The 115343-nt window shown below is 72.3% G+C and carries 102 protein-coding genes and 1 pseudogene (2 of these 103 cut by a window edge); 46 read left to right on the top strand and 57 right to left on the bottom strand.

The window, feature by feature from the left end:
- From FKD65_RS31365 to FKD65_RS31355, 3 genes are all read right to left on the bottom strand, one after another.
- Window positions 1–36, bottom strand: partial view of a CBS domain-containing protein gene (locus FKD65_RS31365; protein WP_141581606.1) — the 5' end (the start) only. The gene continues 384 nt to the left of window position 1, outside the view; only the first 36 of its 420 coding nucleotides appear in the window; it begins with the start codon at window positions 34–36; the stop codon falls past the left edge of the window.
- Window positions 37–108: 72 nt separating this feature from the next.
- Window positions 109–1161, bottom strand: a complete 1053-nt coding sequence (locus FKD65_RS31360) for an LCP family protein (RefSeq protein ID WP_141581604.1) — start codon at window positions 1159–1161, stop codon at window positions 109–111.
- Window positions 1158–1739 (bottom strand): RNA polymerase sigma factor, encoded by a 582-nt coding sequence (locus tag FKD65_RS31355; protein WP_141581602.1) that lies wholly within the window; start codon window positions 1737–1739, stop codon window positions 1158–1160. Before FKD65_RS31355 ends, FKD65_RS31360 begins: the two co-directional genes overlap by 4 nt.
- A gap of 272 nt (window positions 1740–2011) precedes the next feature.
- On the opposite strand from FKD65_RS31355, the gene FKD65_RS45835 reads away from it, so the two are divergent.
- A complete protein-coding gene (locus tag FKD65_RS45835) occupies window positions 2012–4924 on the top strand; it encodes a hypothetical protein (RefSeq protein WP_240809686.1) in 2913 nt (970 codons plus the stop codon).
- Window positions 4925–4935: 11 nt separating this feature from the next.
- Here FKD65_RS45835 and FKD65_RS31345 read toward each other — a convergent pair whose 3' ends face one another.
- The 6 genes from FKD65_RS31345 to FKD65_RS31320 form a co-directional block, all read right to left on the bottom strand.
- Window positions 4936–6378: an aspartate aminotransferase family protein gene (locus tag FKD65_RS31345; protein WP_141581600.1), complete on the bottom strand. Its 1443-nt coding sequence runs from the start codon at window positions 6376–6378 to the stop codon at window positions 4936–4938.
- Entirely contained in the window at window positions 6368–7750 is a 1383-nt protein-coding gene (locus FKD65_RS31340) for an MFS transporter (RefSeq protein WP_141581598.1), read from the bottom strand. The genes FKD65_RS31345 and FKD65_RS31340 overlap by 11 nt, the downstream gene beginning before the upstream one ends.
- The gene (locus FKD65_RS31335; RefSeq protein WP_141581596.1) at window positions 7747–8355 is read right to left on the bottom strand and encodes a TetR/AcrR family transcriptional regulator; all 609 of its coding nucleotides are present in this window, start codon (window positions 8353–8355) and stop codon (window positions 7747–7749) included. The genes FKD65_RS31340 and FKD65_RS31335 overlap by 4 nt, the downstream gene beginning before the upstream one ends.
- Before the next feature lie 33 nt (window positions 8356–8388).
- Window positions 8389–9609 (bottom strand): CdaR family transcriptional regulator, encoded by a 1221-nt coding sequence (locus FKD65_RS31330; protein ID WP_205718301.1) that lies wholly within the window; start codon window positions 9607–9609, stop codon window positions 8389–8391.
- Between the two features lie 157 nt (window positions 9610–9766).
- A complete protein-coding gene (locus FKD65_RS31325) occupies window positions 9767–10396 on the bottom strand; it encodes a LysE family translocator (RefSeq protein WP_141581594.1) in 630 nt (209 codons plus the stop codon).
- Between the two features lie 94 nt (window positions 10397–10490).
- Window positions 10491–11102: a TetR/AcrR family transcriptional regulator gene (locus FKD65_RS31320; RefSeq protein WP_141581592.1), complete on the bottom strand. Its 612-nt coding sequence runs from the start codon at window positions 11100–11102 to the stop codon at window positions 10491–10493.
- Window positions 11103–11295: 193 nt separating this feature from the next.
- Between FKD65_RS31320 and FKD65_RS31315 the strand changes: the two genes are divergently transcribed.
- Window positions 11296–12459 carry a cytochrome P450 gene (locus FKD65_RS31315; RefSeq protein ID WP_141581590.1) on the top strand — a complete coding sequence of 388 codons (1164 nt, stop codon included), beginning with the start codon at window positions 11296–11298 and terminating at the stop codon, window positions 12457–12459.
- A 25-nt stretch (window positions 12460–12484) separates the two neighbouring features.
- Here FKD65_RS31315 and FKD65_RS31310 read toward each other — a convergent pair whose 3' ends face one another.
- Genes FKD65_RS31310 through FKD65_RS31300 form a run of 3 tightly spaced genes read right to left on the bottom strand, consistent with a single transcriptional unit; the run spans window position 12485 to window position 13710 of the window.
- Entirely contained in the window at window positions 12485–12706 is a 222-nt protein-coding gene (locus FKD65_RS31310) for a DUF397 domain-containing protein (protein WP_141587192.1), read from the bottom strand.
- A 39-nt stretch (window positions 12707–12745) separates the two neighbouring features.
- Entirely contained in the window at window positions 12746–12931 is a 186-nt protein-coding gene (locus FKD65_RS31305) for a DUF397 domain-containing protein (protein WP_141581588.1), read from the bottom strand.
- Window positions 12922–13710 (bottom strand): helix-turn-helix transcriptional regulator, encoded by a 789-nt coding sequence (locus FKD65_RS31300; protein ID WP_168221252.1) that lies wholly within the window; start codon window positions 13708–13710, stop codon window positions 12922–12924. The genes FKD65_RS31305 and FKD65_RS31300 overlap by 10 nt, the downstream gene beginning before the upstream one ends.
- Before the next feature lie 209 nt (window positions 13711–13919).
- Here FKD65_RS31300 and FKD65_RS31295 point away from each other — a divergent pair, with 209 nt between their 5' ends.
- Together FKD65_RS31295 and FKD65_RS31290 are read left to right on the top strand one after the other, a co-directional pair.
- Window positions 13920–14318, top strand: a complete 399-nt coding sequence (locus FKD65_RS31295) for an ATP-binding protein (RefSeq protein ID WP_141581584.1) — start codon at window positions 13920–13922, stop codon at window positions 14316–14318.
- Window positions 14297–14671, top strand: a complete 375-nt coding sequence (locus FKD65_RS31290; protein ID WP_141581581.1) for a hypothetical protein — start codon at window positions 14297–14299, stop codon at window positions 14669–14671. The genes FKD65_RS31295 and FKD65_RS31290 overlap by 22 nt, the downstream gene beginning before the upstream one ends.
- 76 nt (window positions 14672–14747) lie before the next feature.
- On the opposite strand, the gene FKD65_RS31285 is transcribed toward FKD65_RS31290, so the two are convergent.
- On the bottom strand, window positions 14748–15095 hold the full coding sequence (locus FKD65_RS31285; protein WP_141581579.1) for a cytoplasmic protein: 348 nt from the start codon (window positions 15093–15095) through the stop codon (window positions 14748–14750).
- A gap of 22 nt (window positions 15096–15117) precedes the next feature.
- Between FKD65_RS31285 and FKD65_RS31280 the strand changes: the two genes are divergently transcribed.
- Window positions 15118–15747, top strand: coding sequence for a TetR/AcrR family transcriptional regulator (locus tag FKD65_RS31280; protein WP_141581577.1), 630 nt, complete (start codon window positions 15118–15120; stop codon window positions 15745–15747).
- 12 nt (window positions 15748–15759) lie between these two features.
- On the opposite strand, the gene FKD65_RS31275 is transcribed toward FKD65_RS31280, so the two are convergent.
- Both FKD65_RS31275 and FKD65_RS31270 read right to left on the bottom strand, forming a co-directional pair.
- The gene (locus tag FKD65_RS31275; protein WP_141581574.1) at window positions 15760–16545 is read right to left on the bottom strand and encodes an SDR family NAD(P)-dependent oxidoreductase; all 786 of its coding nucleotides are present in this window, start codon (window positions 16543–16545) and stop codon (window positions 15760–15762) included.
- 10 nt (window positions 16546–16555) lie between these two features.
- On the bottom strand, window positions 16556–17599 hold the full coding sequence (locus FKD65_RS31270) for a PfkB family carbohydrate kinase (RefSeq protein WP_168221251.1): 1044 nt from the start codon (window positions 17597–17599) through the stop codon (window positions 16556–16558).
- Between the two features lie 71 nt (window positions 17600–17670).
- Here FKD65_RS31270 and FKD65_RS31265 point away from each other — a divergent pair, with 71 nt between their 5' ends.
- Together FKD65_RS31265 and FKD65_RS31260 are read left to right on the top strand one after the other, a co-directional pair.
- A complete protein-coding gene (locus FKD65_RS31265) occupies window positions 17671–19008 on the top strand; it encodes an amidohydrolase family protein (protein WP_168221250.1) in 1338 nt (445 codons plus the stop codon).
- Window positions 19009–19108: 100 nt separating this feature from the next.
- Complete coding sequence (locus FKD65_RS31260; protein WP_141581567.1) at window positions 19109–20173, top strand: aromatic ring-hydroxylating dioxygenase subunit alpha; 1065 nt, start codon at window positions 19109–19111, stop codon at window positions 20171–20173.
- A 37-nt stretch (window positions 20174–20210) separates the two neighbouring features.
- On the opposite strand, the gene FKD65_RS31255 is transcribed toward FKD65_RS31260, so the two are convergent.
- Window positions 20211–20738, bottom strand: a complete 528-nt coding sequence (locus tag FKD65_RS31255; RefSeq protein ID WP_205718300.1) for a MarR family winged helix-turn-helix transcriptional regulator — start codon at window positions 20736–20738, stop codon at window positions 20211–20213.
- A 90-nt stretch (window positions 20739–20828) separates the two neighbouring features.
- On the opposite strand from FKD65_RS31255, the gene FKD65_RS31250 reads away from it, so the two are divergent.
- The 8 genes from FKD65_RS31250 to FKD65_RS31215 all read left to right on the top strand — a co-directional run bounded on the left by FKD65_RS31250 (window position 20829) and on the right by FKD65_RS31215 (window position 28011).
- Complete coding sequence (locus FKD65_RS31250) at window positions 20829–21824, top strand: nucleoside hydrolase (protein ID WP_141581565.1); 996 nt, start codon at window positions 20829–20831, stop codon at window positions 21822–21824.
- Window positions 21825–21961: 137 nt separating this feature from the next.
- Window positions 21962–23008 carry a PDR/VanB family oxidoreductase gene (locus tag FKD65_RS31245; protein ID WP_205718299.1) on the top strand — a complete coding sequence of 349 codons (1047 nt, stop codon included), beginning with the start codon at window positions 21962–21964 and terminating at the stop codon, window positions 23006–23008.
- A gap of 65 nt (window positions 23009–23073) precedes the next feature.
- Window positions 23074–23976 (top strand): factor-independent urate hydroxylase, encoded by a 903-nt coding sequence (gene pucL, locus FKD65_RS31240; RefSeq protein WP_141581563.1) that lies wholly within the window; start codon window positions 23074–23076, stop codon window positions 23974–23976.
- Window positions 23976–24422 (top strand): 2-oxo-4-hydroxy-4-carboxy-5-ureidoimidazoline decarboxylase, encoded by a 447-nt coding sequence (locus FKD65_RS31235; RefSeq protein WP_141581560.1) that lies wholly within the window; start codon window positions 23976–23978, stop codon window positions 24420–24422. Before pucL ends, FKD65_RS31235 begins: the two co-directional genes overlap by 1 nt.
- Window positions 24419–24730 carry a hydroxyisourate hydrolase gene (gene uraH, locus FKD65_RS31230; protein ID WP_141581558.1) on the top strand — a complete coding sequence of 104 codons (312 nt, stop codon included), beginning with the start codon at window positions 24419–24421 and terminating at the stop codon, window positions 24728–24730. Before FKD65_RS31235 ends, uraH begins: the two co-directional genes overlap by 4 nt.
- Window positions 24720–26057, top strand: a complete 1338-nt coding sequence (gene allB / locus FKD65_RS31225) for an allantoinase AllB (protein ID WP_141581556.1) — start codon at window positions 24720–24722, stop codon at window positions 26055–26057. The genes uraH and allB overlap by 11 nt, the downstream gene beginning before the upstream one ends.
- Window positions 26054–26881 (top strand): bifunctional allantoicase/(S)-ureidoglycine aminohydrolase, encoded by an 828-nt coding sequence (locus FKD65_RS31220; protein ID WP_141581554.1) that lies wholly within the window; start codon window positions 26054–26056, stop codon window positions 26879–26881. Before allB ends, FKD65_RS31220 begins: the two co-directional genes overlap by 4 nt.
- Entirely contained in the window at window positions 26878–28011 is a 1134-nt protein-coding gene (locus FKD65_RS31215) for an acyl-CoA thioesterase/bile acid-CoA:amino acid N-acyltransferase family protein (RefSeq protein ID WP_141581552.1), read from the top strand. Before FKD65_RS31220 ends, FKD65_RS31215 begins: the two co-directional genes overlap by 4 nt.
- 33 nt (window positions 28012–28044) lie before the next feature.
- Here FKD65_RS31215 and FKD65_RS31210 read toward each other — a convergent pair whose 3' ends face one another.
- The 11 genes from FKD65_RS31210 to galE all read right to left on the bottom strand — a co-directional run bounded on the left by FKD65_RS31210 (window position 28045) and on the right by galE (window position 38477).
- A complete protein-coding gene (locus FKD65_RS31210) occupies window positions 28045–29031 on the bottom strand; it encodes an aldo/keto reductase (protein WP_141581549.1) in 987 nt (328 codons plus the stop codon).
- Between the two features lie 63 nt (window positions 29032–29094).
- A complete protein-coding gene (locus tag FKD65_RS31205) occupies window positions 29095–29922 on the bottom strand; it encodes an ABC transporter permease (RefSeq protein ID WP_205718298.1) in 828 nt (275 codons plus the stop codon).
- Window positions 29919–30662 (bottom strand): ABC transporter ATP-binding protein, encoded by a 744-nt coding sequence (locus FKD65_RS31200; protein WP_168221249.1) that lies wholly within the window; start codon window positions 30660–30662, stop codon window positions 29919–29921. The genes FKD65_RS31205 and FKD65_RS31200 overlap by 4 nt, the downstream gene beginning before the upstream one ends.
- Before the next feature lie 26 nt (window positions 30663–30688).
- Window positions 30689–31867, bottom strand: coding sequence for a hypothetical protein (locus FKD65_RS31195; RefSeq protein ID WP_141581545.1), 1179 nt, complete (start codon window positions 31865–31867; stop codon window positions 30689–30691).
- Between the two features lie 196 nt (window positions 31868–32063).
- A complete protein-coding gene (locus FKD65_RS31190; RefSeq protein ID WP_205718297.1) occupies window positions 32064–32615 on the bottom strand; it encodes a MarR family winged helix-turn-helix transcriptional regulator in 552 nt (183 codons plus the stop codon).
- Between the two features lie 25 nt (window positions 32616–32640).
- Window positions 32641–33627, bottom strand: coding sequence for an isopenicillin N synthase family oxygenase (locus tag FKD65_RS31185; RefSeq protein ID WP_141581540.1), 987 nt, complete (start codon window positions 33625–33627; stop codon window positions 32641–32643).
- Window positions 33628–33777: 150 nt separating this feature from the next.
- Entirely contained in the window at window positions 33778–34758 is a 981-nt protein-coding gene (locus FKD65_RS31180) for a DUF1152 domain-containing protein (RefSeq protein WP_168221248.1), read from the bottom strand.
- A gap of 218 nt (window positions 34759–34976) precedes the next feature.
- Window positions 34977–36098, bottom strand: a complete 1122-nt coding sequence (locus tag FKD65_RS31175; protein WP_141581536.1) for a CU044_5270 family protein — start codon at window positions 36096–36098, stop codon at window positions 34977–34979.
- Window positions 36095–36643: an RNA polymerase sigma factor gene (locus tag FKD65_RS31170; RefSeq protein ID WP_141581534.1), complete on the bottom strand. Its 549-nt coding sequence runs from the start codon at window positions 36641–36643 to the stop codon at window positions 36095–36097. The genes FKD65_RS31175 and FKD65_RS31170 overlap by 4 nt, the downstream gene beginning before the upstream one ends.
- A 223-nt stretch (window positions 36644–36866) precedes the next feature.
- The gene (locus tag FKD65_RS31165) at window positions 36867–37238 is read right to left on the bottom strand and encodes a hypothetical protein (protein ID WP_141581532.1); all 372 of its coding nucleotides are present in this window, start codon (window positions 37236–37238) and stop codon (window positions 36867–36869) included.
- A 234-nt stretch (window positions 37239–37472) separates the two neighbouring features.
- Window positions 37473–38477 (bottom strand): UDP-glucose 4-epimerase GalE, encoded by a 1005-nt coding sequence (gene galE, locus FKD65_RS31160; protein WP_141581530.1) that lies wholly within the window; start codon window positions 38475–38477, stop codon window positions 37473–37475.
- 269 nt (window positions 38478–38746) lie between these two features.
- Here galE and FKD65_RS31155 point away from each other — a divergent pair, with 269 nt between their 5' ends.
- The 7 genes from FKD65_RS31155 (at window position 38747) to FKD65_RS31125 (ending at window position 47900) form a co-directional block, all read left to right on the top strand.
- Window positions 38747–39400, top strand: coding sequence for a response regulator transcription factor (locus tag FKD65_RS31155; protein ID WP_168221247.1), 654 nt, complete (start codon window positions 38747–38749; stop codon window positions 39398–39400).
- Window positions 39401–39509: 109 nt separating this feature from the next.
- A complete protein-coding gene (locus FKD65_RS31150) occupies window positions 39510–40916 on the top strand; it encodes a hypothetical protein (RefSeq protein ID WP_141581526.1) in 1407 nt (468 codons plus the stop codon).
- 4 nt (window positions 40917–40920) lie between these two features.
- Window positions 40921–42066 carry a DegT/DnrJ/EryC1/StrS aminotransferase family protein gene (locus FKD65_RS31145; protein ID WP_141581523.1) on the top strand — a complete coding sequence of 382 codons (1146 nt, stop codon included), beginning with the start codon at window positions 40921–40923 and terminating at the stop codon, window positions 42064–42066.
- Window positions 42063–43283 (top strand): glycosyltransferase, encoded by a 1221-nt coding sequence (locus tag FKD65_RS31140; protein ID WP_168221246.1) that lies wholly within the window; start codon window positions 42063–42065, stop codon window positions 43281–43283. Before FKD65_RS31145 ends, FKD65_RS31140 begins: the two co-directional genes overlap by 4 nt.
- Complete coding sequence (locus FKD65_RS31135; RefSeq protein WP_168221245.1) at window positions 43280–46141, top strand: O-antigen ligase family protein; 2862 nt, start codon at window positions 43280–43282, stop codon at window positions 46139–46141. Before FKD65_RS31140 ends, FKD65_RS31135 begins: the two co-directional genes overlap by 4 nt.
- Window positions 46142–46143: 2 nt before the next feature.
- The gene (locus FKD65_RS31130; protein WP_141581516.1) at window positions 46144–46953 is read left to right on the top strand and encodes a sugar transferase; all 810 of its coding nucleotides are present in this window, start codon (window positions 46144–46146) and stop codon (window positions 46951–46953) included.
- A 26-nt stretch (window positions 46954–46979) separates the two neighbouring features.
- Window positions 46980–47900 carry a hypothetical protein gene (locus FKD65_RS31125; RefSeq protein ID WP_141581514.1) on the top strand — a complete coding sequence of 307 codons (921 nt, stop codon included), beginning with the start codon at window positions 46980–46982 and terminating at the stop codon, window positions 47898–47900.
- Window positions 47901–48284: 384 nt separating this feature from the next.
- Here the strand turns inward: FKD65_RS31125 and FKD65_RS31120 are convergent, their stop codons facing one another.
- The gene (locus FKD65_RS31120; RefSeq protein ID WP_240809685.1) at window positions 48285–49430 is read right to left on the bottom strand and encodes a Rieske 2Fe-2S domain-containing protein; all 1146 of its coding nucleotides are present in this window, start codon (window positions 49428–49430) and stop codon (window positions 48285–48287) included.
- 676 nt (window positions 49431–50106) lie between these two features.
- Here FKD65_RS31120 and FKD65_RS31115 point away from each other — a divergent pair.
- The 8 genes from FKD65_RS31115 to FKD65_RS31080 all read left to right on the top strand — a co-directional run bounded on the left by FKD65_RS31115 (window position 50107) and on the right by FKD65_RS31080 (window position 57721).
- Window positions 50107–50985, top strand: coding sequence for a sensor histidine kinase KdpD (locus tag FKD65_RS31115; RefSeq protein ID WP_141581512.1), 879 nt, complete (start codon window positions 50107–50109; stop codon window positions 50983–50985).
- Entirely contained in the window at window positions 50982–51629 is a 648-nt protein-coding gene (locus tag FKD65_RS31110) for a response regulator (protein WP_141581509.1), read from the top strand. The genes FKD65_RS31115 and FKD65_RS31110 overlap by 4 nt, the downstream gene beginning before the upstream one ends.
- 102 nt (window positions 51630–51731) lie before the next feature.
- Window positions 51732–52712, top strand: coding sequence for a cytochrome P450 (locus tag FKD65_RS31105; RefSeq protein WP_141581507.1), 981 nt, complete (start codon window positions 51732–51734; stop codon window positions 52710–52712).
- Between the two features lie 31 nt (window positions 52713–52743).
- Window positions 52744–53877 carry an esterase family protein gene (locus FKD65_RS31100; protein ID WP_141581505.1) on the top strand — a complete coding sequence of 378 codons (1134 nt, stop codon included), beginning with the start codon at window positions 52744–52746 and terminating at the stop codon, window positions 53875–53877.
- 20 nt (window positions 53878–53897) lie between these two features.
- Window positions 53898–55007: an esterase family protein gene (locus tag FKD65_RS31095; protein ID WP_141581503.1), complete on the top strand. Its 1110-nt coding sequence runs from the start codon at window positions 53898–53900 to the stop codon at window positions 55005–55007.
- A 58-nt stretch (window positions 55008–55065) separates the two neighbouring features.
- Window positions 55066–56364: a sensor histidine kinase gene (locus tag FKD65_RS31090; protein WP_141581501.1), complete on the top strand. Its 1299-nt coding sequence runs from the start codon at window positions 55066–55068 to the stop codon at window positions 56362–56364.
- Window positions 56361–57026: a response regulator transcription factor gene (locus tag FKD65_RS31085; protein ID WP_141581499.1), complete on the top strand. Its 666-nt coding sequence runs from the start codon at window positions 56361–56363 to the stop codon at window positions 57024–57026. The genes FKD65_RS31090 and FKD65_RS31085 overlap by 4 nt, the downstream gene beginning before the upstream one ends.
- Before the next feature lie 89 nt (window positions 57027–57115).
- Window positions 57116–57721, top strand: coding sequence for a two-component system response regulator (locus FKD65_RS31080; RefSeq protein WP_141581497.1), 606 nt, complete (start codon window positions 57116–57118; stop codon window positions 57719–57721).
- Between the two features lie 21 nt (window positions 57722–57742).
- Here the strand turns inward: FKD65_RS31080 and FKD65_RS31075 are convergent, their stop codons facing one another.
- The 3 genes from FKD65_RS31075 to FKD65_RS45825 are packed head-to-tail and all read right to left on the bottom strand — an operon-like array spanning window position 57743 to window position 62809.
- Window positions 57743–59173, bottom strand: a complete 1431-nt coding sequence (locus FKD65_RS31075) for a serine/threonine-protein kinase (RefSeq protein ID WP_141581495.1) — start codon at window positions 59171–59173, stop codon at window positions 57743–57745.
- Window positions 59174–59195: 22 nt separating this feature from the next.
- Complete coding sequence (locus FKD65_RS45830; protein WP_141581493.1) at window positions 59196–60932, bottom strand: serine/threonine-protein kinase; 1737 nt, start codon at window positions 60930–60932, stop codon at window positions 59196–59198.
- Window positions 60932–62809 (bottom strand): serine/threonine protein kinase, encoded by a 1878-nt coding sequence (locus FKD65_RS45825; RefSeq protein ID WP_240809684.1) that lies wholly within the window; start codon window positions 62807–62809, stop codon window positions 60932–60934. The genes FKD65_RS45830 and FKD65_RS45825 overlap by 1 nt, the downstream gene beginning before the upstream one ends.
- 158 nt (window positions 62810–62967) lie before the next feature.
- On the opposite strand from FKD65_RS45825, the gene lysX reads away from it, so the two are divergent.
- Window positions 62968–66267, top strand: coding sequence for a bifunctional lysylphosphatidylglycerol synthetase/lysine--tRNA ligase LysX (gene lysX / locus FKD65_RS31060; RefSeq protein WP_205718295.1), 3300 nt, complete (start codon window positions 62968–62970; stop codon window positions 66265–66267).
- On the opposite strand, the gene FKD65_RS31055 is transcribed toward lysX, so the two are convergent.
- The gene (locus tag FKD65_RS31055) at window positions 66264–66749 is read right to left on the bottom strand and encodes a hypothetical protein (RefSeq protein WP_141581491.1); all 486 of its coding nucleotides are present in this window, start codon (window positions 66747–66749) and stop codon (window positions 66264–66266) included. The two genes, lysX and FKD65_RS31055, sit on opposite strands and share 4 nt — an antisense overlap.
- A gap of 175 nt (window positions 66750–66924) precedes the next feature.
- Between FKD65_RS31055 and FKD65_RS31050 the strand changes: the two genes are divergently transcribed.
- The gene (locus tag FKD65_RS31050; protein ID WP_141581489.1) at window positions 66925–68433 is read left to right on the top strand and encodes an alpha/beta hydrolase; all 1509 of its coding nucleotides are present in this window, start codon (window positions 66925–66927) and stop codon (window positions 68431–68433) included.
- A 12-nt stretch (window positions 68434–68445) separates the two neighbouring features.
- On the opposite strand, the gene FKD65_RS31045 is transcribed toward FKD65_RS31050, so the two are convergent.
- Together FKD65_RS31045 and FKD65_RS31040 are read right to left on the bottom strand one after the other, a co-directional pair.
- Entirely contained in the window at window positions 68446–69543 is a 1098-nt protein-coding gene (locus FKD65_RS31045) for a winged helix DNA-binding domain-containing protein (RefSeq protein WP_141581486.1), read from the bottom strand.
- 40 nt (window positions 69544–69583) lie between these two features.
- Window positions 69584–70252, bottom strand: coding sequence for a hypothetical protein (locus FKD65_RS31040; RefSeq protein WP_141581484.1), 669 nt, complete (start codon window positions 70250–70252; stop codon window positions 69584–69586).
- A gap of 37 nt (window positions 70253–70289) precedes the next feature.
- Here FKD65_RS31040 and FKD65_RS31035 point away from each other — a divergent pair, with 37 nt between their 5' ends.
- The gene (locus tag FKD65_RS31035) at window positions 70290–70790 is read left to right on the top strand and encodes a CGNR zinc finger domain-containing protein (protein WP_205718294.1); all 501 of its coding nucleotides are present in this window, start codon (window positions 70290–70292) and stop codon (window positions 70788–70790) included.
- A gap of 3 nt (window positions 70791–70793) precedes the next feature.
- On the opposite strand, the gene FKD65_RS31030 is transcribed toward FKD65_RS31035, so the two are convergent.
- From FKD65_RS31030 to FKD65_RS31010, 5 genes are all read right to left on the bottom strand, one after another.
- Window positions 70794–75371, bottom strand: a complete 4578-nt coding sequence (locus FKD65_RS31030) for a hypothetical protein (RefSeq protein WP_141581479.1) — start codon at window positions 75369–75371, stop codon at window positions 70794–70796.
- Window positions 75372–75459: 88 nt separating this feature from the next.
- Window positions 75460–75663: a PspC domain-containing protein gene (locus tag FKD65_RS31025; protein WP_141581477.1), complete on the bottom strand. Its 204-nt coding sequence runs from the start codon at window positions 75661–75663 to the stop codon at window positions 75460–75462.
- A 210-nt stretch (window positions 75664–75873) separates the two neighbouring features.
- Window positions 75874–77454, bottom strand: a complete 1581-nt coding sequence (locus FKD65_RS31020) for an IS1182 family transposase (RefSeq protein ID WP_141579963.1) — start codon at window positions 77452–77454, stop codon at window positions 75874–75876.
- 71 nt (window positions 77455–77525) lie between these two features.
- Entirely contained in the window at window positions 77526–78305 is a 780-nt protein-coding gene (locus FKD65_RS31015; RefSeq protein WP_240809683.1) for an HAD family hydrolase, read from the bottom strand.
- Window positions 78302–78952 (bottom strand): MBL fold metallo-hydrolase, encoded by a 651-nt coding sequence (locus FKD65_RS31010; protein ID WP_141581475.1) that lies wholly within the window; start codon window positions 78950–78952, stop codon window positions 78302–78304. The genes FKD65_RS31015 and FKD65_RS31010 overlap by 4 nt, the downstream gene beginning before the upstream one ends.
- 209 nt (window positions 78953–79161) lie before the next feature.
- On the opposite strand from FKD65_RS31010, the gene FKD65_RS31005 reads away from it, so the two are divergent.
- From FKD65_RS31005 to FKD65_RS30995, 3 genes are read left to right on the top strand one after another with little or no spacing between them, the layout of a single operon-like run.
- Entirely contained in the window at window positions 79162–80226 is a 1065-nt protein-coding gene (locus tag FKD65_RS31005) for a phosphotransferase family protein (RefSeq protein WP_141581473.1), read from the top strand.
- Window positions 80223–81323, top strand: coding sequence for a hypothetical protein (locus FKD65_RS31000; protein ID WP_141581471.1), 1101 nt, complete (start codon window positions 80223–80225; stop codon window positions 81321–81323). Before FKD65_RS31005 ends, FKD65_RS31000 begins: the two co-directional genes overlap by 4 nt.
- A 51-nt stretch (window positions 81324–81374) precedes the next feature.
- Entirely contained in the window at window positions 81375–81722 is a 348-nt protein-coding gene (locus FKD65_RS30995; RefSeq protein WP_141581469.1) for a hypothetical protein, read from the top strand.
- 109 nt (window positions 81723–81831) lie between these two features.
- Here the strand turns inward: FKD65_RS30995 and FKD65_RS30990 are convergent, their stop codons facing one another.
- From FKD65_RS30990 to FKD65_RS30980, 3 genes are all read right to left on the bottom strand, one after another.
- Window positions 81832–82131, bottom strand: coding sequence for a Fe-S cluster assembly protein HesB (locus tag FKD65_RS30990; RefSeq protein ID WP_138641067.1), 300 nt, complete (start codon window positions 82129–82131; stop codon window positions 81832–81834).
- 95 nt (window positions 82132–82226) lie between these two features.
- Window positions 82227–83186 carry an LLM class F420-dependent oxidoreductase gene (locus FKD65_RS30985; protein WP_141581467.1) on the bottom strand — a complete coding sequence of 320 codons (960 nt, stop codon included), beginning with the start codon at window positions 83184–83186 and terminating at the stop codon, window positions 82227–82229.
- Between the two features lie 19 nt (window positions 83187–83205).
- The gene (locus FKD65_RS30980; RefSeq protein ID WP_141581465.1) at window positions 83206–83973 is read right to left on the bottom strand and encodes an SDR family oxidoreductase; all 768 of its coding nucleotides are present in this window, start codon (window positions 83971–83973) and stop codon (window positions 83206–83208) included.
- Between the two features lie 292 nt (window positions 83974–84265).
- On the opposite strand from FKD65_RS30980, the gene FKD65_RS30975 reads away from it, so the two are divergent.
- On the top strand, window positions 84266–84715 hold the full coding sequence (locus tag FKD65_RS30975; RefSeq protein ID WP_205718293.1) for a Zn-ribbon domain-containing OB-fold protein: 450 nt from the start codon (window positions 84266–84268) through the stop codon (window positions 84713–84715).
- Window positions 84712–85902, top strand: coding sequence for a lipid-transfer protein (locus tag FKD65_RS30970; protein ID WP_141581463.1), 1191 nt, complete (start codon window positions 84712–84714; stop codon window positions 85900–85902). The genes FKD65_RS30975 and FKD65_RS30970 overlap by 4 nt, the downstream gene beginning before the upstream one ends.
- Before the next feature lie 10 nt (window positions 85903–85912).
- Here the strand turns inward: FKD65_RS30970 and FKD65_RS30965 are convergent, their stop codons facing one another.
- On the bottom strand, window positions 85913–87517 hold the full coding sequence (locus FKD65_RS30965; protein WP_141581461.1) for a serine/threonine-protein kinase: 1605 nt from the start codon (window positions 87515–87517) through the stop codon (window positions 85913–85915).
- Between the two features lie 207 nt (window positions 87518–87724).
- A complete protein-coding gene (locus FKD65_RS30960; RefSeq protein WP_141581459.1) occupies window positions 87725–88099 on the bottom strand; it encodes a hypothetical protein in 375 nt (124 codons plus the stop codon).
- Between the two features lie 375 nt (window positions 88100–88474).
- Here FKD65_RS30960 and FKD65_RS30955 point away from each other — a divergent pair, with 375 nt between their 5' ends.
- The 4 genes from FKD65_RS30955 (at window position 88475) to FKD65_RS30940 (ending at window position 93506) form a co-directional block, all read left to right on the top strand.
- Entirely contained in the window at window positions 88475–89095 is a 621-nt protein-coding gene (locus FKD65_RS30955; protein WP_240809682.1) for an ATP-binding cassette domain-containing protein, read from the top strand.
- Window positions 89096–89318: 223 nt separating this feature from the next.
- Window positions 89319–91454 (top strand): YhgE/Pip domain-containing protein, encoded by a 2136-nt coding sequence (locus FKD65_RS30950; protein WP_141581457.1) that lies wholly within the window; start codon window positions 89319–89321, stop codon window positions 91452–91454.
- Window positions 91455–91469: 15 nt separating this feature from the next.
- Entirely contained in the window at window positions 91470–92045 is a 576-nt protein-coding gene (locus tag FKD65_RS30945; protein WP_141581455.1) for a TetR/AcrR family transcriptional regulator, read from the top strand.
- 240 nt (window positions 92046–92285) lie between these two features.
- Window positions 92286–93506 carry an IS110 family transposase gene (locus tag FKD65_RS30940; protein WP_141581453.1) on the top strand — a complete coding sequence of 407 codons (1221 nt, stop codon included), beginning with the start codon at window positions 92286–92288 and terminating at the stop codon, window positions 93504–93506.
- Window positions 93507–93533: 27 nt separating this feature from the next.
- On the opposite strand, the gene FKD65_RS30935 is transcribed toward FKD65_RS30940, so the two are convergent.
- Together FKD65_RS30935 and FKD65_RS30930 are read right to left on the bottom strand one after the other, a co-directional pair.
- The gene (locus tag FKD65_RS30935; protein ID WP_141581450.1) at window positions 93534–94259 is read right to left on the bottom strand and encodes an SDR family oxidoreductase; all 726 of its coding nucleotides are present in this window, start codon (window positions 94257–94259) and stop codon (window positions 93534–93536) included.
- Window positions 94260–94521: 262 nt separating this feature from the next.
- Window positions 94522–95052, bottom strand: a complete 531-nt coding sequence (locus FKD65_RS30930; RefSeq protein ID WP_141581446.1) for a pyridoxamine 5'-phosphate oxidase family protein — start codon at window positions 95050–95052, stop codon at window positions 94522–94524.
- 240 nt (window positions 95053–95292) lie between these two features.
- On the opposite strand from FKD65_RS30930, the gene FKD65_RS30925 reads away from it, so the two are divergent.
- A complete protein-coding gene (locus tag FKD65_RS30925) occupies window positions 95293–96738 on the top strand; it encodes a PHB depolymerase family esterase (RefSeq protein ID WP_141581442.1) in 1446 nt (481 codons plus the stop codon).
- Between the two features lie 71 nt (window positions 96739–96809).
- On the opposite strand, the gene FKD65_RS30920 is transcribed toward FKD65_RS30925, so the two are convergent.
- The 7 genes from FKD65_RS30920 to FKD65_RS30890 form a co-directional block, all read right to left on the bottom strand.
- A complete protein-coding gene (locus FKD65_RS30920) occupies window positions 96810–97532 on the bottom strand; it encodes a hypothetical protein (RefSeq protein WP_141581438.1) in 723 nt (240 codons plus the stop codon).
- Between the two features lie 160 nt (window positions 97533–97692).
- Window positions 97693–98163 (bottom strand): MarR family winged helix-turn-helix transcriptional regulator, encoded by a 471-nt coding sequence (locus FKD65_RS30915; RefSeq protein WP_141581434.1) that lies wholly within the window; start codon window positions 98161–98163, stop codon window positions 97693–97695.
- A gap of 246 nt (window positions 98164–98409) precedes the next feature.
- Window positions 98410–99978 (bottom strand): acyl-CoA synthetase, encoded by a 1569-nt coding sequence (locus FKD65_RS30910; protein ID WP_141581432.1) that lies wholly within the window; start codon window positions 99976–99978, stop codon window positions 98410–98412.
- An 18-nt stretch (window positions 99979–99996) separates the two neighbouring features.
- A complete protein-coding gene (locus tag FKD65_RS30905) occupies window positions 99997–101154 on the bottom strand; it encodes a thiolase domain-containing protein (RefSeq protein WP_141581430.1) in 1158 nt (385 codons plus the stop codon).
- Complete coding sequence (locus FKD65_RS30900; protein WP_141581428.1) at window positions 101147–102187, bottom strand: thiolase domain-containing protein; 1041 nt, start codon at window positions 102185–102187, stop codon at window positions 101147–101149. The genes FKD65_RS30905 and FKD65_RS30900 overlap by 8 nt, the downstream gene beginning before the upstream one ends.
- Window positions 102187–103155 (bottom strand): Zn-ribbon domain-containing OB-fold protein, encoded by a 969-nt coding sequence (locus tag FKD65_RS30895; RefSeq protein WP_240809681.1) that lies wholly within the window; start codon window positions 103153–103155, stop codon window positions 102187–102189. The genes FKD65_RS30900 and FKD65_RS30895 overlap by 1 nt, the downstream gene beginning before the upstream one ends.
- Window positions 103145–104704: an acyl-CoA synthetase gene (locus FKD65_RS30890; RefSeq protein WP_141581426.1), complete on the bottom strand. Its 1560-nt coding sequence runs from the start codon at window positions 104702–104704 to the stop codon at window positions 103145–103147. The genes FKD65_RS30895 and FKD65_RS30890 overlap by 11 nt, the downstream gene beginning before the upstream one ends.
- A 283-nt stretch (window positions 104705–104987) precedes the next feature.
- On the opposite strand from FKD65_RS30890, the gene FKD65_RS30885 reads away from it, so the two are divergent.
- Window positions 104988–105800 carry a crotonase/enoyl-CoA hydratase family protein gene (locus FKD65_RS30885; RefSeq protein ID WP_205718292.1) on the top strand — a complete coding sequence of 271 codons (813 nt, stop codon included), beginning with the start codon at window positions 104988–104990 and terminating at the stop codon, window positions 105798–105800.
- A 144-nt stretch (window positions 105801–105944) separates the two neighbouring features.
- Window positions 105945–106346 carry a hypothetical protein gene (locus tag FKD65_RS30880; protein ID WP_141581424.1) on the top strand — a complete coding sequence of 134 codons (402 nt, stop codon included), beginning with the start codon at window positions 105945–105947 and terminating at the stop codon, window positions 106344–106346.
- A gap of 94 nt (window positions 106347–106440) precedes the next feature.
- Here the strand turns inward: FKD65_RS30880 and FKD65_RS30875 are convergent, their stop codons facing one another.
- Both FKD65_RS30875 and FKD65_RS30870 read right to left on the bottom strand, forming a co-directional pair.
- On the bottom strand, window positions 106441–107550 hold the full coding sequence (locus FKD65_RS30875; RefSeq protein WP_141581422.1) for a nitronate monooxygenase family protein: 1110 nt from the start codon (window positions 107548–107550) through the stop codon (window positions 106441–106443).
- Window positions 107551–108138: 588 nt separating this feature from the next.
- Entirely contained in the window at window positions 108139–109281 is a 1143-nt protein-coding gene (locus FKD65_RS30870; RefSeq protein ID WP_141581419.1) for a DUF3068 domain-containing protein, read from the bottom strand.
- A gap of 352 nt (window positions 109282–109633) precedes the next feature.
- Here FKD65_RS30870 and FKD65_RS45820 point away from each other — a divergent pair, with 352 nt between their 5' ends.
- Window positions 109634–110893, top strand: coding sequence for an acyltransferase (locus FKD65_RS45820; protein ID WP_240810380.1), 1260 nt, complete (start codon window positions 109634–109636; stop codon window positions 110891–110893).
- Window positions 110894–113021: 2128 nt separating this feature from the next.
- On the opposite strand, the pseudogene FKD65_RS45815 reads toward FKD65_RS45820, so the two are convergent.
- Window positions 113022–115145: pseudogene (locus FKD65_RS45815) on the bottom strand (alpha-(1->3)-arabinofuranosyltransferase family protein); the annotation flags it as partial.
- Window positions 115146–115181: 36 nt separating this feature from the next.
- Window positions 115182–115343 carry the 3' end of a glycosyltransferase family 4 protein gene (locus FKD65_RS30855; protein WP_141581411.1) on the bottom strand. 1023 nt of this gene lie beyond the right edge of the window, so only the last 162 of its 1185 coding nucleotides appear in the window; its start codon lies beyond the right edge, outside the window — the gene reads right to left on this strand; its stop codon occupies window positions 115182–115184.

Below are 115343 nucleotides of genomic sequence, written 5' to 3'. Positions count from 1 at the left end.
CGAGCCGGTCATGATGTCGCGGACTTTCGTGGCCATCGCTCACACACTCCTTGCTCGTGGGTCGTAGCCGGGATCGATGCGGCCCCTACCCGGCAGACGTGGCCTCACTCATCGCGTCCGGAACGGGGCGAGCACCCGCCGCGCCTCCGGGACGGCCACCACGAGCCGGTTCGGGTCGGAAGGCGCGGGACGGACCGGGATCGTGCGCAGGTCGACCCCGTCGCTCTCGTCGAACCCGCGTGCGAGGGTCCGCAGCGCCCCTGCGTCCAGCTTCGGATCGCTGCCGACCGAACGGGCGGCGACGGCGAGGAAGCGCGCGAACCGCACCGGGTCCCGCGACATCATCTCCCTGGCCCGCCGCGCCATCGAGGCGAGGAACTGCTGCTGGCGTGTGACGCGGTGCAGATCGGAACCGCTCCCGAGGCCGTGCCGCATCCGGACGTAGGCCAGCGCCTGCGTGCCCCCCACCCAGTGCCTGCCCCGGGTCAGCTTCAGCCCGGACCTCTGGTCGTCGACCGACGCCGGCAGCGTGATCTCGACCCCGCCGAGCGCGTCCACCATCCCCTTGAATCCCCTGAAGTCGATGGTCACGGTCTGGTCGATCCGGACGGCGGTCAGCGACTCCACCGTCTTCCGCGCGCAGGCCGCGCCGCCAAGGGTGAACGCCGTGTTGATCGTCCCCCCTTGCGCGAGGGTCCGGCCGCACGCGAGGCGCTCCACGGGGACGTCCCGTGGGATGCTCACCACCTGCGACTTCTTCCGGTCCGCGGGGATGTGCACGAGCATGATGGTGTCCGAGCGCGGCGGGCCGCCGTAGCCCGCGTCCAGCCCGAGGACGAGCACGTTCAGGGTCCCGGGCGCCGCGGGCGCGGTCGACTTCGTTGCGGCGGGTCTCGCGTCGCGCCCGTGCAGCACCTCGGCCGGGACGAGGATCGCGGCCGCCGTCACCGCCGCGACCAGGCCGAACAGCGTCCACCGCACAGCGCCCGTCCGCCGCGCCATGCCGGTCCAAGGCGTGAGGCCGGTCCACCACGTCATGCCGCGGCGCCTGCGGCGGTCTCCGTCCAGCAGCCGGTTCCGCTGCCGGGCGAGGGACGGCGGGGGCTCGTGCTCCAGGTCGCGGCCGAGGTCGCGGAGCAGTTCCAGGTCGTCCACGGTCACGCCTCCTCGCGCGTCGGGTCGGTGTCGCCGAGCGCCGCGCGGACCTTGCGCCGCGCCCGGTTGAGGCGGGAGCGGACCGTGCCGACCGGGATGCCGAGCGCCCGCGCCGCCTCCTCGTAGGACAGGTCGCCCCAGGCCACCAGCAGCAGGACGTCCAGATCGCGGCGTGCGAGGCCGGACAGCGCCGCCGCCAGCGCGGGACGCGTCGCCGACGCGGTCACCCCCGCGGCCACGCGGTCGTCGGGCCCCTCCACCGGGCCGTCCACCGGACTCCGCCGCAGTGCCCGGTAGCGGGCGGCCTCCGCCCGGTGGTGCCGCGCGACCAGCTTGGTCGCGATGCCGAACAGCCACGGCCGCGCGTCCCGCTGCTCCAGGTCGTAGCGGTGCCGCTTGCTGAACGCGACCAGGAAGGTCTCCCCGACGACGTCCTCAGCGGACTCGGGGCCGAGCCTGCGGGAGACGTACCGGTAGATCATCGCCGAGTAGCGGTCGAACAGCGCGGCGAACGCCTCGGGATCGGCGAGCGAACTCTCGATGAGAGCGGCGTCGCACTCCCGAGCCGTCGGGGGAACGGTCATCGCGACCACCATGGCATGCGCACCGGGCCTTCCCGTGCGGGGACGTTGTCAGCGGTGTATCTCCGCAACCCGCCCCACGGGTTCACGCCGGGGGGCCGGACCACGATTGGAACGGGGTCACGATCGGGCCGGTTCGCGACTGGTCCGGGACACGGCGCCGTTGATACGGAATCCGGCGAACCTTCCCGATAAAATGCGCATCCTCATATGCACGGGGTTGTCGCCAGGACCGCTCCGCCGCCTGTCGGGGTACGAGCAGAGGGGGTCTGCACGTGGGCGACGACGCCGAACTGGGCGAGGAATCGGCGCGCAACAGAACGGCCGAGTTCCGCGTGCCGGCGAAGGTCGACCTGACCCGTCCGGACATCGCCGTCCGCCGTCCCGCCAAGCCGCAGGACGAGCCCGGCGACGAGGCCGCCGACGCGTCCGAGGAGGAGGCGTCCGGCGACGAGGCGGGCAGCGAGTCCGGTGACGAGGCCGGCGGCGATCCGGGTGAGAAGCCCTCGGGCCCCACCTGGTACGTCCAGTTCACGCCTCCCTCCGAGGACGAGGAGCCCGAACGGGACGAACCGTCCCCCGCCGCGCCTCCGCCCCCGGAGACCAAGCCCTGGCGTGCCACGTCCTCTTCCGCGCAGGATGAGGAGCCGTCCCAGGAGGAGGACGCCGCCGCCTCTCCTCAGGATGAGGCCCCCGCTGAAGAGCCCCCGGCCGAAGAGCCCCCAGGCGACGACGCGACCCAGGCCACCGCGCCCCAGCCGATCCGGCCGCCCGACACCACCCAGGCGAAACCGCAGGAGCGCCCCGGCGAATCCCGCGCGACGCGCGACCTCCGGGCGCCCCGGCACGGCGCGCCCCCGGCCCCCGGCGCCCCCACGGAGCCCGGCGCCCCCGCCGAGTCCGGGGCGCGCCGGGAGTCCGGCGCACAACACACCCCCGGCGCGCCTCCGCAGCCCGGCGAAGCCCCGCCCTCGGCCGCAACCCCCCGAACCAGCGGCCGTCACGCGGCACGTCCAGCGACCGAGCGCCCCCAGGCCGCGCCTTCCGCACAATCGCAACCGCAGGGACGTCCTGGCGACGTCGACGACTCACGCGGGACCGCAGCACCGCCGACCCCCACGCGACACACCGCACCTCCCGACACGCAACGCCCCCAAGGCCAGGCTTCCGCGCGGCCGCAACCGCAGCAACGTCCCGGCGATGGCCGTGAAGCACGCGGTGACCGGGCACGCCACGCGCAGCCCGAGACCGAACACCCCCAGCCGGCGCCCGCGACGCAGCAGGAAACACCCCGCGACGTCCGCGAGGCGCGAGAGAACCCGGCGCCGCCGAGGCTGACGTGGCAGGCGGCACCCCCCAGCACCGAACGCCCCCAGGGTGCGGCCTCCGCGCCGCCGCAACCGCAGGAACACCCCGGCGACGTCCGCGAAACACGCGGCCGGGGGCGACAGGCGCCGCCCGACGCCGGACGCTCCCAGAGCGCGCCCGCGGGCCCGCAGGAAGCATCCGCCGACGTTCGCGAAGAGCACGGTAGCGCGGCGCCATCCATCCGGTCGCGGCACGCGGCACCCCCCGGCACCGAGCGTCGCCAGGGCCCGGCCCCCCGCACCGGCCCTGCTCCGCGGCGGCCGCAGGAACGTCCCGGCGACGGCCGCGATGTGCGCGGCAACCGGGCGCTGCCCGCTCCGCAACGGCATTCCGCGCCGCCCGAGGCCGAAAGCCCCCACGGCGCGGCAGCACCGGCGCCCCCGCAGGACGCACCCGGCGACGTCCGTGGCAGCGCCCCCTCCTCGGCCGGGCCCACGCGGGTCGAGCGATTGCCGGACCTGTCGCAGGGCGGGCCCTGGGAGGCCTCACTCCCGGCTCCGGCGGCGCGGACGTCCGGGCAGTGGAGCGTGCCTTGGGACGGGACGGCCGCCCCGCCGGGCCAGCCGGGCCCGCCGCTGCCTGCGCCCGGCCCGCCGCTGCCTGCGCCCGCGCCCGCCACGGCCGAGAAGCGCAAGGGCAAGCGGCGCTGGCTCGTCGTCGTCGCGGCCATGCTGGTCCTCGTGGCCGGGGTCGTGGGCGGGCAGTTGCTGCGGCCGCCGCCCGAGCCGACGGTGCGGCTGGCCATCGCTTCGAACCACACCTTCCCCGGACAGGCGCCGACGCTGCCCTGGCCCGCGGCGGGCCAGGCGGTGCTCTACGTGGACGGGCTCGGCACGATGGGCTCGTCGGGCGGAGCGGTGCCGACGCCCACGGCGAGCGTCGCCAAGGTGATGACGGCCTACGTGTACCTGCGGGAACATCCGCTGGAATCCGGTCGGCCCGGGCCGGTGCTGACGGTGTCGCCGCAGGCGGCGGCGCTGATCCCGGCGCGCAAGAGGCGCGGCGAATCGCTGCTCGGCGTCACGGCGAACCAGCGGCTGACGCAGCGCAAGGCCCTGGAGGCCCTGCTCATCATCTCGGCGAACGACGTGGCGCACGAGCTGGCTCGCTGGGACTCCGGCGGCGACCAGCCGTTCGTGGCGAAGATGAACGACGCGGCGAGAACACTGGGCATGACCGGCACCCGCTACACCGACCCGAGCGGCTACGACTCCGGCACCGTCAGCACCGCCGCCGACCAGGTGAAGCTGCTGCGGGCGGCGATGAAGATCCCGGCGTTCACCGAGATCGTGAACAACCGGATGTACGTGCCGGACGGCGGCGGCTCGCCCCGGCAGGGCGGCAACTTCATCCTCGGGCGCAACGGCGTGGTCGGCGGCAAGACCGGATACACCGACGCGGCGGGCGGGAACTTCGTGTTCGCCGCGCACCGCAACGTCGGCGGCACGCAGACCCTGATCGTCGGCGCTGTGATGGGCCAGCGCTCCCCCAGCGCCGCGGACGCCGTCAACGCGGCGGAGGGCATCCTCGTCGCGGCCGAGCAGGCGCTGGTGACGGCGCCGCTGGCACGCGCCGGGGACACGGTCGCCTGGCTCGACGACGGGCTCGGCGGCCGGAAGGCGCTGACCGCCACGTCCCAGGTGAGCGTCGTCGGCTGGCCCGGCCTGACCGTGCCGGTCGGGTTCGACGGCGACCCGCCCGCCGAGCCCGAGCGCGGCACGAAGGCCGGTGTGGTGGAGGCGGGCGCCGCCCGGGTGCCGGTGAAGGTCGGCACGGGACGGGCCCCGTCCGTCATCAAGCGCCTGACCCGCCTCAGCTAGCCGTTTCGGGCTCAGGCGTAGAGGGCTGAGAGGAAGCGGATCAGCAGGGCCTCGCGGGTGGCGGGCGGCAGGGCGTCCAGGATGGCGTTGACCATGGCCATCTCCGGTTCCGCGCCCCCGGCGAGGTCGACGCCGACCGACGCGAGCAGCCCGGCGAACCCGGCGTCGTCGAGGCTGTCGAGATCCAGGCCGGCGAGCGCGTCCACCAGCTCGGACGGGACGTCCGGCGGCCCGGCGGCGCGGGCGGCCTTCACCGCGTCGGCCAGAGCGGCGAGGAGCGCGTCGACGTCGCTGACGCCGGTCAGCGTGAAGTGCAGGTTCGGCGGGATGCCCTGGTAGGACAGCTGCGGCTGGAAGAACCAGCCGCGGGCGCGGGCCTCGTCGGCGACGACGAACACGTCCAGCGCCGGGTCGGACGAGGCGACCGCGACGAGCGGGGCGGCGGGCTCGCCGAGCACCCGCAGGCCCGGGATCCCGGCGACGCCCGCGGCCAGCCGCTCGGCCGCCCCCATCGCGGACTCGGCCAGCTCCCGGTAGCCCCGCGCGCCGACCGCCATGAGCGTCGCCCACGCCGCGCCCAGCGGGCCGGCGCTCTTGCTGCTCTGCACGCCCGCGTTGATGACGGTGTAGCCGGGCCATTCCGCGGACGCGAAGTAGGCGTGCCGGCGGAGCGACTCGTCCGCGAACAGCACGACCGACGCACCCTTGGGCGAATAGCCGTACTTGTGGAGGTCGCAGGAGAGGGACGTCACGCCCGGCACGGACAGGTCGAACGGCGGGACGTCGCGCCCGGCGTCGCGCAGCCAGGGCAGCACCCAGCCGCCGACGCAGGCGTCCACATGGCACGGCACCCCGGCGGAGGCGGCAAGGGCGGCGATCTCCGGGACCGGGTCCATGACGCCCTGCGGGTAGGACGGCGCGGAGGCGACCATCAGCACCGTCCGAGGCGTCAGCGCGGCGGCGGTCGCGGCAGGATCGGCGCGGAACGCGTCGTCCACGGGAACGTGCACGACCTCCAGGCCGAGGTAGTGCGCGGCCTTGTGGAACGCGGGGTGCGCCGTCGTCGGCAGCACGATCTGGGGCCTGCCCTCCACCGGCCGGGCGTCCCGTGCCGCCTTCACCGCCAGCATGATCGACTCGGTCCCGCCGCTGGTGAAGATGCCGGACCCGCCCCCGAGCTTGCCGGCGACGGCCCCGACGATCCGGCGTTCGAGCGCGACGATGCTGGGGAACGCGGTCGGATCCAGGCAGTTGACCTCCAGCATCTCCTGGTAGGCGGTGGCGGCGAGGTCGTGCACCGCCTCACGCCCGGTGTCGTAGACGTAGGCGGTGACCTGGCCGCCGCGCACGGGCAGGTCGGCGTCCCGCAGCCCGGCGAGCTCGGCGAGCAGTTCGGCGGCTGGACGGCCGGTCTCGGGAAGGCGCCCGGATTCGGGGAGGCGGTCAGACGGCATGTTCCGGTGTTTCCTCAACAGGACGGTGGACGGCGGCCCGCCGGCTGTACGCCAGCAGGAGGGGGACGCTGAGCAGCAGCAGCACGGCCGGGACGAGCGTGAACCCGGCGGTCAGCCCGTCGAGCGCCGAGTCCGGCTGGACGACGGGGGTGTCCAGGTCGGAGGACCTGAACGACGAGGCGGCCAGGATCAGCGCGAAGACGCCGGGTCCGAGGGCGAGCGCGCCCGTCTCCGCCGCCGTCCACAGCCCGGTGAAGGCGCCGGACTGCGCGTGCCCCGTCCGCCCGGCGTCGGCGTGGACGGTCTCGGGCATCAGCGACAGCGGCAGCAGCTGGACGGCGGCGTAGCAGACGCCGACCACCGCGCTGAGGGCGAGGACCCCGGCGGTGGAGGTGATCAGCGGGTAGGCCGCCGCCGCGGCCGCGGCGAACACCACCAGCGCCGCCGCGTAGCAGCCGACCTCCCCGTACCTGCGCGCCAGCCACCGCCACAGCGGGACCGCGAACGCGCTCGGCGCCACCATGCAGACGAACATCGCCGAGGTGAGCCCGTAGTCGTCCAGCCGGTACGTCGCGACGTAGGGCGCGCCCGCCAGCATGATCGCGACGGCGAGGGTGTTCCCGACGTGCGCGCCCATCAGCAGGAAGAACGGCCGGTTGCCGCGGGCGGTGCGCAGCGCGGCGAACAGCCCGAGCGGGTGCGGCCCCGGGCGGGAGGGGATCCAGCGGGTGGCCAGCGTGCTGGCCACCATCGCCGCGCCCATGATGAGCCCGATCACGGCCCCCATCAGGGCGTATCCGGCGCGCCCGCCGCCGGCGGAGTCGGTCAGGACGGGCGCGAGCCCGCCCGCGACCAGGATGCCGACCGTCAGGCAGACGACCCGCCACGCCATCGCGCGGCCGCGCTCGGACGGATCGCCCGAGATCTCGGCGGGCAGCGCCACGTACGGCACCTGGAAACACGCGAACGCGCTGGCGGCCAGCAGGAACACGATCCCGGCCCAGCCGGCGGCGAACCCCGGGGAGTCGACCGGGACGGCGAACATCGCGGCGAACAGCAGCGGCAGCGTCAGCGCGCCCAGCAGCAGCAGGCGGGTGCGGCGCCCGGTCCGGACGGCCTCGCGGTCGCTGGCGGCGCCGACGACCGGGTTGAGCAGCACGTCCCACGCCTTGGGGATGACGAGGACGGCCCCGGCGATCGCGGCCGTCACGCCGAGGACGTCGGTGAGGTAGTACAGGAGCAGCAGCCCGGGGACCGAGGAGAAGACGCCCGTACCGACCGAGCCGACGCCGTAGCCGAGGAGCCGCCGCCGGGGCAGGGCGTGCTTCGCCGGGGTCAGGGCGGGGGTCCCCGGAGGCACCGCGGCGGTCATCCGGTGACGTCGGCGCGCATCCGGACCGCCGCGGCGATCGTCCGGCGCATGTGGGCGCGGAACCGGGCCACCGCCTGCGGATCGTCCAGTTTCCGGCGTTTCCCATCCTGGTCGAGGATGCCGCCGGCGCCGAAGCCGTGCGTGCACCACACGACCGTCCACACGAGGTAGTCGAGGTCGGCCTCGTCGCCCACGATGTCGCGGACGGCCTCGCTCGCCAGATCCATCATCGGCCGCACGTACTCGTCGTCCAGATGCGCGACGTCGGCGGCGTCTGCCAGCCACCGGTGCATCCACAGTGCGGGAATCTCGGGCCGCTCCACACAGAGCATGACGTACCGGTCGACGACCTCGAGGAGGCCCTCCTCGTCCGGGGTCATCTCGGCTATCGCCTGTTCCAGCACCTGCCGCTCGGCGTGGTGGGCACGTTCCATGACGACGAGGTACAGGTCGCGCTTGCCGCCGACGTGGTAGGCCACGGTGGCGACGTTGAGCCCGGCCGCCTCGGCGATCATGCGGGTCGACGTCCCGTCGTAGCCCAGGGCCGCGAACAGCCGGGTCGCGGCCTCGATGATCCGCTCTCGCCCGTTTTCGCTGCTGCTCATAAGGACCACGCTAGGTGCTCGAACCGCGCTCGGTCAATCGATTGATTGAGCCTCCGGGGGCGCGGTGAGCCAGACGGTCAGCACCATCTCCAGCTCCAGCCGCAGGCTCGGCTCGTACAGCCGCTCCCCGAACAGCTCCTCCAACTGGTGCAGCCGGTACCGGACGGTTTGTGGGTGAACGTGCAGGCGGCTCGCCACTTCGGTCGCGTTGAACCCGTTCTGCACGCAGGCGAGGAGCGTCTGCATGAGCCGCTCGCGGTGCCTGGGCCGGACGTTCTTCAACGGCGCGAGCCGCAGCTCGGCGACCGCGCGCACCAGCTCCTCGTCCTTGAAGACGACGAGCGCCGGCATGTGCTCGGCACAGCGGATCAGCCGGTCGGACGGCAGGATTCCGCGGCGTGCGAGCGGCAGCGCCTCCCGGGCCCAGCGCAGGGACCTGGCCGCGTCCTCGGTGCGGACCGTGGGGCCGAGCGCGGCGACCCAGTCGCGCAGCGCCGACTCCAGCATCCGGCCGCGTCCCGGGCCCTCCGGGTCGGGGACGAGCAGGCAGGGCTCGCGGCGGTTGACGTCGGCGAGCACCTCGGGCGGCAGGGACGGCGGCGAGAAGGGCCGCCGCCTCCGCTCGTACAGGACGACGGCGGCGACCGTGCGCGGGACGCGCCACTGGGCGAGGCGGGCCAGGTCCGCGACGGCCTGCGGGGCGGCGGGGGGCTCGGCGAGCAGCAGGTCGAGCAGCCGGCGGCGGCGGTGCTCCAGCTCGCCCGCCTCCTGTTCGCGGGCCTTGGTGTAGCCCTCGGTGGCGGCGCGGGCGATCTCGTCCAGGAACTGGAAGATCGCCTCGGCGATGCCCGCGAGGACGCCCCGTGAGATGTTGTAGCGCTCCGACTCCGCGGCGAACCGGCGCCAGGCGACCCGGGCGCCGAGCCGCATCGAGGTCTGCAGGACGTCCAGGCTGCGGCCCTCGCGCGCCTCCGCCCAGCCGATCTCCCGGTAGACGGCGGCGACCGGCTCCCAGGAGCTGCCCGGGTCCATGATGAGGTCGACGAACTGGCGCAGCGCCCCCTCGACGGCGAGCCGGACGAGCCGCGCGTACTCCTCGTCCTGCGGCCGGGAGTACTCGGGGATCCCGGCGAGGATCTCCTCGATCATCTCCTCGGCGAGGGCGTCCAGGTGAGGCCGGAACATGGTGGACAGCTCGCGCGGGATGCCGGCCAAAGGCTTCAGCGGCGAGCGCTCTCCCAGGGTCGTGGTCACCGTTTCGCACCTCCCGCACGGAAGCTACAGACGACCGCCCGGACGGGCTGCAAGACCCGTTACGCATTGCGCTGCGTCACTTATAAGTCAACTGACAAACCCGTCACGCCACGCGGGGACGCCGAGCGGAACGTACGTCCCGCACGGCGACCGGACTTCACGCGCGGCGGGGGCCGGGGGCGGCGAACACGGCCGCGGCGCCGAGGGCGAGGTAGATCAGCCCGGTCGCGTACCGCTGCCGCCGCCGGAACCCGGGGCGGGCCCGCAGCCACGCACCGATCGACCCGGCGGCGACCGCGTACACGATGTCGACGGTCAGCCCGATCAGCGCGGTCGCGGCCCCCATCACCGCGATCTGGAGCGGCACCGCACCCGCGTCCTGGTCGACGAACTGGGGCAGGAACGCGAGGAAGAACAGCACGACCTTCGGGTTGAGGACGTTGACGAGCACGCCGTCCAGGTAGACGCGGTGAAGCGGCCGCGGTTCGAGGTCGAGGTCGTCGGCGTGGTGGCGGTTGCGCAGCGTTCTGTACGCGAGGTAGATGAGGTACGCGGCGCCCGCGTAGCGCAGGAACCCGAACGCGGTCGCGGACGCGGCGACGATCGCGGACAACCCGGCCGCGGCCGCGCCGATGTGGACGAGCGTGCCGGTCTCGACCCCGAGCGCGGACGCGATCCCGGCGCGACGGCCCTCACCGACGCTGCGCGTGGTGATGTAGAGGTGGTTCGGGCCCGGGATGGCGACGAGCGTCAGGGCGGCCAGCAGGAACAGCAGCGGGTTCGTCATGGGAGCACGCTAGGACCGGAATGGTCCGTCCTCCAGATCCAATGCCTGCCCGGCAACATGGACCAAAGCGGGCCTGCCGGGGAGGTTGGCCGGATCAGGTCGGGGTGGGGGCGGCGAAGGCACCGGCCAGCACCAGGCGGCCGGCGGTGCGGACCATCGCGGCGACCTCCTCGGCCGGCTGGCGCAGCGAGGCCAGGCTGATCAGCGCGGAGAGCAGGATGTGGCCGAGGACGATCTCGACGTCGTCCCGCTCGGGCACCGGGTCGCCGATCGCCGTCGAGAGCCGGTCGCGCAGGAACAGGAACAGCACGGTGCGGGCGTCGTCCACGCTGGAGTCGTCCGAGGTCACGGCCTGGATGATCGCCGAGGTCAGGGTCGGCTCCGCCGCCGCGACGTACACGATGCGCTCCAGCAGCGCGGTGAGCCGCTCCTGCGGGGTGTCGCCCACCGCGAGCGCGTCGATGTCGTCGGTGACGCGGTGCGCCCACGTCGCCGCCACCTCCGTGAGCAGGTGGTCCTTGGTGGCGAAGTACCGGTAGACGGTCGCGCGGGCGACGCCGGCGCGGTCGGCCACGTCGTGCATGGTGACGGCCGGGTAGCCGCCTTCCAGCGCGAGTTCGCGGGCGGAGTCGATCAGCCGCTCGCGCCGCGCCTGCTGATCCTTGCTCAGCGTCCGCGTGACGGTGAACCGCGCATCGCCGCTCAATTCGCCCTGCCTTTCCGCATGGCCCGCCTCGCCGTGACCGTCCCCCATTCTTCCGTACATCGGCCGCGAACGCGGCATCTAGGACGTAGGCCTCCCAACCGGCGCCTCCTCGTCCACGATAGACCTACCGCTTGCTTGGGTGAGACGCTAGTCTCACCTTAAGTCTCCCCCTCCCGCCCCGAGGAGCGAGCCCGTGGACATCGACCTGCTCGACGGCGAGATGTACGCCACCGACCCCTGGTCCGTCTACGCGAGACTGCGCGCGGAGGCCCCCGTCTACCACGACGAGGGGAACGGCCTCTGGGGCGTCTCGCGCCACGCCGACGTGTTCGCGATCGAGCGGAACCCCAAGATGTGGACCAACTCGGGCGGCTACCGCCCGCAGCTGCCGGCCGACCCGTCGATGATCGGGCAGGACGACCCCGAGCACGCGCACCGCCGCCGCATGGTCTACCAGCGATTCACCCCGCGCGGCGTCTCCCGCTACGCCGAGCGCATCCGCGCGACCGCCGTCGACTGCATCACCACGGCCCTGGAGGCGGGCACCGTGGACGCCGTCCCGACCCTGGCGGCTCCCCTGCCGGCCCGCGTGATCGGCTGGCTGCTCGGCTTCCCCGAGGACATGTGGCCGCGCCTGGTCCACTGGTCGGCGACGGCCGTGTACGCGGGCGGCGGCCTCCGCTACGTCACCGACGACGCGACGATCGCCGCCGGGGAGTACGCCGTCGCGGTACTGGACATGGCCAAGGACCGCCGCACCTGCCCGACCGACGACCTGCTGTCCGTCTGGTCGAACGCGGGCCCGGACCAGCCCGCCTACGACGACGAGCACCTCGCCCACGAGGCCCTGCTCCTGCTGGTCGGCGGCGCCGAGACGACCCGGACCGTCATCGCCACCGCCCTGGACGCCCTCATCCGCAACCCCGCGGAGTGGCGGAAGCTGCGCGACGACCCGTCCCTCATCCCGGACGCCGTCGAGGAGTTCGTCCGCTGGACGACCCCGATCCTCAACATGTGCCGGGTCGCCGCCACCGACGCCGAGATCGCCGGCGTCACGATCCCGGCGGGCGGCCAGGTCGTGCTGATGTACGGCTCCGCCAACCGCGACGAAACGGTCTTCGAGTCCCCGGACGTCTTCGATGTGACCCGCCGCCCAGGCGACCACATAGCCTTCGGCCTGGGCCCCCACTTCTGCCTGGGCGCGTCTCTCGCCCGCCTGGAACTCCAGATCTTCTTCGAGGAGTTCACAGCCCGCGTGGACACCGCAGAATGGGCCGACGACGAGGGCCCCCGATTCCTCCGCAACGCCTTCGTAAGAGGCGTAACAGAGTTCCCCATAACCCTGACCCCCCGCTAACCCACCCGCGAAGGGGACGAGAGGCTCACAGCGACCCGTTCGGCCACGCTCGATCCAGCGCGCCCAGGTTTATGAGGGCGCTGACGAAGTGCCGAAAAGCGCCGTGGCTGATGATGATCCTGGGGCCATCGGGGTCCTTGCTGTCACGGAACGCCACCACCTGTGAAATCCCCGCGATCTCGACACAGTTGTCACCCTCGGCCGTGCTCCGTGAAGCCCTGCGCCACGCCGCCTCATGCAAGATCATATTTTCCACGAGCTTGTCCTCACGAGCGACAAATGGAGCCTACAGGTTCTTAAGGCTCTCTATGAGATGTTGAAATTCGCTTCGACCGACGCGGACTTCGAGACCCTCCGGGTCCTTGCTGTCGCGGACGGCGACGACCTTGGAAATCAGTGCGACTTCGATACAGGCGTCGCCCTGTTCGCTGCTGCGAGAAGACTTGCGCCACTTCACTTCTGTTACGTCCATCGTTCTTCTATCGCCTTTCTGATGAGAGATCGCGTGTCTCTCACGTTCAACGCCTCCGACTGAAGGATCACGAAGGTCTCATTCGCCGTTGCGATCTCATCTGGGTCGGTGGTCGTCTCACCTCCCCACGCCTTGATCCCATACGCCACCTGCTTGTGATCAGGGCGCGTTGCAATATGAAACGACCCCCAGACGTTCCTAATGTACCGAATGGGAGCGATCTGCAACTGAACCGCCCCGCCCATGGACAACTCACAGAGATATTCCAACTGCTCCTTCATGACGCCCGGCCCTCCAACCTCGCGATAGAGGACCGTCTCGTCCACAATGACGGAGATGATCGGAGGCGGGTTCCTGTGCAGAATCTCCTGCCGTCGCATCCGATTCTTAATTGCGTCCTCATCCCGCAAGAGGACGCGAGCATAGGCCTCCTTCTGCAAAAGGCCGGGGACCAGCCGCTCCTCGTAAGCGCGGACCATGATCGCAGACTGCTCGGCCTTGGGATAGCTGGCGAAGTGCTGGGGGTACTTGTCGGACTTGATCGATTCTAGTAGTTCATCCCAGGCTTCGACGAGGGTCGTGCCGGACTTGAGTGCACGGTCGAGCCGGAGCGCCATATCCCGGCGGCAGCGCGTCCGCCCGGACTCGATCTGTGTGATGTAACTGCGTGTCACGTTCACCAGGTCGGCAAGCCGCTGCTGATTGAGGTCAGCGGCCCTGCGGAGGCGCCTGACCTCCGCGCCGAAACTCAGGAACTCGGGCTTGATCCTGTTCTGCATCGGTACGGAACCTCTCATTGAGGGGGTTACTGATGCGGTAGTTACTGTGAGTGTTCTGGCATTGCTTTGCAGGTACCCGGAAATCGTAGACCGCCCTGTGACTTCATGGTGCTCGTTCGACCACACAGGGTGATAGCTACGGATTCTTTCGTTTTGGCGATTTGGCCCCGTTTGAGATCACCCTCTATCCAAGCTGGAGGGATTCGCCGATGCCAGCGATCATCCTCACGCCCGAGGCCCCGCCGCTCGTCCTGGAACCGTCCGACGAGGCTCCCGCGAAAGCGCGCCGCTACCTCATCGACCGGTTCCGCGAGCTCGGGCACGCCGACGACTTCGTTGGGCGACTTGTGGTTACCGAGTTGGTTACCAACGCCTACAAGCACGTCGGGGTCGGGCACATCGTCGTGCGGATCTTCCCTGACATGCGCGAGCCGCTCACCGTCATCGAGGTGTGGGACGAGAGCAGTGCCCTTCCCGTCGTCCAGGGCGAGTCCGACGACGCCGAGGGCGGGCGCGGTCTGCTGCTGATCGAGCAGCTCGTCCACGACTGGGGTGTCCGGCCGCTCAACGAGGAAGGAAAGATCACATGGGCCCGCTGCGCCCGCTGATCGTCCAGGCGGGAGGGCGCCTGCTGTGGCGGACCCGATCCGGGCGCGCGACGGCGATCCGGCATCTGGAGCTGCTCGCCGCCGCGATCGAGGCCAGGGGCTACCGCTGTGTCAGGCACTACCAGGCCGACGACTTCCCCACCTGGAGGCCGCTGCTGTGGATCCTCGCGTTCAGCCCGGACGACCACGTCCGCCTGACGGTGAGCGCCCGTGCCACACCCGGCAGGACCTGGGCCTACTACGAGGCGGGACGCGGCAGGCGCGGCTACCTCTCCCCTTGCGACGACACGGACCGCGCCGCCGACCATGTGGACAGGCTCCTCAAGCACCGCATGTTCCCGTCCACCTGGTAACCCCTCGCCTCCCGCTAACCGAGCGGCTCGGCGCGGCGGCGGCCTTCAGGTTCGACCAGATGGGGGTGAGCGGTGGTCAGGAGGCGGATGGACCCAGCGCGGCATCCTGGCGCGGGGTTCCGGGGCGGGGTTCCTTGAGTTCGATGAACACGGAATGGGTGGCGGTTTCGCCGACGTTGCGGCCCTGGTGCTCCTGCGCGTCCAGCCAGCGGACCTGACCCGCCTCCAGGTCCACCTGGGCCTCGCGGCCTCCGGCGGAGATCACCCGCTGGAACGAGGACAGGGTCACCATGACGCTGTCCGGATGCGAGTGCAGGTGCGTCGCGTCACCCGGCACGTCCCGGTACTCCAGCACCCGCACCCGCTCGTTCTCCCACAAGACCCGGTACAGCTGCGGGTCGGTGACCACAGGGTCCTCGTTCATGGGACTACAGTACCATGACGGGATGGCAGTACCATATGAGGCGACCGGGCGCGTACGGCAGAAGCAGCGCACCCGCAATGCCCTCGTCGAGGCCGCCCGGTCACTGCTGGAGAGCGGAGACACCCCGACCGTGGAACAGGCGGCCGACGCCTCCGGCATCTCGCGGACCACGGCCTACCGCTACTTCCCGAACCAGAGGCACCTGATCCTGGCCGCGATACCGACCATCGACCGGCCCAGCCTGCTCGAACAGGACGCCCCCGACGACGTCCACGCCCGCCTCGACCTGGTCATCACCGAGCAGACGGAGATCCTGCGCGAATGGGAGCCGCAACTGCGGGCCGCACTGCGGGTCTCGCTGGACCAGGCACCGCAGACCCCGGACGACGACCGTCCGGCGCTACGGCAGGGCAGGGCCATCGCGTGGATCGAAGACGCCCTGGCGCCGCTGGCCGAGACGCATCCGGACATCGACCGCAGACGACTCGCCGTCGCCATTCGCGCCGGCTGCGGTATCGAGGCCTGGGTCTGGATGGTCGACATCGCCGCCCTGCCACGCTCGGAGGCCGCGACCCTCATGCACGAGTCCGCCCAAGCACTACTGACCGCGGCTCTGGCACGAGACAACGAATCTTTCCGGCCACACCCCTGAGCGGGTGGAGCGTCACTGCTCGGCGGAGGGAGGCGGCAGGAGCCTGCCGGACATGCCGCCGCTCACCTGGATCACCTCACCCGTGACGTAGCCAGAGGCGTCATCGGACAGCAGCCATGCCACCACCGACGCGACATCGCCCGCCGACGCGGCCCGGCCCAGCGGCACCGTCGCCAGCGCTCGCTTCAGACGTTGTTCGGCCGCGGCTTCGGCCTGGGCCGAGGGAGGGATCCACGTGGGGGAAACCGCGTTCACCCTTCCGCGTGGAGCGGAGGCGACGATTTCGCGCGCCAAGGTCTGGACGAGGCCGTACGTCACAGCGGATTTGGCGGCGGCGTAGTCGGCAAATCCGTCCTCACCGAAACGGGCGGCCGCCGACCCGACGAAGACGAGCGAGCCGTGACCGACCTCGTGCACGTGTTTCAGGTAGGCGCGGGAAGTGAGGAAAGCGGTGGTCAGGTTCTGGTCCAGGGTCCTGCGCCACCGCTCAAGCGTCATGTCGCGCGTCGGCACGGGCGGCCCCGGCCATCCCCCGGCGTTGGCGACGACACCCGCGAGAGGCCCCGCGCGCTCGACCGCGCGCTCGATCAGCGCGTCGACCTCGGACTCCTCAAGCAGATTCGCCCGAAGGGGGATCCCTCCCGTGTCGTCGGCCAGACCGTGGGCGGCGGTGGCCCCGCTCCGGTAGTGAATGATCGGCACGGCGCCTTCGGCCGCCAGCCTCCGCACGATCGCGGAGCCCAGCAGGCCCGATCCGCCGGTGACCAGGACCGCCTTGCCGCCGAGTCCGAGACGCACGCGTTGCCCCTCAGACCTCGACCGCGGTCCCCGTCACAACGCCCAAGGGCGTCGCGTCCACCGCGCGTGCGACCGCGGCGGCGTCAGGAAAGCTCGGCATCGTCCCGGCGCCCCGTACGGCGCACGCCGCGGAAGTGACCGCCCACCGCAACGCGTCCGGCAATGATCGCCCGGCGGCCAGCGCCGCCGTCAGGGCCCCGACGAAGCAATCGCCGGCGCCCGTCGTGTCGACGATGTCTGGGACCGGAGCGACCCGCTGCACCACGACGCCGGGCCGGAGCCGGTCAGCACGGACAGCGCCGTCGCCGCCCAGCGTCACGATGGTCGTAACGTCCCAGCCATCGGCCAGTCGGCGACAGGCCGCCGCCGCATCGCCACCAAGATCAAAAGCCGCGGGCGGCAGTTCCGTCCCCGTCGCGGCGGCCAGCTCGGCGGCCTCACCCGCGTTCACGACGAGGACGTCCACGTCGCGCAGGACGTCGGCCGACACGGGCACGGCCGGCGCCAGGTTCACCACGATCGTCGCGGGCGCCGGCAACTCCGGACTGACGCGGCGAACGGTTTCGACGACCCTCTCCAGGACGGCACCACCCAGTTCACCCTGCGCGACCACCGTGACCGATTCGGCGTCCTGACGATTCGGGCTACCGGTCGGGACCGCCGAGCGGAGCCTGGTCTCCAGGCCGTCGAGCAGCCGCTCCAGGTCGAGCGCCGCGTTCGCGCCCGAGGCGACGACGATCTGGTTCTCCCCCGAGTCGGAGACCGCGACGAAGGCCGAGCCGGTCGCGGCACCGGAGACCCGCTGCACGCCGGAGACATCGACACCGAACTCCCCCAGGGCGAGCCGCGGGTCCGGTCCGGTGTCCTGGCCGACGGCCCCGAGAAGGAGCACGCCGGCACCGAGGCGCGCCGCGGCGACCGCCTGGTTCGCGCCCTTGCCGCCGAGGCCGGTGTAGGTGTCCGCCGCCAGCACTGTCTGGCCCGGGCCCGGGAGCGACGGCACCCGGAAGAAGACGTCCTGGTTGATCGATCCGACGACGATGACCGTGCCCACGGGGGCCTCCAGGGGGTAGACCGAGATAGTACGTACCTTTATTATGCATACCGTAACGATTGGGGTGGGCCGTGGGCAGGACTGTCATTCGCAACGGGACCGTGGTCACGAACGGGCTCGCGGGCACGCTCCGAGCCGACGTCGCCATCGAGGGGCGCCACATCGCCGAGATCGGCACCGTGGCCTCGCGAGGAGGCGACGCCGAGGTGGACGCGACGGGCTGCTGGGTCACCCCCGGCCTCGTCCAGACCCACGTCCACCTGTGTCAGACGTTGTTCCGCGGCCTGGCCGAGGATCTCGACGTCATGGCGTGGCTCGACCAATGGATCTGGCCGCTTGAGCGACTCCACACGGCGGAGACCACCGCGGCGTCCGCGCGATGGGGCGTCGCCCAGCTGCTCCTGTCGGGCACCACCACCGTCAACACGATGGAAACGGCGTCGCACACCGACGCCGCGTTCGAGGCCGCAGCCGACCTGGGGGCCCGCGCGTTCATCGGCAAGGCGCTGATGGATCGCCGGGAACCCGGGACCGCTCTGTGGGGCGAGGAGACCGCGGCCGCCTGGCGCGACCTTGAGGGCCTGGTCGCGAAATGGCACGGTGCGGCGGACGGCAGGCTCCACGCAACGGTCGCACCTCGCGCTCCCTCCGCCGCCACACGCGAACTATGGAGCCGGGCACTCGACCTCTCCCGCCGGCTGGACCTCGTCGTCCACACCCATGTCAACGAGAACCAGGGCCAGGCGCGTCGCGTCGCCGACGCCAACGCCGCGCGAGACGTCCACTACCTGCACGACCTCGGCGCCCTGGGTCCGAGGTCGGTGCTCGCACACTGCGTGTGGCTGTCCAGGGCGGAGCGCGAGCTGATGGCCTCCACCGGCGCGAGTGCGGCGCACTGCCCTTCGGCGAATCTCAAGCTCGGTTCCGGGATCGCGCCGGTTCCCGAGATGCTCCAAGAGGGCGTCAACGTGTCGATCGGCACTGACGGGGCCGCCTGCAACAACAGCCTGGACGGGTTCGAAGAGCTCCGGATGGCGGCGCTCGTGCACCGCCCACGCCGCGGGGCCGGCGTGATCTCCGCTGCCCGGGCCCTCCAGATGGGCACGGCAGGCGGCGCCCGGGCCCTCGGCCTGCGCGATCAGGTCGGCACGCTGGCCGCCGGCCGGCTCGCCGACGTGGTCGTCGCCGCCACCCCGGAGTCCGCCGATCCCGCCGACCCCGCGGAGTTCGCGCGAGCGGCCGTCCATCTCGTCTTCGGCGGCTCCGACCGCCGAGTGGACTCGGTGCTCGTCGACGGCCGGCTCGTCGTCAGCCGCGGCGAGCTGGTCCACGGTTCCAGAAGCCGGATCCAGGCCGAGGCTCTCGCCGCACGGGCGCAGTTGCTCAAGGCCCACGGAGCAGCGGCATGACCACCGATGTCCGGAGAAGGAAATCGGCATCGTCCGCGAAACCTCGCAAACAGGCGCCGCCCCAGCGCGCCTTTCACCCCCACTTCGAAAGGAAACGACAATGCTCGTCAGTCAGGTCCCGGCATTCACCGAATACTGGTATCCCGTCGCCTACGCGCAGGAGATCTCCGATGTGCCCCGGCGCGCTCGCGTCCTCGGCGAGGACTATGTCCTTTGGCGCGGCAGAGACGACGTCATCGGCGCGGCCGTGGACGAGTGCCCCCACCGCGGATCCCGGCTCAGCCAGGGCTGGGTCGAGGACGGCGCGCTCGTCTGCGGGTACCACGGCTGGGCGTTCGGCACCTCGGGGGCGTGTGAGCGGATCCCGCAGAACGACCCCGAGCAACCGATCCCCCCGCGGGCCCGCGCCCTGTCCGCCCTCGTCGAGGAGAAGTACGGCCTGATCTGGCTCTGCCCCGGAATGCCCCGCGCCGGGATCCCGGTGCTGGAGGAGGCCCTCGACCCCGAGTTCACGCTGATCCACGAACTGATGGAGGTCTGGAAGGCGTCCGCCCCGCGCGTGATCGACAACGCGCTCGACGTGTCCCACCTGGCCTGGACGCACCGCAACACGATCGGATCGTCGGCCAATCCCCGGATGAACAACATGCAGGTCGAGCGCGACGGCGACAAGCTGCGCTCGCGGGTCTCCTATATCTCGCGGCTCACGCCCGAGCAGCGGCGCAACACGGGCCTGACCGGCGACTTCACGACCCGGACGACCAACTCGCAGCTCGTGCAGCCATTCGTCTTCAAGGACGTCATGGAGTACGAGAACGGCCTCCGGCACGTCCTGTTCAAGACGGCCACGCCGGTCGACGACGAGCACACCCTCTTCTGCCAGTTCATCGCCCGCAACGACGACCCGGACGAGGGGAGGAGGCAGGAGATCATCGCCCTCGACCGGCGCATCCAGAGCGAGGACAAGGAGCTGCTGGAGCAGATCCGGCCCGAGTTCCCGCTGGAGATCAAGACCGAGATGCACACGCGGACCGACCGGATGACGGTGGAGTACCGGCGCATCCTGGCCGGGCTCGCCCAGGAGAGCACCCTGGTCCCGCCCGACCGGACCTGGTCGCGGCCGTTCGTGGAGGCGGCCCGCGCCTCGGTCCAGCGGCAGGGCTGAGCCGCGCACGGCCGAGACCGGCGCCGGCGGCAGGGTGCTACTCCACCTCGTCGCCCGTCAGGTCCCGGCCGGCCAGCGCTCGGATCGCGTCCAGAAAGCCCTCCCTGGCCATGGCGTCGGCGAAGAACTCCTCGGCGAGCTTGTCGAGGATCACGACACTTCGCCGGGCCAGGTCCTCCCCGCTCTCCGTCACCCGGACCCTGACGGCCCTTGCGTCGCGAACGTCCCGATCGCGGCTGATATGGCCGTCGCGTTCGAGGACCTTGAGGACCTGGGACGTCATGACCGGCTCCAGGCCCGCATGGGCGGCGATCGCCCGCTGGTTGGGCGCGTCGCCTTCGCGGCCCAGCCACCACGCACTGCTCAGCACGAGGAACTGCACGTGCGTCAACGACATACCGGCCAGGGCGGCGGCCACCTGACGCTGCCAGCGCAACGCCGCGTGCCTCAGCAGAAAGCCCGGAGTGGTGCCGGCCGAGTGCTGGCGGAGCGCTTCTTCGACCTGATCCATCGGAAGCGCCTCAAGAGCTGCGATCTCGTGTTGCATCCGCTCGCTCAGCGCCACGGCAAAGCCTTTCCGACAAGGACGAGAAACGCGGACCCATAATCCGCGGACCGGACCCCGATCCGGCATGAACAGTGAATGAGAACCTCCGTGAGACTGATTGTAGACAGCGACGGTGGCATCGACGACGCCACCGCCCTCTGGTGGTTGTGCCGCAACCCGGACGTCGACCTGGTCGCCGTCACCGCCGTCGGCGGAAGCGTGCCGGTCGCTCAGGCCGCCATCAACCTGCGGTTCATCCTCGAGGCCGCCGGCGCCGCACACGTCCCCGTGTACCCGGGACTCGACCAGACCGCCCCCGCGCCGCCGACACGGCGGCCGGTGATGATCCACGGTCACGACGGGCTCGCGGATCTCGAACGGACGCCACCGGTCCACGCACCGGAGGCCGGAAAGTCGGCCCTCGACGCGTTCGCCGAACTGTGCGAGGCGGGTACGTCGGTGCTCGCCCTCGGCCCGATGACCAACCTCGCCGCCGGTATCACCAGCGGCGCACTCCGCGCCGGGGGCGCGTCCCTCACCTTCATGGGCGGCAGTGCGCGCGCGGGCGGCAACGCGCGGCCGACCGCGGAGGCGAACATCGCGCACGATCCGTACGCGGCCGACGTCGTACTCCGCGCACCCTGGGGGACCCCGCCCCGCATGGTGGGACTGGACGTGACGCACCGGGCCACGCTGACCGGGCGCGAGTTCGACGACCTCGCCGGGAGCCGGACACCCGCGGCGAAGTTCCTGGCCGGCCGCCTGGCGTACTACGGCCGTCACGCCGGCATGCTCTGCGTTCCGGGCGAGACTCCCTGCCACGACCTCTTCGCGGCCATGGTCTGCGCGGACCCCACGTTCGTCGACGCCGAGATCCTCGACGTCCAGGTCGACACGGGCGGAGGCGCCGCCTGGGGGACGACGGTCGCCGACCTGCGGCCTCTCGCCCGGCGCGCGCACGGAGCGGCGCCGGCCGGGGACGGCAACGCCGCCGGCGAGGGGGCGGCCGTCCAGGTCGGGCTCGACGCGGACGTCGACCGGTTCCGCGCGGCGTTCCGATCGTTCGTCACCTCCCCATTGCCAAATAGTAAAGGTACGAACTAATATCGAGCGACAGCCCCGTGCGCAGCCGGAGGGCGGCAGAGGACTCTTTCGCGGTCCCGATCGGTCGCCGTGCGCCGACCCGGGTCACCACGAACCAGCGGGCGCCAGGCGGGAAGGGGCTCGAGGAGTTGTGTCCCGTGCAGGCCGACCAGATCAGCGCGACCAGAAGTGCCACCTCAGGAGCAACGGAGGCCCCGGACCCGGAGATCACGGGATCAGGCCCCGACCCGGCCGCCGTCCATGACGTCGTCGTCGCAGAGCGGACCGAGCTCGCCGAAGACGTCATGGGAGTGACGCTGCTCCGCGCGGACGGCGGGCGGCTCCCCCGGTGGAGCGCCGGATCGCACATCGATCTGATCTTCCCGACCCGGACACTCGGTACGGTCACCCGGCAGTACTCCCTCTGCGGCGCCCCCTCCGACGACCGGGAATGGCAGGTGGCCGTACTCGGCGACCTCCACGGTCGCGGAGGGTCGCGCCATCTGTACGAGCATCTCGAGGTCGGCGCCGTCCTCCAGGCTCGTGGACCGCGCAACAACTTCCCGTTCGCCGTGGCCGGGGACTACCTGTTCATCGCCGGTGGCATCGGCATCACACCGATCAGGCCGATGGTCGCCGCGGCCGCCGCGGCCGGCGCGCGGTGGCGGCTCCACTACGCGGGACGCAAGCGGTCTCGGATGGCGTTCCTCGCCGACCTCGCGGCCGCCCACCCCGGCAACGTGCATGTCACCGCCGAGGACGAGCACGGATTCCCCGACCTGCGGTCCATCCTCCGCGCGGCGACGCCGAACACCGCCGTCTACAGTTGCGGCCCCGCGCCGATGCTCGACGCCGTCGTCTCCACGTGCCGGGAGCTCGGCCTCCCCACGCCGCACCTGGAGCGCTTCACCGCGGTCCAGCCGGCCCCTGGCACGTTCCAGGACGGGCCGGTGGAAGTCGAGTTCCGCCAGATGGGCGTGACCCGGACCGTATCGGAGAACGAGTCGATCCTGGACGTCGCCGAGGAGCTCGGATCCCCGATCTTCGGTTCGTGCCGGGAGGGGATCTGCGGCACCTGCGAGACCCGGGTTCTCGAGGGCGTGCCGGAGCACCGCGATTCGCTCCTGAGCGACGAGCGGCGTGCGGACCACATGTTGATCTGCGTTTCGCGGGCCGCGTCCCCGCGTCTGGTGCTCGACGCCTGAGTCCGGCCGGCGGGCCCGGACCGCCCTCGACGGCACGGCGCCCACGTCCATTGATAGGAGAAAGCATGTCCACTGTGCTGGGAATGAACCAGTACGGCAAGGCGGAGACGCGCGTCGTCCGCATCTGCCGCGATACCCCGGTGCACGAGATCCGCGATCTCAATGTGTCGACCACATTGCGCGGCGACTTCGACCGGGCTCACACCATCGGCGACCAGTCGATGGTCCTGCCGACCGACAGCCAGAAGAACACGGCGTTCGCCTACGCCAAGACGCACGGCACGGACTCGATCGAGGACTACGCGATCGCCCTCGGCAGGCGTCTCCTCGACGCGGCGCCGGCGGCGCGCCAGGTGCGGGTCCGCGTTCAGGAGTACGCCTGGGACCGCATCGGTCACCACTCGTTCGTGCGCCGCGGTGGCGGCATTCGCACCTGCGTGGTCACGGTCACGCGGAGCGGCTCCGGGGACGAGTGGGACACCCGGGTGCTGAGCGGGGTCGAGGACCTGGTCGTCCTCAACTCGACAGGCTCGGAGTTCAAGGGCTTCCTCAAAGAGGAGTACACCACGCTCCCCGAAGCCGACGACCGGATCCTCGCCACCTCGCTCGTGGCCAAATGGCGGCACACCGGCACCGACGCGGACTGGAACGGCTCGTACGCAGCAGCTCTCAATACCCTCCTGGAGACATTCGCAGGCACCTATTCGCGGGCGTTGCAGGAGACCTTGTACATGATGGGCGCCGCGCTCCTCGAATCGCAGGACGCCCTGGCGGAGGTCCGCTTCTCCGCACCGAACAAGCATCATTTCCTTGTCGACTTCTCTGACTTCCGGGTGGACGGACTCACCAATGACGGCGAGGTCTTCGTCGCCGCGGACCGGCCCTACGGACTCATCGAGGCCCAGGTCGTCCGCGATGACGCGCCCGCCGCCGGGGACGCCTGGCTCGCCGAACCCGGGTTCTGCTGATGGAGGTCACCCGGGAACTGCTGCTCAGCTGCCTCGCGGTCCCCCGCTGGGCGGACGAGGTACTCGCCGGGCATCCGTACGCGGACGTCGCCGGCGCACTGGCCGCCGCGGCCGCGGCGTCGTGTGACCTCACCGATGAGGAACTGGTCCAGGCTCTCTCCGGTCATCCGCGGATCGGCGAGCGCGGCGGCGCATGGTCACGGGTCGAGCAGTCCGGCATCGATCTGAGGGCCGACGGCACCGCCGCGAGGCTGGCGTTCGGCAACGCGACCTACGAGGAGCGCTTCAACCGGATGTTCATCGTCAGGGCCGTCGGCCGGGACGCGGAGGAGATCCTCTCCGAACTCCAGAGACGGCTCCGCAACGACGACGCCACCGAGCGGGCGGAGACGGTCGAGAGCCTCCGGCAGATCGCGCTCCTCCGGCTGGAGGCGGCGCTTTCATGAGCGGGCTGTCGACCCACGTCCTGGACACGGCCGCCGGCCGGCCGGCGGCCGGGGTCCGCGTCACGCTGGAGACCCGCGACGGACGGTACATCGCCGAAGGCGTCACCGACTCCCACGGGCGCGTCGCCGCTTTCGGCACCGGCTCGCCGGCCCGCGGCGACTACGTCCTGCGCTTCGACACCGGAGCCTACGTCGACGGCTTCTACCCCGAGGTGATCGTCGTCTTCACCGTCACCGCCGCGGGCGAGCACCACCACGTTCCGCTGCTGCTCAGCCCCTACGGATACGCGACCTACCGTGGCAGCTGAACTCGACCTCGTGATCCGCGGGCGGCGCGTGATCGTCGACGGCACGCAGCGGCCGGTCTCGGTCGGCGTGGCCGGCGGGACGATCGCGGCCCTGACCCGGTACGACGAGCCGCCGGCGGCCGCGCGCACGGTGGAGCTGGCCGAGGACGAGGTGCTGCTACCAGGCCTGGTCGACACGCACGTTCACATCAACGAGCCAGGTCACACGGAGTGGGAGGGTTTCGCCAGCGCTACGCGCGCGGCGGCGGCGGGCGGCGTCACCACGGTCCTCGACATGCCCCTGAACTCGGTGCCGCCGACGACGACGGTCGAGAACCTGCGCCTGAAGCGGGAGGCCGCGGCAGGTCAGGTGCATGTCGACGTCGGCTTCTGGGGCGGCGCGGTGCCGGGCAATCTCTCCGATCTCGCCCCCCTGCACGCCGCGGGCGTCTTCGGATTCAAGTGCTTCCTGGTCGACTCCGGCATGGCGGAGTTCGGCCATCTCGACCCGGGGCCGTTCGCCCGTGCGATGGACGAGTGCGCCCGCACCGGCGCGTTGATGATCGTTCACGCTGAGGACGGCGGCCTTCTGGACGAGTCGGCCCTCGCAGGCAGGAGCTATGCCGGCTTCCTGGCCTCGCGACCACGGGCGGCCGAACTCGCGGCGATCAAGCTCGTCATCCGGCTGGCGGCGGCCACCGGCGGCCGCGCGCACATCGTGCATCTGAGCGCGGCCGACGCGGTCCCCGTGATCCGCGACGCCCGCCGCCGCGGGGTGGACCTGACGGTCGAGACCTGCCCGCACTACCTCACGTTCGCGGCGGCGGACGTCCCCGACGGCGCGACGGAGTTCAAGTGCTGCCCGCCCATCCGCGAGGCGGAGAACCGGGAGGCACTCTGGCGGGCCGTCGCCGACGGGACCGTCGATTTCATCGTCTCCGACCACTCGCCCTGCACGCCGGAGCTCAAGCTGCGCGGCGGCGGCGACTTCGGGACGGCCTGGGGCGGCATCGCATCCGTCCAGCTGGGGCTGCCGGCGGTGTGGACCGGCGCCCGCGCTCGCGGCCACGCCCTGACCGACGTGGTCCGCTGGACGGCGAGCGCGCCGGCCCGCCGCGCGGGTCTGCCCAGAAAAGGCCGGATCATCGTGGGCGGCGACGCTGACCTGGTGCGTTTCGCGCCTGACGAGGAGTTCCGTGTGGACGTGTCGCGTCTTCACCACCGCCACCCGGTGTCGGCGTACTCGGGCAGCCGGCTGACCGGCGTCGTCCGCGAGACCTGGCTGCGCGGGATCACCGTCGACGACGGCCTGCCCCCGAGCGGGCGGCTGCTGAGGAGAGAGCGATGACGAACTACCACGTTCCTGCGGGCGGGCTGCCGCCCCAGGGCTCGCTGACGACGGACCGGGCCCGGTTCACCGAGGCGTACGCGGTGATCCCGGCACGGACACAGAGCGACATCACCGCCTCCTACCTCCCCGGATGGCAGCGGACGAGACTCTGGGTCCTCGCCCGTCCGCTCACGGGATTCGCCGAGACGTTCAGCCAGTTCATCGTCGAGGTGTCCCCCGGGGGCGGCTCCGAGAACCCGGAGGCCGACGCCCGGGCGGAGGCCGTCCTGTTCGTCGTCAGCGGCGCTCCGACCCTGGCGGTCGGGGACGCGACGCACCGGTTGACCGCGGGCTCCTACGCCTACCTTCCGCCGGGAGCCCGCTGGACGCTTCACAACGCGAGTCCGGAGACCGCCTCGTTCCACTGGATCCGCAAGACCTACCAGCACTCGGCCGGACTCGACGTCCCGGAGGCGTTCGTCACCCGGGAGCAGGACGTCACGCCGACCGACATGCCCGGTACGGGCGGCACCTGGTCGACCACCCGCTTCGTCGACATCGCCGATCTGCGGCACGACATGCACGTCAACATCGTGAACTTCGAACCGGGAGGATCGATCCCGTTCCCGGAGACCCACGTCATGGAACACGGCCTCTACGTCCTCGAAGGGAAGGCGGTATATCTCCTCAACACCGACTGGGTCGAGGTCGAGGCGGGCGATTTCATGTGGCTGCGGGCGTTCTGTCCGCAGGCCTGCTACGCGGGCGGTCCCGGACGGTTCCGTTACCTCCTGTACAAGGACGTGAACCGGCAGGTTCCACTGTCCGGCGCGCTTCGATGACCGCGGGACCGGCGCGCATCGACGCGGTCCGCGGCCTCACGTTCCGGGGGCTGTCGCCCTCCCGGGCCACCACGGTCTCTGTCACGACGACGCGCGGAGCCGACACCTGGGTCTCGCTAGGGACGTTCACCGCCGATCAGAACGGAGTGGTTGACACCGGCCAGATGCCGTCAATCGCGGGCACGTACGTCGGCCGCTCGGCAATGGGTCTCTTTTGGTCGCAGCGATGCACCAACGGTGCGGCGGTCCCGTCGACCGCCGGCGAACCGGTGGCCTCGACGGTGCACGTCCGCCAGCACGGGGAGATCGTCGAAGTCACCGCGGTCCGAAGGGTCGCCCACGGTCCCGACGTCGAACGGCGTCCGGCCGCGAAGGGCCTGGTCGGGACCGTCTACCTGCCGGTCCGCCCGAGGCGGATCCCGGTCCTCGTCCTCGGCGGATCCGAGGGCGGCCAGAACGATCTGGCCGCGGCGCTGATGGCCGCCCACGGTCACCCGAGCATGGCGCTCACCTACTTCGGGACCGCGTCCCTGCGCGATCGGATCGAGGAGGTGCCTCTGGACTACCTGGCCGCCGCCGCGGAGGACCTGGCCGGGACCGGGCCGTTCGCGGTCTACGGCGTCTCCAAGGGCGGGGAGCTGGCGCTCGTGCTCGGCGCGACCCATCCCGCCGTGGCCGGAGTGGCCGTGATGGTCCCGAGCCTCCCCGGCGTTTCGGCGCTGCACTCCGATCTCCAGCCCTGGTCGGGACGCGGGGCTCCGAGGGGCATGCCCATGGGGCATGTCGAGCCGCCGCGCCCCGGAGAACTGTTCGCGCCGGGCACCGCGTTCCGGACCGCCCGCGATCGAGGGCCGCGGATCACGGGCCCGACCCTCCTGGTGACGGCCGGCCACGACACCGTCCTCCCGCCGCTGCGGCTGGAGGACCCGGCCGGCAAGCTGCTGGAAAGGGTCCACATCGAGGGGGCCGGGCATCTCATCCAGCCTCCATTTCTGCCCACCACCGCCACGGTCGCGCCGTACGGTGACGGCTGGCTGCTCCTGGGCGGCAATCCGGCAAGGAATGCCGTGGCGAACAGGATCGCCTGGACGAGGACACTCCGGTTCCTGCGCCTTCTCGACTGCCAGTGAGCGATCGGCGCCCCGGGCGGAGCGCCCGGGGCGCTACTCGGACAGGCGCCAACCACTCCAGATGTCGATGTCGCCATCGGTGGCGTACCGGTCGATCTCGGCGAGTTCCTCGCTTGTGAATTCCGCCGCGTCGAGGCAGCGCAGGCTGTCGTCGAGTTGGTCCACGCTGCTGGCGCCCACCACCACCGATGTCATCCGCGGGTCCCTCAACGCCCAGGAGAGCGCCATTTGCGCGAGCGTCTGGTCCCGTTGGGCGGCGAGCTTGTTCAGGGCCCCGACCCGCTCCCGGTTGGCGGGCGTCAGGTAGCGGTCCGGATTCAGCGGACCGGGGCGGGCGGCGCGCGATCCCGCCGGCACCCCGTCCAGGTACCGGTCGGTGAGAAGGCCTTGCGCGAGCGGCGAGAAGCCGATGCAACCCGCACCGGCGCCTGCGAGCACGTCGAGCAGGCCATCCTCGATCCAGCGGTTGAGCATCGAGTAGGACGCCTGGTGCACGAGCAGCGGGATCGGGAGCGCCTCCACCGCCCGGGACGTTCTTTCGGCCGAATAGGAGGACACTCCGGCGTAAAGGGCCTTGCCTTGCTGGACGGCGGTCTCCAGTGCGCCCATCGTCTCTTCGATGGGCGTGGAGGGGTCGGTGCGATGCGAATAGAAGATGTCGACGTAGTCGAGTCCCAGCCGCCGCAGGCTGGCATCCAGACTCGCCAGCATGTGCTTACGGCTGCCGCCCGTCCCGTAGTGACCGGGCCACATCTCGTAGCCGGCCTTGGTGGCGACGACGATCTCGTCCCGCCTTCCGGAGAGGTCGGTTCGCAGGATCCGTCCGAACAGCTCCTCCGCCGCCCCGGGCGGAGGGCCGTAGTTGTCGGCCAGGTCGAAGTGCGTCATGCCGTTGTCGAACGCGTGCCGGACGAGTGCGCGCTGCGTTTCCTCCTGCCCGGTCCGGCCGAAGTTCTGCCACAACCCCAAGGACAGGACAGGAAGGTCGAGGCCGCTTCGGCCGCACCGGCGGTATTCCATGAGACTCCTCAATCTCTGGCCCGACCGTCCTTCGGCCGGGGTCGAAAGCGCTACGAGTTCCGTTCAGACCCGGCTTCGGTCGAACCGTTTGCCGACGATGAACGAAAGGCCGCTGAACAACCAGAAGGCCGCGATACCGAGCAGCGCGCTCAAGATGATCGACGCGTAGAGCAGCTCGGACTGGAGCCGAGCGATGTAGAGCGACATCAGGATGCCGATGCCGGTCGTGCCCTGCCGGAAGAAGAAGTCGCCGACGATCGCGCCGATGACCGAGAGCCCGGCCGAGATGCGGAAACCGGCGAAGATCGCCGTCAGCGCGAACGGGAAGTCGAGCCTCCACAGCCTCCTCCACCGCCCGACCCGCTGGAGCGCGAAGAGTTCGCGCAGCGCCGGATCGACCGACTTCAGGCCGAACAGGGAGTTCGCGATGATCGGGAAGAGCGAGATCATCGTGCACACCACGACCCGGCTGAAGAACCCGAATCCGAACCAGAAGCCGAACAGCGGCACCAGGGCCAGGATCGGGATCGTCTGCAGCGTCACGGCATACGGGTACAACGAGCGTTCGGCCCAGACGGCCTGGCTCATCGCGATCGCGACCGCGAGTCCGATGATGATCGCGGCGGCCAGGCCGACCACCGCGACCCGGGTCGTCACCAGCAGGCCGTCGAGCAGCACCCGCAGGTTCTCGCCGGAGAGGAAGCCCACCGAGATCACGCGATGCGGCGGCGGCACCAGGAAGCGGCGTTCGGGCGCCAGCAACTTGTACGACATCAAGTACCAGAGCCCGACGAAGGCCGCGAGGACGAGCGTCGGTGGCACCACCATCGCGAGAAGACGGGCGGGGCGCCGGCTCGGCAGCGCCCTGGCCTGGGTCGCGGTCAGGCTCACGGGTTCCCCCCTCGAAGCAGGTCGGACACCTGGCTGACGAGCTTGGTGAAGAGCGCGTCGAACCTCAGGTCGAGCGGCCGGGGGAACGGCAGCGGCACCTCGACCTCCCCGAGGATCGTCCCCGGCCGACCCGACATCACCACGACGCGGGTCGACAGGAAGACGGCCTCGAAGATGTTGTGCGTGACGAACATGCCGGTGAACGGCTTGTTCGCGAAAACGCTGGTCACCTCGGTGTTGAGCCGCTCGCGGGTGAGTTCGTCCAGCGCTCCGAACGGCTCGTCGAACAGGAAGATCTCCGGATCGAGCGTCAGCGAACGAGCGATGGAGACCCGCATCTTCATGCCGCCGGACAGCTGCTTGGGCAGATGGCGCTGGAATCCGCCGAGGCCGACCAGCTCGATGGCCTCCTCGCGGCGTTCGATCCGATCCTGCTTGGGCACGCCCTGGAGCTCCATCAGCAGCTCGACGTTCTTGGCCACGTTGCGCCAGTGCAGCAGGGTGGCCTCCTGGAACACGAAACCGATGACGCCGTCGCCGACCCTCGCCGTCCCCGTCGTGGGGGCGTCGAGGCCGGCGGCGATCCGCAGCAGCGTGCTCTTTCCGCACCCCGAGGGGCCGACGATGCTGATGAACTCGCCCGAGTTCACCGTCAGGTCCACGTCTCGCAGCGCCTGCGTGCCGTTGTCGAAGACCTTCCCGAGACCCGAGAAGTCGATGGATCCTCGGTCGTCAGGCATGTTGCTCCTCTCGATCGCCCCCGACATCAGCCGATGCTGATCGACGGATCGATGAACTGCTTGGTGACGATGTCCTCGGCCTTCAGCCCGGGCTTGGTCTCCTTCTTGGCCGCGGCGAAGATCGGCACATCGATGTCGATGAGTTTCTGGACGCGCGGCATGTCGAACGAGCCGACGGTGCCGTCCGGGGCGTTCGCGAGCATCCCGATGCTCTTGGACTGCTTGCTGCCGAACTCGATCAGCCCCTCGCTCTGCGGCGCGCCGATGTTGTACACGCCGAGATCGAGGATGAGCTCGTTCGCCTTCGCCGAGTCGCGGTGGTAGGCGACGGCCGCGCGCTGGATCACGGGAACGAGCTTCTTCAGGCAGCCGGCCTTGGCGGTGACGTCCGCGGCGCGGACGGACACCTGGTCCGGGTAGATCTTGTAGCCGATGTCGTTCACGAGCTGGTACTTGATCGGCTTCTTGAACTGCGGCACGTCGTGCTCGTACAGGTACGGGTCCTGGGTGGCGTAGCCCTGCTGGGCGTACTCGCCGCCGCTGGCCACGAACGTCGACGGGCTGCCGTCGAAGCCGCCGTCGACCTGGCTCTTCTTGAGGACGCCGCTGCCGGTCAGGTACGACATGTAGGTCGTGCCCTCGAAGTACAGCACCTTCGAGTCGGTCTTGCCGACGTCCGCGATCGTCTGCCAGTCCGGGTGCTTGCCCGGATCCCAGAAGACCATCAGGGGGCTGAGCTGGTCCGGCGCCGCAACGCCGACCGTCGGCTGGTTCTTGGAGTTCTCGATGGCCTCGTCCGTGTTGATGCCACCGATCAGGATGTCCTTGTCCAGGTACATCTGCGCCGACACGCTGGAGAACCCGATGGCCGGCCCTCCGGCACGGACCTCCAGGTCGATGCCGGTGTCGACGTCGCCGTCGACCAGCGAGCCGGTGACCCGCTTCTTGCGGGCGTCGATCTTGGTGTCGGCGGCGAGCATCTGGTAGATCGGGCCATGCTCGGCCTGCGGGACCCAACCGGTCTGCCAGACGACGGTCGACGGACAGACGTCCGCCAGGTTCGAAGCGGAACCGGGCGCGGCGGTCGTCGCGGCGCCGGTCGTACCGGAATCCTTCGAGTCGCCGGAGCCGCATGCGGTCGTGGTCGCGGCTACCAACGCGATGAGGGTGCCGGCGAGAAGCCGAGCACGGTGTCGGTACTTCATCAGTAACTCCTTGGTGGAACCCAAGTGGCCTGCCGTGACCGATACCATAGTTTGCGCGCAATCCATATGGAAGATGTTTGCGCGCAATATTTATGCGAGTTCCGCTCACTTTCCCGGGCACGCAATACGCGACGGCCGGACACCGCCCTTGTGGAGCGGTCTCCGGCCGTCGCGCAGAGTGGATCGAGCGGGTCGTTCAGTCGTGCGATCTGCTCCCGAGTTCGTCCCGGTCCGCGATCTTGCGAAGGAGCTTGATGAGCCGTGGACGATCTCCGGCCACCTCGAAGAACGACCGGTCGGCCCGGTCGAGGGCCACCACCGCCTCCTCGGCCAGGTCCCGGCCCTGGTCGGTCACGTGCAGCAGCGAGGCGCGCGCGTCCGCCGGGTCCTGACTGCGCACGATCCAGCGCTTGCCCACAAGGGCGTTCGTGACCTGCGAGGTCATCGCCGGGTCGAGGCCTCCGTGTTCGGCGACGTCGCGCTGCCGCGGCGGATGCCCGTCGCGGCCCAGCCACCAGACCGTCGTCAGCACGACGAACTGGACGTGGGTCAGGCCGAGCGGCGCCAGCACCTCCGCCATCGTGCGCTGCCACCGCAGATTCGCGTGCCAGAGCAGGAAGCCCGCGCTCTCGCCGGCGGAGTGCTGCTCGATCAACTCCTGCGGCACCTTGCGCTGGGCCCGAGGCGGGGAGGTCTTCTTGTCGAACCTTGCCGCATCGCTCTTGGCCGTACTTCGACTCTCAGGCACCATGGAATGCTACCCGCCGACCTTTCTATGCCGTGGCGTACATGCGAGACACCTTACTGAGCAAGTGATTCCCCGAGGTGACCGGCGCGTACTTCGGCGACTCCCCCGGTCCGAGGCAAGTCGGGATGCACTCGATGAGAGCGTCGTAGTTCGGCTGGTGAAAATAGGGAATGCTGAAACGCTCGGTCGGCTCGCCCGTGCGCGGTGGATTGACGACCCTGTGCACCGTGCTCCGCCAACGATCATTCGTCCAGCGCGCCATGAGGTCACCGAGGTTGACGAGGAACGCCCCCTCGACGACGGGGACGTCGGTCCACGAGCCGTCGAGCTCCATCACCTGAAGCCCGCCGGCAGCACTGTCCTGGTAGAGCAGGGTGAGGCTGCCCCAGTCGGTGTGCTCTCCTTTCCTCACCTGGCCGGGCACCGGCGCCGCGAACTGCTTGGGGTAGTAGTTCGCGGTCAAGCTTCCGATCTCCTGGTCGATGAATTTCTCGAACCATGTCTCCGGCAGGTCGAGCGCGATCGCGAACAGCCGCATGATGCGGTCGCTGAGCTGTGACATCTCCGCGCAGTACGCAAGCCACGTCTCCCGGATCCATTCCTGGTCAGATGCGAACGCCGGCCAGTGGTTGGGCCGCATCAGGTCGGGATGCGGAACCTCGGCGTAGTCGCGTTCGGCTGCGACGGCCATGCTGAACACCTCGCACAGGTCCGGCGGCGCGGTGGCCTCCGCCCTGACCAGGCGGGAGTCCTCGTCGCTGGCCTTCGCGACGGCACCGCTCCTGCTGAACCCGCGGCCGAAGGGGTCCGCCGGATCGACGACGAGAGCGTCCTTGACCGGCTCCGGAAGTGCGAACAGCGCCTTCGTCGCCTCGTACATGCGCTCGATCAGAGCGGGGCCCACGCCGTGACCCGTGATGGCGAAGAAGCCGTCGCGCACACAGGCGTCGGCCACGCGCGAGGCCACTTGCCCACTGCTGCCTTCGCTGAGATCGATCAGGGGAACACCCATGCCCGTTTCCGTCCTTTCTCACGCTGAGGTGCACTGGTCGGGGCCGGCGTGAAGGGCCGCGGCTCGCCGGCCGGCATTCGGTGCGGCCGCGCGCCACCGCGCGCGGCTCCTTACCGCCGAACCGTCCAAGCGCCGCTGGACGCCCTGCCGCTACCGGGCGTAGTCGATGAAGCGGAGCAGGCCCGTCTCCGGGATTCGGCCCAGCGACCGGTACACGTCCTCGGCATTCGCGAGGGACGTCGTCGAGATCAGTTCCGCGGCGTGCTTCGCGACGAGCTCGGTCACCAGCACCGGGTCGAAGACCCAGATCGGCACGGCTGACGGCCCGATCCGTGCGACCTCACCGAACGGGTTGCTCTTGAACACCCTCTCCAGGCCGAACTCGCCCAGCCCGGCCTTGATCACCAGGCTCCCGATCGGGTCGTGCGCCTGGGCGTGCAGGTCGCGGACCTTCTCCAGGGCGGGGTAGCTCGCGCCGATGACGCCGCGGAAGGATCCTCCGCGGATCGCCGTACCGAGGTTCCCGTCGAGCTCCTCGAGTTCCATCTCGGCGTCAAGGCCGTATCCGGCGAGCGCGAAGTAGGTCACGATGTCCTGCTGGAGCAGGCCCGAGAGCGTGAGGTGGTCGGCGAGCGAGGTCTGGGTCGGGCGGATCTCGTCGCCTGTCGACAGGGTGTCGGAGCCGACGTCGACGCTCACGAGCAGGTCGGCGCCATAGTGCTCGATGACGGCCTTCAGTCCCGCGCCGACGCCCTGGCCGCCGCCGCGCAGAGAGATGATGAACGCCTCGCCCCCGAAGTTGCGGGCGGCGGTCGCCTCGTGCGGCGCCCGGCCCTCGATCGAGGCGTCCTCACCGACGATGACCGCGTAGTCGTTGAGCGGCTTGGCGCCCGCCAGGTCGGTCGGCTCGTAGAAGTCCGGACCGAGGACGCTCTTCAGCCCGACGCGCTCCTCGCCCGGCGGAAGCCACCACTGGCACGCGACGCCGCCGAGGACGACGCGCTCCACGCCCATGCGGGTGAGCCAGTCGCCCACCAGGCTCGCGACGAGGCAGTCGCTGCCCCCGCCGTGCCCCATGACGATGGCGGTCCTCGCCTGCCGAGCCGCTTCTTCGATAGTGCTGGTCGTCACACCCATAGGAGCCTGTCGCCCTTCCCTCAAATAGATTGCACGCAAACTATCATTGGTTTTCTCCCTTGTCGATGGGTATCGCGGAACGGTGGCCGACAGCTTCACCGAGGACGAGTTCGCCGAGGGCTCAGGTCGCGCCTCGTAGGCACGGCCTGGCCTGAGCTGCGAAGCCCTCAGCCCGGGACCGCTTCGAGCGGTCCCGGGCTGCGTCAGCGGGTTCAGGGGCGGTCGCTGAGGCGGTTCACCCAGCCCATCGTCTGGTAGGTCATGACCAGGGAGGGGGACTTGCGGTCGCCCGAGTCCTGTTCGAGGAGCCGGCCGGTCTTCGGATCGATGATCAGGCGGATCTCCGCCTCGCCCTTCTGGGCGATGACCGCGCCCTTGCGGCCGAGGCGGTCGGTGCCCGTCCCGAGGTAGGTGATTCCGGGCTGCTTGGCGAGCAGCCGGAAGAGCGCGCTCTTCGTGGCGGGCGTGATCGGGCCCGCCAGCAGGTCCTGGGCCGTGCCGAAGACGTACTGGGCGAAATCTCCCGACATCGGCACACCGTCATGCTCGACCGACACCTGGTTCTCGTCCTTGTACCACCCTCGCAAGGCCTTCTCCAGGGCCTTGGGGTCGGACGGCAGCGTGGTCAGTGCGGAGACCGTCATGTTCTGCTGGGGCTTGGTGAGCTTGATGTCCGAGAAGTCGTAGTCATTGACGTGCCGCTTGGCCGACCACGACTCCAGTTCCGGCGAGCCCAGCGCCTTCCACCTGGCCTCCTCGGCCGCGTTCGGGAAGGTGATCTTCCGGTCGATGCCGGTGATCGTGCGGTCGCGGCGATCCCGGCCGCTCCACGTCTCCTGCGTCGTGCTCACGTAGGCGGTCACCGGCGGAGACTTGCTCACCCGCTTCTTCGCCCCACCCTCACCGCGGGGAGACCGGTTCTTGAGGGGACCGGCGAGGCGGGTCTCGCGTTCCCGGGTGTACCAGTAGGCCCCGGTCGTCAAAGGGGCCTTGGCCGCGCCCTCGGCACTGGCCAGCAGGACCGTACGCGCGTCCAACTGCTGCGATGCGGCCGGCGCGGGCGTCCGGGTGCCGCCGGAGTCGTCGGTGGCGACGATGACGCCGGCCGCCGCGGCGGCGACCGCACCCGCCGCCAGTCCCGCGATCAGGACCCGCGGCATACGGCGCCGGACGGTGCCGGGCATGGTCTCCTCGGACGTGGCGGCGAGGGCGCGGGCGATGTCCTGCTCGCGGCGGCGTGCGTAGGACTCGGCGGGGAGGTCGTCGAGGGCCGTGGGCCTCAGCGCTCGGAGGGTGCTGTCGGGGTTGCGGTTCATGTCTTCTCCGAAGTTCATCGGGTCACCCGCACGGCGTTGCCGGTGACGGAAGGACGGTCACGCTGCGCGGGGGCGTTGTCGAGGGCCTTCACAAGCCGCCGGCGGGCCCGGTGCAGGCGGACCTGGAACGTCGCCGTCGAGCAGCCGACGACCTTGGCGGCCTCGCGCGGCGTCAGGCCGTGCCAGGTGACGAGGGTGAGCACCTCGAGGTCCTTCTCGGACATCACGGCCAGGGCGGCGACGGCGCTGTCGCGCTCGACGACGTGCTCGGCCACGTCCCACGCGACGAGGTCCGCGTCGCCGGTCATGGCGGCGACCCGGTCGGCGAGCGCGTGGCGCCGGTAGCCGCCTGCCCGCTGCTTGTGCAGCAGGTTTCGGGCCACGCCCAGCAGCCACGGAAGCTCGGGCTCGCTCATGTCGGCCAGGCGCCGCCAGGCGATGAGGAACGTCTCGCTGGCGACGTCCTCGGCCGTATGCGGCTCGGTCCGGGTCAGCGCGTACGCCAGCACACGCCGGTAGTTCTCGTCGTAGAGATCGACGAAGCGTTTTCGGGGATCGTCCATCCGCCCCTGCCTTCGATGAGTGGGTGACTGACCTTCACCCAGTACTCCCGGCGGGGCGGCCCCTCTTACACACCGATCTTCACAGCGGACGAAGCGGATCCGGCAACCGATGGCTCACGGCTACAAAAATGGACGCTTGGGCACGATGACGGCGCCGAAGTCCGGACCCTGCGCCCATCGAGCCGCACTTCCGATGCCCCTGACGTCCCGCTGCGCAGACGTCTCAGCGGTTCTTTCGGACGCGGCGTTCCTCTTCCACGGCGTCGAAGAACCAGTCGGGGAGTTCTCCTTCGGCCCGCAGGAGTCTCCGCTCGTCCGGGCTCAGCCGTTCGGAAACGACATCGACCGGAATGGCGAACTGCTTGAGCCGTCCACCGGACGCCTCCTGGCCGATCTCCCGGGCATAGCCGGTGGGACCGCCGGGAACGTGCTTGTGCCTCGGCCCCATGGGGACCGCCGCGCCAAGGATCCTCAGTGGCACCGCCCACCACGGGTTCGCCCGGCGGCGCAGTTCAGGGACCGCGGCCTCCCACGCCAGCCGGGAATCCTGCACCGGCCTGTTCGGCACCCAGTTCTTGGCACGTGCGACACCCACGGACACCCGCCTTCCTGATCCGGGCGATCACATTAACGCCGCAAGCGCGCTCCGCACTGCGTCAACCGTCACAAAGCGGTATCCATTTGCCTCAGCCAGACGGAAAGGACGAGACAGGGTAAGCCGGAAACGGAATTGGCAAGGGGCGGCGATCCGCCATGGCCATGCCACTGAAAGCGGAGTCGTCCGGTCACCCCTGAGCGGAAGGTGGGGTGACCGGACGGGTCGGGGGGGTCAGGCCACGTCCAGGCCTCGGCGGCGGTCGGCCCATTGGAGGGAGTGGCGGATGGCGTCCTCGACGGTGTACTCGGGCTTCCAGGCGAGCAGTTCCCAGGCCTTGGCCGGGACGACGTAGGCGCCGACGACGTCGCCGGGGCGGGCGGGGGCGTCCTCGGCCCGGAAGGAGTCGCCGACGACCTCGCGGAAGGCGGCGACGAGTTCGCGGACGGTGGTGCCGTCGCCGGTTCCGAGGTTGATCACTTCGTAGCGGGGGTGGTCGCCGACCGGCGGGATGATGGAGTCGAAGCGGGCGGCGGCCGCGTGGAAGGCGCGGGCGATGTCCCAGACGTGGATGTAGTCGCGGATCGCGGTGCCGTCGCGGGTCTCCCAGTCCACCCCCGTGATCTTGAAGGGGACGCCGAGCGAGTAGCACTCGATCATCTTGCCGAGGGCGTGGGTCGGCTTGCTGTTCTGCAGCCCGGTGCGGAGCCTCGGGTCGGCGCCGATCGGGTTGAGGTAGCGAAGCGAGATCACGCGCAGCCCGTACGCCTTGCAGAAGTCCTGGAGGAGCAGCTCCGCCATCATCTTCGAGCGGGTGTAGGGGTTCTGCGGTTCCAGCTCGGACGTCTCGGTGACCGAAAGGTCGGCCGCCGGGCGGTACATCCCCGCGGTGGACGCGAAGATCATCCGATCGCAGCCGTTGCGGACGAGGTGGCCGGCGAGATCGAGGGTCTTCGACAGGTTGACCCGGTAGTAGCGCAGCGGGTCCGCCATCGAGTCGGGCACCACGATCAGCGCGGCGCAGTGCACGGTCAGGGCGATGTCGGGATGGTCGCGGAAGATCTCGTCGACCAGGTCCCCGTCCCCGATGTCGCCCTGGTAGAAGACCTTTCCGGCGGTGAACTCCTGCCGTCCGGTGATGAGGCTGTCGAGCACCACGGGGGTGACCCCGCGTTCGGCGAAGGCGGAGGCGATCGTGCTGCCGATGAAGCCGGCTCCCCCTGTGATCAGCACTTTCATGTGGCATCCCTGCAGGCCAGTGCGTCCCCTTGAGTTTCAAGCCACAACGATCGGCAGCCGGCCGCCGATGGTCAATGTCTCGCGGTCGCGGTGACCGGCTCCGGACGCGCGTGAACCGGGCGGGCCCGGCCGCCGTCCGCGCACGAGTCCTCCCCCGGCCCCGGCGCCCCCGCCGGGGTCACCGAGCGTGCACGCGCCAATCGGACGGCCGAAACGAAGTACAGCGTTTGCAGGATCCGCCGCGCCCGCGCAGCGGTCATGGTCGGTACATGGAACCGATCCGCGTCCTCATCGTGGACGATCACGCGCTCTTCGCCGAGGCCCTCGCGGCTCGCCTCGGGTGCGAGCCCGATCTGGTGATCCTGCCGATCGCCGCCGACGTGCGGCGCGCCCTGGCGCTGACCGCCGCCGAGCGCCCGCGGGTGATCGTCCTCGACATGACGCTGGACACCGAGAGCGGCCTCGATGTCCTGGACCGGGTCCGCAAGCGGTACCCCGACGTCCGGGTCGTGATGCTGACCGCGATGAGCGACGTCGACGCGATGGTGCGGGCGATCCGGACCGGCGCCGTGGCCTGGGTGGAGAAGACCGAGAGCGCCGACCTCGTCGCCCGGGTGATCCGGTCCGCGGCGCGGCAGGGCGGCTGGATACCCCCGGACGTGCTCGGCGAGGTGCTGCGGAGGCTGCGGGAGGACGACGGCGGCGGAGTGATCGCCGAGCTGACGCCGCGGGAGCGCGAGGTCCTGCAGTGCATGGTGGACGGCCTCGGCCGCGCGGAGATCGCCGAACGGCTGTGCCTGTCGGCCAACACCGTCCGCACCCACACGCAGAACCTGCTGGCCAAGCTCGACATGCACTCCGCCCTGGAGGCGATCACCCTCGCCATGCGCGCCGGGATGCGCCCCACCTCGGACGAGTACTGACCGCTCGGGGCTCTCTGGTGCAAACGGCGTAGGGCGGGGTCGTTCTTTGGACGATCCCTCCGGCCTGGGGGCTTCCTACGCTCGCCGTGACGGAGCCGGAGGGGGGATCGTGGAGATCGACGAAGTCGCCGCGCGGGTGGTCCGGAGTTACTGGGCGGTCCTGCTGGTCATGACGGTCCTTCCGCTGGTCCTGGTAGGGCTGGCCATGAACGGGCGGGAGCCGCCGGCCACGGCCGCGGCGCGGTTGCAGGCGAGCAGCAGGGCGACCGACGCGGCCCCCGGGGACGCGGGCGTGTCCATCGTGGTCAGCCAGGTCAAGGCGTTCGCGACCAGCGAGAACCTGCTGAGCGGGGTCCTGCGGCAGCAGCACGTCGACCGCTCGACGGTGAAGACGGCGAAGGCGATCGAGGTCACCGGGCTCGGGACGTCCACCGTGGTGGAGCTGACGGTGAAGGACCGCGACCCGGGCGTGGCGCGGCGGCTGGCCGACGCGATCGGCGCCGCGGTCGTCAAGGAGATCAACGAGTCCAACCAGGGCTCGGTCCGGCGGCAGATGGACGAGATCGACAAGCGCGTCCGGAAGCTGGAGAAGCAGCTCGGACCGCTGTCGCGGCGGGCGGGCCGGCAGCCCGACCCCGACATCGGCGCCGCCAACGAGCGCGAGCGGGTGCAGGCGGAGCTCACCGACCTGCGGTCGAACCGGTCCGACCTGCAGACGCAGCTGTCGACGGCCGGGACGGCGTCGGTGGTGCAGCCGGCGGTGCTGGCGCCGCGCAGGAACCCGGTCGTGATGACGGCGGCGATCGCGGGCCTGGTCGGGCTGGTCGGCGGGATCCTGATCGCGGTGGTGACGGAGACGGCCCGTCCCACGATCCCGGGGCAGCGGCGGGTCGCGCGGCGGCTCGGGGTACCGCTGCTCGGCTGGGCCGACCGGGGACCGGCGCAGCGCGCGGACCTCGGGCGGCGCGTCCGGCTCGCCGCGAAGAAGGAGGGCGTCGGACGGGTCGTGGTGGTCGGGGCGCCCGGTCCGCTGCCGGCCGAGACGGTGTCGTCGGTCGCGTCCGCGGTGTACGGGGACGGGATGAAGATCGTCACGGCCCGGCCCGGTGACGACGACCCCGGCAAGGGCGGCAAGAGCGGCGGCGGCAAGGAGGAGAGCCGCAAGGGCGGTGACGGCGAGGACCGCGGGGCGGACGGGCCGTCGCTCAACAGCGGTGGGCCCGGCGGCGGGAAGAGCAGCACGTCGGTGGTCCGGGCAGGCGCCGGCACCACCGTGATGACGAAGAAGTCCGAGGTGTCTCCCTCGGAGGCCGGTCAGGCGGTCCAGGCGCGCCGGCTCTGCCACGTGCACGCGTTCGAGGAGATCGATCCCGGTTCGGACGACGACACCGGTGTGGTCGTGGTGGTCGGTCCGGTGACGAGGGTCGCGGGGCTGGAGACCGTCCGCGACCTGGTCGCCGCGTCCGGCTGGCCGCTGCTCGGCGTCGTCGCCGCGTCCCGGAAGATCAAGGGGTGACCAGATGAGTGCGTCCGTTCCGTTCACGATTCCGTCGGTTTCCGGTGAGGTTTCCGACGCCGTCGTCAAGGTGCTCGACTCGGGCTGGATCACGACGGGGCCGCAGACGGCCGCGTTCGAGCAGGAGTTCGCCGACCATCTGGGCGCCGCGCACGTCGTCGCGGTCTCCTCGTGCACGGCGGCGCTGGAGCTGTGCCTGCGGGCGATGGACCTTCCGCCGGGTTCGGCGGTGCTGACGCCGAGCCTGACGTTCTGCGGCGCGATCAACGCGATCCTGCACGCGGGGCACCGTCCCGTGCTGGTCGACATCGCCGAGGACACGCTGGTCCCGAGCCCCGAGACGGTCAGGGCGGCGGCGGGCCGCACCGCCCCCGCGGCGATGGTCGTCCAGAACCAGGGCGGCTACCCGGTGGACGTCGCGGCGCTCGCCGAGGCGGCGGGCCTCGACCGGACGCGGGTCGTGGAGGACGCGGCGCACGGGCCCGGCGCCGCGCGCGGCGGCAGGCCGGTCGGGTCGGAGTCGTTCGCCGCCTGCTTCTCCTTCTATGCCACCAAGAACATGCCGATCGGCGAGGGCGGCGCGGTGGCCTCCAGCGACGGGGAGTTCGCCGACCGGGTCCGCGCGATGCGGCTGCACGGGATGAGCAAGGACTCGTGGCGGCGGTACCTGCCCGGCGGGAGCTGGCGGTACGACGTGAGGACGCTCGGGCTGAAGGCCAACATGACCGACGTCCAGGCGGCGATCGGGCGGGCGCAGCTCGCGGCGCTGCCGGGCTGGCAGCGGGAACGCGCCGAGATCGCGGCCCGCTACGACGCGGCGCTCGGGGACCTGCCCGGCCTCGTGCTGCCCCAGCGCCACCTGGACGGCGTCCAGCACGCATGGCACCTCTACCAGGTCCGCGTGCCGGACCGGGACGCGATCATCGCCGAGCTGGAGGCGGCGGGCGTCGCGACGTCCGTGCACTTCATCCCGGCGAACCAGATGACGGCCTACCGGGAGATCCTGGGGGCCGAGGAGTGCGCCCGGGTGCCGGTGACCGACCGGGTCGGCGAGGAGCTGCTGTCGCTGCCGATGTATCCGGGGCTGTCGGCCGACGGCCTCGAACGCGTCGTCGCCGCCCTTTCGGGGGCGCTGCGGAGCCGTGCGTGAGCACCGCGAGGAAGCTCAGAGTCGCCACCGTGATCACCCGGTTCAACGGGGGCGCGGGCCGGGTCGCGCTGAACGGCGCGCTCGCGCTGCCGGGCGGCGACTATGAGCGCGCGATCGTCACCGGCGGCGTCGGCATGGACAGCACGGCCTCGTCCACCGGCAACGGCGTCCTCTTCGGGGACGAGGCCGTCGCCAACGCCGCCGCCGGTGACCTCACCCGCCAGGCGCACGAGGCCGGGATGGAGATCGTCCAGGTGGGGCCGCTGGTGCCGCAGATCTCGCCGCGCGACGACGTCGCCGCGCTGCGGACGCTGACCCGCGTCCTGGCGGAGGGACGGTACGACGTCGTCCACACCCACAGCGCGAAGGGCGGCGTGATCGGACGGGTCGCTGCGGCCCGCGCGGGCGTCCCCCGCATCGTCCACACCTGGCACGGGTTCCCGTTCAACGAGTTCCAGTCGTGGGCGCGCCGACGCGCATACATACGCCTCGAAAGGGTCGCGGCCAAGCACACCGACGCGTTCCTCGCGATCGGGTCGGAGACGGTGACGACGGCGCTGCGGCTCGGACTGACCACACCGGAGCGGGTCCGGCTGTCCTGGCCGGCCGTGGACGTGGACGCCTACGCGGCCGCGCCCGGCTCCCGCGCGCGGGCCCGCCGCCGACTCGACCTGCCGCTCGGCGTGAAGGTCGTCGGGTCGGTCGGGCGGCTGACGTTCCAGAAGGGCCCGGAGGTCTTCGCGAAGGCGATCGCCCGGCTGCCGGGCGACGTGTTCGGCCTGTGGGTCGGCGGCGGTCCGATGGCGGACGAGATGGAGAGGCTCACCGCGAGGCTCGGCATCGGCGAGCGGATGCGCTGGCTCGGGCACCGCGGCGACGTCGCCGACCTGCTGCCCGCCTTCGACGTGATGGCGATGGCGAGCCGCTGGGAGGGACTCCCGTGCGTGCTGGTCGAGGCGATCGGGGCGGGGATCCCGCTGGCCGCGACGGCCGTCCCGTCCAACCAGGACCTCGTGCTGGCCGGGGAGACCGGCATGCTCGTCCCGCCGGAGAATCCGGAGGGGCTGGCCGCCGCGGTGTCGGCGCTGCTCAACGACCCGTCCGCCGCCGCGCGGATGGCGGGCCGCGCACGCGCCAGGGTCGGCGAATGGTTCTCGCCGGAATACCTCGGGACCGTCCTGGACGAGACCTACCGAGGGAACTCCAGCCGGCCATGACCACGGTGATCGAGGCCCCGGCCGCGCCGCCGCCGCTGAGGCGCCGGACGCGGCTGACCTCGGTGGTGCTGGTCGCGGGCATCGCCTCGCTGCCGATGCTGATGCCGGCCGGCCTCGCGCCGGGCCCCGGCAACACCGGGCTGCCCGACCTCGCGCTGGTCGCCCTCACCGCGACGACGCTGCTGTGGGCGGCGTCCCGCAGACTCCCGGTCCGGTGGCCGTTCCTCATCCCGACCCTGATGACGATCATCGCGGGCGGGATCGCCGCCGTCGTCAACGACGCGGGCGCGCTGACCCTGCTCAAGGACATGTTCGTGCTGCTGTGGGCGGTGAGCGTCGCCAACCTCGGCCGGGACCCGGCGCTGCTGAGGCTCGCGCTCCGCGCCTTCATCCGGATCGGGACGTTCTACGCACTCGTCATGATCGTCGGCTTCGTGCTGGGGATCGAGGCGCTGTCGGGCAAGCAGGTCGACGGCGAGCGCGCGATGTTCACGTTCGGCGACGCCAACTACGCGTCCAACTGGTTCATCTGCGTCTTCTTCATCGCCCGGGCGACCCGCTGGCCGCGGACCCGGGGAAGGCGGTGGGCGGTCTGCGGGATCCTGCTCGCCGCCGAACTCCTCACCGGCTCGAACGGCGGCCTGCTCGCGCTGTGCGTAGCGGTCCTGCTCGGCTACCTGTTCCGGCTGTTCCGCGAGGGCAGGGCGCACCACGCGATCGCGGTCGGCCTGTTCGCGGCGTTCGTGGGCGGCGCCGGCGTCGCGGTCGTGACGCAGGTCGACGTCCAGCCGTTCCTGGACCAGGCCAGCCAGGCGTCCCCGATCCTGCGCGACTCCATCGGGCGGACGACCGGGGAGAGCACGAACTCGCGCGAGACGGTCCTCGCCACCACCCTCCAGATGATCGAGGACCAGACCCACCCGTGGGGCATCGGGCCGGGCCAGACCGAGAAGCAGATGCTGGTGCGGCAGGAGACCTACGTCCGGGAGGCGCACAACGACTACGTCGCCGCCGTCCTGGAACGCGGCTTCCTCGGGGGCGTCGCGCTCGTCGCGCTGGTCTTCGTCCTGCTGCTGAAGTGCGTGCGGATCGCGCGCCGGGGCGCGCTGACCGGCGAGTACGCGAGGCTCGTCCCGCGCCCGGAGCTGTTCGGCGCGCTCATCGCCGTCTTCCTCGTCTCCGGCCTGTTCTACGAGACGCTCCACTACCGCCACGGCTGGGCGATCTTCGGCTTGATCGCCGCCCTCGACCTCTTCGGACGCCGCGGCGGCTCCCCCGACCGGCTGGACGGCGGCCTGCGCGTGGCCGCGCCCGGCAGTTCCCCGGCCCCCTCGCCCGCCGTCTCTCCCACCGTCTCATTGACCGTCCCATCGGGCGTCCGACGTGCGCGGACGGCGCGGTCGCGTGCGAAGCCGGTTCTCGGCTCGCGGGAAAACGATCGCGTGGTGAGCCTTCAGGCGGACCGGAACGGCGCGGTGGTGCCCTCCCCAGAAGGAGCGCCCTCCGCGGAACGGCCGCCGGACGGCGAGGGCGGCACGGGAGGTGCGGGAGGTGCGGGGCGCAGACTGCTGGCGCTGGTCGCGGGGAACATGGCGGGACGGGTCGGCGCCCTCGCCTCCCTCGGCCTCGCGACGATCATGGTCGCGCGGATCGGCGGGCCCGAGCTCGTCGGCGCGTTCACGCTCGTCCGGATCCTGCCGGGCCTGCTGTGCCAGCTGGCCAGCGCGGGGCTGCCGGGCGCGGCGCCGTTCTTCCTCGCCCGCGGCGACTACGACCAGAGCCGGGTGCGGCCCACGCTGGCGTGGCTGACCGTGATCGGCGCGACGATCTCCGGCGTCGGCTGGCTGGCGCTCAGCCCGCTGGTCCACCTGGTGTTCTTCGAGTCGTTCGGGTTCTGGGTCGCGGTCGCCGCCGCCGTGCCGTCCTTCACGCAGGGCTTCGTCTCGGTCGGCAAGGGCCTGCTCCAGGGGACCGACGACCAGCCCGGCGCGAGCCTCGCCATCGCCGTCGAGGAGTTCGTCTTCCTGCCGATCTACCTCGTGCTCCTGACCGGCTGGTACGGGCCCGGCGCGCTCATCACCGGACTGGTGCTCGCCGACGTCGCCGCGGCCGCGTGGATCGCCCGGCGGCTCGCGCGGCGCGGGTTCTTCGCCGGGTGGGGGCGCCCCGACCGGCGGCTCGGCCTGTCCATCTCCGGGTACGGGCTGCGCGGCTACCTCGGCCAGCTCATCGACCTGCTGCAACTGCGGTTCGACATGGCACTGCTCGGCGCTCTGGCCGGGCCGAAGGTGCTCGGCGTGTACACGGTCGCGAGCAAGTTCGCCGAGCTCGTGCAGCTTCCGGGGCTCGCGGTCAACTACATCCTGTATCCGGACTTCGCCAAGGAGGACAGGGACACCGCGACCCGGCGGACGGCACGCCTGATCCTGCCCGCGTTCGGCGTCTCGGTCCTGGCCGCGCTGCCGCTCGCCCTCATCGCCGGGACCGCGCTGCCCTGGATCTTCGGCGACGTGTTCGACGACGCGGTCGTGCCCACCTACATCCGGCTCGCCGGCGTCACGACGTTCGGCGTGACCGGGCTCGTCATGGCCTACCTGTACGGGGTCGGACGGCCCGGCGCCGCGTCCACCGGGCAGGGCATCGGCCTCGCGGTCGTCGTCGTCCTCGGCGCGGTCCTGATCCCGGCGCACGGCGCGATCGGCGCCGCGGTCGCCACGTCCGTCTCGTTCGTCGCCACCACGGCGGCGCTCCTGGTCTGGTTCCGGCGCGTGCGGAACGCACCCGCGCCCCCCACGCCCGCGACCACGGCATCCGCGCCCCCCGCACCCGCGCCGTCCGCACAGGAAGACAAGGGGTGACCATGTCCGAGTTCGCGAGCCGTCCCGTCGACCCGTCCGACGGCATCCCCCCGTCCAGGGCGCGCCGCGTCCTGGACGTCGCCGGCGCGGTCGCCGGGCTGATCCTGCTCAGCGTCCCGCTGGCGCTCATCTACCTGCTGGTGCGGCTGTCCAGCCGGGGGCCGGGCGTGTTCCGGCAGACGCGGGTCGGGCAGGGCGGGCGGCCGTTCACCATGTACAAGTTCCGGACGATGCGGCAGGGCGTCGGCGGCCTCACCGTCACGGCCAACTGCGACCCGCGCCTGACGAGGCTCGGCAAGGTCCTGCGCCGCTGGTCGCTGGACGAGCTGCCGCAGCTGGTGAACGTCCTGCGCGGCCAGATGACGCTGGTCGGGCCGCGTCCGGAGACCTACGACCTCGCCGTCCACTACGACCGGCGGTGCCGCTGGATCTTCGACCACCGGCCCGGCCTGACGGGCGTGTCCGAGGTCAGGTTCCGCGACTTCGACGTGCTCGGTCCCGGGGAGGAGGTCGACCTGACCGGTTACATCGAGCGGATCGTCCCGGCGCGGGTCGCGGTCGACGCCGTCTACCTGCGCGACCCGTCGATGCGGGCCACGCTCGGCGCGCTCTGGGACACCGTCAGGCACATCCTCGGCTTCACGGTCCCGCCCCTCCGGGTGGACGCCGCCGGGCCCGTGGAGCAGGGCGCCCGTAAGGAGTCCGCCCTGATGGAGAGCACCGTCATGGAGAGCACAGTCATGGAGAGCACTGTCATGGAGACGCGGGAGCAGCCGGTGCGCGCCGCCGAGGAGCCCGGCTCCGCCGCCTGACCATCGCTTTCGGGGAGTGACGCGGAATGGACGTCCGGGACGCCCGATTCAAGATCGCGATCGCCGCCGCGACGGTCGTGCTGGTGGCCGGGTTCCTTCTCTACCTGCACGATCGGGCCTCCGGGTACCGGCCGTACCAGGGGCCGCTCGCCGCGCCGGGGACGCCCGCCGCCGCGCCCGGCGGGACCCGCAGGATCGCGCTGAACACCCAGCCGTCCGACTACCCGCGGCTCCGGGCGCTCGGCTACGACCTGGTGGACGTCAAGGCGGACCCGGGACTCGTCGCCGGGGTCCCCGCCGGGATGCGGGCGCTGCTGTGGGTCGGCAACTTCACCTGCGGCGACTTCGAACTCGGCTGGGACGAGTTCCAGCGGGCCGTCCAGCGGTTCGGGCGCGACCCGAAGGTGTACGGGTGGTACCTGTCGGACGAGCCGAACACCGGCGACTGCCCGGAGGTCGCCGGCGAGATCCGCCGCCGCGCCCGCTACATCGAGGCGCACGCGCCCGGGCAGGTGTCGTTCATCTCGCTGACCGACTGGCCGATGAAGCCGCTCACGCCGCGACGCGTCGGCGTCGACCTGGTCGGCCTCGACCCCTATCCCTGCAAGGGCTCGGCGGAGACCCGCGAGCACTGCGACATCGGAGCGATCGACCGGATGGTCCGGATGGCGGACGCCGCCGGGATCCCGCGCGCCAGGATCGCGCCCGTCCTGCAGACGTTCGGGCAGAGCTGCTCCAAGGGCGACAAGCAGTACTGGATGCCGACGCGGGCCCAGTTCCGCGGGATCCTCGCGCGCTGGGACCGGCTGGTGCCGCGGCCGCCGCTGGAGATCTCCTACTCCTGGGGACGCCAGGACGAGTGGGCCTGCCCCTCGCTCTCGGACGCCTCCGGCGGCGCGCACCCCGACCTGCAGAGCCTGATGAAGGCCCGCAACACCGCCCGCTGAGCGGTCAGCGCCCGCCGGGTTCGTCCGCCACGGCCGGATGCTGCGAGCCCGACGGCAGCGGGAACTCCAGTGATCCGAGCCTCAGAGCCAGGACTTCCATTACGCCAACGGCCAGAATCAACGCGACGGCCATAAGGCCGAGCTTCCTGCGGTTCAACCGCACACCCCTTCAACCCCCAAATAGCAAGCGAAAAGCTAACATGCCGCGATCTATACCTCGTTCTGGACACGCCCTCGACTCACCATTCGCAACCGTCTTGTGACCCTGCGAGGCCCGGCCGGTGAGCACCGGACCGCCGGGCCCGGGCTGTCGAGCCTCGACCGCGGCGGGCGGGCCGCCGCGGTCGGGACGGGCCAGAGCGGGTCAGAGCGGGTCGAAGTGTGTCAGAGCGGGCGGCTGGTGAGGTTGGCGGCGCGGGCGTTGAGGCACTCGCCGGTGGCGAGGTCGAAGGCGAAGTTGTGGGCCAGGCAGTTGATCCGCCCGTCCCGGACGACCGCGCCGACCGCCAGGTCCTCGCCGGCGTGCGGGCAGTAGCGCGGGATGTCGTAGCGGACGCCCGCGTCGGTGACGATGATGCGCTCGCTCTCGTCCCGGCCGGTCTCGTACGCCTCGACGGCGTTCAGCGCCGGCGCGTTCGCGTGCTTGAGCAGCCCGACCAGGTGGTCGTTGTAGACGTCGGGGTCGCGGTAGAGGCTGAGCCGGAACGAGATGAGCAGGTCCTCCCACGCCATCCGGCCGGTGAGCACGCCGTCCAGCCAGCGGCCCGCGGTGGTGATCCGGTAGTGCGGGCGGACGTCCGGCGACGCCTGCGCCACCGTCAGGCCGTCCGGCGAGAAGTCGACGTCCCAGGTGCCGCCGTTCGGGCCGGTGACCTCGAAGCGGACGATCATGGAGATCCGCTGGAGGAAGTAGTCGCTGAGGCCGCCGAGCCGCTCGAAGTGGGCGGTGAACCGGTCGAACAGGTCCGGACCGGGCTCGGGATGGTCCGCCAGCACGGCCGCGACGGCGGCGGCCCGGTCGGCGGCGTATCGGGCGAGGTAGGCGTCCCGGTCGGCGTCGGCGAAGGAGAACTCCGCCGAGAAGGGGTCGCGTGCGATCTCTCCGGTGTCGAGGTCGACGGCGTCGCCGGGCTTGAAGCACTCCCAGCGCTGCCCCGGCAGGTGCTCGCGCAGCCAGGCGGTGGCGGTCTCCGGGTCGCAGAAGGCGCCGTCCTCCTGGTCGAGCACCCAGTTGAGATGGTCGACCTCGGCGTCCAGGAAGCACGGCGGACCGGCGAACGGCGCCGCCAGCACCGGCTCGGTCTGCCGGACGAGCCGCTGCGCCGCGCGCAGCTTGGCGACCCGTTTGGCCATCGAGACCTCGGCCATCTCGGCGGCCGGGTACTCGTAGCAGATCGGGTGCCAGGATGCCCCGGACGTCTGGAGCGCCATCAGGTCGAGCCGCCCGCCCGCCATGTGCTTGGCCCGCCTGGCCTGCGCGGCGGTGAGCCTGGCGTCGTTGCAGTGCAGGATCCCGCGACCGTCCGCCACGATCAGAAAGGCGGCGTCGTGGCACATGGGCGACAGTTCCGGAATCGCGGTGATCCATGATCCGCGATCGTCGAGTGGGAATTTCTCCCAGGGCTGGATTTCGATTACCTGGCGCCCGCCCGCGGCGGCCGCCACGCGATCGCGGAAGGCAGGTCCGGGATAACACGGAATGAGGATCCGGGTTCGCACCGGGAGGCGCTCGATGACCCACGGATCGAAATGGTCCAGATGCTCGTGCGAGACCGCCACCCAGTCCGCGTCGAGCAAGGGGCCGAGATCCAGGTGATCGTTTCTCGGATACTGGTGCCAGGCCCCGAGAAAGGCTCCGGCCGGCGAGAGCCACGGGTCCGCGAGCAGATGGAACGCGGCCGCGTCCACCGCCACCCCCGCATGTCCGATGAATGTGACCGTCGGCATGTTCAGACTGTCTCTCGCGGCCGCCGCCGGCACACCGGCCGGAATGCGTAAAGCGACTACGCCGTCAGCATGAAAGGAGAATTCTCGCACTCCCTTCATATGTCGACTGAGACGCTCGAGAAAGGGCCGAGTTTACCCTCCGGGACGAAATGACCGCTTCCGGACAAAGGTGTACATATGACGGACGATCTACTGGACATCCGCCGGGGCGCCGGGGGACCGTCGAAACGGTGCTGGAGCAGCGGGGCGGGTGGTCCTCATGAACAACGGGTGGGCTCGGTCTTCCCGAGCGGACGCTCCCGCGGGCGGGAGGACGCTCGCGGGGCCGGGCGCCTGGGAGAGCAGGTGCCACGACCGCCGTGACCGGACGGGGGCGTCCGAGCGCGGCGGTCAGTCGCTGTGGCGGCGGCGGCTGCGGCACGACATCCGGCACGAACTCGGCACGATCATCATGCTGGCCTCGGCGGTCGTCGTCGCGGAGGACATCGGCGACACCAGCCGGGCCCGCATCGACCAGCTGCTCGGCGAGACGCGGTGGCTCGACCACCTGCTGCGCCGGCTCGACGAGGACGACGACGACGACCCGATGGCCGACCCGGAGCGGATCCGGGTGGACGACCTCACCGCCGAGGTCGTCGCCGCGATGCGGCTCGTCACCACGCACGAGGTGCGCCTCACCACCGGCGAGGCGTGGGCGCACATCGACCCGGTCGCCTTGTGGCGCGTCGTCCGGAACGTCATCGAGAACGCGTGCCGCGTCGCGGAGGGACGCGTGGACGTGAGCGTCGAGTCCGGGCAAGGGCGGCTCGTCATCCAGGTCGACGACGACGGTCCCGGGTTCGGTGCGGGCTGGGGGGCTCCCCCGGGGAAGGGGCCGGTCCGGCCCGGCCTGGCGTCGCTCGGTCTCGGCATCGTCCACGACCTCATCTCCGGGTACGGGGGCAGCCTGGAGATCCGCACCTGCGAGATGGGCGGGGCGCGCGTCCGCGTGCTGCTGCCGGCGGCGCCGCCCCCTGAGGACCGGCCGGCGGGCGCCCTCGCGGACCCGCACGTCGAAGCGCGCACCGAAGCGCCCGGCGAGGCGCGCGCGGAACCACACGCCGACGCGCTCGCCGATGACTGGCGGCCGCTTCCATGAGGACGGTCATCTGCGACGACCACGCGGTCTTCGCCGAGTCGCTGTCCCTGGTGCTGGCGAACGCCGGGCACAGCGTCGTTGAGGTGACCTACTCCCCCGCCGAGGCGCTGCCCGTCCTGCGGGCGGAGCAGCCCGACCTCTGCCTGATCGACCTGCACTTCCCTTCCGGCACCGCGCTCGACTGGATGCCGCAGCTGCGCAGCGCGTCCCTGCGGACGAGGTTCGTCGTGCTGACCGGATTCCTGGAGCAACCGGTGCTGGACGCGGGCATCGCGGCGGGCGTGCGCGGGTTCGCGCACAAGGGGCAGCAGGCCGGCGACATCCTCGCCGTGCTGCGCCGCATCGCCGACGGCGAGATCGTCGTCGACCAGGGGATCCGCCGGGCCGACGACCGGCGGCGCGACGAGGCGCGGAGGTTCGCGCGGTTCCTCACGCCGCGCGAGCGCGAGGTGCTGACGCGGCTGGTACGGGGCGAGTCCACCCAGACGCTCGCCAAGGCGATGGGGGTGACGCGCAGCACGGCGCGCAGCCACGTCCAGAGCGTCCTGAGCAAGCTCGGGGTGCACTCGCAGCGGGAGGCGGTGATCGAGGCCGCCCGGCACGGTCTCGTCAGCGTGGAGACGGGGGAATGGCTCGCGGGATAGCCCGCACGCCGTTTCGGCGGGCATTCCTGCGGGCACGGCCGAAACCGGCCCTTCAGGACGCGGCACCAACGCGTTAGCGTCTGCCTGGTAGAGGAGGTTTTCATGCCTCAACGACGAGGCACGCTGCCCATCTCCGACACCGGGGTCCTCGACTGCCCGGACGCCTACGCGCACGGGGTCCCCCACGACAGCCTCGAACGGCTCAGGACGCGGACGCCGGTGGTGTGGCTCGACGGGCGCACGGCGGGACGGCCGGGCGCCTGGGCCGTGCTGCGCCACCGCGACGTCCGGTATGCCCTCCTGCATCCCGAGCTGTTCTCCCCGCAGGTGGACGGGGTCGTACACGGACCGCTGAGCGAGGACGAGCCGCCGAGCGGGAACGAGCCGCCGAGCGGGGACGGGCAGTCGCGCGGCGAAGGGCCGCCCGAGCGGAACGTGCCGTCGAACGGGGACGGGCCGCCCGGGCAGGGCGAGCCGCCGGGCGGGGCGGCGCTGATCGACATGGATCCGCCCGTGGAGGCCATGCTCGCCCGGATCCCGCCCCGCGAACCGGTCGACTTCGTCCGCACCGTCGCCCGCGACCTCCCCGAGACGCTGCGCAACACCCTCGCGGGCGGCCTGTACGCGCTGCTGCGCCATCCCGCCGAGTACGTCCGGCTCCGGGAGGAGCAGCGCAGCGAGCTGCTCCTGGACAGCGCCGTCGAGGAGATGCTGCGCTGGTGGACGCCGGTGCTGCACGTCCGGCGGACCGTGCAGCGCGACACGGTCGTCGGAGACGTGCCGATGCTCGCGGGGGAAGAGGCCATGCTGTGGCTCGTGTCCGCGAACCATGACGAGGAGGTCTTCACCGAGCCGGGGCGCTTCGTCCCCGACCGGTTCCTCGGGGAGGTCCCGTCCCATCTGTGCTTCGGGGTCGGGCACCGCGCGTGCCTGGGCGCGCGGCTCGCCCGCGTGCACCTGCGCGCCCTGCTCGCCGCGCTGCTCGAACGGCCCGGCCTGCCGCAGTCGGCGGGCGAGCCGGTGATGCTGCGGTCGAGCTCCCGGCACGGCTTCGCGTCCCTGCCGGTCCGATGGAGCCGCTGAACTTTTCCCGCCGCCCGGTCGTAGTAGATGCGTGGGACTCACGAGCGCGGGGACGCTGAGCCTGCTGTTCGCCCTGGCCTTCGGCTGCATGGCCGCGACCGTGCGGGCCTGGCCTCGGGCCGCGTCCTCCGGCGCGCGGGCCGTGGGCGTGCGCGCGCTGATGCTGGCGGGCTGCCAGCTGGTCCTCCTGCTCACGCTTCTGGCGGCGCTGAACGCCCACTACCTCTTCTACGGCTCCTGGACGGACCTGCTGAGCGCCGCGGGCGGAGGAGCGCAGTCGCACCGGCCGTCCGGGGGGAGCGCGGCCGCCGCGACGCGGGTCGTGCGGACGGTGCAGGCGGGCCTCGACCCGGGCCCGCGCGCCGAGCACGCCCCGGCGAAGAACGGGCAGGTCGAGCGGCTCGACATCCGCGGCGTCCGGACGGGCCTGGCGTCGGAGGCGTACGTGTACCTGCCTCCGCAGTACTTCCAGCGCGCCTACGCGACCCGGCGCTTCCCGGTCGTGCTCATGCTGGCCGGGTACCCGGCGGCCGACCGGCTCGTGTGGATCCACCAGGGGCACGTCCCCGCCGACGTCGCGCGGGCGCAGGCGCAGCGGCTCGTCCAGCCGATGATCTACGTGATGATGCGGCCGACCGTGGTGCGGGGCTGGGACACCGAGTGCGCCGACGTGCCCGGCGGGCCGCAGGTCGAGACGTTCTTCGCCCAGGACGTCCCCGAGGCGGTCTCCGAGACCTACCGGGTGCCGCGGGACCGGGGCGGCTGGGGGCTCGCCGGCTACTCCACCGGCGGGTTCTGCGCCGCGAAGCTGGCGATGCTCCACTCCGACCGGTTCTCCGCCGCCGTCAGCATGGCCGGGCACTTCGACGCGCTGCTCGACCCCACGACCCGCGACCTGTACGGCGGGAGCAGGGCGGTCCGGCTGAGCGACGACCTGGTCTGGCGGTTGCGGCACCTGCCCGCGCCGCCGGTGTCGGTCCTGGTGGCGTCGGCGGACACCGGCGAGAAGACCTTCCCGTCGGCGCAGCGGTTCATGCGGGCCGCGCGGCCCCCGCTGGTCGTGGACAAGGTGCTGCTGCGCAGCGGCGGCCACAACTTCAAGACGTTCCGCAAGTACATCCCCCCGTCCATCAGATGGCTGAGCGCGCGGCTGCGGGCCGGCTGACATGGGACGGGTGAGCTGACATGGAGCCGGTGAGCGCGGCCCTCATCGGGCCGGTCTGTCTGCTGGCACTGGGTTGCGCGGTCGCGGCCGTCGTCCTGTGGCGGCGGCTCGCGGGGCCGGGGCCGCGTGCCGTGCTGGCGCGCTCGGGGCTCCTCGTGGCCACGCAGGCCGCGCTCACCGCCTCGTTCGTGCTGCTGGCCAACCGGTACTTCGTGTTCTACGCGACGTGGAACGACCTGCTCGGCAACGACCCGGCGAAGGTCCAGGTCCAGCACGTCCAGCCGCAGCGCGCGGCGGGACGCCTCGTCGAGCGCACGGTCACGGACCTCGGCCCGACCCGGGCCGGGCACGAGCAGGACCCCGCCGAGGACGGACGCGTCGACCGCCTGACGATCCACGGCGTCCGGAGCGGCATGGACGGCGAGGCCTACGTCTACCTCCCGCCGCAGTACTTCCAGCGGGCCGAGCGGCTGCCGGTCGTCATCCTCATGGCAGAGGGCGCGCCTGAGGACTGGCTGCGAGGCGCCGACCTTCCGCGGGCCGCCCGCGGGACGCAGCCGATGCTGTACGCGATGGTCCGGCTCCCGTCCGCCGCCGACTGCGTGGACGCGCCGTGGCGCCGCGCCGCGCTCGGCGAGACCTACCTCGCCCAGGACCTTCCCGAGGCCCTGGCCTCCCAGTACCGGGTGGCACAGGACGAAGAGGGATGGGCCGTCGCGGGGACCGGCCCCGGCGGGTACTGCGCGGCCCGGCTCGCGATGCTGCGCTCCGACCGGTTCGCCGCCGCCGCGAGCCTCGGCGGCCGCTTCGGCGCACCGGACGGCAGCGGCACCCCGGACGGCGGCGGCGCGGCGGGCGGCGACCTCTACGGCGGGAGCGAGCGTCTCCGGCTCGGCAGCGACCTCCTGTGGCGGCTCCAGAACGTCCCGCCGCCTCCGGTGTCGGTCCTGGTCGCGTCCGCCAGGGACGACGCTCAGGCCCATCGGTTCGCCGCACTGGCGCGCCCCCCGATGCGCGTCGAGGCGTCCCTGGTGGACGGCTCCCCAGCGTCCGTCTCCCAGTGGCGCGACCATGTCCCGGACGTCCTGGAATGGCTGGGCGCCCGGCTCCGGGTACCTCCCGCGGAGTAGGGACGCTGACTCCCCGAGGCCGACGTGGCCGCCGGACCGTATGTCCTAACGTGCAGGAATGAGCACTTCGCCGCCGCGCTGGCCGCGGCCCGCCGCGTGGCCGGTGTGGGTCGTCCCGGCGCTGGTCGCGTTCCTCCAGGTGGCAGGGTCGCTGGGCGCGCAGGGCGACGGCCCGCCCGGGAGGTCGTCGGAGGGCCCGCCCTGGCGGCACGGGGGCGACGCCGTCGGGCACACCGGCCTCGACGCGCTCGGCTTCGCGCTGCTCCTCGCCGGGCCCGCCCTGCTGCTGTTCCGGCGCCGGCACCCGGTGTTCACGGTGTGCGCGACGGCGGCGGTGACCGCCCTGTACTTCCTGCGCGCCTACACCTACGGCCCGGCGCCGCTGTCCCTGGTCGTCGCGATGATGGCCGCCGTCGTCGCCGGGCACCGGCTGCTGGTCTGGGCGGGGACGGGCGTCGGCCTCGCGGCCTACCTCGGCCTCACCGCGCTGATCGGCGTCCCGGCCGCCGAGCGCGGGCGGGACGGGCCGTTCCCGGTGGAGGAGCCGACGCTCGGCGGGTCGGCGTTCGTCGTCGGCTGGGCGCTGGTCGTGCTCGTCACCGCGGAGCTGATCCGGATGCGCGGCCAGCGCGCCGCTGAGACCGCCCGCACGCGCGCCGAGGAGGAGCGCCGCCAGGCCAGCGAGGAGCGGCTGCGCATGGCCCGCGAGCTGCACGACGTCCTCGCGCACAACATCTCGATGATCAACGTGCAGGCGGGCGTGGCGCTGCACCTGATGGACGACGACCCCGAGCAGGCCCGGACGGCGCTCGCCGCCATCAAGGACGCCAGCAAGGAGGCGCTCACCGAGATGCGCGGGGTGATCGGCGCGCTGCGGGCGCAGGGCGAGACCGCGCCGCGCGCCCCCACCGCCGGGCTGGACCGGCTGGACGACCTCCTCGACCGCGCCCGGTCCGCGGGCCTCGCGGTCGAGGCCGAGACCACCGGCGAGCGGCGGCCGCTGCCCGCCGGCGCCGATCTCGCCGCGTACCGGATCGTCCAGGAGTCGCTGACCAACGTGACCCGGCACGCCGGTCCCGGCCCGCTGACGGCGCGGGTCCGCATCGCCTACGGTGAGCACGAGATCGTGGTGGAGGTCGAGGACGACGGCCGGGGCGTGTCCCCGCTGGACGACCGTCCGGCCGGCAGCGGGATCCGCGGCATGCGCGAGCGGGCCGCCGCGCTCGGCGGCGAGTTCGACGCCGGCCCGCGCCGGGGCGGCGGGTTCGCCGTGCGGGCGCGGCTGCCGCTGGACGCCGAGCCGGCCACCGGATCGACGACCGCGCCGGACACCGGGGCCGGAGGGGATGCGCGATGATCAAGGTGGTGCTGGCCGACGACCAGGTGCTGGTGCGCGCCGGGTTCCGGGCGCTGCTGGACGCGCAGCCCGACATCGAGGTCGTCGGGGAGGCGGGCGACGGCGAGGAGGCGGTGGCGCAGGCCCGCCGGCTGCGCCCGGACGTCATCCTGATGGACATCCGCATGCCCGGCCTCGACGGCCTGGAGGCGACCCGGCGCATCGCCTCCGACGAGCGGCTGGACGGCGTGCACATCGTGATCCTCACCACGTTCGAGCTGGACGAGTACGTCTTCGAGGCGCTGCGCGGCGGCGCGAGCGGGTTCCTGGTCAAGGACACCGAGCCGGTGGAGCTGATCCACGCCGTCCGGGCCGTCGCCGACGGGGACGCGCTGCTGTCACCGAGCGTGACCCGGCGGCTGATCGCCGAGTTCGCCGCGCGGGCCAAGGAGCCCGCGCCCTCGCCGCGGCTGAACGCGCTGACCGAGCGGGAGCGCGAGGTGATGGCGCTGGTCGGCGAGGGGCTGTCGAACGAGGAGATCGCCGCGCGGCTGGTGGTGAGCCCGGCCACGGCGAAGACCCATGTCAGCCGGACGATGGTGAAGCTCGGGGCGCGGGACCGGGCGCAGCTCGTCGTGTTCGCCTACGAGTCGGGACTGGTCAAACCGGGCTGGCTGCCCTAGAAATTTTACTCTGCGGCGATTCACTGTTGTCGCCCGCAGGACCATGACAGGGTGGACGGCACAGGCCGTCACCGACGCTAGGGAGTCCGGTGCCGCACGACGCGAGGATTCTGGCCGTCGACGACCGCGAGGAGAACCTCACCGCCCTCACGGCCGTGCTCGACGCGCTGCCGGTCGAGGTCGTGCCCGTCACCTCCGGCCAGGCGGCCCTGAAGGAACTGCTGAACGACGACTTCGCGCTGATCCTGCTCGATGTCGTGATGCCGGAGATGGACGGGTTCGAGACCGCCGAGCACATCAAGTCCCGGCCGCGCACCCGCGACGTCCCCATCATCTTCCTCACCGCGGGCGGCGGCACCGGCGAGCAGGCGTTCCGCGGCTACGCGGCGGGCGCCGTCGACTACCTCACCAAGCCGTTCGACCCGTGGCTGCTGCGCGCGAAGGTCTCGGTGTTCGTGGAACTGCACCGCCGCAACCAGCAGCTCCAGGAGCAGGCGAGGCTGCTGCGCCAGACGCTGGAGGAGGGCGACGGCCCGGCGGCCGGGTACGACGGCCTCCTCGCGGCCCTGGACCAGCGCGTCGCGCGCATCGAGGCTGACGTCGCCCGGATGCGGTCGGGCGAGCCCGCCGACGAACTCGACTCCCACGTCGCCGACCTGCGCATGGCCCTCGACGCCCTGGTGGCGGGCGGCTGACCCGCTCCCGCCCCGTACCGCTCAGCCTGCGACGCGACCGCCGCTGACGCCGTCCTGCAGAGCGCCGGCGGGTGCGGGGCGGCCGGGCGGTCCGTCGAGTGCGCCGGCGCTCAGCTTGCCGCGCAGGATGAACGCGCCCAGCAGCACCGCCGCCACGACCAGGACGACCGCGATCGTGACGACCAGCACCGTCCTGCGTCGCTCTCCGCCACCGCCGGCCGGATCGTGGGCGGGCGGCGGCGGGGGCTGCTGCCAGTTCGTGTACTGCTGCGGCTGCTCCCACGGCGGAGGCGTCTGCGGCGGAAGGCTCGGATGCGGGCGCTGCACCGCCGGATGCTGGGACGGGGGCGGCGGCGCCCAGTCGGTCTCCAGCAGCGTCCGCGACTGCGGCTCCTGCCTGGGCGGGGGCGGCGGCGGGGGATGCGATGCGCGCTGGTCCTGGAACCGGCCCGGGTCGCGGCGGGTCACCGGGTCGAGGTCGGTGTCCTTTCCCGGATCGCGGCGCGTGACCGGGCCGAGGTCGTCGGGGTCGAGGACGGTCTCCGAAGGGCTCTCGGGCCGGGGGCCGGGCAGGTAGCGGGCGGACGGCTCGTCCGCGACCGTGTCGTCCAGCCGCGTCGGCGGGGACGGAGGCGGGGGCGGCATGGCCGCGACCTGGTCGAGCATCGGCATCGCCTGCGGGGCCGTCATCCGGTGGTACGGCTCGCGCACGAGCAGTCCCTCCAGCACCCGGGAGAGCGGCCCGGCGTTGCGCGCGGGCGGGACGGGCTCGATCAACGCGGCCTGCAGCGACGACATCGCGTCGGACCGCTCGTAGGGCGAGCGGCCCTCCACGGCCGCGTACAGCGTCGCGCCGAGCGCCCACAGGTCGGATGCGGGGACCGCGCGCTCGCCCTGCACCCGCTCCGGCGCTATGTAGGCGGGCGAGCCCATGACCAGGCCCGTCTGGGTGAGGGTCGAGTCGCCCTCCATCTGCGCGATGCCGAAGTCGGTGAGGACGACGCGCCCCGTGTCCATCACCAGCACGTTGCTGGGCTTGACGTCGCGGTGCAGGATGCCCTTCTCGTGGGCGTGCTGGAGCGCGCCGAGCATCTGCCGCCCGATGTCGGCGACCCGGCGGTGCTCCATGGGCCCGCGCTCGATGATGTCCTGCAGGGACGGGGCGAGGACCAGCTCCATCACGATCCAGGGCCGGTCCGACTCCTCGACGACGTCGTGGACGGTCACCACCCCGGAGTGGTTCAGCCGCGCCGACGCGCGCGCCTCGCGGAACGTCCGCTCGTACAGGACGGCGCGCTCGGCGTCGCTCAGCCCGGGCGGGAGCACGACCTCCTTCACCGCGACCTCGCGGCCGAGCATGGTGTCCAAGGCGCGCCACACGGTGCCCATGCCGCCGCGCCCGACCACCGAGTCGAGCCGGTAGCGGTTACCGAGCAGACGTGCCTGTGCCATCTCTAGAAGGTCCCCCCACTGGTCATCCCACCCCGGAGGGACGGAACGTGTCGAGCACATTGTTCACGAGTGCCTCGTTCTCGTTCCACTGGGATGCGGGCACCGCCACCACCACGGCGAAGGGCCGGCCGTTCACCGTCACGCCGCGGTCCCTCGCGCGCGTGACGCCCGAGCGGGACCAGGTGAACTCGATGTCGGCCGCGGGCCGCCCGGCGACGGTCGTGCGGGTGATCTCTCCGATCCGCTGGAAGTCCTTGAGCTTGCCGTCCGCGATCGCCTCCCGCTCCCAGGTGACCCAGTGCTCGTAGGGGTCGCCGGACCAGACGGTCTGGTCGACCTGAACGTAGGCGCTGGACGCGGGGTCCGTCCAGATGACGCTGTTGCCCTGCACCGATCGGCTCCACCCGCTCGGGACGCCGATCGTGAAGCCGGGGCCGCTCGCGGGGACGAGCCCGGCCGGGAGCGGCCGCCTGCCCGATCCCGCCGTGGGCGTCGCGGTGCCCGCGGGCGTGGTGGGCGCCGTCCCCGTGCTCTGCCCGGCCTGGCCGGTCGCCTGCCCGGTCTGCCCGGCCACCTGCGGCGACCGCGCCGCGCCCGGACCGCCGGCCTTGGAGTCGTCCGGCCAGAGGGCGAACCCGGCGATCGCCAGGATCGCCGCCGCGGCAACGACGCCGGCGAGGACCGGCAGGAGCGGGGACCTCCTGCCCGCGGGCGCGTGCGGCGGCTGCCCCGGCGTCCACTGCGTGCCCGTTCCCGGCGGGTAGTGCGAGGTCATGTCGGGCGGCACGGGCACCGGGATCGACACATGCGCGGCCACGGGCGTGTGCGGGGGCGACGGCGTGTGTCCGGGCGAGGGGGACCCGGCCGGCGCGTAGGCCGTCCAGGGGCCGCCGCCTGCCTCCGTCGCCTCGTTCGCGGCGATCTGCGCGGCGGCCATGCCCGAGGCGTGCCCGGAGGCGACCGACTTCAGCGCCTCCTCGGCACGGTCACCGCCCATCCGCCGCACCGGGTCGCGTTCCAGCAGGCCCGTGAGGACGGGCGCGAGCGGCCCCGCGTTCTTCGGGGGCGGGACGTCCTGCGTCATCACGGCGGCGAGGACGGCCATCGCGTCGCTGCGGTGGTGCGGCGCCCTGCCCTCCGTCGCGGCGTACAGGGTGGCGCCGAGCGCCCAGAGGTCGGACGCCGGGATCGCCGGGTCGCCGTTCACCCGCTCCGGCGACATGTACGCGGGCGAACCCATGATCAGCCCGGTGCCGGTGAGGGTGGCGTCGCCCGCGAGCTGCGCGATGCCGAAGTCGGTGAGCACGGCCCGGTCGTCGCCGGTGACCAGCACGTTCGCGGGCTTGACGTCGCGGTGCAGGACGCCGATGGCGTGCGCGGCCCGCAGCGCGCCGGCGATCTGCGCGCCGATCGCCGCGACCCGTCCGGGCGGCAGCGGGCCGTCCTCCTCCACGATCTCCTGGAGGGAGCGGGCCCGCACGAGCTCCATGACGATCCACGGCCGGCCGTCCTCGTCCACGACGTCGTGTACGGTCACGACGCCCGGATGGTTCAGCCTGGCCGAGGCGCGGGCCTCGCGCAGCGTCCGGCGGTGCCGGTTCTCGCGGTCCTCGTCGCTCAGGCCCGCGGGCAGCACGACCTCCTTGACCGCGACCTCGCGGTCGAGGGTCTCGTCGCGGGCGCGCCACACGGTGCCCATGCCGCCGCGGCCGACGACCGACTCGAGCCGGTAGCGACCGGCGAGGAGGCGCCCTTCCATCAGGCGTCCGCGGGCTTGAAGGACCGGTAGACCGGCTGGAGCTCGGAGTACACCTCGTCCCACTCGTCTTCGGGGGCCCGGAGCAGGATCGCGTAGCCGTGCCCCTTCGTCACGAACCCGCGGTTGAGGATGTGCACCCGGCCTCCGTCGCCGTCGTAGGTGAACTCCCAGTCGGCGGACTTGTCGCCGTTCCCGGTGTCGGGCACCGGCGGCCTGTCGCCGGTGGCCGCGATCTTGATCTTCTTGTACCCGGCCCAGTTGGAGCCGCCCCGCTCCTGCCGCCGCCAGTCGTCGATCGCGCTCGGGCCCGGCTCGTCGGTCTGGTCGATCTGGATGTAGGTGTTGCGGTCGGGCGCGTAGAAGAAGTCGCCGCCGTTCTTGCGCTCGGGGCCCTTCCAGGCGTCCGGGACGGCGATGGAGTAGCCGCTGCGGTCCTTGTGCGTCCTGAACCCGGCGGGGACGGCCGGGCTCGGCTTCTTGGACTTGGCCGGTGAGGACGACGAGGCCTTGCCCGTGCTCGACGGAGCCGTCGTGCCCTTCTTCTGCCCCTGCTCGGCGCCGCCCTTGCCGTCTCCCCCGTTGTTCGCCAGCGCGATCCCGACGATGACCAGGATCAGCAGCACCACCACGGCCGCGACGATCAGCACGTTGCGGTTGGACGCGAGCGCGGGCCGCCCGGCGGACGGGTGATGGGTGGTCGGCGGGAAGTGCGTGCCCGGGCCGGGATCGGGCGCCCCGCTCCGGATCGTGGCCTGCCCGGCGGGCTCGGTGCGGGGGCCGGGCCGCCACGAGCTGACCCGGTCGGGGTCGGGCGTGGTCTCGGTGGGGTCCGCGGGCTCCTGAGGGCTCGGTGCGCTCGGCGCGCTCCGGGCGCTCGGCGTCCCCATCGGGAGGTCGAAGCTGGTGAGCTGGTCGGGGCGGGCGCCGTCGTCCGCCGGGCGGGGCGCCTCCTCGGGGGCCTCGGGGACGGTGGTCTGGGCGGCGGGCGCCTCCGCGGCGGGGTACTCCACGGCCATCGTCCGCTGGGTGTCGACGGTCTCCTGCCGGACGATCTCGTCCAGCATCCGGCCGGCCTCGATCGCGTCCATCCGCCGCTCGGGGTTCTTGCGCAGCAGTCCCTCGATGACGGGGATCAGCCGGCCGCCCTTCTCCGGCGCGTCGGGCTCGTCGGAGATCACCGCGACCAGCGCGGCCATCGGCTCGGGACGCTCGAACGGCGACTTGCCGTGCAGCATGGCGTACAGGGTGACGCCCAGCGACCACAGGTCGGAGGCGGGACCGGCGACGCGGCCGCGGGCCCGTTCGGGAGCGATGTAGGCGGGCGAGCCCATGACGAGCCCGGTCTGGGTGAGGGTCGCGTCACCCGAGGCGGTGGCGATGCCGAAGTCGGTGAGCACGGCGCGCTCGCCCATCCGGCCCGTGCCGGTGATCAGCACGTTGCTCGGCTTGACGTCGCGGTGCAGCACCCCGGCGTCGTGCGCGGCGTGCAGCGCGGCGAGCATCTGCCGGGCGATCTCCGCGGCGCGGCGCGGCTCGAGCGGCCCCTCCTGCTTGATCACCTGGTCCAGGGAGCGGGCCTTGATCAGCTCCATGATGATCCAGGGGCGGTCGTCCTCCTCGACGACGTCGTAGACGGCGACGACGCCGGGGTGGCTGAGGCGGGCCGCCGTGCGGGCCTCACGGAACGTGCGCTTGTGGTGCACGGCGCGTTCCTCATCGGTGAGACCATGCGGGAGGATGACCTCCTTCACCGCAACGTCACGACCGAGGACCTCATCGTGCGCGTGCCAGACCGTCCCCATGCCGCCTCGGCCGACCTGGGTCACCAGGCGGTAGCGGCGGGCGAGCAACCGCTCACCGGTGGGTTCATTTGGCATATCCGCGACCATATCGACTTTTGCTGACAACCTTGGACTGAGAGTGCAAGCCACATCCCCCTACCCGTACGACGCCCGACATCACCACGCGGTTCGCCGCCGTCCGGACGCGGGGACGCGGAGGCGTGAGCGACGTGCGACCCGGTAGAAAGGGGACCATGACCGAGCAGGGCCCGCAGCGTGGCCTGCGGGGCGAGTGGGGCCGCCTGATCCAGGCCGCGCCGACGATCTTCTTCTGGTACACCCGACTCTCCGGGATCCTGTCGCTGCTCGCATGGGTCTCCTATGGTCTCATCCTCGAGATAGCCGATATCTGGGCGTTGCGATGGATCGGCTACCTCGGATGGTTCCCGAGCGTGCCGATCGGCCTGCTGTGGATCCTGCTGTCGATGGGCGTCCGGCGGCGCAAGAAGGCCGCGTGGCGGATCCTCGTGCTGATCTTCTGCCTGCCCACGGCGCTCGGCGTCACCGCCGTGCTGACGACGCTGTTCAATCCGGACAAGCCCACCCCCGTCGGGCTGATCGTCACCGCCGGTGTGTACCTCGCGGTGCTCGGCCTGCTGATCTCGGCGCGCGGCCAGTTCACCACCCTGCCCGACCGGGGCAACCGGCGCCTCGCCACCCTCGTGTTCACCAGCCTGCTGATCGTGACCGGCGGCGTCGGGACGTTCCTGGTCACCGTGACCGACCGCAACCCCCGCGGCGACTTCTGGACGCACCCCCTCTACGCGATCTCCCAGACCGTCCTCGGACCTCGCGTCACCGGCAAGCCGATCGACGTGTCGGTGCCGTTCTGGGTGGACGTGATCCTCTGGGTCCTCGGCACCGGGCTGCTCATCGCCACCTTCTGGGCGCTGTTCAGGCCCGGGCGGCGCGACCCCGTCCTCAGCCCCCCGGAGGAGCTCGCGGCGCGCGCGCTGCTCGCCGAGTACGGCGACCAGGACTCCCTCGGCTACTTCGCGCTGCGCCGCGACAAGGACGTCATCGTCGCGCCCAACGGCAAGGCGGCCATCGCCTACCGGGTGGAGGGCGCGGTCTCCCTGGCCAGCGGCGACCCCCTAGGCGACCCCGAGTCGTGGGACCAGGCGATCGAGGCCTGGCTCGGCGAGTGCCGCGCCCACGCCTGGATCCCCGGCGCGGTCAGCGTCGGCGAGCGCGCGGCCCGCGTCTACAAGCGGCACGGCTTCGACGCGCTGGAGCTCGGCGACGAGGCCATCGTCGACCTCACCGACTTCAACCTCGACGGGCGGGAGATGCGCCAGGTCCGCCAGGCCGTCCGGCGCGTCGAGCGGGCCGGGTACAGCGTGCGGATCCGCCGCCACTCCCAGATCCCCGGCTGGGAGATGGCCAAGCTCATCCGCAGCGCCGACGCCTGGCGCGGCGAGGAGACCGAGCGCGGCTTCTCGATGGCGCTCGGCCGGCTCGGCGACCCCACCGACGGGCGCTGCGTCATGGTCGAGGCGTTCGACGCGCACGGGGAGCTGCGCGGCCTGCTCAGCTTCGTCCCCTGGGGGCGGGCCGGCCTGTCGCTGGACCTGATGCGCCGCGACCGGCACGCCGAGAACGGCCTCAACGAGTACATGGTCGCCAAGCTCGCCGAGAAGGCCGCCGCGGTCGGCGCGCAGCAGCTGTCGCTGAACTTCGCGATGCTGCGCTCGGCGTTCGAGCGCGGCTCCCAGATCGGCGCGGGCCCGGTCGCGCGGCTCTACTACCGGCTGCTGTCGTTCGCATCGAAGTTCTGGCAGCTGGAGTCGCTGTACCTGTCCAACGCCAAGTACATGCCCGAGTGGCGCCCCCGCTTCATCTGCTACGAGCACGGGCGGCACCTCGTCCGGCTGGGCCTCGCCTACGCCCGCGCCGAGGGGTTCCTGCCGAACCTGAACCGCCCCAAGCTGGACCGCGCCGCCGCGATGGTCCCCTCCCACGACCTCGTCGACAAGATCAGGGAGATCGAGGAGGCAGCGGAGGCGGCCCGCGCCCCGCAGCGCCGGCTGTCGGAGCAGGAGCGGGTCCGGCACGCCAAGCTCGACCAGATCCGCGCCGCCGGGATGGAGCCTTACGCGCTCGGCTGCGAGCGCACCGACGACGCGGCCGGGATCCGGGCGCGGCACCCCGGCCTCGCGCCGGACACCCACACCGGCGACACCGTCGCCATCGCGGGCCGGGTCGTCCTCGCCCGCGAGCACGGCCGGCTGATCTTCGTCACGCTGCGGGACGAGACCGGCGACCTCCAGGTCATGCTGACCTCCGACGCGCTCGGCGAGGAGTCGCTGCGGCGCTGGAAGGCCCTCATCGACCTCGGTGACCAGGTCGGCGTGCGGGGCGAGGTCGTCACGTCCCGGCGCGGCGAGCTTTCGGTCCTCGCCTCCTCGTGGACGCTCGCCGCCAAGTGCCTGCGGCCGCTGCCGAACAAGAGCACCGGGCTCGCGGACCCGGAGGCCCGCGTCCGGCAGCGGTACGTCGACTTCATCGTCAACGACGAGTCTCGCCGGATGCTGCGGATGCGCGGCGACGCCGTCGCCGCCGTCCGGGACGGCCTGCGCGCCCGCGGCTACCTGGAGGTCGAGACGCCGATGCTCCAGCCCGTGCACGGCGGCGCGACGGCCCGCCCGTTCACGACCCGCATCAACGCCTACAACATGCAGCTCTACCTGCGGATCGCGCCCGAGCTGTACCTCAAGCGCCTCCTCGTCGGCGGCGCCGGCCGCGTCTTCGAGCTGAACCGCAGCTTCCGCAACGAGGGCGTCTCGCCGCGGCACAACCCCGAGTTCACGATGCTGGAGGCCTACGAGCCCTACGGCGACTACGACACGATGGCCGAGCTGACCCGCTCCCTCGTCGTGGACGCCGCCCGCGCCGCCCTCGGAACCACGGTCGTCGTCCGGGACGGCGTCGAGTACGACCTCGCCGAGCCGTGGCAGGAGATCACCGTCTACGAGTCGGTGTCCAAGGCGCTCGGCGAGGAGATCACCCCGGGAACCCCGCCGGAGCGGGTCCGGTCGGTCGCGGAGCGGCTGGGGCTGAACTTCGATCCGCAGTGGGGGCAGGGCAAGGTCGTCCAGGAGCTGTTCGAGGCGCTCGTGGAGGAGCACCTGGCGGTGCCGACGTTCGTCCGCGACTACCCGGCCGAGACGTCCCCGCTGACCCGCCCCCACCGCGACGACCCGCGCCTCGCCGAGAAGTGGGACCTCATCGTCTTCGGCCTCGAACTCGGCACCGCCTACTCCGAGCTGATCGACCCGATCCTGCAGCGGCAGCGGCTGACCGAGCAGTCGCTGCAGGCCGCGGGCGGCGACCCGGAGGCCATGGAGCTGGACGAGGACTTCCTGCGCGCCCTTGAGTACGCGATGCCGCCCGCCGGCGGCATGGGCATGGGGATCGACCGGCTGCTGATCACGCTGACCGGCCGCAGCATCCGCGAGACGATCCCGTTCCCGCTGGTGCGGCCGGGCTCCTAGAGGCCTCGCGGGACGGGGCGGAACCCCTCCCCCGCCAGCCAGGCGCGTGCCGCTCCGCGCCGGGCGTCCTCCCCTTCCGGCAGGACGCCCGGCGGGACCGGCAGCCCGTCGGCCTCGTCGGCCGGGAGGACGTCCCCGCGCTCGGGGTCGAGCACCTGGAAGCCGTCGTCCATCGCCGCGGCGACCGCCCCGAGATCGACGGGGAGCGGAGCCAGCCCGGTCGGCGCCCGCAACCCGAGCGCGGCCGCGAGCTCGTCCGCCAGCTCGGCGTCGCCCGGCAGGTCGCGCTTGGTCAACTCGTCCAGGCAGCCGAGGGCGAGGGACCGCACGTCACGGCCTTGGGCCAAGGCGGCGACGAGCACGTCACCGGCGTACTGGAGCACGGGGCTCAGCGAACGCCCCCGGAGCAGGTCGGCCTCCCAGAGGCCCCGGTGCGCGGCCGCCCTCAACCGCGCCATCGCCGCCTCGCCCCACTCCGTCACGTACACATTTGTACAGACATCCACTGACACACGACCACGTTCATCGCCCGCGCTTGTCCTCCACGTGCACGACCGTGAGTTCGCGCCCGTCCTGATCAGGCTCGGAACGGCCGCACTCCGATCACGCCCCGCCCCCGTTCCTGCCACCCTGGAACCCGACCCCGGACGGTGAACGATGACAACTACGCGGATCGTGGTGGTGGTGGCGGCTGTCGTCTGTGCTGTCGTCGGGGGTACGGGGCTCCTGGCGGCCGACCATCAGCTCCAGCGGCGGGGCTCGGTGGTCGAGGGGGTGCCGGTCGAGATCGTTCGGGCCACCGGGGCGGACGGACGGGTGCCGGGCGTGGTGGTCGCGCACGGGTTCGGCGGCAGCGGCCGGCTCATGCGCGGCTTCGCGGACACGCTGGCGCGGCGCGGGTACGCGGTGGCGCTGGTCGATCTCGCGGGGCACGGGGCCAGTTCGCGGCGGCTCCCCGGGAGCGGGGACGGCCCGGCCGCCGAGGCCCGGCTCGACCATGATCTGGACGTCGCCGTCCGGCGCCTGCGGGGCATGCCCCGGGTGGACGGCGGGCGCATCGGTCTCGTCGGACACTCGCTGGGGGCCGCGGCGGTCATCCGGTACGGCGCGGCGCATCCGTCCATCGGGGCGACGGTCGCGATCTCGCAGGGGGAGATGGCGGTTCCGGCGTCCGCGCGGAACGTGCTGCTGGTCGCCGGTGGCCTGGAGTTCGCCCCCTACCGGGACGGCGCCGTCCGCGCGGTGCGGGACGTCCACCCGGAGGGGCGGCCCGGCGCGACGTACGGTGATCCACGGGACGGGACGGCGCGGCGGGCCGTCATCGTCGGGGGCGTCGAGCACGTCGGGGTGCTGTTCAGCCCGCGCACCCATCACGAGACCGGCGCCTGGCTGGACGCGGCGTTCGGACGCCGATCGGCTCCGGTCGCGGACGTGCGCGCCGTCCAGGGGGCGGGGTCGGCGGTGCTGCTGCATCTGGCGGCGGTGCTGAGCTTCGGGGCGATCGCGGCGGCGCTGCTCGGGCGGCCGCCGGACCGCCGTGCGGCGCGCCGCCCCGTCTCGGTGAGGTTCGCGCTGGCGGCGGCGGTGCTCGCGGTCGGGGCGGCGGTGCCCGCGATGGGGGTGTTCCGGTCGCCGGTCGCGGTGGCCGGTCCGCTCGCCGGGTTCTTCGGCGTCGCCGGCGTCGTGGCGCTCGTCTGCGCGCGGGACGTCGCATTCCTCGGCGGGCGGCCGAGTGCGCGGACGATGGCGGCGACGGCCGTCCTCGCCGTTTCGACGGTGGTGTCGTTCGCCGTCCCGGCGCAGTTGGGGTGGGCGTATGCGGTGCCGGTGGGGCCGCGGGTGTGGGCACTCGTCCCGATCGCCGTGGGCACCGGCCTCTACTGCCTCGGGGTCGAGGCGCTGTGCGCCGGGCATGAGCGGCTGACCGCGATCGGCGTGCACGCCTGGACGGCGACGGCCGCGCTGGCCGCCCTCTGCGCGGCCGCCCTCGTCGGCGCCGTCTCGCCGTTCGTCCTGCTGGTGTCGCCGCTGGTCGCCGGCCTGCTCGTCTGGCAGGGCGTCCAGGCGGCGGCGCTGCGCGCGGTCCGCGCCCCGGCATGGGTGACCGCGGTCGTCGGCGGCGTGCTGCTGTCCTGGCCGCTCGCGGTCACCATGCCGATCACCTGACGTCCGGCGGACTCATCCCGACCAGGGCACGATGCGCAGCGTGTGGTCGGCGTCGGATGCGGCGAACGCCAGGAGGCGGGCCGCCTCGTTCCGGACGGGTTCTTCGTCGGGGAGGCCGGCGAGCAGCTCCACGGCCAGCTCGGCGCGGCCCCCCTTGCGGTCGTGCTGGAGGGACCAGATGCCGTGGACCCGGCCGTCGACGAGGAGCGTCGGCTTGGTGAGGGCCCCGACGCACACGGCTCTGCGGTGCTCGTCCGTCATCATGCGGCCGCGGTCGGCGTAGGCGAGGATCAGGTTGTCGAAAGCCGGGAGGAAGCGGACGGGGGCGGGGGCGGCGGCGTCCGGAAGCGACATCTCGGGGAGGTCGAACAGCTCCGCGCCGCGCTCGTCCCCGTAGGTCCGGAGGGACGGGCGGAGCTCCTCGAAGACGGCGTCCATGCGGCGCATCCCGGACCACATCTGGAAGTCCTTGACCGACGCCGGACCGAACGCGGCCAGGTAGCGGCGGACCAGCCGGTCCGGCGACTCCTTGGCGAGCGGGCGGCCGATCCACTCCTCCGCCAGGGCGAACGGGGTCGCGCCGCCGGTGTTCCACGTCCCGCTGGGCGGCGGATGGACGACCGACACCAGCGCCTGCGCCGACCAGCCGAGCGCCTGCGGGTCGCGGCCGGGCCAGATCTCGGCGAGGGCGCGGCCGAGCTGCGGGCGGGTGAGGACCTTTCCCTCCAGGAGCCTGCGCGCCTCGACGGCGAGGCTCTCCAGGTCCCAGTCCCTGGTGACTCTGCCGAACGCCGCCTGGCGGCCGCGAAGGAGGCTCTCCTGGACGAGGGGACGCACCCACACGTAGTCGGCGGCCGACGCCATGTGCTGCGTCCCCCGCAGGATCGAGCTGCGCACGGCGGACCGGTCGTAGAGGAGGCTCGTGAGGTCGTCCCGGTGGAAGCCCTCCAGCCTCGTCCAGAGGCCGATGTACGGCATGTTGGCCTCCTGCGCCTGGATGGCGACGAGCCTTTCGACCGCATTCAGGACGGGCATGCCCGAGCGCTCCAGGAGGAGCTGGCGCTCCAGCGCCGCCCGGTTCAGCGTCCGGTCGTCCAGTATCCGCGTCATGCCTCGATTTTACTAGAACGGAATGCTCTATTCCATAATGTCACTCCATGAGCCAGCGCAGACCCAGCTCGCGGGCCGTCGCCTGGGCGATCTGCCGCAGGTCGCGGGCCTCGGGGCCGTCGGGGAGGCGGTCCGCGAGCGTGGCCGCCGCCGCTGCCGTCTGCGGGCGGGCGCCGAGCGAGGCGCGCAGGTGGTATGACCTGCGCAGACTGTCGAGACCCGCCGGGTCGCCGCCCTCCAGCGCCTGGCCGCCCAGGTGCCTGATGGCGTAGGACTCCAGCAGCGGATCGCCGCCGGCTCCGGCGAGGGCCCGTCGGTAGTGCTCGGCCGCCGCCGCCGGGTCCTTCTCCAGGAGCTCCGCGACGACGCCCAGCCAGAAGGCCGCCCAGGGGGCCAGTTCCCGGTCGGAGGCGGCGGTCGTGAAGCCGGCGCGGGCGCGGTCGGCGTCATCGGGGCGGGCGTCGACGCCGAAGAGCGTCCTGGTGTAGGCGAGTTGGGCGTCGAGGAACGCGGCTTTGGCGGGGTCGGCCTCGCGCAGCGCCGCGACCGCGTCCTCGGCCTCCGCGGCGCCTTCGAGCCGCCACCAGAAGGCGTCGGTCAGGATCTCCGCGCGCAGGGCCGCGGCCTCGGGCTCCAGGACTTCCAGCGCGAGGTCCCAGCGGCCGGCCCGCTGGAGGGCGCGCGCAGTGTAGGTAGTGTTCTTCATCATGCCCCCTACTGTTGGGGACGGGAAGGTAGGTGGTCAAGTGCGTTACGTTGCCTACATCGGCAACCTGACCCGGCTGGCGGTGGAGCTGGTCAACGACGACGAGCCGAGCGGGCTGCGGCGCGAGTTCTTCGACCAGCACAACGTCGCGGAGCCGGACGACCTGGGGGAGCTCCTTCCCGCCCTGCGTGCCGCGATCGCGGCGGTCGCGGACGGCGGACCGTCCCAGCCGGTGAACCTGCTCCTGGACCGCCACCCGCCCGCGATGCGCGTCGCCGAGCACGACGGCGACGGCCCGCACCTGCACTTCGCCCGCGACGGCGAGGACGGCGTCGAGTGGCTCGGCCGGAGCTGCGCCGCGGCCCTCGCCCACGTCCTGTGCGGGGACCCGGACGTGACCGTGGGCCGCTGCCGCGCGGACGGCTGCACCCGCTTCTACGTGGACGAGTCCCGCAACCGCAGCCGCCGGTTCTGCTCCAACGCGTGCGCCAGCCGCACGACCGTCGCCGCCCACCGCGCCCGCCGCCGGGCCGGCGGCTGAGCCCTACCGGGTCCCCTCCCGGTACGCCTCCACCGCGTACCGGAGCCGCGCCCCGACGAGCAGCGCCTCGTCCTCCGGGCAGCCGAGGAGGCGGGTCACCAGCTCGACGATCTGGTCATCGGTGAGATCCGGTTCGAGCTCGGCGATGTGCCCGACGATCTCGACGAGCTCGGGACGCTTGTAGGTCGCGATCGACCGCCCGCGCCGCACCTTGGCCTGCCCGCCCACCCTGGGCCGCGACGGAGTCTCGGGCTGCGAGGGAGGCTCGGCCCGCGGCGGGGCCTGCCGCGGCCGCTGCGGGGGCTGGGCTTGTGGCCGGGGCTGCGCCTGCGGCGGCCCCGGAGGCCGCGGCGGCTCCATCCGCGGCGGGGGCTGCGGCGGCGCCGTGGGCCGCTGCTGCGAGGGGCTCTCCGCCTGCGGGCGAGGCTGCGCCTGCTGGGGACGCTGTCGTGGCGGCTCAGTACGCGGCAATTCCTCGGCGTGCGGGCGAGGCTGCGCCTGGCGCGGCGGCGGTTCCGTACGCGACGGCTCCTCCGCCTGCGGGCGCGGTTGCGCCTGCTGGGGTCGAGGGCGCGGCGGTTCGGTATGCGGCAGGTCCTCGGAGTGCGGACGGGGCTGCATCTGCTGCGGGCCCTGCTGTCGCGGCGCTTCCGGTCGCGGCGCCTCCTCCGCCTGCGGGCGTGGCTGCGGACGCTGCTGTCGCGGCGGCTCCTCTGCCGGTGGCCGAGGCTGCGCCTGCGGGGGGCGCTGCCGGCGCGGCGCTTCCGCACGCGGCAGGTCCTCGGCGGGCGGACGGGGCTGCGCCTGCTGCGGCGGCTGCGGCGGCTGCCCCTGTTGCGGGGGCGGTGCCTGTTGCGGGGGTTCCGGACGCGGGCCGGGCCTGCCCCAGAGCGCGGGGATGTCCGATCGGCCGGGCGGCGGAGCGGGTGCCGTCTCCGGAGTGCGCGGGCCGGGGCCGGGGCCGGGGGCTTCGGCGCCCGGTTCCGGGGCGGGCTCCCGCCTGGTGGCGTCCAGTCGCCGGGGCGGGAGGCTGGCGCCCCGGCCGCCCGGTCGCTGCGGCGCCGCGCCCTGCCCCTGCTGATCGGTGCCCCGCGCCTCCCGCCACGCCGCGTCCAACCGCAGTGGCGGAACGTTCTGGCCCGGTGCCCCTTCGCCGGGACGCGCCGGCGGCCGGGCCCGCATGTCCCGCTGCGTCGGCTCCGGCCGCTCACGGGCCTGCTGGTCCGCCTCCTCAGGTGCCCCGGATCCGGCGGCAGGCCCTTGGAGACGTGCGGGCGGGCGGCCTCGCGGGTCGTGGCGAGGCTCCTCAGGCCGTTCCAGCGGACGCGGGTCCCGAGGTCTCGCCTCCGCCTCCCTCCGCGGAGCGGGGGCCGGGCCCGGACCAGCCGCGGGCGGGACGGCACCGGCAGGCGGACGAGGACGCAGGTCCCGATGCGTCACGTCCGGCCTCTCCTCCGGGCGCGGATCGCGGGGCGGCGAGGGCGCCTCCCCGCGCGCAGGCGGGCCCGCGACGGGGGCCTGCGGGCGGGCAGGGGGCCTTTCTGGCACGTCCGGCCGCTCCTCCGGGCGCGGGGGGCGGGACGGCTGGGCCGTCTCCTTGGCCGCGCCCGCGACGGGGGTGCTCGGGCGCGCAGGGGCGGGCGGGGCCTGCGCCGGCTGGATCGGGATGTCTCGCTGCGTCACGTCCGGCCGCTCGAACAGCGATCGCCCGGACGGCGGCGGGGCGGCGGGCGGGGGCGGCGGGGTGCGGGGCGCGGTGAGGGCGGCGAAGAGCGGCGTCGTGGGGGTGATCGCTTCGTGGAGGTGGGACGGGAGGCGGGGGCTCGGCGGCGGGCCCTCCGGGGACGGCAGTTCGGGGCCGGACGGGCCCACGACGATCGTGCGGGGCGCGTGCCACAGGACGTAGAGGGCCTCGGCGCCGGCCTCGTGCTCGCCGTCCACGATGACGACGTCGAAACCGTCGGGGACGGGCGGGAGGACGTCCGGGATGCGCCACAGGGGCAGGATCCAGGCGGGCACGATGTCGGGGCCCGGGCGGGCGAGGGCGGACGCGGCGGCACGGGCGGCGGTGAGTTCGGCGCGCGCCTCGCGGAGGGCCTCTTCGGCCTCGGCGAGGGCCTCGCGGAGGCGTTCCTCGGCGGCGGGCCCGGTGGACGCGGCGCGGCGGCGGGCCCACGTCCAGGCGTCGTCCCAGCGGCGGGTGCGCTCCTGCCAGACCTCGTCGCCGTCGGTGGCGATCATGAGGTTGGCGAGGTCGGGGTGGACGGCGCGGACGCGGGCGACCAGCTCCTCGCAGCGGATCTGCCGGGAGCGCTCGTGCCGGGCCTCGGCGAGGGCGCCGAGGGCGCGGCCGTAGGCGGCGGCGTCGCGGGCGTCGACGGCGGCGAGCGCGGCGCGCAGCTCGGGCGGGTCCTCGTCGCCGACGGGGCCGATCGAGTCGCGCAGCGCGTCGAGGTCGGCGGTGGCGCGGCCGACGCCGAGCCCTTCGAGGGCGTTGCGGAGCGCGGCGGCGTAGTCGTGCCACTGGACCGGGTGGACGAGCGGGACGCGGAAGCCGGAGCGTTCGAGGAGCCGGCGCGTCGAGTCCAGTGCGGTCATCGCGTCGCGGACGCGGGCGAGCCGCCCGTGCGCGCGGACGAACCGGGCGACGCGCTCGCCCGGCGGAAGGTCGGCGGGGAAGGAGATGCCGGCCGCCTCCCACACGTACTGGAGCTCCCGGCAGGTGATCCGCACCATGAGGTCGGTGTGGACGATGTCGAGCAGCTCGGGCGTGGTCGGCGCCGCGCCGTCGACCTTGACCGTGGCGAGGAGGGGCTCGGCCTGGCGCTGGGCCCCCGACCGCAGCGGTCCGCGCTTGAGGGCGCCGCCCTCAGCCAGGTACGCGCGCAGGTCCTGGGCCGCCGCGGCGAGGCCGCGCAGGTCCGCGTCGGCGGGCAGCTCGACGCGGTGGCCGCTCAGCTCGGTGAGGGCCTGCTCGGCCCACTGGGCGCGGGAGGTCATCTCGACGACGCGGGCCCAGATGAGGGGGCGCCGTTCGGCGAGGGCGTCACCGAGCGCGCGGACGGCGAGGTCGGAGGCGCTCCACCCGCCCGGGTGCCCTTCGAGGCCGAGGTCGCGGAGCGCGGCGGCGACGACGGAGGCGTCCCCGTCGAGGCGGGCGAGGAGGGTGACGTCGCTCTCGCGCAGCTGCTGGGAGAGCTCCGTCTTCGTCCGTTCGGCGCGCTCGGCGGCGGCGGCCTCCGCCTCGATCAGGGTGCGGACGTAGGCGGCGCTCGGCAGCGCGCCGGGGTCGACGTCGCGCTGCGCGGTGCGGGCCTTGCGTTCGGCGCTCTCCTCCGCGAGGAGGACGACCAGCTCGGCGGCCTCGGACCGGGAGATGGGCGGGCCGGACGGCAGGTCGGGGCGGACCGGCATCCACGACAGCTCGGGCTCCTCGCCGCGCAGGTCCGGCGGCGGTTCCGCCGGTTCGCCGCCGCGCAGGCGCTCGGTGAGCTCGGCGACCCGCAGGGCGGCGGCGTCCTCCCGCTCGGCGAGCGCCTCCACGCCGGGCGCCTGCGACGCGCCGCGGGCGCGGATCGCGTCCGTCACGCGGGCCGCCATGGCCGGGTCGGTGGCGGTGAGGGCAGCGAGTCCGGGCGGGAGCGCGCTGCGCAGGGCGGCGGACGCGGCCGGACCTGACGTGGCGACGAGCACCCGGCGGCCCCGCGCGAGCAGCCCGGCCAGCAGGTCGGGGACGGTGTCCGGCGCACGCTCCGGAATGTGCATGACCTGCGGTTTCAGCGACGTCGAGACGAACCGCGCGACCCCCTCCGGGACGCCGCGCGGCAGCAGGCTCAGCAGCCGGGCGTGGTGGTCGGCGACGGCCTCGCGGCCCGCCGGCCGGACGACGAGCGCGGGCGCGAGCCGCAGGCGCGGGACGGGCGAGGCGCCGTCGGCGTCGGGCGCCCAGTCCTCGCGGTAGTCGGCGGGGGTCGTCAGCGCGACCTGGCACCACTTGCCCAGGACGTCCCCGACGGAGGCGTTCAGCCCGAAGCCCTGCCCGGCCTGCACGGCGTCGGCGATCCAGTCGGCGGGACGGAAGCCGGGGTGCCCCGACAGCAGTTCCCGGTCGCGCAGCGTCGTGTGCCCGGCGAGGACGACGTCGACGCGCTCGGTCCGCTCGTCCAGGACGATCCGGACGGGCGTGCTCAGCAGGTGGTCGTGGACGGCGGGCCGCCACGACAGCAGCCCCGTCGCGAGGACCGCCTCCTCGCCGGACAGCTCGCGCAGGACCCGGTACCAGTTGCGCAGCCCGAGCCAGCCGTCGAACTCCTCCAGCACGACCGGCGGCGTCAGCGGGATGACCGGGATGCTGAACAGCACCTCGCCCGGCCCCGCGTCGGCCTCCACGTAGACGTCGCCGGGCAGTTCGGCCAGCCAGTGGACGTGGTCGTGGTCGGCGAGGTCGCGGGACGGCCGCCGCCGGGCCCGCGCGAGGTCGCGCAGGTACCCGAGCAGTCGCGCCGCGTGGTCTGCCTCCCGCGCGGCGGCTTCGTCCGCGGCCCGGCCCGCCCGGCCGGGACCCGGAGCCTCGTCAGGCACCGGCTCCTCCCCTTCCCACGGGAATGGTGGTGCCCCGATCTAACACCTCCGGGCGGGCCCCGGTCGAGCAGAATCGTTGATCTTGAGACTAGCGGGCGCCCGCCATGTGGCGGTCCTCGTTCGGCATCATGACCCAGAGCACCAGGTAGACGACGAACTGCGGCCCGGGCAGCAGGCACGAGAGCAGGAACAGGATCCGGACCGTCCAGGGGGTCATGCCGAACCGGCGCGCGAGACCGGCGCAGACACCCGCGATGAGGCGGTCGTTGCGCGGACGATAGAGGCCGTTCATGGGTTCTTCTCTCCCCGATTCGTCGAGCGGTGAACACGGCCGCGGTCTTTCGCGGCCACGTTCTCCACGCTACGAACCGGACGACCGGCCTCACATCGCTCGTTCGGCCTGTTCCCCGCTGCTACCTCAGGAGTACGGGATGACCCCTAGAAGACTGCTGAAGATCTTGTGAGGGGCTGTCCGGCCGTGGGCCGGACAGCCCCTGTGTGGTCATGCTTCGGCCGTGGACAGGTGCCAGGTGCCGTTGGTTCGGGTGAGTCCGAGGTTGATGAGTCGGCGGAGGTTGAGGACGGCGGCTCGGGTGTGGAGCCAGGCGTCGGCTTTGATGGTGCCGCGGTGGCGGAGGCGGCGGTTGCCGTGGTGGACGAGCCAGGCGACGGCGCGTTCGACCGGTGGTCTCCAGCGGCGGTAGTCGGCTTGCCAGGCCGGGTCGTGGGCCGATTGGCGGCGGGCGGCGGCTTGGAGGTCGTGGTGGGGGCGGATGGTCAGGATCCGGCCTGCCTTGGCGTTGGTGCACCGCTCGCGCAGGGGGCATCCGGTGCACCGGTTCCCGAACACGGCTTTGCGCTGGTGGTGGCGTCCGCCGGGGTCCGATAAGGGGGCGGTGTGCCCGGCGGGGCAGGTCACGGTGCCGTTGGTGGTGTCGATGGCGAAGTCGTCGAGGGTGAAGCCGCCGGGGACGGCGGGCCGCAGCGGGGCGGGCTTGATGAACAGCCGGTGCCCGGCGGCGGTGAGGGCGTGGCGGGCCTGGCCGGTGGAGTAGGCGGTGTCGCCGAACACCTGCACCGGGGTGTCCTCGCCGGCGAGCAGGTCCAGGCCGACGACGGCCTCGTGGTGGGCGGCCCCGGCGCCGGGCCGCAGGGCCACCGCGGTGAACAGGCCGGTTTCGGGCTCGACGGCCAGGTGGGCTTTGAAGCCGTCCTGGCGGTGGCTGCGGGTCTTGTGGACGTGCCGGGCTTGGGGGTCGACGGTCGAGATCACCCGGTCCGGGGCGGTGCCGTCGGTGATGCGCCAGCGCCCGTCGCGGCCGTCGGACCCTTCGGCCGGTTCGACGTCCTGCCCGGCGACCAGGGCCAGCAGGCCCACCGCGTTCGCGGCCCGCTCGCCCAGTTCCTGCTCGGGCAGGTGCCCCAGCAACCTGAGCGCGTCGGTGACCAGGGCGTCCACCAGCTCGGCGCGGGCCTGCTCGTCGTTCCAGGCGATGCGCGGTTTGCCCGGGTCGGTGTAGTCGTGGGCGGTGCACGCCGCCGCGGCCACCTCGGCCGCCCCGGGGACATGGCGGATCACTGAGCGGACGGCGGCGATCAACTGGGTGACGGTGTCCTGGGTGGCGACCGCATCGTCCAGCACCGTGGAGTCCAGCGCACGGCGATGCCTGCCGGTGAGCACCCCGGTCGCCCGCACCACCTCCCGCACGGCCTCGAAGATCCGGTCGGGCCGGGCCGAGCGTGCCAGCCGACGGCGGAAGTAGGCCAGCAGCGACGCATCGAACGCGGTGTCGTGCAGGCCCAGCCCGCACGCGGCCTTCCAGCGCAGGTCACACCGCAACTCCTGCACCGTCTCAGAATCCGACAGCCCGTGCAGGGCCTGCAAAGTGATCGCCGCGGCCAGGATCTGCGGCGGCATCGACGGCCGCCCGTTCGCCGACGGATACATGTCCGCGAACATCACCGCCGGGAACAACGCGCCACGGTGCTCGGCCAGGAACGCGAACACGCTCCCCGCTGGGATCAGCTCCCGGCACGTCTCCCACACATCCGGACCGACCGTCTCCCCGGCCCACTCACCCATCACCACACCACAACACACTGGCCCCGCCGCATCCGCGGCGGGACCAAAACCCCAAGATCTTCAGCAGTCTTCTAGGGGCGGCGTCCTGCGTTGTGCTCGGCGACGAGGGCCGGCAGGGCGGTCAGGTCGTCCAGCACGAACAGGCACTCCGCGAGCGCGTCGTCGTCCTGCTGGATGTTGCCCCAGGGGCCGCGCCGCAGGAACGCCGCACGCATGCCGAACTCCACCGCGGGCCGGACGTCGTTGTCGATGCGGTCCCCTACGTACAGGACGCGGTCGGGCAGCGCGTCCGCGAGCTGGGCGCAGCGCTCGAAGAACTCCTGGGACGGCTTGCTGACGCCCCACACGTCCGAGATGCCGACGACGTCCGCGTCCAGGCCCAGTTCCGCCATCTGCTCGGCGGCCTGGACCGGCTGGTTGCCCGCGATCCCGACGAAGAGGCCCTGGTCGCGCAGGCCCGACAGGCACGCCCGCGCGTCCGGGTACAGGTCGTCCGGCCCGAACCCGCCCGGGACTCCCGCCTCCTCGCGGCGCCGCTGCTCCTCCGCCAGGTCGAAGCCCGGCCGGAAGTACTCGAACAGGTCCATGTGGTCGCCGCCGGTCGCGAGCAGCGCGCCGAGCTTGGTGAGGAAGGTGTGCCTGGGCACGCCCAGCCAGTCGGCCCAGCGCCCGTAGATCTCGCCCTCGTTGATGAGGGTCTCGCCGATGTCGAAGAACACCGCCTGGATGGAGCGGGGCACGGGGATGCGCTCACCGTCGTCCTGCGGCCCCTCCGCCTGCGGCAGAACGTCCGCTCCGCGCTCGAAGCCATCGGTGGGCGTGACCGGGGGGATGCGGGGGGAGGCGTTCACGCGGCGGCCAGATCCACGGAGGTGCCGGGGGCGAGGCGGCGGAACTCCTTGCCGAGCTCGTCTCCGGCGCTGGTGAGCACGCGTTCCATCACCGTCAGCCCGATGTCGTTGAGCAGACCGTCGTGGATGGCGAAGGCACGCCCCGGGCGGACCGCCCGCGTGTACTCGTACAGGTCGAGCGCGCGCATCCAGGGCGCGTTGCCCGGCAGGCACAGCGTCGGGACGGGTTCGGACGGGACGGTCAGCGCGTCCCCGGGATGGAAGACCTCACCGTCCACGAGGAACCCGACGTTCGGGACCGGCGGCAGGTCGGGGTGCATGAGCTCGTGGTCCTCGCCGTAGACGTGGACGTCGAAGCCGGCGATCGTGACGGCGTCGCCGTGGCCGACCTGGTGGACGCGTCCGCCGAGGTCGGCGAGGTTCTCCGCCACGACGCGGGACGTCCACACCTCCAGTCCGGGACGCTCGGCCATGGCGGCGCGCAGCGCGTCGGCGTCGAAGTGGTCGAAGTGCTCGTGGGTGATGAGTACGGCGTCGGCGGCGGCCAGCGCTTCCCCCGCCTCGCTGAACGAACCGGGGTCGATGACGATCGTGCGGTCGTCCTCGGTGAGCTGCACGCACGCGTGCCCGAGCTTGGTGAGACGCATCCGCCGATTTTTTCACGGGCCCCTCGCCCGCCCACGGGCCACCCCGTCCGTTGACGGCCCCGCCGACCGGCCGGCCCGCCGAGCCACCGGCCGCCCGTCGACCGGTCCGCCCATTGACCGGCCCGCGGCACGTTGATAGAACACGTTTCAGTTTGCGCGGTTCCGGAACGCGAGACCCCGGCCGGCAGGCACGGCAAGGAGGCGGTGCGATGCCCGTACCCGACCAGCGCGACCCCGAGCTCACCCGGCGGACCCTCACCCGATGGCTGGACGGCCACTTGCCCGGCGTCCGCATCGCGCACGTGGACACGCCCCAGACCAGCGGGTTCTCCAACGAGACCCTGCTCTTCGAGGCCGAGTGGGACGGCGGCGGCGCGCCTAGGCGCGAGCCGTTCGTCGCGCGGGTCGCCCCGGAGAAGTACCAGATCTTCCCCGAACCGCGGTTCGCGGAGCAGTACCGGCTGATGCGGATCCTGGACGAGCGCACCTCGATCCCGGTGCCGCCGATCCGGTGGTACGAGCCGTCCCCGGACGTGCTCGGCGCCCCGTTCTTCGTGATGGGCCGCGTCGACGGCCGCGTCCCCACCGACATGCCGCCCTACCACATGGACGGGTGGGTGACCGAGGTCCCGCCCGGCGAGCGCGCCTCGATGTGGTGGTCGACCCTGGAGGTCATGTCGCGGCTGCACCGGCTGGACGTCCAGGAACTGGAACTCGGCTTCCTCGACCAGCCGGAGTGGGGCGCGCCCGGCCTCGACCAGCGGCTCAACTACTACGAGCACTACCTGGGCTGGGCCTACCAGGGGCCGCAGGAGACGGCGCTGGAGGCCCTGGAGTGGCTGAAGGCGAACCGCCCCGAGGAGCCGGACGACCCCGTCGCGCTCTGGGGCGACGCCCGCATCGGCAACGTGATCTTCCAGGAGGGCGCGCCGGCGGCGGTGCTGGACTGGGAGGGCGCCGTGCTCGGCGCACCCGAGGAGGACCTCGCCTGGTTCATGTTCCTGGACCGGCACCACTCCGAGGGAGTCGGCGCGGACCGGCTGGAGGGCTTCCCGGCCTACGCCGAGACCGTCGCCCGGTACGAGGAGCTGCTGGGACGGCCGATGCGGCACATGGCGTACTACGAGATCCTGTCCGGCTTCAAGTTCTCGGTGATCATGGCGCGGATCGGGCAGGCGATGATCGACTTCGGCTGGATCGAGGAGTCGGCCGACTTCCCCTACAACAACAACTGCACGCAGCTGCTCGCCCGCATCCTGGGAGGGGACCGGTGACGCTCTCGCCGCTCGACGACTACCCGATCCACCAGGCCCCGGAGGTGATGCGGCACGTCACGACCTCCGACCGCAACTTCTACGACCGGTACTACTTCAACGTCCACCCGTGCTCGGACGAGATGATGATGATCATCGGGATCGGGCAGTACCCGAACCTCGGCGTGATGGACGCGTTCGCGGTCGTCCGGCGCGGGCCGCTGCACAAGGTCGTCCGGGCGTCCCGCGAGCTCGGGAACGACCGGATGGACACCACGGTCGGGCCGTTCCGCGTCGAGGTCGTCGAGGGGCTGAAGCGGCTCCGGGTCGTCCTGGACGAGACCGGGCACGGCCTCTCGTTCGACCTCGCGTGGGAGGGCGCGATCCCCGCCACCCTGGAGCCGCCGCACTACCTGCGCTGGCAGGAGCGCGTCGTCTTCGACTCCCGCCGCCTCGCGCAGACCGGCCGCTGGACGGGCACCGTCACGGTCGACGGCGAGACCGTCGACGTCACGCCCGACCACTGGTGGGGATCGCGGGACCGCTCCTGGGGCATCCGCCCGGTGGGCGAGTCGGAGCCGCCCGGCATCCAGGCGAAGAACGCCGGGACGTTCTACTGGCTCTACGCGCCGATGCAGTTCGAGGACCACTCGATCCTCTGCATCGTGCAGGAGGACGAGAAGGGGCGCCGGCTGCTGGAGGAGTCCACCCGGGTCTGGCCCGACCGCGAACCCGAGTACCTGGGACGCCCCGAGTACCGCCCGGAGTACGCCGAGGGCACCCGCGACGTGGTCACGGCGACGATCCGGTTCGCGCCGCCGGGCGGGGAGCCGTTCGAGGTGAGGGCGACGCCGATCCTGCCCGTCCACCTGATGGTCGGCACCGGCTACGGGCTGGAGCCCGACTGGAAGCACGGCATGTACCAGGGGCCCGACCTCAAGGTGCAGGGCGTCACCTACGACACCCGCAAGCCGGACGACGCGGCCCGCATGTGGGGCATGGTCGACGCGGTCGGCCGGTACGAGTACCTGGACGGCGCGCAGCCCGCAGAGGCGGCCACCGGCCACGGCCTCTTCGAGTACTGGGCCCTGGGCCCGCACCCGTCGTTCGGTGACTGAACGGCTTCCGCGCTCCGCGAGTGGAGCGGTCTATCTGCAACACTGGCGCCCGTGACGACCCCGCCTTCGCCCGACCCCCTGGACGCGGGACGGTCGTTCCGGCCACAACCGGACCGGCAGGCGCGCGCCCACCCCCCAGATCGTCGCGACCGCTCCTCGACGGGTCGCAACCGCTCCTCGAACCGTCGCGACCGCTCCCGGAAGTGGCGCGACCGATCCGCCGCCTGGCGCGACCGGTCCCTGATCTGGCGCGACCGCACCTCGGCCCTGCGCGACCACTCCGCGTCCTGGCGCGACCAGCCGCGCGGCCTGGCCTGCGCGGTGATCGCCGCCTTCGCGGTCCTCACCGCCGTGGCCTTCGTGTTCGCCGTGATCGCCGTCGTCGCCGCCATGCGCTGAACGGACGGCGCCGACCGGGGCGGTGTGCGCCGCGCGGCGCAGGAGACAGGGCCGGGCGCACGAGACCGGGGCGGCCCGGTGGGCGCGCCCCGGTCTCGTCCTCCCTACGTCAGGTGGGGGTTCCCTCGGTTCCCTCCGCGATGGTGAAGGCCACGTCGCCCTGCGGGTCGACCTGGGCGTCGAGGGTCTTGTCGTCGAGCATCTCGGCGACCGTGGGTTCCAGGTACACCTTGGCGCCCTCCTCCTCCACGACCTGGTCGCCGGCCTCGGGGGCGGGGGCCACCGAGAGCCGCAGCGCGTCCGAGCCGTCCAGCCCGGACTCGATGCGGATGCCGGTCTCGGGCGGAAGCTCCGGATTGGCGGTCACCGTACGAATGACCTGGACGGCACCGCTGGTCAGCGTGAGCACGATCAGCTCCTCACGTCTCCGTCGTTGTCCTGCAGGATTTGCCCCACCCTCCCCGCTCCCCCTGGCCGTAAACATCGGGACGTGATCGCGCGGTCTCAGTCCGCACTGGGGGCGAGCGCCCGCACCGCCTCCGCCTGGGAGAGCCCTCCACCAGGCACGACGGCCAGCACCGGCGTCGTGAGGCCGTTGTCGACGTACTCGCGCACGCGGGCGCGGCAGGCGTCCGGGGAGCCGTGCACGATCAGGTCGTCCACCACCTCGTCCGGGATGACCTCCAGCGCCTTCCTGCGGTCGCCGGCCGCCCACGCCTCGTTCATGGGGCGCAGCGCCTCGCCGCGGCCGAGCCACTCGTGGAACGCCCGGTAGACCGGGACCGTCATGTACGCGGCGATCATCCAGCGGCCGATCGCGCGGGCCTCCTCGGGGTCCGCGGTGGGGCAGACGAACAGCCGCGCGATCAGCTCCGGCTCGTCGCCGAGCGCGCCGCGGACCGTCCGGACGTCCTTCGGCGCGAGCCAGTTGGTGATCGCGCCGTCGGCCTCGCGGGCGGCGAGCCGCAGCATGCCGGGGCGCAGCGCGGCGAGGACGATCGGCGGCGGCGTCGCGGGTGCGCTCTCCAGCTTGAAGCCCCGCACGGCGAAGGTCTCGTACTCCTCCTTCACCTTCTCCCCCGCGAGCGCCTTGCGGAGGAAGCGCAGCGTGTCGCGGGTGCGCTTGTAGGGCTCGTCGAACGGGACGCCGTTCCAGCGCTGGACGATCGTGTCGGACGACGTGCCGATGCCCAGCACGAACCGTCCGGGCGCGAGGTCGGCGAGGGTGGCGGCGTGCTGGGCCAGCAGCGCGGGGCCGCGCGTGTAGACCGGGACGATCGCCGGTCCGAGGCGCAGCCCGGGATCCCACTGCGAGGCGAGCGCCAGCGGGGTGAACGCGTCGGCGCCGTTCGTCTCGGCCGACCAGGCGTCGGTGTAGCCGAGCGCGGACAGCCCGGAAACGATCTCGCGGTGCTCGGCCAGCGGGAGGCCGGTCAGCGGAATGGTCAGTCCCCAGCGTGACATGCGCGTCTCCCTTTTTCCGTCAGGCGATCGAGGGCCGGATGGTGGCGCCGCCGTCCACGACGAGCGTCTGGCCGGTCATCCAGGACGAGGCGTCGCCCGCGAGGAACACCGCCGCGTTCGCGATGTCCTCGGGCTCGCCGATGCGGCCGAGCGGCATGTACTTGCCGATCTCGGCCTCGTTGTTCTCCCACAGGGCGCGGGCGAGGTGCGTCTTGACCAGGCCGGGCGCGATGCAGTTCACGCGGACCTTCGGAGCCAGCTCCATCGCGAACTGCCGGCTGAGGTGGATCACGGCGGCCTTGGTGGCGTTGTAGTAGCCGATGCCGTGCTCGGTGACCATGCCGCCGACCGAGGCGATGTTGATGACGGCGCCGCCGCGCTCGGCGAGCGAGGCGCGCAGCGCGAGCTGCGTCCACTGGACGATCGCGAACTGGTTGACCTGGACGGTCTTGGCCGCGGCGGCGGGCTCGATGTCGGCCATCGGACCGAAGTAGGGGTTCGTGCCGGCGTTGTTGACGAGGATGTCGAGGCCGCCGAACTCGGCGACGGCCGCGTCGACGCAGGCGGCGGCCTGCTCGGCGTCGCCCACGTGCGCGGCCTTGGGCAGGACGCCCGCGCCCGGGTGGGCGGCGCTGATCTCCTTCGCCACCTCGTCCAGCGCCTCCTGCTTGCGGGAGGAGAGGACGACGTTGGCCCCCTCGGCGGCGAACGCGGTGGCGATCGCCTTCCCGATCCCCCGGGACGCCCCGGTGACCAGCGCGGTCTTGCCTTCAAGTCCAGTCCGCATCCGCATGCTCCCTTAGCTGTCCGCACCCTGCCGTACTTGTCCGCGTCGTGCCTGTTCGCGTCGTGCCTGTTCGCGTCGTGCTCGCACGCTGCCCGTGTCCGCATCTTGTCTCCGTCCGCCCCGGGGGGAGCGATACGGACAGAATCCGGCTCGGTTCACTGTAGCGAAGTGACTGACGAGTCAGTTAGCTGGGTGGCGCGTCCGGGCGGAGGGTCCCGCTCACCGGACACGTCCCGTTTCGGGGGCTCGCCCGGTTGTTACGCTGCGCCCGTTCGGAGACGAGGAGGGGCGCGTGACCACGACCAAGGAACGCCGTCCGGCGATCGAGGGCTGGTTCACCACGGAGGACGGCGACGTCCGCCTGCTGGGTACCCGCTGCGGCACCTGCGGAACGCCGTACTTCCCGCGCAACGAGCTGGCGTGCCGCAACCCCCGCTGCACCGGCCCGAAGGACGGCTCCGAGCTGGAGCCGTACGCGCTGTCGGGACGCGGGCGCATCTGGTCGTACGCCGACGCCCGCTACAAGCCGCCGCCCCCGTACGTCTCCCCCGACCCGTTCGTCCCGTACACCGTGGCGGCCGTCGAACTCGAGACCGAGCGGATGGTCGTCCTGGGCCAGGTCGCCCCCGGCCACACCGTCGACGACCTCGAGGTCGGCATGGAGGTCGAGCTGACCGAGGGCGTCCTCTACGAGGACGACGAGGCCGAGTACACCGTCTGGATGTGGAGGCCCGTGAAATGACGCGCGACATCGCCGTCCTGGGCGCGGGCATGCATCCGTGGGGCAAGTGGGGCCGCAACTTCGTCGAGTACGGGCTCGCGGCGGCGCGGACCGCGCTCGCCGACGCGGGCCTCGCGTGGACCGACGTCCAGTACGTGGCGGGCGCGGACACCATCCGCAACGGGTACCCGGGGTTCATCGCGGGTGCGACGTTCGCGCAGGCGCTCGGCTGGTCGGGCGCGCGGGTGTCCAGCTGCTACGCCGCCTGCGCTTCCGGGGCGCAGGCCATCAACACGGCGCGCGCGCAGATCCTCGCGGGTCTGTGCGACGTCGCGCTGGTCGTGGGCGCCGACGCCGCACCGAAGGGCTTCTTCAAGCCGGTCGGCGGCGACCGCCCCGACGACCCCGACTGGCTCCGGTTCCGCATCCTGGGCGCGACCAACCCCATCTACTTCGCCCTGTACGCGCGCCGCCGGATGGCCATGTACGGCGCGACGCTGGACGACTTCGCCGCCGTCAAGGTGAAGAACGCCCGCCACGGCCTGGCGAACCCGAACGCCCGGTACCGCAAGGAGGTGACCGTGGAGGACGTACGCGAGTCCGCCGTGGTCGCCGACCCGCTCCGGCTCCTGGACATCTGCGCCACCAGCGACGGGGGCGCGGCGCTCGTCCTGACGTCCATGGAGTTCGCGCGGCGGCACGGGATCGCCGACCCGGTGCGCATCCCGGCGCTGTCGACGGTGACGCCCACGTTCCCGAAGACCGTCCTGGACCTGCCCGACTTCGCGACCGACTCGGCGATGACCGTCCCCGAGCCCGAGCGCCCGTTCCGGTCCGCGATCGCGCACGCCGCCTACGAGGAGGCCGGGCTCGGCCCCGAGGACCTGTCGCTCGCCGAGGTCTACGACCTGTCCACCGCTTTGGAGCTCGACTGGTACGAGGACATCGGCCTGTGCGAGCGGGGCGGAGCCGAGGAGCTGCTCCGGTCCGGCGCCACGACGCTCGGCGGGCGGATCCCGGTCAACCCGAGCGGCGGGCTCGCCTCCTTCGGCGAGGCGATCCCGGCCCAGGCGATCGCGCAGGTCTGCGAGCTGACCTGGCAGCTGCGCGGTCAGGCCGAGGGGCGCCAGGTCGAGGACGCGCGAGCCGGCATCGCCGTGAACCAGGGCCTCTTCGGCCACGGCTCCGCCATCGTCGCCGTCCGCTGAGGGGGGCCGGTCAAGCGACGGTGAAACCGTCGCACGTCAGGTAGTAGGCGTCACCGTTCGGGTGGACGTGCAGCCAGATGACCGTCCAGTCGCCCTTCATGAGCGGGTAGGTGCCGTTTCCGGCGCCCTCCCACTGGAACTCCGAGGGGTAGTGGATGTTCAGCCATGCGCTGTCCCCGGGGTACAGGTGCGGCTTGCTCTGCACCACCCCCGTGACGCCGTTCCCCTGCTGCTCCGCCGGAGGACGGACCTGGACGGCCACGTAGTACTTGGCGGGGTTCGAATACTTGAAGCGCAGCCCGAAGTCGACGGTCTTCTTGGTGTACGGCTCGCGCGGTACCGACGTCTGGGTGTCGCGGGTGAGGTCGAAGTCCTCCGGACGGGCGGCGGGCTGGCACGCCGAGTTCGCCGAGCTCCACCGGAGGTCCGCGATGTCACCGGGCTGCTTGACGAGGATCCGGTCCGGCGGGACGCCGTCGGCCCCGGTGGTCCCGCTCCCAGAGCCGGCGGCCGAGCCCGTGGTGGCGGTGGTCGCGGGGCCGCTCTGCGGACTCCGCCCGGCCTGCGGTTCGCCGCCCTTCTCGCCGCCGCCACCGTCGAGGACGAACCGCGCCAGGAGGGCACCCACCAGGACGACGGCGGCCACCCCGGCGCCCGCCGCGACGACGGCCGCGCGCGACCGTCCGCGCGCGACGCCCGGGACCGTCCTCGTGCGGTCGGCCGGGACGAGGCCCGACGCGACGGCGTCGGGCACGCTGGCGGGCATCGGCCGCGGGACGCCGACGATGCGCCGGTAGGCGGGGTCGGCGGCGAGGGGCCCCGGCACGGGCACCTCCCGCAGCAGGGCGTCCAGCGTGATCCTGGCCTCGGGCTCCTTCGCGGCGCACCGCCGGACCAGCTCCGCGACGCGCGGGTCGGCGCCCTCCACGTCGATCTCGCCGCTGAGCGTGCGATGGATGATCGCCTCCATCCGGCCGCCGCCGAAGGGGGGACGCCCCGTGGCGGCGTAGGCGATCGTGCCGGCGAGCGAGAACACGTCCGACGCGGGCAGGGGCTGCTGCTCGCGGACGACCTCGGGCGCGACATAACCGGGTGTGCCGTTCCACGCGCCGGTCTGGGTGATCTGCGTCTGGCCCTCGCCGCGCGCGATGCCGAAGTCGATCAGGCGCGGCCCGTCCGGGGCGAGGATCACGTTGCCCGGCTTGAGGTCGCGGTGCTGGACGCCGTACCGGTGGATCTCCAGGAGCCCCTGCGCCAGCTCGGCGAGCAGCCGCAGGCAGGTCTCGGGCGGCAGCGGGCCGTGGCCGGCGACCGCCTGCCGGAGCGTCGGCCCGGGGACGTACTCCGTGGCCAGCCAGTACGGCGGGGCGTCCAGCCCGGCGCCGACCATCGCCGCGGCGAACCGGCCGCGCACCCGCTCGACGGTCGCGACCTCGCGGCGGAAGCGGGCGAGCGCCGTCGGGCCCTCGAAGTCCTCCCGGATCACCTTGAGCGCGATGTGCCGGCCGCCGCCGGTCAGTCCCAGGTAGACCTGCCCCATCCCGCCGGCGCCGAGCCGACCCAGCAGCGGATACCCGCCGATCTCCGCAGGATCCCCCGGCCGGAGCGCTTCCACGGTCGTGTTTATGGCTTCTTCTCCTCCTTCGGGCCTGGCGGCCCTCCATCGTCGAAAAAGCGGGCGATCGCCGGCATCGCTCCGGCTCGCCTTGGAGGCTCGCTGCGCGATCAGTTTCTCGCAAGCTCGAACTGCCTTTGGACGCGATCGCCGTCCCCTGCGGCGGACGACTCTACGCGGGTCGGCGGAGTTCGGCGGGCACCTGGACTACCGGTCCGCCTTGCGGGCGACCTGGAGGGCCCAGGCTATGAGCGGGGCCTGGAGGGGGAGGCGTCCGTAGGCGGCCGCGCGGAAGGGCAGCGGGCGGTGGCGCCAGTCGCGGGCCATCTTCACGTTCGCCGGGAACACCGCCGCCATCAGGCCCGCCGTCGCGAGCGCGCCCGCCCTGCGGGTGCGGGGGTGGGCGACGGCCGCGGCGCAGGCCAGCTCGGCGGCGCCGCTGAGGTAGGTCCAGGTCCGCGCGCCGCCGGGGAGCCGCTCGGGGATGAGCGCGTCGAACGGCTTCGGAGCGACCATGTGCAGGGCGCCCATCCCGGCCATGAGCGTGGCCAGCCGGCGGTGCGCGCGTGACGAGTCGGTCATCCCCGGAGTGTCTCAGTTCAGACAGGACGTCCAATAGTGATCGGGCGGACTCCCTGGTCAGATGCGTCGATTGTGATTCAAATCACCCCCTCTGCCTCGTGTGACGCCCGACGTGGGGGCACGTGTCTGATGTCACCGCTTCCGGGTGGATTCGCACGGTTCAACTGGAGCTAGATTTGTACTGACCGGTCAGTCCAAACGTCAGTGCACATCCAGTCTCCGCGGAGGGCCGCGATGACGTCCGAGCACCAGACTCCAGGGGCGGCCGCTGTGGCCGGGGGGACCGCGGCGGCCGTCCCTGGACCCCGCCCGATCGGCTCAGGGGCTGGCGGGGGCCGCCCCGGAGCCGGTCCCGCGCCCGCACGCGGATCTTCCGTGCGGGCGCGGGGCCTCGGCGTCAAGGGTGCGCGCGGCTGGGTCTTCCGCGACGTGGAGCTGGACGTCCCGTCCGGCGCCCTGGTCGCCGTCGGCGGCATCGCCGGCACCGGCCGCACCGCGCTCCTGCTCACCTGCGCCGGGCGCATGCGTCCGGCGGAGGGCACGGTCGCAGTGGGCGGGCTCACGGGACTCCGGCAGATCCAGCGGGTCGCGGCCCTCGGGATCGTCCCGGGGGTGACCGAACTCGACCCGGCGCTGACGGTCCGCGAGCACGTCGACGAGGCTCTGGCGCTGCGTGAGGGCGTCTTCGGCCGGTTCCGCGGGCGCGAGGCCCGCAGGCGCCGCACCCTCGAACGGGTCGGCCTGGACGTCGACCCCGGAACGCTCGCCGAGGAACTCGCCCCCGAAGACGTCCAGCTCCTGGGCGCCGCCCTCGCGCTCGCCGGAGACCCCGGGCTGCTCCTGCTCGACGACGTCGACGAGGGGCTGCCCGCCGACCGGCAGCGCGACCTCTGGCAGCGCCTGGCCGGAATCGCCGCCACCGGCGTCACCGTGATCGCGTCCTGCCACGACGCCGCGCCCGCCGAGGGCCTCGCCACGCAGACCCTCGCGCTCTAACCCGTGTTTCAACAGTCCCGGCTCGCTACGTGACCGTGCCTGGGCGAACGCGGCATCGCTTCGCGATCCGCCCGGTGCCGCTCGCCTCCGGCTTCGCTCCACCGGGCAGGTCACGCGTTCGCGCGCGTGGCCGGGGGCGCTTCGCGACAGGCCCTCCCTTTTCCTTCCAGCCGACCCGTTCCCACCCGTCGGCCCTCTCGCACTAGCCGAGGAGAAACCCCCGATGAGACTTCCCGCGTTGACCTCGGGCGGCCTAGAGCTGCGCCGGTTCCAGCGCAACCGGCTGACCCGCGTCGCGATGGCGGGGCTCGTGCTGCTGCCGCTGCTGTACGCAGGGCTCTACCTCTGGTCGTTCTGGGATCCGTACGCGCGGCTCCAGCACGTGCCGGTCGCGCTGGTCGTCCAGGACGAGCCGGCCGTCCAGAAGAAGCCGGACGGGACGGAGGGCAAGACCGTCCACGCCGGGGCGGACCTGGCGGACGAGTTGAAGAAGCGCAAGGTCTTCGACTGGCGCACCGTCTCGGCGGCGGACGCCGAGAAGGGCGTCCGGTCGGGGAAGTACTACATGTCGCTGACGATCCCCGCCGACTTCAGCGCGCGGATCGCCTCGCCGTCCGGTGACGGGACGCCCACCCCTGCGGGCTTGCGGCTCCAGATGAACGACGCGAACAACTACGTGGTCGGGACCCTCGCCCAGGCGGCGTTCAAGGAGATCAGCGCCGCCGCCGGAAGCGAGGCCGTGCACGGCTACTTCGACCAGATCTTCCTGTCGTTCGGCAAGCTGCACGGCGAGCTCGGCAAGGCCGCCCAGGGCGCGGACAAGCTCGCGGAGGGCTCCGGCCAGGCGCAGGACGGGGCGGGCAAGCTCGCCGAAGGCGCGGGCAAGGCCGAGGCGGGTGCGGGCAAGCTGAAGGGCGGGATCGACGAGGCGCGCTCCGGCAGCGGCGAGCTGACCTCCGGCCTGGAGGAGCTCCGCACCGGAACGGGCCAGGTCGCCGCCGGGATGCAGCGGCTCACCACGACCGTCGACCGCGCGAGCGACACCCTCGTCCCGCTGCTGAGGGACAACGCCCCCGAGATCCGCCAGGCCGCGCTCGCCGTCGCGCGCGGGGCCGACGCCCTCGCCGACGGTGCCGGACGGCTGCCCGCCCAGACGGGTGCCGCCGTCCAGCGCGCGGAGAAGGCGCAGGCCGAACTGGACGCCTACCTGGCCGCGCACCCGGAGATCCCTCCGAACGTCAGGCGGGACCTCACCCAGGCGGCCGCGCAGGTCGTCACCGTCGCGAAGCAGGTCGACGGCTACATCAGCGACCACACCGGCGACCTGCGCAAGGTCGCCGCCGACGCCCGGACGGTCGAGCGCGCGGCCCGCAAGATCGCCAAGGACGCGCCCACCCTCGCCGCCAAGGTCGAGAAGGCCCGCCGCGACGTGGACCGCCTGAACGCCGGGACGCAGCAGGTGAACGCGGGCACGGGACGCCTGCTCTCCGGGTCGTCCCAGCTCACGGCCGGACTGGGGGTCCTCTCGGACGGTGCGGGCGAGCTGCGGGGCGGCCTCGGGCAGCTGTCCGGCGGCGCGGTGACGCTGGAGACGGCCCTCGCGCAGATCTCCGACGGCAACGAGCGGCTCGCGAACGGCCTGAACGAGGGCGTCGCCCAGATCCCGGACTACGACGCCAAGGAGCGCGCCGCACGCGACGACATGATGAGCAACCCGGTGCGCCTCGCCAGCGCCACCGAGAACGAGGTGCCGAACTACGGGACCGGGTTCGCCCCGTTCTTCGTGCCCCTCTCCCTCTGGGTCGGCGGCATGATCATCTACATGCTGCTGCGCCCGCTGAACCCCCGCGCCCTGGCGGGCACCGCGCCCGGACGGCGCGTCGCCCTCGCGGGCTGGCTGCCCGCCGCGGCGATCGGCGCGGCGCAGGCCTGCGTCGTCCTCGCCGTCCTGCGCTTCGCGCTCGGCCTGCGCGCCGAGCACTGGCCGGGTCTCGTCGCGTTCCTGGCGCTCGCCTCGGCCGCGTTCCTCGCGGTGATCCAATGGGTGAACGCCCGCTTCGGCCCCATCGGCCGCATCATCGCGCTGGCGCTGCTGATGCTCCAGCTCACCTCGGCGGCCGGAACGTACCCGATCGAGACGAGCCCGGCGTTCTTCCAGGCCATCCGCCCGTACCTGCCGATGCCGTGGGTCGTGGACGCCGTCCGGCACCTGATCAGCGGCGGCGACCTGACCTCGGTGTGGCAGGGTTGTGCGGTGCTGGCCGCCTTCCTGGCCGGCGGGCTCGCGCTCACCGCCCTGGCCGTCCGGCACAACCGGGTCTGGACGATGAAGCGCCTGCACCCGGCGCTGAAGCTCTGATCGGAGGCAGGGGACGTGGCCCGCATCGCGACCCGGGAGAAGCTGTTCACCGCGGCGATCGAGCTCATCGCCGAGAGCGGGCTCGCCGCGACGACCGTCGACCAGATCGCCGAGCGCGCCGGCGTGGCCAAGGGCACCGTGTACTACAACTTCGGCAGCAAGGCCGCCCTGTTCTCGGCGCTGCTGGAGTACGGCGTCGACCGCCTCGCCACCGCGCTGCGCGACGCGGCGTCCGGCCGCCCCCCGCTGGAGGCGCTGGAGGCCGTCGTCGCCGCCGAGCTGGCCTTCATCGGCGAGCACGAGTCGTTCGCCCGGCTCCTCATCGCCGAGACGTGGCGGGCCGGCGGCGACTGGCAGCACGCCGCCCGCCTGATCCGCGAACGCGCGATCGGCGTCGTGGCGGGCGTCCTGCGCGACGCGGTGAAGGCCGGGGACCTGCGCCCCGACCTGGACACCGGCACGGCCGCCTCCGCCGTCTTCGGCATGGTCCTGACCGTCGCCCTGGACTGGCGCGCCCTGCAACCCGGCCGCCCCCTGACCGACGTCCAGGCCACCCTGACCGCCCTCCTCCGAGGCCGCCTCACCACCTAATGGGAAGTGCCGGGGTTGCCGTTCAGGCAGACTCGGTGCCTGGTAGCCGCTGGTGAGTGAGCACTTCCGCCACCTGGACTTCGAGTCCTGGGGTCAGAGCGTGCCCTCACCGGTGGTCAGGGGCTGTTGATCGCTGATGGGATGTCGTGCCCCCCGAACGTTGGGGTGAGCACTGGTCCATTAGGTCGCCGACGCGCTCCTGCGGGCTGCTGTGTCCCGTTGTCGATGTTGGAGGTCTGGGTGCTGTTGGTCGGGGATGACTGGGCTGAGGACCACCACGACATCGAGGTCCAGGACGAGACGGGCCGGGTGTTGAAGCGGGCTCGGCTGGCCGAGGGGATGGCCGGGATCGCCCGGTTCCACGACCTCCTCGGTCGGTTCGTCGCTGACGACGCTGAGGCGTCGGAGGTGCTGGTGTGTATCGAGGTCGATCGGGGGCCGTGGGTGCGGGCGCTGGTCGCGGCCGGGTACCGGGTGTTCGGCGTCGACCCCAAGCAGGCGGCCCGGCACCGGGAGATCCTCGGCAGCTCGGGGGCCAAGAGCGACAAGGGTGACGCCCACGCCCTGGCCGACATGATCCGCACCCGCCGCCACCAGTTGCGCGAGGTCGCCGGGGACTCCGGGATCGCCGAGGCGGTCAAGGTCGTCACCAGGGCGCATCAGACACTGATCTGGGAACGGACCCGCCACATGCTCCGCCTTCGGGTGGCGTTGCGGGAGTACTTCCCCGCCGCCCTGGCCGCCTACAAGTCCCTGGACCTCACCAGCGACGCGGTGCTGAGGCTGCTGGTCAAGGCGCCCACGCCCGAGGCCGCGGCGAAGCTGACGATCTCTCAGATCACGGCCTGTCTGAAGGGCCGCCGCGGCATCCCGGACAAAGCCGCAGCGATCCAGGACGTCCTGCGCGCTGAGCACCTCGGGCAAGCGCCGTTGGTCACGACCGCCTACGCGGCCACGGTGAAGTCACTGGTCGCGATCATCACCGTCCTCAACAGCGAGATCAAGACCCTCCAAGGCGAGGTCGAGGCCCATTTTGGCCGACACCCGGACGCTGAGATCATCCTCTCCCAGCCGGGACTGGGTGTGATCCTCGGCGCCCGGGTGCTCGCCGAGTTCGGAGACGCCCCCGGCCGCTACGCCTCGGCGAAGGCACGCAAGAACTACGCCGGCACCTCCCCGATCACCCGCCAGTCCGGCAAGACCAAGACCGTCCAGGCCCGGTTCGTCCACAACGACCGGCTCATCGACGCCCTCCACAATCAAGCCTCGTGCGCGATCCTCCACGACCCGCACGTCCGCGCCTACTACGACCAGCTCAAAGCCCGCGACATCAGCCACAACGCCGCCCTCCGCCAGGTCGGCAACCGCCTCGTCGGCATCCTCCACGGCTGCCTCAAAACCGGCAGCATCTACGACCAAGCAACCGCCTGGTCACACCACGACCACGACCTCGCCGCTTGACATCCAACCTCCAGGGATGTCTGACCCTCACTGGACGAACTGCTGGCCGCCGTCGATGTCGTAGGTGGCGCCGGTGAGCGCCGTGTTGGCCATGATGTGGACGGCCAGCGCGGCGACGTCGGCCGGACCCACGACCCGGCCGATCGGGAGCGTCGCCCGCAGCTCGTTCCTGCGCTCCTCGATCCCGTCCCCGAGCAGCGACGCCGACAGCGGGGTGTCGACGAAGCCCGCGGCGATCAGGTTGACCCGGACGGGCGCGAGTTCGAGCGCGAGCGTCGCCGTGAACGGGGGCAGCGCGGCGGTGGCGGCGGAGATGAGCCCGAGCCCGCGGCGGATGCGACGGCCGCCGGTGCCGCCCATGAGCAGGAGCGTGCCCCCGGGACGCATCCTCGGGGCCGCGGCGCGCGCGACGTTGAGCGCGACCACCATGTGATCGCCGACCTCCGCGCGCACCTCCTCGGCGTCCATCTCCAGCAGGGGCTTGTAGCGCGGCCCGCCGGCCGTGATCAGCACGTGGTCGACGGGTGAGGGCGACTCCCGGAAGAACTCCTCCACCGCGGCAGGGTCATTGGCGTCGAAGGCGGCCGTACTGCGCGCGCCGACGGCCGCCGCCGCACGCTCCAGCCGCTCTGGACTGCGCCCGGTCAGGACGGTCCCGGCTCCCTCGGCTCGGGCGAGCCGGGCGGTCTCCAGCCCGATCCCCGCGCTGCCGCCGACCAGGACGACGATCTGCCCGTCCAGCTGCGTCCCCATGTTCCCTCCGACGGATGGCGGCTCCGGCGAGTCGACGGCGGAGGCGCACGCCCCGCCATCACCCACGTCACCATCACCCGCACAGATCAGCCCAAAACCCACACCTATGAGCCTTTATGCGGCTTTTGTGTTGATTGCCCTCCTCGCGCACCGACGATGTGAACAGGCATGAGCGGGCCGAACCCAGGGATCGCCTGGCCCCTTTCGTGTCCGGGTCCCACCCGGGATTCACAGGCGCGTGCCCGCCTTCGATCCGGCCGGGTCAGGCGTCGGACGTCTTCGTGAGCTTGGCGAAGTCCGGGGCGTAGACGGCCATCCAGTGCGGATGCAGCCGGTAGTAGACGATGTCGTTGTCCCAGTCGAAGGCGTCCTCGCCGTAGAAGCCCTTGAAGTAGGCGAGCAGGTCGGGCCAGTCGGCGGCCGGATCTCCGTCCGAGGGGTTGAGGATCTCCACCGTGCCGTGCGTGAACACGCCCAGGTCCTCGCCTCGCATGTGCGCCACGCTGGCGGCCGGACGGGCGGCCAGGTGCCGGGCCTTGGCCGCTTCGCGCGCCGTGCCGAAGAGCCACTTCCCGCGCAGGAAGTGCCCGTCCACACCGCTGATCCGCGGCTCGCCCTTGGCCGTCACCGTGGACAGGGCCAGCGTGCACATGCCCGTAAGGACTCGGCAGAGCCGCTCCGCGGTCAGCGTCCGCTCGGCGTTGATGATCGAACGGAGATGCGCTGTCGATCGGGAAAGGGAACGGTCCAGGAGGGCCTGGAGCTCTATGAGGTCTTCTCGGGTTTCACGCATGGCAGGTCCTTGTCGATAGGCCCGGTCCACGTCCTCCCGCGCCGACCGGTGCCCCCATGCTTCCCCGAAAACCTGACAGCCCACGTCATGTTTCGCGCGACCCCCGGTACGGGAGGATCACACACTCGGTGGGGGCCGGGTTGTGTGGAGGGCTTCCATTTCCCGCGATCGGCGGAGCGTTTATGTTCCGGACGTCGGCATGTGACCGCCGTCACTCCCACCCCCCTGGAGGTCGCGCCCATGAGAAGACCCCTGCTCCCCCGGTCGGCCCTCGCCTTGCTCGCCCTGCTCGGCGCGCTGGTCGTGGCGTTCCCGAGCCCCGCTCGCGCCGCCACCCTCACGCAGGTCACCGGGTTCGGCTCCAACCCCGGCAACCTGTCCATGTACGCCTACCGGCCGGACGGCCTGCCGTCCGGGGCGCCGCTCGTGGTGGCGATGCACGGCTGCACCCAGAGTGCCGGCGACTACTTCGGCCATTCCGGGTGGTCCAAGTACGCCGACCTGTGGAAGTTCGCGCTCGTCCTGCCCGAGCAGAAGAGCGCCAACAACTTCAACTCCTGCTTCAACTGGTTCCAGACCGGTGACACCGCGCGGGGGCAGGGCGAAGCGCTGTCGATCAAGCAGATGGTCGACTACGCCGTCGCCCAGTACGGCAGCGCCCCGAGCCGGGTCTACGTGACCGGCCTCTCCGCCGGGGGCGCGATGACCTCCGTCATGCTCGCCGCCTACCCGGACGTCTTCGCCGGGGGCGCGGTGATGAGCGGGATCGCCTACGGCTGCGGCACCGACCTGACGAGCGGCACCCTGTGCCTCACCTCCCAGAAGGGGTACAGCCCGCAGCAGTGGGGGGACAAGGTCCGCGGCGCCCATCCCGGCTACTCAGGCCCCTACCCCCGCGTGTCGATCTGGCAGGGCACGAGCGACACGACGGTCTACCCCTTCAACGCCGACCAGCTCCGTGACCAGTGGACCAACGTGTGGGGCATCTCGCAGACCGCGAGCCGGACGTCGAGCCTGCCGGGCGGCACCACTCTGAAGGAGTACGACGACACCACCGGCAAGCCGGCCGTCCGGACCTACACGATCAGCGGCATGGCGCACGGCCTGCCCGTGGACCCGGGTTCCGCGACCGACCAGTGCGGCACGACCGGGCAGTACTACCTGGACACGATCTGCTCCTCCTACCGCATCGCCCAGACCTGGGGCCTGGACGGCGGCGGCGAGGAGCCTCCCGGCGGTCTTCCCGCGCCGACCGGGGTCACCGTCACCGGCACCGGCGACACGACCGTCTCCCTCTCGTGGAACGCGGTCAATGGCGCCTCCGGCTACAACGTCTACCGGGACGGCGCCAAGGTGACGGCGTCACCTGTGACCGGCACGAACCACACCGACACCGGCCTGACCGCCGGAAAGGGGTACGCCTACGCGGTGGCCGCCGTGGACTCCGCCGGCGCCGAGGGCGGACGGTCGGCCACCGTCTCCGCGACCACGACCGGAGGCTCGTCCGGCCAGTGCGTGAGGGCGAGCAACTACGCGCACACCGTCGCCGGCCGGGCCTACGTCCAGTACGGCTTGACCTACGCCCGCGGATCGGGCCAGTCCATGGGCCTCTGGAACGTCGCCACCATCCACTCCCTCCGCGAGACCGCCCCCGACTACTGGGTCCTCGCCGACGGAGAGTGCTGACCGACCGCCCTCACCGGACGGGTCCGAGCCCGGTGGCCCGGACCCGTCCACGACGGTCTCGGCCGCCGCGTCTACTCCACGGACGTCGCGTTGCGGGTCACGATGGAGAAGGCGTTCATCGCGACTTCGAACTCCCGCATGCTCTGGTCGTCCGGAGCAAAGGTAAGAGTGGCATAATCCCACTGGGCATCCTTACGGTGCACTTTCGTGGGCGTCCACACCTCCAGCGGCTCCACGGATTTGACCACCTCGTTCGCCACTATCTGCAGGGGAGCGGCGTTGAGCGTCCTGACCTTCGCCGCCGCGGCGTAGAATGCGGCGTACTCTGGAAGATCTCCATAAACGAGCGCTGACCTGCCAGGCCGCTGACGGGACGCTTCCTTGAGGGCTCTTAGAAGGTCCTCGTATATCCTTGTGGTTTCATCCGGAAAACCCGGTCTCTCGCGCGGATCACCGTAGTCGCGACCCCTGTGAGGGATGACAGTCTTCACCCTTTTCTTCTGGATCAGGCCCACGACCTTGGCATGGTATTTGATGGCCGCACCCGAGAACTCCCGAGACGTCTCGTCGATCCGCTTCCTCTCCTCGCTGGAGAGCTGACTGCGATTCTGCCGGTCGCTCTGGGCGAGCGTGACATAGGTGGTGACGGCGAGCGACCCGACCGAGACCACGGCGGACATGATCGCTATGACCATGGCCTCGCTGAGCCCGCGCCGCGGCCCTTGACCGCGCGACTCGCCGGCGCCGTCCGACTGATCTTCATTCGGCGGATTCGCATCGGAGGAAACGCCCATGAGCGGTCTTTACCACTTCGGCCCCGCCATCACACGGGCAGGCTCTGCTTTCCCGTGGTTACCCTGGCCGGACATTTTCGGATCGTCCACGTCCGGGGACGGCCGCTCAGCGATGTCGGCGCTTGGGCGTGAGGTTCCCGGTGACGGAACCCGAGGGGCGTCAGGGGAGTTTGCGGATTTCTTCTATCACCGCCGGCATCGTCTCGTTGTTGTGGCGGATCCAGTCGAGGAGGAGGGCGATCTGGTCGTCGGTGTAGGTGCCGAGGCGGTCGCGGAAGGCGCGGCCTATCGGTTCGAAGTAGCGGGCGAACTGGGCGACGTTCTCCTCGACGAGTTCGACGATCACGCGGCGGCGGTCGTCGGGGTCGCGGGTGCGGCGGACGTAGCCGGCGCGCTCCAGGCGGTCGATCACGGCGGTGATGGCGCCGCCGGTGGTGATGCCCATGAGGTGCGCGAGCTGGCCGGGGGTCTGGGGGCCGTCCAGCGTCAGCGCGTTGACGCACTGCGCGTCGGTGACGTTCATGCCCGCCTTGCTCGCGGTGGCGTGGTGGAGCAGCACCGTGAACATCGTGCTGCGCTGCATCGCCATCTGCAGCTCGCCCGCCATCCGGTCGCGTTCCGGGGTCGACACGCCGTGACCTCTCCCTCTTTTTCTCTCTAATAGAGCGACTCTCTGGGGGAGATTCTACCGACCCCGGCCCGGGCGGGGCCAGGTCGAGCCAGGACACACGGGGTCGGACGGGCGTCGGCGTGTGGCGCAGCCGACACCCGTCAATGATCCCACCACTTCCGAGCGGCCCCTACCATGGGTTTTGTTAGGACCACTAACAGGGGTCCGCTCCTGGCCCCGGATCCCACGAAGGTTCGGGGCCGACCTCTACCTGGCCTCCTCCGCCACCTGCTTCGCCCAGCGGTAGTCCGCCTTGCCGGCCGGGGAGCGCTTCATCTCCGCGACGAACGCGTAGACGCGCGGCACCTTGTAGCCCGACAGCTCGCGGCGGCAGTGCTCGTCCAGCTCCGCGTCGGACGGACGGTCACCGGCGGGCTGGATCACCGCCGCGACGCGGTTCCCCCAGCGCTCGTCCGGAATGCCCGTCACGACCGCGTCGTAGACGCCGGGGTGACCCTTCAGGACGGCCTCGACCTCCTCCGGGAACACCTTCTCGCCGCCGGTGTTGATGGCCTGCGAGCCGCGGCCGTAGACGGCGATCGAGCCGTCCTCCTCCACGGTCGCGATGTCGCCGGTGAGCAGCCAGCGCTTGCCGTCCACCACGGGGAACGTCCTGGCGGTCTTCTCCGGGTCGTTGTAGTAGCCCTGCGCGATGTAACCGGTGCGGGCGACCTGGCCGATCACGCCGGAGCCCGGCTTGACGGGCTGGAACGCGTCGTCCAGGACGGTGACGTTCTCCACGTCGGGCGCGAACCGCAGGCCCTTCTCCGGGGTGGACCCGGCGACCGCCTCGGCCGTCGAGCCCGACTCGGTCGAGCCGAAGCGGTCCAGGATCATCGTGTTCGGCAGCAGCTTCTGGATACGGTCGCGGACCGTCCCGGTGAAGATCGCACCGGTCGAGACGTAGGCCAGCAGGGACGAGGTGTCGTAGTCCCCGCGCGCCAGCTCCTCGGCCATCGGGATCGCCATCGCGTCCCCGGTGATGGTCACCGAGTTGACCTTCTCGCGCTCGATCGTCCGCCACACGTCGGCGGCGTCGAACTTGCGCGTGTAGACGAGCGTCGCGCCCATGAACCAGGCGATCCAGGTGGCCATCTGGGCGGCGCCGTGCATGAGGGGCGCGATCGGCATCATGGTCATCGGACCGCCGCCCCTGGCGTTGCCGACCACGTCCTCCGGCCTGGTCGGGCGCGGGTACGTCGGGTTCCAGAACGCGAGCAGCATCTGCTCGGTCGTCCACATGACGCCCTTCGGCATCCCGGTCGTGCCGCCGGTGTAGATGATGTAGATGTCGTCCTTGGAGCGCGCCGGGAAGCCGCGCGTTCCGGGGGCGTCCTTCAGCGCCTCGTCGTAGGCGACCGCGCCCGGGATGGACGGCGTGCCCCCCACCGCGACGAGGTGCCGCAGCTCGGGCGCCTCCGGGACGGTCGCCGCGACGCGGTCCTCGAACTCCACGTCGTACAGCAGCGCGACGCTGTCGGAGTCCCGGTACACGTAGAGCAGCTCGCTCTCCACGTACCGGTAGTTGACGTTGATGGGCACGGCCCGGATCTTCAGCGCGGCCAGCAGCGCGGCGGCGTACTCGACGCCGTTGTAGAGCTGGACGGCGACGTGCTGGCCGGGGCGCACCCCCGCGTCCGCCAGATGGTGCGCGAGGCGGTTCGCGTGCTCGTCCAGCTCGGCGTAGGTGAGCCTCCGGTCGCCGCACACCAGGGCGAGCCGGTCCCCGATCGCGTCCGCGACACCCTCGAACAGGTCAGCGTGGTTGAACTCCATCGGACGGGCCTCCGGGAATCAGGGTTTGTCGCTGCCGACGATCCACATGGCGAAGAACTGGGCTCCGCCGCCGTAGGCGTGGCCGAGCGCGCGGCGCGCGCCGTCCACCTGGTGCTCCCCCGCCTGGCCGCGCACCTGGAGCGCCGCCTCGGCGAACCGGATCATCCCGGACGCCCCGATCGGGTTGGACGACAGCACGCCGCCGGACGGGTTCCACGGGATGTCGCCGTCCAGCGCCGTCGCGCCCGCCTCGGTGAGCTTCCAGCCCTCGCTCTCGCCGCAGAATCCGAGGTTCTCCAGCCACATCGGCTCGTACCAGGAGAACGGGACGTACACCTCGGCGCAGTCGAGTTCGCGGCGCGGGTCGGAGATCCCGGCCTGCCGGTACACGTCGGCCGCCGCGTCCTTGCCGCCCTGCGGGCTCACGGTGTCGCGCCCCGCGAACTGCATCGGCTCCGAGCGCATCGACGTGCCGTGCACCCACGCGGGCGGGGCGGGGGCCTTCTTCGCCGCGTCCTCCGAGGCCAGGACCATGGCGCACGCGCCGTCCGACGACGGGCACGTCTCCAGGTAGCGGATCGGCTCCCAGAGCATGGGCGTCGACTCGACCATCTCGCGGGAGATCCCGGGGATCTTCAGGTGCGCCCACGGGTTCTTCAGGGCGTTCTCCCGGTCCTTGACCGCGACGAGCGTCCCGATGTGGTCGGGGGCGCCCGACCGGCGCATGTACGCGCGGATGTGCGGCGCGAAGTAGCCGCCCGCGCCCACGACCAGGGACGTCGTGAACGGCGAGTTCACCGTCAGCGCCCACGTCGCGTTCGACTCCGACTGCTTCTCCCACGCGATCGTGAGGACGCGGTCGTGGACGCCGCCCTGGATCAGGCTCGAAGCGACGATGGCCGTGGAGCCGCCGACCGACCCCGCGGTGTGCACCCGCATGATCGGCTTGCCGGCGGCGCCGAGCGCCTCGGCGAGGAACGTCTCCGGCATCATCACGCCCTCGAACAGGTCGGGGGCCTTGCCGACGACGACCGCGTCGATGTCCTTCCAGGTGAGCTGCGCGTCGTCCAGCGCCCGCCTGGCCGCCTCCCGCAGCAGCCCGGCCATCGACACGTCGAGCCGCTTGGTCTTGTACGCCGTCTGCCCGACGCCGATGATCGCGCAACGGTTAGCCATGGTTCTCTCCCGACAGGACGCAGACGAGGTTCTGCTGGAGGCAGGGACCGGACGAGGCGTGCCCCAGCACGCGGGACGCCGACCCGTCGTGGATGCGGGCCGCGGCCTCGCCGATCCGGATGAGGCCGGCGGCCATCATCGGGTTCGCCGACAGCGGCCCGCCGGACGGGTTGACCGCCACGTCCTCGCCCAGGCCGAGCGCCTCCCGCAGCATCAGCTCCTCGTGCGTGTACTGCGCGTGCAACTCGGCGACCTCGATGCCGGTCGCGCCGGCCTTCTCGCCCGCCAGGCGCGCCGACTCCGAGCGGCTCAGGTCGCGGACGCCCGGCGCGTGCGGCTCGGTGCGGTGGTCGATCCCGGTGATCCACGCGGGACGCTCGCACAGCTCGCGGGCCCGGTCGCCCGCCGCGAGGACGATCGCGGCGGCGCCGTCGGTGATGGGCGCGACGTCGTAAGGGTGCAGCGGGGCGACGTCATAGTCATCGCCTTCCGGCTCGGGGAGGTGCAGCGCGAACGGGTTGCCGCGCCCGGCCTCGCGGGACCGCGCGGCGACGGCGCGCAGGTCGTCCTCCTTCGCGCCCGACCGCTCCATGTAGGCGCGGGCCTGGAGCGCGGCCAGGGACACCCCGTCGATGCCGAGCGGCGCCAGGTGGTACGGGTCGAGCTGCTGGGTGAGGACGGCCCGCAGGTTGCCCTGCGACGACTTCCCGAACCCGTACACGAGCGCGGTGTCGATCTCGCCGTGCTGGAGCTTCACCCACGCCTCGTACAAGGCCCAGGCGGCGTCCATCTCGACGTGGCTCTCGGAGATCGGCGGCCACGCGCCCAGGGCGTCCAGCGCCGACACGAACGCGAAGGGGGCGCCCGCGAGGTAGTCGCAGGACCCGGAGCAGGTGAAGCCGAACTGCTTGCGGCCCGTCCGCTCCTTGATCTCGGTGATGACGGGGGCGAGGATCTCGATCTCGGCCATCCCCCGGTCCTCACCGCTGTGCTCGGTCTGCGCGAACGCGACCACGGCTACGGGACGAGGCATCACATGAAGTCCTTGATCTCTTCGAAGGGGACGTCGGGCTCGTCGATGGGCTCGAACCACTTGATGTTGCTCATCGACCGCACCCACTCCTCGCGGGGCCGCCACGCCGCCTTCACCCGCATGCCCATCCGCACCTGGTCGGCGGGGATGCCCGCCACGAGCGTCAGCATCGTCAGGCCCGCGCCGTCCAGCAGGACGTAGGCGGACACGAACGGCACCTCGGGCGCGCGCGGGTCGGGGATGTTGTTGACCGCGAAGGTGGTGACGGTGCCGGTGTCGGGCAGCTCCACCTCCTCGGTCGTGGGGACGCCGTCGCGCGGGCACAGCCCCTTCATCGGGACGATGACCTGCTCGCACACCGGGCAGCGGTGGCCGAGGATCCGGCCCTCCGAGACGCCCTCCAGGAAGCGCTGCAGGGCCTGCCCGCCCTTGAGGCGGTACTCCAGCCGGGTCGGCGCGTTGATCATCGTGACCTCGGGCTGGAAGCACTCGATGTCGCCGATGCCGCCCGTGCGCTCGGCCCGCCATCGGGGACGGACCCGCATGCCCGTCCTGAGGAACTTCGGCGGCTTCGCCCCCTCCTCGAAGATGCCGAGGTCGAGGGCGTGCAGGAGCGCGGTGTCGGCGCCGTCCGGCCGGACCAGCACCCAGGCGAACGGGCGGTCGAGCGGGTGCTCCTTCGCCGGGTGCGCCACCCACGACCAGGTCGTGACCGTCCCGACCGGGCCGACCTCGACGAACTCCTCGGTCACGTCCTCACCGGTCTCGGGGTCGTACTCCGACGGCGGGACGAGGACCTTGCCGGCCGCCGTCCGCACGCCGACCAGCCGGCCGTCGCGCAGCTCGCTGAAGAACCGGCCGATCACCGGGCCGACCGAGCGGGTGTAGCCGCCCGGGAACTCCAGGACGTGGTTCGGCTCGGGCAGCCCTGCGTCAGCGGTCTCTGCCGGCGCGGTGTCAGATGGCACTGTCGCGGTCCTTCCAGTACGGGTCCCGGAGCTTGCGCTTGAGGAGCTTGCCGTTGGGTTCGCGCGGCATCGCCTCGGTGAAGTCGATGGACCTCGGCCACTTCATCTTGGCCAGCCGCCCCTCCAGCGACGCGAGGATCTCCTGCGCGAGCTCCGGGCCGGGCTCGACGCCCTCGGCGGGCTCCACGACGGCCTTGATCTGCTCGCCCCACTCGTCGTCGGGGATGCCGAACACGGCCACGTCCCCGACCTTGGGGTGCAGGATGATCTCGTTCTCGATCTCGGCGGGGTAGATGTTCGCGCCGCCCGAGATGATCATGTCGGCCTTGCGGTCGGACAGGAACAGGAACCCGTCCTCGGTCAGGTACCCGATGTCGCCGACGGTGAAGTAGTCCTTCAGACGGTTCTTCTCCGTCTTCTCCTTGTCGCCCTTGTACTCGAACTCGACGCCGGCCATCTTCATGTAGATCGTGCCGTGCGTCCCGGTCGGGACGGGCTCGCCGTCGTCGTCGACGATCAGCAGCTCGCTGATCGGCCACGCGTTGCCGACCGTGCCGGGGTGGGCGCGCCAGTCGGCCGGGCTGGCGATCGTCCCGCCGCCCTCCGTCGCCGCGTAGTACTCCCAGATGCAGTCGCCCCACCATTCGAGCATCTGCTGCTTGAGGGGCACCGGGCACGGCGCCGCCGCGTGGATCGCCCACTTCATGCTCGACACGTCGTACCGGGACCGGACGTCCTCCGGCAGCGACAGGAGCCGCTTGAAGTGCGTCGGCACCATGTGGGTGTTGCTGACGCGGTGCTCCTGGATCAGCCGCAGGGTCTCCTCGGCGTCCCACTTGTCCATGTAGACGAGCGTGTGGCCCATCTGGAGGGCGGTGCCCCCGAACTGGGTGACGGCCGTGTGGTAGTTCGGCGAGGTGATCAGGTGCGCCTGGTGCTCTCCCCCGGCGGGGCGGCCCGGCGGGATGCCGAACATGCCGAGCAGGAACGACATCAGCTCGGCGCTGTCGTCGGGGTCGATCCCGGCCAGCGCACGCCTGACGCCCTTCGGCCGGCCCGTCGTCCCGGAGGTGTAGTGCATCGTGGCGCCGTTGCTGCGGTCGTCCGGCAGCGTGTCGGGCTGCCCGTCGACCAGCTCCGCGACCGGCCGGAAGCCCTCGACCTCGCCGAACGCGAACCGCCGGTGGGCCTCGATCTCCTCGCCCGCCCGCGCGCCCTCGGCGGCGTACCGCTCGTGCACGAAGAACGCCTTGGCCTCGCTGTCGGCGACGATGTAGCCGATCTCCGGGCCGGTCAGATGCCAGTTGATCGGCGTGTAGTACCAGCCCGCCTGGAGCGCCGCCAGGTAGAGGACGACCCCGTCCGCGCCGTTCGGGACGAGGCCGCAGATGCCGTCGCCCTTCTCCAGGCCCAGCGCGCGCAGACCGTGGACGAGCCGGTTCGCGCGGGCCAGCAGGTCGCCCGCGGTGTGGGGCGTCCCGTCCGGATCGACGGCGGCGACCCACTCGGGATCGGCCTGCGCCAGCCGCCAAAAGCCCAATGACCCCATCGGATCTCCCTACGTGAGCACAGTGAGCACACAAGCACGATGAGACAGAAGCGCAGTGAGCACGGGCACGGCGCACGGACCACGAGCACGGTGCGCGAGGCACGGGGCACGAGAGCGCGAGCACAGGGCACGAGCACAAAGCACGGGCACGGCGCACCGACACCCGATACGGGTGCCCGCAGCCAAAGTAGATCACGTTCTCGTTTTGCAGTTCAACCCCTACCGGTAGGGCAACGGCTTAACTAGAATCTGTTCTCGTTTGACATCTGAGCTGGAGGAACCCATGACGGAACGGCTGCCGATCAGCACCGAGCACTGCATCGTCGAGCGCGACGGCCACGTCGTCATCGTCACGATGAACCGCCCGGAGGCGCGCAACGCGCTCAGCTCGTCCATGCTGGTGGGCCTCGCCGACGCCTGGGCCTACATCTCCGACACCCCCGAGGTCCGCGTCGCCATCCTCACCGGGGCCGAGGGGACGTTCTGCGCCGGCGCCGACCTGAAGGCGATGGGCCAGCAGCCGTCCGACCCCCGCGTCCAGGAGCGGATGGCGCAGATCCCCAACTTCCACTGGAAGGGCCTGCTGCGCGAGGGCCAGCCGACCAAGCCGCTGATCTGCGCCATCGAGGGTTACGCCGTCGCCGGCGGGACCGAACTGCTCGTCGGCACCGACCTGCGGGTGGTCGCCGAGGGCGCCACCCTCGGCCTGTACGAGGCGAAGCGCGGCCTGTTCCCCATGGGCGGCTCCGCGATCCGCCTCCCCCGCCAGATCGGCTACGCCCACGCGATGGACATCCTGCTGACCGCCCGCTCGGTCACCCCGCAGGAGGCCCTCGCCATGGGCCTGATCAACAAGATCGTCCCGGACGGGCAGGCGCTCGCCGCCGCCCGCGAGCTGGCCGACCAGATCGCCGAGTGCGGCCCCCTCGCCGTCCAGGGCATCCTGCGCACCTACCGCGAGACCCAGCACCTCTCCGAGGAGGACGCCCTCAAGATCTCCGACGAGATCGGCTGGCCGGTGATCGGCTCCGAGGACGCCAAGGAGGGCTCGCGCGCCTTCAAGGAGAAGCGCCCGGCCGTGTATCACGGCAAGTGAACCTGCACAGCGGTAAGTGACCTTGCGGCCCCGCCCCCTGGAGCCGATGTTCCGATAAGGGACTGTCCGTAAAGGGGGGCCGGGTTTGCGGGACTCCTTCTGTGGCACCGCCTGGGGCGACGGCGAGCACGGAAGGACGAGGCCATGGCCTTGCATCTAGGACGCAAGCAGCACGAGACGCCGGAAGAGACGGCCGAGCGCCCGCCCCGGCGGACCCTGTGGCGGCGGACGGACGGCACGGGCGTCCAGCGCAAGCCGCCGCGATGGCGCCGCGCCCGGCCGAACCCGGTCAGCGCGATGATCATGGCGGCGGGCTGGGCGGCGGTCGCGATCCTCGCGCTCGGCATGCTGCTGACGTGGGGCGACGCGAACCCCGGGAACACTTTGGTGGACGCCACGCTCGACGCGGGCCGCTGGCTCGCCACGCCGTTCCACGACGTCTTCACGCGCAGCGACCCCGACGAGCAGCTCTACATCAACTGGACTCTCGCCGGAGCCGTCTACTACCTGCTGGCTCGCGCCCTGTCCTGGATGACCCGGTTCTGAGGGCCCGGCCCCGCGCCCTGAAAGCGCGCGGCCCCGGCCGGCGCCGGGAGGAACGGCGCCGGCCGGGGCTTTCGGGCGTTCACGACTCGGGCGGTCAGCCCTCGGTGATGGCGTTGAGGCGCTCGATCGCCTCCACGTACTCCTCGATCAGGTCGTAGACGACCTGGGCGGCGGGCTTCACCTGGTTCATCGAGCCGACGATCTGGCCGACCGGGAAGGTGACCAGCTCGCCGTCGCCGGAGCGCTGGATGCGGGGCAAGGCGTCCGCGATCAGCATGAACTGCATGGGCATCGGCAGGTAGCCCGGCGAGTTCTCGCTCTCCCACGCCTCGGTCCACGCGGTCTTGAGGAAGCGCGCGGGCTTGCCCGTCCAGGCCCGGGACCGGACGGTGTCGCGGGACGTGGCGTTCAGCAGCTTCGGCAGGGCGCGCTCGGGGGTGTCGGCCTCGTCCACCGTCAGCCAGATCGAGCCCGTCCAGACGCCGTCCGCGCCGAGCGCCATGCCGGCGGCCATCTGCCGGCCCCGGCCGATGCCGCCCGCCGCGAGCACGACCGTGTCCTCACCGACGGCGTCCACGACCTCGGGGATGAGGACCATCGTGGCGACGTCGCCGGTGTGCCCGCCCGCCTCGGTGCCCTGCGCGACGATGATGTCCACGCCGACGTCGACCTGCTTGCGGGCGTGCCGGGCGTTGGAGGCCAGCCCGGCGACCTTCACACCGTGCTCGTGGGCCTGCTCGACGACGTCCGCCGGGGGCGGGCCTAGCGCGTTGGCCAGCAGCGCGATCGGGTGCTTGAGCGCCACCTCGACCTGCGGCCGCGCCGTCACGTCCGTCCAGCCGAGCAGCGCCTTGCCGGCCTGCTCGCTGGGCGGATCGACGCCGTGCTCGGCCAGGAGGTTCTCGAGGAACTCCTTGTGCTGCGCCGGGATCATGCCCTGGAGCTTGCCGAGCAACTCCTCGGCGTCGCCCACGTCGGCGCCCTCGTACTTGGCGGGCATCACGACGTCCACGCCGTAGGGCTTGCCCCCGACGTGCTCGTCGATCCACTTCAGCTCAAGTTCGAGCTCCTCGGGGGTGAAATGCAAGGCGCCGAGGACGCCCATGCCGCCGGCGCGGCTCACCGCCGCGACCACGTCGCGGCAGTGACTGAACGCGAAGATCGGGTACTCGATGCCGAATAGTTCGGTGACTCGTGTCCGCACAGTCCCGACCCTAGGTGCGCACCCGCAAAACTGCAACAGGTTCTAGTTAGGAATCTCATCACGGGCGCCCGTCAGCCCTGCTTCTAGAACACGTATCAACCCCAACCTGGGAGGCGCTGGACCCGCCACGTTCCGCCGCAGGCAGCGGCCCGGCGCACCAGGAGACGTGCGAGCCATACGAGGCGGCCCAGCAGAGGCGTCACGACCCGCCCCGCCCTCGACGGCCAGCGAGCCACAGGCCAACGGAAAACCGACACACGGCCAAGCGAAAGCGCCCGGCCGGTGCCCGGCCAGACCAGCAGCAGAGCCCCGACGCGGCCCGAGACCCCGCGCAACGCGAGCCGCAGAAGAGACAACCCGAGCCACTGACGAAACAACGCCGGCCCGCGAGGAGACAACACGACCCCAAGACGAGACGAGGGGAGAGCGAGACGAGACAGCACGGCCCCGACACGAGACAGCGCGAGACCGACACGCGACAACGCGACCCGGAAAGTACCCGCTGAGCCTTGGTGAACGCCGCGGGCGGTGGAGGAAGGGCTCGGGGTGGGACGGCCCTGGAAAGGCGCGACGGTGGGCGGGTAGGGGTCAGCGGCGTTTGGCGGGGCCGGCGGCCTTGCGTTGCTGGCGTTGGCTGCGGGGGGCCGGGCGGCGGGGCTGGGACGGGGCGGCGGCGGGTGCGGTGGGCGCGGCGGACTCGGCGGGTGCCTGGGGCGGCTTGGGTGAGCCGGGCGGGCCGGGCGGGGTCATGTCGCCGAACTTGCCGTCGGGGCGGCGCGGGGCCGCCAGGGGCGGGGCCTCTCGGCGGGCCATGCCGAGGTAGCCGCCGACGAACAGCATGATCAGGCCGAGGAGGACGCCGGCGGCCGGGACGTAGCTGCGCACCATGTCGATCTTCAGGGCCTCGCCGTCGGCCATGTCGACCAGGGCCTTCTGGTCCTTGTCGACGGTGATGAGGTCGGCCTGAGCGACGATCATCGAGCCCTTGCCGTCCGGCGTGCGGACGCTGCTGCGGATGTTCTGGCGGTGCTTGACCGGGATGCCCGTGCGGGGGTCGACCCAGACGGTGTTGTAGGCCTCGGCGTACCGGTCGACCTTCTGGTCGCCCGCGTCGTCGGGCAGGCCGAGCATCTTCGGGGGCAGCTTGGCGTCCAGCGCGGCCGTCTTGGTCAGCGGGATCGTCTGGGTGAACCGGTACGTGGTCAGGCCGTGGACTTCCTCGACGGCGTTGAACTGCATGGGAGCCGTCTGCCTGGTGGTCATGTCGTAGAAGGGGTAGTCCCGCTTCTTCACGTTCGCGACAGGGAAGAGCAGCCCGTACCCGGACATCCGCACGCTGTTGTCGCCGTCGACGTTGGTGCCGCAGCAGTTGGTCAGCACGCCCGTCCGGCGGTCGAAGGCGATCCGGAAGCCCTGCATCTGGACGGGCTTGTCCGGCTTCGCCTGGTTGTAGATGTTGGTCGTGGAGTCCCAGACGGCGATGTCGTCGTTGCCCTCGTTGGCCCGGACGTCACCGCGCACGGTGTTCCTGGCCAGCAGGGTGACGCCGGACTTGAACTCCCGCTCGGCCTCGTCGAAGTACGTGGAGTTCTTCGACTCGAGGCTCGTCACCTGGTAGCGGTTCAGCGGCGCGACGACCACCTGGTCGGCCACGTAGAAACGGACGAGCGGGGCGAGCGTGAGGAAGAACGCGCCAAGGCCGATCAGGACCAGGCCGACCGGTCGCCGCATGAACACCTCCGGGGCTGCCGTCGTTCTCACGGCGGGCGGGGGGCCTCGCCGTGCCGTGGGCCCCGCGCCTCCAGCATGTCCGGGTCACCCTACCGGACGTGTGTACTGGTCGGTAAGCTCCCCGTTACCTTCCGGGCTCCCGAGCCCCGGCCCAGCCCGGCGACACGAAACAACCCGCCACGAGAAGACAAGCCACACGGCACGGCACGCACGATACGGACGGGGCGGTGCAGTCCGGGATAGCTTCACACCATCCGGGGGTTGCACGGCAGGTGCTGAAGGGCACGGCACGTCGCGTTGCGCGGTAAAGCTTTGCGGCTCGGTACACGACGGCTTGGAGGGCGGAGTGGGGATGGTGGCGGCGCCGTCCAGAGGGGACGGGCGCGGGCCCGAGGGGGATGTCGCGCCGCCCATCTCGGGGCATCAGGACACGCTGGACGGCGTCCGGGCCGTGGCGGCGCTCGCCGTGCTCGTCTACCACGTGGCCAGCGCGGCCGGGTCCATCACCAATCCGAACGGTGTGCGGTGGTTGTTCAACGGCGGCCAGGTGGGCGTGCCCGTGTTCTTCACGCTTTCGGGGCTCCTGCTCTTCCGGCCGTGGGCGGCGGCGGTGCTGGGCGGGCGCCCCGCGCCGCGGACGGCCGAGTACCTGCGCAGGCGCGTGCTCCGCATCCTGCCCGCGTACTGGGCCGTGATCGCGGTCTTCATGGCCACAGCCGGACGGGACCATGCCGGCGACCCGTTGACGTGGGTCTCGCTGCTGACCCTGACGCAGACCTACCTGCCCGACCCGTGGTGGCCCAGCGCCCTCGGGCCCGCGCACCTCGGGCACATGTGGAGCCTGGTCGTCGAGGTCGCCTGGTACGTCACGCTTCCCTTCACCGCGGCGGTCCTGGCCTGGTACGCGCGGCGGACGCGAGCCGAGGACGTCGGGGTCCGGGCGCGGCGGCTCCTCGTCGGCATCGGCGTGTACGCGGCGGTGTCGGCGCCGTGGACCTTCTTCATGTTCGTCCCGGAATGGCGGCCCATGATGGGGGTCTGGCTTCCGCGGTACTTCGTCTGGTTCGCGATCGGGATGGCGCTCGCGGTGGTGACGGTGTGGGCGCGGCTGGACGGGCGCCGTCCCGTGGCGGCGGTGTGCCGCGCCGTTTCGGACTCGTGGGCGGCCTGCTGGGCCGCGGCGGCGATGCTCTACGTGGTCGCGGCGACGCCCGCCGCCGGGCCGCTCGGCCTCAAGCCGGACGTGTTCTGGACGTCCTTCCTGCACCTGATCGTGTTCGGGCTCTGCGCGACGGCGTTCGTGGCGCCGGTGGTGCTCGCTCCGCCGGGGCATCCGGCGCTCGGGGCGATCCTCGGCAACGCGGTGATGCGGTTCCTGGGGCGGATCTCCTACGGCGTGTTCCTGTGGCAGCTCCCGATCATCGTCGGCTGGTACGACGCGACGGGCCGGAGCTTCCGGGGGAACGTCGCGACGGATCTGCCGCTGCTGGCCGCGGCGACCATCGCAGCGGGGGCGCTGAGCTACTACCTGGTGGAGTGGCCGGTCCAGCGTCTGAGCCGCCGCCGGGCCCCGTCCCGCCAGGGGGACCCTGTCCGGGCGCCGTCCAGCTGAGCGAGATCCGGCCGCCGGACTCGCCGCCGCCCGGCGGCGCCGGCCGCCACAGCTCGATCGCGAGCCGCCCCACGATCACGAGCCCGAGGAGCTGGGGCGCGATGTCGCCGACCGGGCCGGACGGGGCCGCCGGGTTGTCGAGCAGGTCCAGCCGGACGCCCGCGGCGAGGCAGCCCGCACCGGCGATCATGGCGAGCGCGACCGGCCACGGCGAGGCCAGGGCGCGCGGCACGGCGGAGCGGCGGGTGCGGGCCCAGCCGCAGACGGCCGCGGCGGCGACCGTGACGGCGAGGCCGGGCACCCCCGCGATCCAGCCGCCGAGCGCGGCGGCCAGGCCGATCGCCGCCCACGCGGGCCAGCCCGTCCCGGCGACGAGGGCGCGGGGGGCCGGGGGGCGCCGGCCGCGGCGCCCGGCCGGCCAGAGGGCGGCGGCCAGCAGGACGAGGAGCAGGGCGAGGCCGGCGACGACGGCGATGCGCTGCGCGCGGTCGGGCGTGTAGGTGAGCTCGATGACGCCGCTGGTGCCCTCCGGGACGACCCAGCCCTGCTTCCATCCGTCGAGGCGCACGGCCCGCAGCTCGGTGCCGCCGGCGGTCGCGCGCCACCCGGGGTTGTAGTTCTCGTTCACGGTGAGGAAGGAGGAGGTGGCGGCGTCGACCTCCAGCCTGCGCGAGCTCGGCCCCCAGTCGAGGACCTTGACCTGCCGCGGCGGCCGGGCCGCGGCCGCCGCGCCCGGCTTCGCGCCGACCGTCACCGTGTCGAGGCGGTAGGTGTCGAACGGGACGGAGGCGAGCCGGTTCGGGCCCGCCCGCAGCGCGGCCGGGGCGCACGCGGCGAACCGCAGCGGCCGCCCCGCGAGCACATCGCCGAGCGTGCCGGTCGCCCTGGTCTGGACGGTGCCGCCGCCGATCCGCAGCTTCGGGCCGTACCCGCACGGCAGCCGCAGCGGGAGGGCCCGGACGTCCGGGAGCGGCTGGACGCCGGGGATGGCCAGTTCGGCCACCTGGATGGGATGGGCCTGGGTCTCCTTGAAGAAGGTGAACGTCAGCCGGTCGGTCGTCATCGGCGCGAACGTCAGCCTGCCCTGGGCGTCGGACAGTCCTTCGCGGATCTGGCCGTTCACGCCCTCGACCCGGACCCGCAGCGGGCCCGAGGCGGTGGGCGGCCGGGTGACGGTGACGGCGGACAGCTTCTTGCGCCCCTTCCACCGGACGGTGTAGGTCGGCGCCTCGTCCTTCTCCCCCGCGATCCAGGCGGTCTGCGGGTCGCCGTCGAAGGCCGACCGGGGCTGGTCGGCGGGGTGGTCGGACAGCGTGGAGCCCGCGGCGACCACCGGCCGTCCGCGGGCGGAGGTGTAGCGCTCGACGAGCCGCCGGTCGGTGAGGACGGCGGTGCCGGTGACGGCGGCCCTGCTCGCGGCGGCGGCGGTGAACGTGCGGTCGAACCCGTCGCCCTCCTCGTCACCGGACCCGAGCGACGGCGAGCACACCCAGCGGCGGCTGCCCTTCACGCACTCCGCCGCGGCCCCCGGCGCCCGGCTCATCACGTAGGTCGCGGACCCACCGGTGCCGACGGGCGCGGGCATCGTGAACGTGCGGGAGGGCCGCACCCCGCCGATCGACAGCTCCGCCACGGCCGCGTGCGCGAACCCCGGGACGGCCGGCTCGGAGGCCAGCGCGAGGATCCGCAGCCGCAGCCAGCGGGTCGGGCCGGCCGGCGCGCGCAGGGGCTGCCCCGTCGCGATCTTCTGGACGTCCTGCCGGACGGCCCCGTTCTCGGTCTCGACGGCGACGCGGGCGACGGCAGGGCCGAGGGAGCCGTCCTGGAGGAACGTGGCGGTGAGGCCCTGGACCTCGCGGGCCCGGTCGAAGTCGACGCGGAGCCACTGCCCGACCGGGCCGCGCCAGCCGCCCGTCTCCCAGGCGGTGAACTGGTCGCCGTCGAGAGCGGCGAACGGGGCCGCCTCGGGCTTGCGCGCCTGCGGGACCGCGTCGTCGCCCGCCGCCGACGTGGACGCGGTGACGTCGCGGACGCCGCCGCCGTAGGTCACGTGGGTGGTGTAGCGCTTCCAGCCGTCGTCCAGGACGTCGGTGGCCTCGCCCTTGCGGGCGGCGGGAAGCGTGGGGGACGTCTGGTGCAGCTCCCCGAAGTTGCGCCGCAGCAGGCGGGGCGAGTCGGTCACGACCGGGGCGCCGCGCAGGTCGGGGGCGTCGTCGTCGAGCAGGACCGGCCCGCCGGGCAGCGCGCCGCCGTCGGCCATGGCGAGCAGCGACTCCGGCCCCCCGTACACGCGGACGGGGCTCGCGGCGTCGGCGAGGTTCGCGACGCCGGCGGCGCCGGCGACCTCGTAGACCTCCAGGGCCGGGTACTTCTGGTCGACGGCGGTCACCGCGTCGTCGGCGTCTCCTCCGACGGGCGCACCGAAGGCGGCGACCTTGCGCAGCCCCGGCGAGTCGCCGAACGCCTGGTGGAGGCGGGCGGGCCAGGCTCCGCGCAGCGTCTCGCGCCGCAGGTCGTTACGCACCAGGACGTACCGGACGCCCATCCGGCCGAGGAAGGCGCTCAGGCCGGGCGACCCCTGCCCGGAGCGGACCTGCTGGTCGATCGCGTCGAGCGCGCGCGTGTAGCCGGGCGACCCGGCGGGGACGAGCTGCCGGACGCCCCACCGCGCCGACAGCAGCGGCTGGACGATGTCGTCCATCGGACGGCCCCACAGGTACTCGCCGAACGGCGCGCCCGGGACGGCCAGCACCCCCTGCCGCCCGGCCCGCGCGTTGATCCATGTCGCGGCGTCCCGCCAGTAGCGGGGCACCTCCTTGAACTCGCCCGATCCGGTCAGGCCGTTCGAGGCGGCCGTGAGGCCGATGCCGCCGAGCGCTACGGCGGCGGCGACCGGCAGGCTGAGCAGCGAGGCCGGCCGCAGGCCGAACGCCGGCCCGGCGCCGGGGCCGCGCGCGCCGTCCGCCGAGTGCGCGCGGCGGGCCGCCGCGACGATCAGATGGGCGAGGCCGAGCGCGAGCGGCAGCCGCACGACCGCGTCGAACTTGTGCAGGTTGCGCAGGGGGGCGAGGGGGCCGTCCAGCAGGTCGCGGAGCTGCCCGGCGAAGGGGCCGGACACGTCGCTGATGTGGCCCATCGACAGGATCGCCAGCCCGGCGAGCAGCGTGAGCAGCAGGAACGTCCGCTCCGGCAGCAGCCGGCTCAGCAGCCCGGCGAGCCCGAGCGCGGCGGCGAGGCCCGTGCAGACGATCGCCACCGGGCCGAGCGCCAGGCCGTGCCCGACCGGCGCCCAGACCTGCCCGTCGACGATCAGGTAGTTGAGCCAGCGCTCCGTGCCGCGCAGGACGTTGACCAGCCCCGTCGGCCCGGTCGTCGTCTCCGCCTTCTCGGTGTAGGTCAGCCAGGAGAACCCGTACGTCCCGGTGAGCAGGAGCGGGACGAGCCACCAGGCGGTGGCGGCGCCCGCGGCCACCGACCACCACGCCAGCATCCGCGCCCGGAACGACCCGCGCGGCCGCGTCACGATGTACACGACCGGGACGATCAGCACGGCGACGGTCGCGGTCGCGTTGACGCCGCCGCAGCAGGCGATCGCGAGCCCCGACCCGGCCGCCGCCTTGAGCCGCCCCGTCTCCCCCGTGGCCGCGCGGACCAGCGGCAGGACGATCCAGGGCAGCATCGCGACCGGCATGTACTCCGAGGAGATCTGCCCGAGGGTGGCGAGCCCGTTGGGGGCCAGCGCGTAGGCCATCGCCGCGAACAGGCGGGCGCCCTGCCAGTGCCCGCCCCCCGCCGCCGCGCCGCCGACCTCGCCGGCGCCGCCGACGCCGATGCCGATGCCGATGCCGAGGCGTCCCGCGAGTCGCCAGGTGCCGATGAACGCCAGGCACATCAGCAGCGCCAGCCAGAACCGCTGGGTGATCCAGGGCGGCATCCCGGCGAGGTCGCCGAGCGCGAAGAACGGGCCCATCGGGAACAGGTAGCCGACGGCCTGGTTCTGCAGCTGGCCGAACTGCTCCGGGTCCCACAGGTGGAGGGCGCGGCCGAGGAACCCGAGCGGGTTGACCGCCATGTCGATCTTGGTGTCGGCGAGGATCGCGCCGGGCCGGGTACCGAACGCGAGCGCGGTCAGCGCGAGGCAGCACGCCAGGACGCGCAGCCGCTCCCGCACCCGGCCCGCGACGTCCGGCCCCTCCGGCGCGGGCCGGCGGGACGCGCCGGCGCGGGGCGGATTCGCCTCTCCCACCGCCATGCTCGCCCTCTGCCCCTCTCCTGTGGCCCCCGGCCGTCAGCCAGGGTGCTCGTCACCGTACCTTCGCTCGCTCCGGGCGCCGGCCGGACCGGCCCGGACGGCGGAGTCGACGAGACCTCGCATCCGGGCGGCGGTGCGCGCCCAGTCGAACTCTGCCGCCCACCTCTGACATTCCGTGGCGACCCGATCGCGCTCCGT

Origin of the sequence: Actinomadura sp. WMMA1423 (assembly GCF_006547145.1) — a bacterium.
In the GTDB taxonomy this organism is placed as follows: domain Bacteria; phylum Actinomycetota; class Actinomycetes; order Streptosporangiales; family Streptosporangiaceae; genus Spirillospora.
The sequence above is the reverse complement of the archived record's forward strand: the minus strand, read 5'-3'. Positions and strand labels throughout refer to the sequence as shown.

Bases quoted from the DNA above. Each gene is read 5' to 3' on its own strand.
- FKD65_RS31155 (WP_168221247.1), top strand. From the start codon at position 38,747: ATGGAACCGATCCGCGTCCTCATCGTGGACGATCACGCGCTCTTCGCC.
- FKD65_RS31300 (WP_168221252.1), bottom strand. From the start codon at position 13,710: ATGCAGAACAGGATCAAGCCCGAGTTCCTGAGTTTCGGCGCGGAGGTC.
- FKD65_RS31215 (WP_141581552.1), top strand. From the start codon at position 26,878: ATGACCGCGGGACCGGCGCGCATCGACGCGGTCCGCGGCCTCACGTTC.
- FKD65_RS31195 (WP_141581545.1), bottom strand. From the start codon at position 31,867: ATGAAGTACCGACACCGTGCTCGGCTTCTCGCCGGCACCCTCATCGCG.
- FKD65_RS31105 (WP_141581507.1), top strand. From the start codon at position 51,732: ATGCCTCAACGACGAGGCACGCTGCCCATCTCCGACACCGGGGTCCTC.
- FKD65_RS30880 (WP_141581424.1), top strand. From the start codon at position 105,945: ATGGCCTTGCATCTAGGACGCAAGCAGCACGAGACGCCGGAAGAGACG.
- FKD65_RS31175 (WP_141581536.1), bottom strand. From the start codon at position 36,098: ATGAACTTCGGAGAAGACATGAACCGCAACCCCGACAGCACCCTCCGA.
- FKD65_RS31115 (WP_141581512.1), top strand. From the start codon at position 50,107: ATGAACAACGGGTGGGCTCGGTCTTCCCGAGCGGACGCTCCCGCGGGC.
- FKD65_RS30980 (WP_141581465.1), bottom strand. From the start codon at position 83,973: ATGCGGACTGGACTTGAAGGCAAGACCGCGCTGGTCACCGGGGCGTCC.
- FKD65_RS31305 (WP_141581588.1), bottom strand. From the start codon at position 12,931: ATGGACGTAACAGAAGTGAAGTGGCGCAAGTCTTCTCGCAGCAGCGAA.
- uraH (WP_141581558.1), top strand. From the start codon at position 24,419: ATGAGCGGGCTGTCGACCCACGTCCTGGACACGGCCGCCGGCCGGCCG.
- FKD65_RS31025 (WP_141581477.1), bottom strand. From the start codon at position 75,663: ATGAACGGCCTCTATCGTCCGCGCAACGACCGCCTCATCGCGGGTGTC.
- FKD65_RS31050 (WP_141581489.1), top strand. From the start codon at position 66,925: ATGACAACTACGCGGATCGTGGTGGTGGTGGCGGCTGTCGTCTGTGCT.
- FKD65_RS31095 (WP_141581503.1), top strand. From the start codon at position 53,898: ATGGAGCCGGTGAGCGCGGCCCTCATCGGGCCGGTCTGTCTGCTGGCA.
- FKD65_RS31355 (WP_141581602.1), bottom strand. From the start codon at position 1,739: ATGACCGTTCCCCCGACGGCTCGGGAGTGCGACGCCGCTCTCATCGAG.
- FKD65_RS30920 (WP_141581438.1), bottom strand. From the start codon at position 97,532: ATGGGCGTTTCCTCCGATGCGAATCCGCCGAATGAAGATCAGTCGGAC.
- FKD65_RS45830 (WP_141581493.1), bottom strand. From the start codon at position 60,932: ATGGAAGGGCGCCTCCTCGCCGGTCGCTACCGGCTCGAGTCGGTCGTC.
- FKD65_RS31235 (WP_141581560.1), top strand. From the start codon at position 23,976: ATGGAGGTCACCCGGGAACTGCTGCTCAGCTGCCTCGCGGTCCCCCGC.
- FKD65_RS30950 (WP_141581457.1), top strand. From the start codon at position 89,319: ATGAGACTTCCCGCGTTGACCTCGGGCGGCCTAGAGCTGCGCCGGTTC.
- FKD65_RS31325 (WP_141581594.1), bottom strand. From the start codon at position 10,396: ATGACGAACCCGCTGCTGTTCCTGCTGGCCGCCCTGACGCTCGTCGCC.
- galE (WP_141581530.1), bottom strand. From the start codon at position 38,477: ATGAAAGTGCTGATCACAGGGGGAGCCGGCTTCATCGGCAGCACGATC.
- FKD65_RS31345 (WP_141581600.1), bottom strand. From the start codon at position 6,378: ATGCCGTCTGACCGCCTCCCCGAATCCGGGCGCCTTCCCGAGACCGGC.
- FKD65_RS31110 (WP_141581509.1), top strand. From the start codon at position 50,982: ATGAGGACGGTCATCTGCGACGACCACGCGGTCTTCGCCGAGTCGCTG.
- FKD65_RS30885 (WP_205718292.1), top strand. From the start codon at position 104,988: ATGACGGAACGGCTGCCGATCAGCACCGAGCACTGCATCGTCGAGCGC.
- FKD65_RS31130 (WP_141581516.1), top strand. From the start codon at position 46,144: ATGTCCGAGTTCGCGAGCCGTCCCGTCGACCCGTCCGACGGCATCCCC.
- FKD65_RS30905 (WP_141581430.1), bottom strand. From the start codon at position 101,154: ATGGCTAACCGTTGCGCGATCATCGGCGTCGGGCAGACGGCGTACAAG.
- FKD65_RS30900 (WP_141581428.1), bottom strand. From the start codon at position 102,187: ATGCCTCGTCCCGTAGCCGTGGTCGCGTTCGCGCAGACCGAGCACAGC.
- FKD65_RS31145 (WP_141581523.1), top strand. From the start codon at position 40,921: ATGAGTGCGTCCGTTCCGTTCACGATTCCGTCGGTTTCCGGTGAGGTT.
- FKD65_RS30890 (WP_141581426.1), bottom strand. From the start codon at position 104,704: ATGGGGTCATTGGGCTTTTGGCGGCTGGCGCAGGCCGATCCCGAGTGG.
- FKD65_RS31260 (WP_141581567.1), top strand. From the start codon at position 19,109: ATGCTCGTCAGTCAGGTCCCGGCATTCACCGAATACTGGTATCCCGTC.
- FKD65_RS30960 (WP_141581459.1), bottom strand. From the start codon at position 88,099: ATGACCGACTCGTCACGCGCGCACCGCCGGCTGGCCACGCTCATGGCC.
- FKD65_RS31090 (WP_141581501.1), top strand. From the start codon at position 55,066: ATGAGCACTTCGCCGCCGCGCTGGCCGCGGCCCGCCGCGTGGCCGGTG.
- FKD65_RS31085 (WP_141581499.1), top strand. From the start codon at position 56,361: ATGATCAAGGTGGTGCTGGCCGACGACCAGGTGCTGGTGCGCGCCGGG.
- FKD65_RS31290 (WP_141581581.1), top strand. From the start codon at position 14,297: ATGGGCCCGCTGCGCCCGCTGATCGTCCAGGCGGGAGGGCGCCTGCTG.
- FKD65_RS30935 (WP_141581450.1), bottom strand. From the start codon at position 94,259: ATGGGGACGCAGCTGGACGGGCAGATCGTCGTCCTGGTCGGCGGCAGC.
- FKD65_RS31010 (WP_141581475.1), bottom strand. From the start codon at position 78,952: ATGCGTCTCACCAAGCTCGGGCACGCGTGCGTGCAGCTCACCGAGGAC.
- FKD65_RS30970 (WP_141581463.1), top strand. From the start codon at position 84,712: ATGACGCGCGACATCGCCGTCCTGGGCGCGGGCATGCATCCGTGGGGC.
- FKD65_RS30910 (WP_141581432.1), bottom strand. From the start codon at position 99,978: ATGGAGTTCAACCACGCTGACCTGTTCGAGGGTGTCGCGGACGCGATC.
- FKD65_RS31045 (WP_141581486.1), bottom strand. From the start codon at position 69,543: ATGACGCGGATACTGGACGACCGGACGCTGAACCGGGCGGCGCTGGAG.
- FKD65_RS31200 (WP_168221249.1), bottom strand. From the start codon at position 30,662: ATGCCTGACGACCGAGGATCCATCGACTTCTCGGGTCTCGGGAAGGTC.
- FKD65_RS31310 (WP_141587192.1), bottom strand. From the start codon at position 12,706: ATGATCTTGCATGAGGCGGCGTGGCGCAGGGCTTCACGGAGCACGGCC.
- FKD65_RS31185 (WP_141581540.1), bottom strand. From the start codon at position 33,627: ATGGGTGTTCCCCTGATCGATCTCAGCGAAGGCAGCAGTGGGCAAGTG.
- FKD65_RS31075 (WP_141581495.1), bottom strand. From the start codon at position 59,173: ATGGCACAGGCACGTCTGCTCGGTAACCGCTACCGGCTCGACTCGGTG.
- FKD65_RS30925 (WP_141581442.1), top strand. From the start codon at position 95,293: ATGAGAAGACCCCTGCTCCCCCGGTCGGCCCTCGCCTTGCTCGCCCTG.
- lysX (WP_205718295.1), top strand. From the start codon at position 62,968: ATGACCGAGCAGGGCCCGCAGCGTGGCCTGCGGGGCGAGTGGGGCCGC.
- FKD65_RS31340 (WP_141581598.1), bottom strand. From the start codon at position 7,750: ATGACCGCCGCGGTGCCTCCGGGGACCCCCGCCCTGACCCCGGCGAAG.
- FKD65_RS30985 (WP_141581467.1), bottom strand. From the start codon at position 83,186: ATGTCACGCTGGGGACTGACCATTCCGCTGACCGGCCTCCCGCTGGCC.
- FKD65_RS31135 (WP_168221245.1), top strand. From the start codon at position 43,280: ATGACCACGGTGATCGAGGCCCCGGCCGCGCCGCCGCCGCTGAGGCGC.
- FKD65_RS31170 (WP_141581534.1), bottom strand. From the start codon at position 36,643: ATGGACGATCCCCGAAAACGCTTCGTCGATCTCTACGACGAGAACTAC.
- pucL (WP_141581563.1), top strand. From the start codon at position 23,074: ATGTCCACTGTGCTGGGAATGAACCAGTACGGCAAGGCGGAGACGCGC.
- FKD65_RS30930 (WP_141581446.1), bottom strand. From the start codon at position 95,052: ATGCGTGAAACCCGAGAAGACCTCATAGAGCTCCAGGCCCTCCTGGAC.
- FKD65_RS30870 (WP_141581419.1), bottom strand. From the start codon at position 109,281: ATGCGGCGACCGGTCGGCCTGGTCCTGATCGGCCTTGGCGCGTTCTTC.
- FKD65_RS45820 (WP_240810380.1), top strand. From the start codon at position 109,634: ATGGTGGCGGCGCCGTCCAGAGGGGACGGGCGCGGGCCCGAGGGGGAT.
- FKD65_RS31285 (WP_141581579.1), bottom strand. From the start codon at position 15,095: ATGAACGAGGACCCTGTGGTCACCGACCCGCAGCTGTACCGGGTCTTG.
- FKD65_RS31280 (WP_141581577.1), top strand. From the start codon at position 15,118: ATGGCAGTACCATATGAGGCGACCGGGCGCGTACGGCAGAAGCAGCGC.
- FKD65_RS45825 (WP_240809684.1), bottom strand. From the start codon at position 62,809: ATGCCAAATGAACCCACCGGTGAGCGGTTGCTCGCCCGCCGCTACCGC.
- FKD65_RS31125 (WP_141581514.1), top strand. From the start codon at position 46,980: ATGGACGTCCGGGACGCCCGATTCAAGATCGCGATCGCCGCCGCGACG.
- FKD65_RS31005 (WP_141581473.1), top strand. From the start codon at position 79,162: ATGCCCGTACCCGACCAGCGCGACCCCGAGCTCACCCGGCGGACCCTC.
- FKD65_RS31210 (WP_141581549.1), bottom strand. From the start codon at position 29,031: ATGGAATACCGCCGGTGCGGCCGAAGCGGCCTCGACCTTCCTGTCCTG.
- FKD65_RS31040 (WP_141581484.1), bottom strand. From the start codon at position 70,252: ATGATGAAGAACACTACCTACACTGCGCGCGCCCTCCAGCGGGCCGGC.
- FKD65_RS31020 (WP_141579963.1), bottom strand. From the start codon at position 77,454: ATGGGTGAGTGGGCCGGGGAGACGGTCGGTCCGGATGTGTGGGAGACG.
- FKD65_RS31335 (WP_141581596.1), bottom strand. From the start codon at position 8,355: ATGAGCAGCAGCGAAAACGGGCGAGAGCGGATCATCGAGGCCGCGACC.
- FKD65_RS31220 (WP_141581554.1), top strand. From the start codon at position 26,054: ATGACGAACTACCACGTTCCTGCGGGCGGGCTGCCGCCCCAGGGCTCG.
- FKD65_RS31295 (WP_141581584.1), top strand. From the start codon at position 13,920: ATGCCAGCGATCATCCTCACGCCCGAGGCCCCGCCGCTCGTCCTGGAA.